This window comes from Rhodobacter ferrooxidans (assembly GCF_000176015.1).
GTDB classification, from domain to species: Bacteria; Pseudomonadota; Alphaproteobacteria; order Rhodobacterales; family Rhodobacteraceae; genus Pseudorhodobacter_B; species Pseudorhodobacter_B ferrooxidans.
In genome coordinates, this window is sequence record NZ_ACYY01000010.1 from 1 (window position 1) to 110,944 (window position 110,944).

The 110,944-nt window shown below is 65.5% G+C and carries 105 protein-coding genes, 2 tRNA genes and 2 pseudogenes (1 of these 109 cut by a window edge); 57 read left to right on the plus strand and 52 right to left on the minus strand.

The features are described 5' to 3' along the window. Nucleotides 1-49: 49 nt before the first annotated feature. Both RSW2DRAFT_RS08725 and RSW2DRAFT_RS18820 read left to right on the plus strand, forming a co-directional pair. Nucleotides 50-355 carry a transposase gene (locus RSW2DRAFT_RS08725; protein WP_232209669.1) on the plus strand — a complete coding sequence of 102 codons (306 nt, stop codon included), beginning with the start codon at nt 50-52 and terminating at the stop codon, nt 353-355. Nucleotides 356-633: 278 nt separating this feature from the next. Continuing rightward, nucleotides 634-1,098, plus strand: a complete 465-nt coding sequence (locus RSW2DRAFT_RS18820) for a DDE-type integrase/transposase/recombinase (protein WP_232209672.1) — start codon at nt 634-636, stop codon at nt 1,096-1,098. Here the strand turns inward: RSW2DRAFT_RS18820 and RSW2DRAFT_RS18505 are convergent. From RSW2DRAFT_RS18505 to RSW2DRAFT_RS08765, 6 genes and pseudogenes are all read right to left on the minus strand, one after another. Continuing rightward, nucleotides 1,073-1,888 (minus strand): annotated as a pseudogene (locus tag RSW2DRAFT_RS18505) (IS3 family transposase); the annotation flags it as partial. The gene RSW2DRAFT_RS18820 and the pseudogene RSW2DRAFT_RS18505 overlap by 26 nt on opposite strands. Nucleotides 1,889-2,045: 157 nt before the next feature. Further along, nucleotides 2,046-2,121 (minus strand) — tRNA-Thr (locus RSW2DRAFT_RS08745). A gap of 148 nt (nt 2,122-2,269) precedes the next feature. Continuing rightward, a complete protein-coding gene (locus RSW2DRAFT_RS18795; RefSeq protein WP_394295236.1) occupies nt 2,270-2,572 on the minus strand; it encodes a hypothetical protein in 303 nt (100 codons plus the stop codon). 305 nt (nt 2,573-2,877) lie between these two features. Continuing rightward, entirely contained in the window at nt 2,878-4,350 is a 1,473-nt protein-coding gene (locus RSW2DRAFT_RS08755) for a heme biosynthesis protein HemY (RefSeq protein ID WP_040671895.1), read from the minus strand. Between the two features lie 9 nt (nt 4,351-4,359). Beyond that, nucleotides 4,360-5,712, minus strand: a complete 1,353-nt coding sequence (locus RSW2DRAFT_RS08760) for a COG4223 family protein (RefSeq protein WP_008030090.1) — start codon at nt 5,710-5,712, stop codon at nt 4,360-4,362. A 69-nt stretch (nt 5,713-5,781) separates the two neighbouring features. After that, a complete protein-coding gene (locus RSW2DRAFT_RS08765; RefSeq protein ID WP_008030091.1) occupies nt 5,782-6,522 on the minus strand; it encodes a uroporphyrinogen-III synthase in 741 nt (246 codons plus the stop codon). Nucleotides 6,523-6,568: 46 nt separating this feature from the next. Between RSW2DRAFT_RS08765 and tsaD the strand changes: the two genes are divergently transcribed. Genes tsaD through RSW2DRAFT_RS08785 form a run of 4 tightly spaced genes read left to right on the plus strand, consistent with a single transcriptional unit; the run spans nt 6,569 to nt 9,278 of the window. Next, a complete protein-coding gene (gene tsaD, locus RSW2DRAFT_RS08770; RefSeq protein WP_008030093.1) occupies nt 6,569-7,648 on the plus strand; it encodes a tRNA (adenosine(37)-N6)-threonylcarbamoyltransferase complex transferase subunit TsaD in 1,080 nt (359 codons plus the stop codon). After that, a complete protein-coding gene (locus RSW2DRAFT_RS08775) occupies nt 7,645-8,583 on the plus strand; it encodes an NAD(P)H-dependent glycerol-3-phosphate dehydrogenase (RefSeq protein WP_008030095.1) in 939 nt (312 codons plus the stop codon). The genes tsaD and RSW2DRAFT_RS08775 overlap by 4 nt, the downstream gene beginning before the upstream one ends. 3 nt (nt 8,584-8,586) lie before the next feature. Next, nucleotides 8,587-8,859 (plus strand): YciI family protein, encoded by a 273-nt coding sequence (locus tag RSW2DRAFT_RS08780; RefSeq protein ID WP_008030096.1) that lies wholly within the window; start codon nt 8,587-8,589, stop codon nt 8,857-8,859. Further along, the gene (locus RSW2DRAFT_RS08785; RefSeq protein ID WP_008030098.1) at nt 8,859-9,278 is read left to right on the plus strand and encodes an EVE domain-containing protein; all 420 of its coding nucleotides are present in this window, start codon (nt 8,859-8,861) and stop codon (nt 9,276-9,278) included. The genes RSW2DRAFT_RS08780 and RSW2DRAFT_RS08785 overlap by 1 nt, the downstream gene beginning before the upstream one ends. 249 nt (nt 9,279-9,527) lie before the next feature. On the opposite strand, the gene RSW2DRAFT_RS08790 is transcribed toward RSW2DRAFT_RS08785, so the two are convergent. Both RSW2DRAFT_RS08790 and ahcY read right to left on the minus strand, forming a co-directional pair. Beyond that, entirely contained in the window at nt 9,528-9,869 is a 342-nt protein-coding gene (locus RSW2DRAFT_RS08790) for a DUF2853 family protein (protein ID WP_008030100.1), read from the minus strand. A 191-nt stretch (nt 9,870-10,060) separates the two neighbouring features. Then, the gene (gene ahcY, locus RSW2DRAFT_RS08795) at nt 10,061-11,455 is read right to left on the minus strand and encodes an adenosylhomocysteinase (protein ID WP_008030102.1); all 1,395 of its coding nucleotides are present in this window, start codon (nt 11,453-11,455) and stop codon (nt 10,061-10,063) included. A gap of 106 nt (nt 11,456-11,561) precedes the next feature. Between ahcY and RSW2DRAFT_RS08800 the strand changes: the two genes are divergently transcribed. Next, complete coding sequence (locus RSW2DRAFT_RS08800) at nt 11,562-12,161, plus strand: HD domain-containing protein (protein WP_008030103.1); 600 nt, start codon at nt 11,562-11,564, stop codon at nt 12,159-12,161. Here RSW2DRAFT_RS08800 and RSW2DRAFT_RS08805 read toward each other — a convergent pair. From RSW2DRAFT_RS08805 to RSW2DRAFT_RS08815, 3 genes are all read right to left on the minus strand, one after another. Beyond that, nucleotides 12,158-12,472, minus strand: a complete 315-nt coding sequence (locus tag RSW2DRAFT_RS08805) for an H-NS histone family protein (RefSeq protein WP_008030106.1) — start codon at nt 12,470-12,472, stop codon at nt 12,158-12,160. The two genes, RSW2DRAFT_RS08800 and RSW2DRAFT_RS08805, sit on opposite strands and share 4 nt — an antisense overlap. Before the next feature lie 113 nt (nt 12,473-12,585). Then, nucleotides 12,586-13,140, minus strand: coding sequence for an ActR/PrrA/RegA family redox response regulator transcription factor (locus RSW2DRAFT_RS08810; protein ID WP_008030108.1), 555 nt, complete (start codon nt 13,138-13,140; stop codon nt 12,586-12,588). A 99-nt stretch (nt 13,141-13,239) separates the two neighbouring features. Continuing rightward, a complete protein-coding gene (locus tag RSW2DRAFT_RS08815; protein ID WP_008030110.1) occupies nt 13,240-13,869 on the minus strand; it encodes an SCO family protein in 630 nt (209 codons plus the stop codon). A 96-nt stretch (nt 13,870-13,965) separates the two neighbouring features. On the opposite strand from RSW2DRAFT_RS08815, the gene regB reads away from it, so the two are divergent. From regB to addA, 7 genes are all read left to right on the plus strand, one after another. Continuing rightward, entirely contained in the window at nt 13,966-15,354 is a 1,389-nt protein-coding gene (regB, locus tag RSW2DRAFT_RS08820; protein WP_008030112.1) for a sensor histidine kinase RegB, read from the plus strand. Between the two features lie 142 nt (nt 15,355-15,496). Continuing rightward, on the plus strand, nt 15,497-17,077 hold the full coding sequence (locus RSW2DRAFT_RS08825; RefSeq protein ID WP_008030114.1) for a PAS-domain containing protein: 1,581 nt from the start codon (nt 15,497-15,499) through the stop codon (nt 17,075-17,077). A 39-nt stretch (nt 17,078-17,116) separates the two neighbouring features. Further along, entirely contained in the window at nt 17,117-17,596 is a 480-nt protein-coding gene (gene tsaE / locus RSW2DRAFT_RS08830; RefSeq protein ID WP_008030116.1) for a tRNA (adenosine(37)-N6)-threonylcarbamoyltransferase complex ATPase subunit type 1 TsaE, read from the plus strand. Continuing rightward, complete coding sequence (locus RSW2DRAFT_RS08835; protein ID WP_008030118.1) at nt 17,589-18,605, plus strand: aminoglycoside phosphotransferase family protein; 1,017 nt, start codon at nt 17,589-17,591, stop codon at nt 18,603-18,605. The genes tsaE and RSW2DRAFT_RS08835 overlap by 8 nt, the downstream gene beginning before the upstream one ends. Then, a complete protein-coding gene (locus tag RSW2DRAFT_RS08840; protein WP_008030121.1) occupies nt 18,581-19,285 on the plus strand; it encodes a nucleotidyltransferase family protein in 705 nt (234 codons plus the stop codon). Before RSW2DRAFT_RS08835 ends, RSW2DRAFT_RS08840 begins: the two co-directional genes overlap by 25 nt. Nucleotides 19,286-19,289: 4 nt before the next feature. Further along, a complete protein-coding gene (gene addB, locus RSW2DRAFT_RS08845) occupies nt 19,290-22,217 on the plus strand; it encodes a double-strand break repair protein AddB (protein ID WP_040671896.1) in 2,928 nt (975 codons plus the stop codon). After that, complete coding sequence (gene addA / locus RSW2DRAFT_RS08850; protein ID WP_008030127.1) at nt 22,214-25,486, plus strand: double-strand break repair helicase AddA; 3,273 nt, start codon at nt 22,214-22,216, stop codon at nt 25,484-25,486. Before addB ends, addA begins: the two co-directional genes overlap by 4 nt. Here the strand turns inward: addA and RSW2DRAFT_RS08855 are convergent. Beyond that, nucleotides 25,483-26,847, minus strand: coding sequence for a phosphohexomutase domain-containing protein (locus RSW2DRAFT_RS08855; protein WP_008030129.1), 1,365 nt, complete (start codon nt 26,845-26,847; stop codon nt 25,483-25,485). The two genes, addA and RSW2DRAFT_RS08855, sit on opposite strands and share 4 nt — an antisense overlap. A 150-nt stretch (nt 26,848-26,997) precedes the next feature. Here RSW2DRAFT_RS08855 and msrA point away from each other — a divergent pair, with 150 nt between their 5' ends. Then, complete coding sequence (msrA, locus tag RSW2DRAFT_RS08860; protein WP_008030132.1) at nt 26,998-27,627, plus strand: peptide-methionine (S)-S-oxide reductase MsrA; 630 nt, start codon at nt 26,998-27,000, stop codon at nt 27,625-27,627. Here the strand turns inward: msrA and RSW2DRAFT_RS08865 are convergent, their stop codons facing one another. Next, nucleotides 27,628-29,157: a CRTAC1 family protein gene (locus RSW2DRAFT_RS08865; protein ID WP_008030134.1), complete on the minus strand. Its 1,530-nt coding sequence runs from the start codon at nt 29,155-29,157 to the stop codon at nt 27,628-27,630. Further along, nucleotides 29,154-30,431, minus strand: coding sequence for an ROK family transcriptional regulator (locus tag RSW2DRAFT_RS08870; protein ID WP_008030136.1), 1,278 nt, complete (start codon nt 30,429-30,431; stop codon nt 29,154-29,156). Before RSW2DRAFT_RS08870 ends, RSW2DRAFT_RS08865 begins: the two co-directional genes overlap by 4 nt. Nucleotides 30,432-30,644: 213 nt before the next feature. Here RSW2DRAFT_RS08870 and xylF point away from each other — a divergent pair, with 213 nt between their 5' ends. The 5 genes from xylF to xylA all read left to right on the plus strand — a co-directional run bounded on the left by xylF (nt 30,645) and on the right by xylA (nt 36,633). After that, nucleotides 30,645-31,667: a D-xylose ABC transporter substrate-binding protein gene (gene xylF, locus RSW2DRAFT_RS08875; RefSeq protein ID WP_008030138.1), complete on the plus strand. Its 1,023-nt coding sequence runs from the start codon at nt 30,645-30,647 to the stop codon at nt 31,665-31,667. Nucleotides 31,668-31,768: 101 nt separating this feature from the next. Continuing rightward, a complete protein-coding gene (locus tag RSW2DRAFT_RS08880) occupies nt 31,769-33,133 on the plus strand; it encodes a sugar ABC transporter permease (protein WP_008030140.1) in 1,365 nt (454 codons plus the stop codon). 1 nt (nt 33,134) lies between these two features. After that, nucleotides 33,135-33,896 (plus strand): ATP-binding cassette domain-containing protein, encoded by a 762-nt coding sequence (locus RSW2DRAFT_RS08885; protein ID WP_008030142.1) that lies wholly within the window; start codon nt 33,135-33,137, stop codon nt 33,894-33,896. Next, nucleotides 33,896-35,335 carry a xylulokinase gene (gene xylB, locus RSW2DRAFT_RS08890; RefSeq protein ID WP_008030143.1) on the plus strand — a complete coding sequence of 480 codons (1,440 nt, stop codon included), beginning with the start codon at nt 33,896-33,898 and terminating at the stop codon, nt 35,333-35,335. The genes RSW2DRAFT_RS08885 and xylB overlap by 1 nt, the downstream gene beginning before the upstream one ends. Further along, nucleotides 35,332-36,633, plus strand: coding sequence for a xylose isomerase (xylA, locus tag RSW2DRAFT_RS08895; protein ID WP_008030146.1), 1,302 nt, complete (start codon nt 35,332-35,334; stop codon nt 36,631-36,633). The genes xylB and xylA overlap by 4 nt, the downstream gene beginning before the upstream one ends. 27 nt (nt 36,634-36,660) lie before the next feature. Here the strand turns inward: xylA and RSW2DRAFT_RS08900 are convergent, their stop codons facing one another. Then, entirely contained in the window at nt 36,661-37,494 is an 834-nt protein-coding gene (locus RSW2DRAFT_RS08900; protein WP_008030148.1) for a YihY/virulence factor BrkB family protein, read from the minus strand. 100 nt (nt 37,495-37,594) lie between these two features. Between RSW2DRAFT_RS08900 and mgrA the strand changes: the two genes are divergently transcribed. Next, nucleotides 37,595-38,626, plus strand: coding sequence for an L-glyceraldehyde 3-phosphate reductase (gene mgrA / locus RSW2DRAFT_RS08905; protein ID WP_008030150.1), 1,032 nt, complete (start codon nt 37,595-37,597; stop codon nt 38,624-38,626). Between the two features lie 135 nt (nt 38,627-38,761). Here the strand turns inward: mgrA and RSW2DRAFT_RS08910 are convergent, their stop codons facing one another. The 7 genes from RSW2DRAFT_RS08910 to RSW2DRAFT_RS08940 form a co-directional block, all read right to left on the minus strand. Then, nucleotides 38,762-39,706, minus strand: a complete 945-nt coding sequence (locus tag RSW2DRAFT_RS08910) for a carbohydrate kinase family protein (RefSeq protein ID WP_008030152.1) — start codon at nt 39,704-39,706, stop codon at nt 38,762-38,764. A gap of 28 nt (nt 39,707-39,734) precedes the next feature. Further along, on the minus strand, nt 39,735-40,799 hold the full coding sequence (locus tag RSW2DRAFT_RS08915) for an ABC transporter ATP-binding protein (RefSeq protein WP_008030153.1): 1,065 nt from the start codon (nt 40,797-40,799) through the stop codon (nt 39,735-39,737). Beyond that, nucleotides 40,792-41,856: an ABC transporter ATP-binding protein gene (locus RSW2DRAFT_RS08920; protein ID WP_008030154.1), complete on the minus strand. Its 1,065-nt coding sequence runs from the start codon at nt 41,854-41,856 to the stop codon at nt 40,792-40,794. Before RSW2DRAFT_RS08920 ends, RSW2DRAFT_RS08915 begins: the two co-directional genes overlap by 8 nt. A 3-nt stretch (nt 41,857-41,859) precedes the next feature. Further along, entirely contained in the window at nt 41,860-42,144 is a 285-nt protein-coding gene (locus RSW2DRAFT_RS08925) for a hypothetical protein (RefSeq protein WP_008030156.1), read from the minus strand. A gap of 2 nt (nt 42,145-42,146) precedes the next feature. Continuing rightward, a complete protein-coding gene (locus RSW2DRAFT_RS08930) occupies nt 42,147-42,974 on the minus strand; it encodes a carbohydrate ABC transporter permease (protein WP_008030158.1) in 828 nt (275 codons plus the stop codon). Further along, complete coding sequence (locus tag RSW2DRAFT_RS08935) at nt 42,971-43,864, minus strand: carbohydrate ABC transporter permease (RefSeq protein WP_198008086.1); 894 nt, start codon at nt 43,862-43,864, stop codon at nt 42,971-42,973. The genes RSW2DRAFT_RS08930 and RSW2DRAFT_RS08935 overlap by 4 nt, the downstream gene beginning before the upstream one ends. A 138-nt stretch (nt 43,865-44,002) precedes the next feature. Next, complete coding sequence (locus RSW2DRAFT_RS08940) at nt 44,003-45,487, minus strand: ABC transporter substrate-binding protein (protein WP_008030162.1); 1,485 nt, start codon at nt 45,485-45,487, stop codon at nt 44,003-44,005. Between the two features lie 360 nt (nt 45,488-45,847). On the opposite strand from RSW2DRAFT_RS08940, the gene RSW2DRAFT_RS08945 reads away from it, so the two are divergent. Next, nucleotides 45,848-46,858, plus strand: coding sequence for a dihydroxyacetone kinase subunit DhaK (locus RSW2DRAFT_RS08945; RefSeq protein WP_008030163.1), 1,011 nt, complete (start codon nt 45,848-45,850; stop codon nt 46,856-46,858). A gap of 10 nt (nt 46,859-46,868) precedes the next feature. Beyond that, nucleotides 46,869-47,504: a dihydroxyacetone kinase subunit DhaL gene (gene dhaL, locus RSW2DRAFT_RS08950; protein WP_008030164.1), complete on the plus strand. Its 636-nt coding sequence runs from the start codon at nt 46,869-46,871 to the stop codon at nt 47,502-47,504. Here the strand turns inward: dhaL and RSW2DRAFT_RS08955 are convergent. After that, on the minus strand, nt 47,501-48,466 hold the full coding sequence (locus RSW2DRAFT_RS08955) for a sugar-binding transcriptional regulator (protein WP_008030166.1): 966 nt from the start codon (nt 48,464-48,466) through the stop codon (nt 47,501-47,503). The genes dhaL and RSW2DRAFT_RS08955 overlap by 4 nt on opposite strands. A gap of 114 nt (nt 48,467-48,580) precedes the next feature. Here RSW2DRAFT_RS08955 and RSW2DRAFT_RS08960 point away from each other — a divergent pair, with 114 nt between their 5' ends. Next, on the plus strand, nt 48,581-50,635 hold the full coding sequence (locus tag RSW2DRAFT_RS08960) for a bifunctional aldolase/short-chain dehydrogenase (protein WP_008030167.1): 2,055 nt from the start codon (nt 48,581-48,583) through the stop codon (nt 50,633-50,635). Here the strand turns inward: RSW2DRAFT_RS08960 and RSW2DRAFT_RS08965 are convergent. The 7 genes from RSW2DRAFT_RS08965 to RSW2DRAFT_RS08995 all read right to left on the minus strand — a co-directional run bounded on the left by RSW2DRAFT_RS08965 (nt 50,632) and on the right by RSW2DRAFT_RS08995 (nt 56,762). After that, nucleotides 50,632-51,687: a sugar phosphate isomerase/epimerase family protein gene (locus RSW2DRAFT_RS08965; protein ID WP_008030169.1), complete on the minus strand. Its 1,056-nt coding sequence runs from the start codon at nt 51,685-51,687 to the stop codon at nt 50,632-50,634. The two genes, RSW2DRAFT_RS08960 and RSW2DRAFT_RS08965, sit on opposite strands and share 4 nt — an antisense overlap. Before the next feature lie 34 nt (nt 51,688-51,721). After that, the gene (locus RSW2DRAFT_RS08970; protein ID WP_008030170.1) at nt 51,722-52,180 is read right to left on the minus strand and encodes an RpiB/LacA/LacB family sugar-phosphate isomerase; all 459 of its coding nucleotides are present in this window, start codon (nt 52,178-52,180) and stop codon (nt 51,722-51,724) included. 15 nt (nt 52,181-52,195) lie between these two features. After that, complete coding sequence (locus RSW2DRAFT_RS08975) at nt 52,196-52,948, minus strand: triose-phosphate isomerase (RefSeq protein WP_008030172.1); 753 nt, start codon at nt 52,946-52,948, stop codon at nt 52,196-52,198. 9 nt (nt 52,949-52,957) lie between these two features. Further along, nucleotides 52,958-53,623, minus strand: a complete 666-nt coding sequence (locus RSW2DRAFT_RS08980; RefSeq protein ID WP_008030175.1) for a class II aldolase/adducin family protein — start codon at nt 53,621-53,623, stop codon at nt 52,958-52,960. A gap of 78 nt (nt 53,624-53,701) precedes the next feature. Then, entirely contained in the window at nt 53,702-54,814 is a 1,113-nt protein-coding gene (locus tag RSW2DRAFT_RS08985) for a RuBisCO large subunit C-terminal-like domain-containing protein (RefSeq protein WP_008030177.1), read from the minus strand. Beyond that, nucleotides 54,815-55,819 carry a transketolase family protein gene (locus RSW2DRAFT_RS08990; RefSeq protein WP_008030179.1) on the minus strand — a complete coding sequence of 335 codons (1,005 nt, stop codon included), beginning with the start codon at nt 55,817-55,819 and terminating at the stop codon, nt 54,815-54,817. It abuts the gene before it with no gap. A 1-nt stretch (nt 55,820) separates the two neighbouring features. Then, nucleotides 55,821-56,762, minus strand: a complete 942-nt coding sequence (locus RSW2DRAFT_RS08995) for a transketolase (protein ID WP_008030181.1) — start codon at nt 56,760-56,762, stop codon at nt 55,821-55,823. 126 nt (nt 56,763-56,888) lie between these two features. Between RSW2DRAFT_RS08995 and mtnK the strand changes: the two genes are divergently transcribed. Together mtnK and mtnA are read left to right on the plus strand one after the other, a co-directional pair. Next, a complete protein-coding gene (gene mtnK, locus RSW2DRAFT_RS09000) occupies nt 56,889-58,154 on the plus strand; it encodes an S-methyl-5-thioribose kinase (RefSeq protein ID WP_008030182.1) in 1,266 nt (421 codons plus the stop codon). Next, complete coding sequence (gene mtnA / locus RSW2DRAFT_RS09005; protein WP_008030184.1) at nt 58,151-59,239, plus strand: S-methyl-5-thioribose-1-phosphate isomerase; 1,089 nt, start codon at nt 58,151-58,153, stop codon at nt 59,237-59,239. The genes mtnK and mtnA overlap by 4 nt, the downstream gene beginning before the upstream one ends. 96 nt (nt 59,240-59,335) lie before the next feature. Here the strand turns inward: mtnA and RSW2DRAFT_RS09010 are convergent, their stop codons facing one another. Together RSW2DRAFT_RS09010 and RSW2DRAFT_RS09015 are read right to left on the minus strand one after the other, a co-directional pair. Beyond that, a complete protein-coding gene (locus RSW2DRAFT_RS09010; RefSeq protein WP_008030186.1) occupies nt 59,336-60,271 on the minus strand; it encodes an aldose epimerase family protein in 936 nt (311 codons plus the stop codon). 152 nt (nt 60,272-60,423) lie between these two features. Then, nucleotides 60,424-61,290 carry a zinc ABC transporter substrate-binding protein gene (locus tag RSW2DRAFT_RS09015; RefSeq protein WP_008030188.1) on the minus strand — a complete coding sequence of 289 codons (867 nt, stop codon included), beginning with the start codon at nt 61,288-61,290 and terminating at the stop codon, nt 60,424-60,426. 69 nt (nt 61,291-61,359) lie between these two features. Between RSW2DRAFT_RS09015 and RSW2DRAFT_RS09020 the strand changes: the two genes are divergently transcribed. From RSW2DRAFT_RS09020 to RSW2DRAFT_RS09030, 3 genes are read left to right on the plus strand one after another with little or no spacing between them, the layout of a single operon-like run. Next, nucleotides 61,360-61,842, plus strand: coding sequence for a Fur family transcriptional regulator (locus RSW2DRAFT_RS09020; protein WP_008030189.1), 483 nt, complete (start codon nt 61,360-61,362; stop codon nt 61,840-61,842). Continuing rightward, on the plus strand, nt 61,839-62,612 hold the full coding sequence (locus tag RSW2DRAFT_RS09025) for a metal ABC transporter ATP-binding protein (RefSeq protein WP_008030191.1): 774 nt from the start codon (nt 61,839-61,841) through the stop codon (nt 62,610-62,612). Before RSW2DRAFT_RS09020 ends, RSW2DRAFT_RS09025 begins: the two co-directional genes overlap by 4 nt. Further along, the gene (locus tag RSW2DRAFT_RS09030; RefSeq protein WP_008030192.1) at nt 62,605-63,396 is read left to right on the plus strand and encodes a metal ABC transporter permease; all 792 of its coding nucleotides are present in this window, start codon (nt 62,605-62,607) and stop codon (nt 63,394-63,396) included. Before RSW2DRAFT_RS09025 ends, RSW2DRAFT_RS09030 begins: the two co-directional genes overlap by 8 nt. 2 nt (nt 63,397-63,398) lie before the next feature. On the opposite strand, the gene RSW2DRAFT_RS09035 is transcribed toward RSW2DRAFT_RS09030, so the two are convergent. From RSW2DRAFT_RS09035 to puuE, 3 genes are all read right to left on the minus strand, one after another. Further along, nucleotides 63,399-63,887, minus strand: coding sequence for an ureidoglycolate lyase (locus RSW2DRAFT_RS09035; RefSeq protein WP_008030193.1), 489 nt, complete (start codon nt 63,885-63,887; stop codon nt 63,399-63,401). Between the two features lie 160 nt (nt 63,888-64,047). Next, complete coding sequence (locus tag RSW2DRAFT_RS09040; RefSeq protein WP_008030195.1) at nt 64,048-64,887, minus strand: bifunctional allantoicase/(S)-ureidoglycine aminohydrolase; 840 nt, start codon at nt 64,885-64,887, stop codon at nt 64,048-64,050. Then, nucleotides 64,884-66,299 (minus strand): allantoinase PuuE, encoded by a 1,416-nt coding sequence (puuE, locus tag RSW2DRAFT_RS09045; RefSeq protein WP_008030197.1) that lies wholly within the window; start codon nt 66,297-66,299, stop codon nt 64,884-64,886. The genes RSW2DRAFT_RS09040 and puuE overlap by 4 nt, the downstream gene beginning before the upstream one ends. 143 nt (nt 66,300-66,442) lie before the next feature. On the opposite strand from puuE, the gene uraH reads away from it, so the two are divergent. Both uraH and RSW2DRAFT_RS09055 read left to right on the plus strand, forming a co-directional pair. Further along, nucleotides 66,443-66,799, plus strand: coding sequence for a hydroxyisourate hydrolase (uraH, locus tag RSW2DRAFT_RS09050; RefSeq protein ID WP_008030199.1), 357 nt, complete (start codon nt 66,443-66,445; stop codon nt 66,797-66,799). A 27-nt stretch (nt 66,800-66,826) separates the two neighbouring features. Further along, a complete protein-coding gene (locus RSW2DRAFT_RS09055; protein ID WP_008030200.1) occupies nt 66,827-68,044 on the plus strand; it encodes a urate hydroxylase PuuD in 1,218 nt (405 codons plus the stop codon). Here the strand turns inward: RSW2DRAFT_RS09055 and RSW2DRAFT_RS09060 are convergent, their stop codons facing one another. The 4 genes from RSW2DRAFT_RS09060 to RSW2DRAFT_RS09075 all read right to left on the minus strand — a co-directional run bounded on the left by RSW2DRAFT_RS09060 (nt 68,045) and on the right by RSW2DRAFT_RS09075 (nt 71,396). Continuing rightward, nucleotides 68,045-68,383, minus strand: coding sequence for a DUF779 domain-containing protein (locus RSW2DRAFT_RS09060; protein WP_008030202.1), 339 nt, complete (start codon nt 68,381-68,383; stop codon nt 68,045-68,047). 64 nt (nt 68,384-68,447) lie between these two features. Then, nucleotides 68,448-69,965, minus strand: coding sequence for an aldehyde dehydrogenase (gene adh, locus RSW2DRAFT_RS09065; RefSeq protein WP_008030204.1), 1,518 nt, complete (start codon nt 69,963-69,965; stop codon nt 68,448-68,450). Nucleotides 69,966-70,109: 144 nt separating this feature from the next. Next, nucleotides 70,110-71,063, minus strand: coding sequence for a GAF domain-containing protein (locus RSW2DRAFT_RS09070; protein ID WP_008030205.1), 954 nt, complete (start codon nt 71,061-71,063; stop codon nt 70,110-70,112). A 126-nt stretch (nt 71,064-71,189) separates the two neighbouring features. Continuing rightward, entirely contained in the window at nt 71,190-71,396 is a 207-nt protein-coding gene (locus RSW2DRAFT_RS09075; RefSeq protein WP_008030207.1) for a TOBE domain-containing protein, read from the minus strand. Nucleotides 71,397-71,544: 148 nt separating this feature from the next. Between RSW2DRAFT_RS09075 and RSW2DRAFT_RS09080 the strand changes: the two genes are divergently transcribed. From RSW2DRAFT_RS09080 to modC, 4 genes are all read left to right on the plus strand, one after another. Next, nucleotides 71,545-71,910 (plus strand): winged helix-turn-helix domain-containing protein, encoded by a 366-nt coding sequence (locus RSW2DRAFT_RS09080; RefSeq protein ID WP_008030208.1) that lies wholly within the window; start codon nt 71,545-71,547, stop codon nt 71,908-71,910. 67 nt (nt 71,911-71,977) lie between these two features. Then, nucleotides 71,978-72,739, plus strand: coding sequence for a molybdate ABC transporter substrate-binding protein (modA, locus tag RSW2DRAFT_RS09085; RefSeq protein WP_008030211.1), 762 nt, complete (start codon nt 71,978-71,980; stop codon nt 72,737-72,739). 3 nt (nt 72,740-72,742) lie between these two features. Next, nucleotides 72,743-73,420 (plus strand): molybdate ABC transporter permease subunit, encoded by a 678-nt coding sequence (gene modB / locus RSW2DRAFT_RS09090; protein ID WP_008030213.1) that lies wholly within the window; start codon nt 72,743-72,745, stop codon nt 73,418-73,420. Beyond that, on the plus strand, nt 73,417-74,511 hold the full coding sequence (gene modC, locus RSW2DRAFT_RS09095; protein ID WP_008030215.1) for a molybdenum ABC transporter ATP-binding protein: 1,095 nt from the start codon (nt 73,417-73,419) through the stop codon (nt 74,509-74,511). Before modB ends, modC begins: the two co-directional genes overlap by 4 nt. On the opposite strand, the gene RSW2DRAFT_RS09100 is transcribed toward modC, so the two are convergent. The 3 genes from RSW2DRAFT_RS09100 to RSW2DRAFT_RS09110 form a co-directional block, all read right to left on the minus strand. After that, the gene (locus RSW2DRAFT_RS09100) at nt 74,499-75,689 is read right to left on the minus strand and encodes an MFS transporter (protein WP_008030216.1); all 1,191 of its coding nucleotides are present in this window, start codon (nt 75,687-75,689) and stop codon (nt 74,499-74,501) included. The two genes, modC and RSW2DRAFT_RS09100, sit on opposite strands and share 13 nt — an antisense overlap. Beyond that, on the minus strand, nt 75,690-77,099 hold the full coding sequence (locus RSW2DRAFT_RS09105) for an FAD-binding oxidoreductase (protein ID WP_008030217.1): 1,410 nt from the start codon (nt 77,097-77,099) through the stop codon (nt 75,690-75,692). It abuts the gene before it with no gap. Nucleotides 77,100-77,268: 169 nt separating this feature from the next. After that, a complete protein-coding gene (locus tag RSW2DRAFT_RS09110; RefSeq protein ID WP_008030218.1) occupies nt 77,269-77,949 on the minus strand; it encodes an arylesterase in 681 nt (226 codons plus the stop codon). Between RSW2DRAFT_RS09110 and RSW2DRAFT_RS09115 the strand changes: the two genes are divergently transcribed. Further along, nucleotides 77,948-78,652, plus strand: a complete 705-nt coding sequence (locus RSW2DRAFT_RS09115; RefSeq protein ID WP_040671893.1) for an ABC transporter ATP-binding protein — start codon at nt 77,948-77,950, stop codon at nt 78,650-78,652. The genes RSW2DRAFT_RS09110 and RSW2DRAFT_RS09115 overlap by 2 nt on opposite strands. Then, complete coding sequence (locus RSW2DRAFT_RS09120) at nt 78,649-81,165, plus strand: ABC transporter permease (RefSeq protein WP_008030220.1); 2,517 nt, start codon at nt 78,649-78,651, stop codon at nt 81,163-81,165. Before RSW2DRAFT_RS09115 ends, RSW2DRAFT_RS09120 begins: the two co-directional genes overlap by 4 nt. Nucleotides 81,166-81,374: 209 nt before the next feature. Here the strand turns inward: RSW2DRAFT_RS09120 and RSW2DRAFT_RS09125 are convergent, their stop codons facing one another. Beyond that, the gene (locus RSW2DRAFT_RS09125; RefSeq protein ID WP_008030221.1) at nt 81,375-81,998 is read right to left on the minus strand and encodes a hypothetical protein; all 624 of its coding nucleotides are present in this window, start codon (nt 81,996-81,998) and stop codon (nt 81,375-81,377) included. A gap of 128 nt (nt 81,999-82,126) precedes the next feature. Between RSW2DRAFT_RS09125 and argE the strand changes: the two genes are divergently transcribed. Both argE and mnmH read left to right on the plus strand, forming a co-directional pair. Beyond that, complete coding sequence (gene argE, locus RSW2DRAFT_RS09130) at nt 82,127-83,272, plus strand: acetylornithine deacetylase (protein ID WP_008030222.1); 1,146 nt, start codon at nt 82,127-82,129, stop codon at nt 83,270-83,272. Between the two features lie 2 nt (nt 83,273-83,274). Further along, complete coding sequence (gene mnmH / locus RSW2DRAFT_RS09135) at nt 83,275-84,330, plus strand: tRNA 2-selenouridine(34) synthase MnmH (RefSeq protein ID WP_008030223.1); 1,056 nt, start codon at nt 83,275-83,277, stop codon at nt 84,328-84,330. A gap of 64 nt (nt 84,331-84,394) precedes the next feature. On the opposite strand, the gene selD is transcribed toward mnmH, so the two are convergent. Both selD and RSW2DRAFT_RS18830 read right to left on the minus strand, forming a co-directional pair. Continuing rightward, nucleotides 84,395-85,489: a selenide, water dikinase SelD gene (gene selD / locus RSW2DRAFT_RS18825; protein ID WP_449314180.1), complete on the minus strand. Its 1,095-nt coding sequence runs from the start codon at nt 85,487-85,489 to the stop codon at nt 84,395-84,397. Next, nucleotides 85,490-86,587: pseudogene (locus RSW2DRAFT_RS18830) on the minus strand (FAD-dependent oxidoreductase); the annotation flags it as partial. Between the two features lie 210 nt (nt 86,588-86,797). Here RSW2DRAFT_RS18830 and rpoN point away from each other — a divergent pair. The 3 genes from rpoN (at nt 86,798) to RSW2DRAFT_RS09155 (ending at nt 90,311) form a co-directional block, all read left to right on the plus strand. Then, complete coding sequence (gene rpoN / locus RSW2DRAFT_RS09145) at nt 86,798-88,123, plus strand: RNA polymerase factor sigma-54 (RefSeq protein WP_008030227.1); 1,326 nt, start codon at nt 86,798-86,800, stop codon at nt 88,121-88,123. Nucleotides 88,124-88,176: 53 nt separating this feature from the next. Next, a complete protein-coding gene (locus RSW2DRAFT_RS09150; RefSeq protein ID WP_040671902.1) occupies nt 88,177-90,198 on the plus strand; it encodes a hydantoinase/oxoprolinase N-terminal domain-containing protein in 2,022 nt (673 codons plus the stop codon). Between the two features lie 36 nt (nt 90,199-90,234). Beyond that, a tRNA-Met gene (locus RSW2DRAFT_RS09155) sits at nt 90,235-90,311 on the plus strand. Between the two features lie 182 nt (nt 90,312-90,493). Here the strand turns inward: RSW2DRAFT_RS09155 and RSW2DRAFT_RS09160 are convergent. Then, nucleotides 90,494-91,204, minus strand: coding sequence for a GNAT family N-acetyltransferase (locus tag RSW2DRAFT_RS09160; RefSeq protein ID WP_008030230.1), 711 nt, complete (start codon nt 91,202-91,204; stop codon nt 90,494-90,496). After that, nucleotides 91,201-92,334, minus strand: coding sequence for an o-succinylbenzoate synthase (menC, locus tag RSW2DRAFT_RS09165; RefSeq protein ID WP_008030231.1), 1,134 nt, complete (start codon nt 92,332-92,334; stop codon nt 91,201-91,203). The genes RSW2DRAFT_RS09160 and menC overlap by 4 nt, the downstream gene beginning before the upstream one ends. Nucleotides 92,335-92,447: 113 nt before the next feature. Here menC and RSW2DRAFT_RS09170 point away from each other — a divergent pair, with 113 nt between their 5' ends. The 9 genes from RSW2DRAFT_RS09170 (at nt 92,448) to RSW2DRAFT_RS09210 (ending at nt 102,469) form a co-directional block, all read left to right on the plus strand. Then, on the plus strand, nt 92,448-93,380 hold the full coding sequence (locus tag RSW2DRAFT_RS09170) for a MurR/RpiR family transcriptional regulator (protein ID WP_008030232.1): 933 nt from the start codon (nt 92,448-92,450) through the stop codon (nt 93,378-93,380). 32 nt (nt 93,381-93,412) lie between these two features. Next, nucleotides 93,413-94,996, plus strand: a complete 1,584-nt coding sequence (locus RSW2DRAFT_RS09175) for an ABC transporter substrate-binding protein (RefSeq protein WP_008030233.1) — start codon at nt 93,413-93,415, stop codon at nt 94,994-94,996. A 24-nt stretch (nt 94,997-95,020) separates the two neighbouring features. Beyond that, on the plus strand, nt 95,021-95,947 hold the full coding sequence (locus tag RSW2DRAFT_RS09180; protein WP_008030234.1) for an ABC transporter permease: 927 nt from the start codon (nt 95,021-95,023) through the stop codon (nt 95,945-95,947). After that, on the plus strand, nt 95,944-96,786 hold the full coding sequence (locus tag RSW2DRAFT_RS09185; protein ID WP_008030235.1) for an ABC transporter permease: 843 nt from the start codon (nt 95,944-95,946) through the stop codon (nt 96,784-96,786). Before RSW2DRAFT_RS09180 ends, RSW2DRAFT_RS09185 begins: the two co-directional genes overlap by 4 nt. Continuing rightward, nucleotides 96,783-97,754, plus strand: a complete 972-nt coding sequence (locus RSW2DRAFT_RS09190) for an ABC transporter ATP-binding protein (protein WP_008030236.1) — start codon at nt 96,783-96,785, stop codon at nt 97,752-97,754. Before RSW2DRAFT_RS09185 ends, RSW2DRAFT_RS09190 begins: the two co-directional genes overlap by 4 nt. Beyond that, nucleotides 97,751-98,698: an ABC transporter ATP-binding protein gene (locus RSW2DRAFT_RS09195; RefSeq protein WP_008030237.1), complete on the plus strand. Its 948-nt coding sequence runs from the start codon at nt 97,751-97,753 to the stop codon at nt 98,696-98,698. Before RSW2DRAFT_RS09190 ends, RSW2DRAFT_RS09195 begins: the two co-directional genes overlap by 4 nt. A 12-nt stretch (nt 98,699-98,710) precedes the next feature. Continuing rightward, nucleotides 98,711-100,216, plus strand: coding sequence for a M81 family metallopeptidase (locus RSW2DRAFT_RS09200; protein WP_008030238.1), 1,506 nt, complete (start codon nt 98,711-98,713; stop codon nt 100,214-100,216). Between the two features lie 226 nt (nt 100,217-100,442). Further along, nucleotides 100,443-101,156, plus strand: a complete 714-nt coding sequence (locus RSW2DRAFT_RS09205) for an exopolysaccharide biosynthesis protein (protein ID WP_232209671.1) — start codon at nt 100,443-100,445, stop codon at nt 101,154-101,156. Between the two features lie 35 nt (nt 101,157-101,191). Continuing rightward, on the plus strand, nt 101,192-102,469 hold the full coding sequence (locus RSW2DRAFT_RS09210; RefSeq protein WP_008030241.1) for a hemolysin family protein: 1,278 nt from the start codon (nt 101,192-101,194) through the stop codon (nt 102,467-102,469). Between the two features lie 34 nt (nt 102,470-102,503). Here RSW2DRAFT_RS09210 and RSW2DRAFT_RS09215 read toward each other — a convergent pair whose 3' ends face one another. Further along, entirely contained in the window at nt 102,504-102,767 is a 264-nt protein-coding gene (locus RSW2DRAFT_RS09215; protein ID WP_008030244.1) for a HypC/HybG/HupF family hydrogenase formation chaperone, read from the minus strand. Between the two features lie 120 nt (nt 102,768-102,887). On the opposite strand from RSW2DRAFT_RS09215, the gene RSW2DRAFT_RS09220 reads away from it, so the two are divergent. The 6 genes from RSW2DRAFT_RS09220 to RSW2DRAFT_RS09245 are packed head-to-tail and all read left to right on the plus strand — an operon-like array spanning nt 102,888 to nt 108,527. Beyond that, entirely contained in the window at nt 102,888-103,397 is a 510-nt protein-coding gene (locus RSW2DRAFT_RS09220; protein ID WP_008030246.1) for a hydrogenase maturation protease, read from the plus strand. Continuing rightward, nucleotides 103,387-103,785 carry a hydrogenase expression/formation C-terminal domain-containing protein gene (locus RSW2DRAFT_RS09225; RefSeq protein WP_008030248.1) on the plus strand — a complete coding sequence of 133 codons (399 nt, stop codon included), beginning with the start codon at nt 103,387-103,389 and terminating at the stop codon, nt 103,783-103,785. Before RSW2DRAFT_RS09220 ends, RSW2DRAFT_RS09225 begins: the two co-directional genes overlap by 11 nt. Further along, on the plus strand, nt 103,778-104,854 hold the full coding sequence (locus tag RSW2DRAFT_RS09230; protein WP_008030250.1) for a hydrogenase small subunit: 1,077 nt from the start codon (nt 103,778-103,780) through the stop codon (nt 104,852-104,854). Before RSW2DRAFT_RS09225 ends, RSW2DRAFT_RS09230 begins: the two co-directional genes overlap by 8 nt. After that, nucleotides 104,851-105,510, plus strand: a complete 660-nt coding sequence (locus tag RSW2DRAFT_RS09235; RefSeq protein ID WP_008030252.1) for a hypothetical protein — start codon at nt 104,851-104,853, stop codon at nt 105,508-105,510. The genes RSW2DRAFT_RS09230 and RSW2DRAFT_RS09235 overlap by 4 nt, the downstream gene beginning before the upstream one ends. 17 nt (nt 105,511-105,527) lie before the next feature. Beyond that, the gene (locus RSW2DRAFT_RS09240) at nt 105,528-107,273 is read left to right on the plus strand and encodes a nickel-dependent hydrogenase large subunit (protein ID WP_008030254.1); all 1,746 of its coding nucleotides are present in this window, start codon (nt 105,528-105,530) and stop codon (nt 107,271-107,273) included. A gap of 9 nt (nt 107,274-107,282) precedes the next feature. Then, complete coding sequence (locus RSW2DRAFT_RS09245; protein ID WP_008030256.1) at nt 107,283-108,527, plus strand: (Fe-S)-binding protein; 1,245 nt, start codon at nt 107,283-107,285, stop codon at nt 108,525-108,527. 36 nt (nt 108,528-108,563) lie between these two features. On the opposite strand, the gene RSW2DRAFT_RS09250 is transcribed toward RSW2DRAFT_RS09245, so the two are convergent. From RSW2DRAFT_RS09250 to RSW2DRAFT_RS18515, 4 genes are all read right to left on the minus strand, one after another. After that, a complete protein-coding gene (locus RSW2DRAFT_RS09250) occupies nt 108,564-109,142 on the minus strand; it encodes a hypothetical protein (RefSeq protein WP_156790678.1) in 579 nt (192 codons plus the stop codon). A 74-nt stretch (nt 109,143-109,216) separates the two neighbouring features. Beyond that, entirely contained in the window at nt 109,217-109,750 is a 534-nt protein-coding gene (locus tag RSW2DRAFT_RS09255) for a tetratricopeptide repeat protein (protein ID WP_008030259.1), read from the minus strand. A 94-nt stretch (nt 109,751-109,844) separates the two neighbouring features. Further along, entirely contained in the window at nt 109,845-110,084 is a 240-nt protein-coding gene (locus RSW2DRAFT_RS09260; protein ID WP_083800662.1) for a hypothetical protein, read from the minus strand. Between the two features lie 384 nt (nt 110,085-110,468). Continuing rightward, a protein-coding gene (locus RSW2DRAFT_RS18515; RefSeq protein WP_156790679.1) for a hypothetical protein crosses the window boundary here: on the minus strand, nt 110,469-110,944 show its 3' portion. Its footprint extends 340 nt past the window's final position; 476 of the gene's 816 nt are visible here — the last part of the coding sequence; its start codon lies off the right edge, out of view — the gene reads right to left on this strand; it ends in the stop codon at nt 110,469-110,471.

Below are 110,944 nucleotides of genomic sequence, written 5' to 3' on the forward strand. Positions count from 1 at the left end.
GTGAAAATCTGCTCATGCTACAAAGGAGAAGGTAGCGATGAGTGTGACGATGGACGACCGCATCAAACGGTGGACGGCCAAGCGTAAGACGGCGTTGGTGGTAGAGATCATTCAGGGCAAGACGACGGTGGCAGAGGCCAGTCGGGCCTTTGACCTTTCGCCGTCGGAGATCGAGGGCTGGGTTGATGACGCCAAGTGGGGCATGGAGAATGCCCTGCGTGCGAACCCGCTGGAGATCCGCGAGCAATACCAGAAGCAGCTGAGGGACCTGCAGGAGGCTTACGGCGAGGCCATGCTGGAGCTGCGCGCCAGAAAAAAGCTGGCGGCCCTCATGGAGCGGGAGGACGGACAATGATCCGGACGCTCCATGAGGGCCTTCTGGCGGATGGGATCGCGGTGCCGATGACCAAGCTATGCGCCTGGTTCGGCGTGCCGCGGCGGACGGTCTATTACAAGCCGACCAAGGCCGCGCCGCAGGTCGATCCCCGCTTTGCCGAGCCGATCAAGGCGATGATCGAAAAGGAACCCTCCTTCGGCTATCGTACGGTGGCCTGGCTTCTGGGCTTCAACAAGAACACGGTTCAAAGGATCTTCCAGATCAAGGGCTGGCAAGTCCGCAAGCGCCCGATCGGCATGCGGCCCCGGATCGAAGCGGTGCCATCTGTGGCCGCCGCACCGAACGAGCGCTGGTCGACGGACCTGTGCCGGGTTTGGCCGGGCCGCGACGGCTGGACCACGCTGGCTTTGGTGATCGACTGCCATACCCGCGAACTTTTGGGATGGCATCTGTCGCGATCCGGCAAGGCCACCACCGCTGCCAGTGCCTTGGAGCATGCCCTCATCTCCCGGTTCGGGACCTTGGGCAAGGTGACGCGCGAGTTCCTTCTGAAGTCCGACAACGGGCTAGTCTTCACCAGTCGGCGCTATACCGCCCTGGTCCGCAGCTATGGGTTGCGCCAGGAGTTCATCACGCCGCACTGCCCCCAGCAGAACGGCATGGTCAAGCGCGTGATCCGAACGCTCAAGGAACAGTGCATCCATCGCCAGCGCTTCGACAGCATCCAGCATGAGTGCGGCCCGGCATCGACCAACCGATGACCCGCCAGGAAAACCGATCGATCACGACCGCCAGATACAAGAACCCCTCGTGGGTGCGGATGTAGGCGATAACTGCGACCCAGAACTGGTCGGGGGCATCGACATCGAACCCTCTGTTTAGGGTGTTTTCGGCAACAACAGCTGGGCTGCCCCCCGTAAGAGCCGGGCTTCTTTCTGTAACCAATCTGGGCCCTTATGCCTGCCTGACGGGCCAAACGCCACGCCCGGTTGGGGCTGATGTCTTCGCCCAGATCGCGCAGATCGTCATGCAGTTTGCGGTGGCCATGGACTTCACCACTTTCCGTTCAGGCCTTCTTCAGCAGCTTTGTTTGCCGCTGATCCTCCAGCGCCCGTTGGGAAAGGAGTACGCGCAGCAATGCATAGAAACCGCTCGGATGAACCAGCAGCGTCCGGCACATGGCCCGAACCGCAAAGGTCAGCCGGTTCTCCGCAATGAAAGCATACTTCACCGGGATTCCCTGCCGAAGTTATGCGGTCGCCTTTTTTAGGATGTCCCGGTTCGCCCGGAAAACAGTCCCCCGGACTGCTTTCTGATCCGGCTCAAATTTGTCACTTTGGCCAAATGGCGCTTCAGCCGGCGGATCTCGCAGGCCTAGGCATCAACCTCCTGGATCACCTTCGCGGGCCGCAAGAATTGCTTTTGCCACGAGTAGATCGACTTGGTGCTGACACCCAACCGCTCGGCCACATCGCGCATCGGATAACCCCGATCCTCGACTTGGGCCTCTGCATCACGCTTGAACTCATCTGTGAAATTTGCTCCGGACATCTCGTCCTCCTTGCTTCCAAAAATACCAAGCAAGGCGTCTACAAATCGAAGGGCTATTCACTCTATCCATCTCGCGCCCACGCTGAATCAACGTTCAGCGGTGTGAAACGAGCGAGGCGCAAAATCTGCCAGTGTTCGTTGATTCAGTGAGGGAAGATGGTGCCCCAGGAGGGACTCGAACCCCCGACCTCCTCATTACGAATGAGGCGCACTACCAGCTGTGCTACTGGGGCCGCGCGGTAGTGCGTCTAAACGACCGGGGCCGCGTCTTCAACCCCGAATCGCTGAGTCAGATCAATCGCTTTCGAGGAAATTGTTCTACACCAGATGGACAGGCCATTGCCAAACTTCTGCCGGACTCGACGGCTGGCAAACCAGGGGCTATTCAGTATGCGTTTGCCATCGGCGTTGCGTTCGGCCACCGCATCTCGGGCGGCCGCTGCCTCGGCGACGGCCGTTTTCCATATCCTCAAAAGCCAGATGGCGCTCATCGGGGGACAACTGCCCGGACCGCTTGCCGCAAAGCGCATGGCCCAGCTCGGCGATCAGGCAGTCTTGGCGATCGGTCTTCCGGGCAAGGCGGCGCCACTGCGAAACATGCCGGGCGATCAAGCCATTCTTCTGCGACACGCCACAATCCCGCACACCAGGCAGCAGGCTCCCGGCCACAATCCGCGCCTTCACATCATCCGACCAACGCCACCGTCCTGACGGCCCATCCAGAACCTAGATGCGTGAAACTCTCCCTTGCGACCGGGAACCTCCTTCCGGTCCTCATTTTGGTGCTCCATGGCCAAACTCCTGCAAACTCAGGTGCTAGGCGGCATGTCCTAAATGACCTCATCCCGAAACCACGGGGCTGACGACATCGCTCACATTTTAATCCATGATCCGCGCTATTCGTGAAGCCGAATTGTGCGCCAGGCCGTGCTGGCCCACAGCCGTTCTGCTGCGTGAAACCTCCGAATAGCTGGCAGGGCCCGGCAGGACTAGTTGGCTGAGCGGGCAATGGCCTCGATGTCGATGATCTCGGCATCTTGTGCGGCTTCGGCTGCTTTGGCCACTTTCGCCTCTGCAACCGGTTTCGGGCTGCCGACGATCAACGGCAGCAGTTCGGTGCCGGTCGAGCTGGGGCGGCTGCCTTCGGGTGGCTCGCGCCAGGACAGGGTGTCGAACGCGCCGCAGTTGTCGCAGATCGGCGTCCACTGCGCATGGATGCCTTGGCACTTGTCGCAGCACCATTGCGGTCCGCGCGGTGCGGTCAGCGCCCGGGCCAGCCAGCCGCGCACCACGGCATCGTCGGCACCTTCGCCGCGTTCAATGGCCGCCATGATCGCCAGCGACCGGCCGGTTGGGTGGCTGGTGGCCAGATCACCGATGATGCGGCGCGCGGCGGGGAAATCTTCGGCCGCCAGGTTCAACTCGGCCAGCAGCAGCCGGGTTTCTTCATGCGTCGGGTGGATGGCGGTCAGCAGTTTGAAGCGCTTCAGCCGGGCTTGCGCCGATTCCGTCGGCTCGATTTCGGCAAAGGCAGCGGCCAGATCGGGGTGCGGACGCGCCTCCCAGGCCTTTTTCAGCACCCGCGTGGCGTTTTTCGCATCGCCCTTCGCAATGTAGCTGCGTGCAGCCATTGCTGCGGCGGGAATCAGGTCGGGCGACAGCTTGTTGGCCTCGATAGCCGCCTCGCGCGACTCGATGCTGGCAGATTCGTCGAACACCGTCTTGGCCTCTTGCAACGCCAGAACGGCGTCGCGGCGGCGGAAAACCTCGCGCGGCAGCGTGCCTGCCCGCAGTTTGGCCCCCAACGTGGTACGCGCACCCTTCCAGTCGGCCTGGCTGGCCTGCAATTGCAGCAGCACGTCCTGGGTCTCGGTATGCCGCGGCTTCATCGCAAAAGCCTTTTCGGCCAGCTTCAGCGCGGTTGCCTTGTCGCCGCTGGCCACCTTTTGCAGCATCAGGCCGCGAACGCCGACAAAGCGGGTCTTCTCGTCGGTCAGCAGCGCCTTGTAAGCCTCGGTCGCCCGGGCACTGTCGCCGGCAAGTTCGGCGGCCTGCGCGGTCAGCAACGTGGTCAGCTCCGGTTTGCCCAGATATTTCTGCGCCTTGGCCGCCCGCGACAGCGCCACCCGCGCCTCGCCCGAGGCCAGCGCGATCATGCCTTCCGACAGCGCCTGATAACCCTTGCGCTCGCGGTTGCGGTCGAAATAGCGCGAGACGGCGGTTTCGTCACCGTTGAGGAACTTCAGCACCGCCACCAGCAGCCCGATCGCCTTCAGCAGCAGCCAGACCGCCACCACCAGCAGCAGCGCCCCCACCAGCGCCTGCAACGGCCCCAGCGTCACCTCATAGCCATAGACGGCAATCTGCAAGCCGCCGCCGGTATCGGTCAGCCTGCCCGCCCCGAAAGTCAGCCCGGCGATCACGGCCACGAACAAAACGACTTTGAGCAAAGACCAGATCATCATGCGCCCCTATTGCTGTGCAATTGCGGCCGCGACGGCAGCAAGCGCTTCGGTTACGGCCAGCCTGCGATCGGCCATTGCCCGCCATTCGGTCAGTGCCGCCTGCCCCTCGGGTGGCAGACCCGCAGTTTCAGCAAATGCAGCGGATAAATCGCCGTTGCGCAAGGCCTGTTCGGCCCGCGACAGCACGGCATCGGGGTCGGTGCCTTCGTGCGGGGTCAGCGAGCGTGCCCCGGTCTGGGTGCGCAGGAAGGCGGCAATCCGTTCGGACACCGTAGCCCCCATGTTGGCGTGCAGCGAGGCGTTCAACGCCGCGCGGGCGGCGGCCGGGAAGGCCTCTTGCACCGCCGCCAGCGTGGGCATGCCTGTTTCGGCGTTCTCCAGCAGGGCGGGCGGCAGTTCCTGGCCTTCGGTCTGGAACACCGCCACCAGATCGGCATAGGGCGCCCCGCTTTCGGCAGCGGCGTTCAGGCCATTCAGCGCCGTGGTCAGCTTGGCCCCGCGCACCGCGGCATCGGCTTCGGCCTTCAAAGCGGCAGACTTCGCCTCGGCCTCGGCTTGCATGGCGGCGGCCTGAGCTTCGGCTTCGGCCTTCAAGGCGGCCGATTTCGCTTCGGCTTCGGCAATCCGAGCCTCGGCGGCGGCGGCAGCGGCGTTGATGTCGGCCGCAATTTCGGCGCCATTGCCGGACTGCGCCTTGATCTCGTCACGCAGCGCGGCAAGATCGCGCTCGTAAGCCTGCAACGCCGAGTTCGACACGCCACCTTCGGCAGTCGGCTGTTTTTCCAGCGCGCTCAGTCTTGCATCCAACGCGTCGATCCGGGCGTTACTCTCAGCAAAGCGCTTTTCCAGATCGCTGAACCAGCTTTCATGGCCGTCGAACTTGCCGCCAAGCTCGGTCAGCCGCGAGTCGATCGCGGCCAGTTTCGGGTCCATTGCCTTTACGGCGGCAATCGCGGCTTCCAGCGCGTCCAGCCGGGCCACAGCATCGCTGTCGGTCTTGGGCTTGGCCAGTTCGGCCTGAACGGCGGCCAGCCCGGCCTGGTTTTCCGCCAGCTTGGTCGCCTGTTCGGCCAGTTGCAGGGTCATCGGCGTGGCGGGCAGGCCCGGTGGCCAGTCTGGCGGCACGCCATAACGCGCCAGCGCAAAACCGCCGCCCGCCGCAACCGCACCCCCGGCAAGCAGGCCGACAAACGCCCCAATGCCGCCGGATTTCGATTTCACCGGCGGCGGGGCCTTCGGGGAGGCCTCGGTCTTCTCAGGGGCCGGGGGTTTTGGTGGAACCGGAGCTTGCGTCGGGGTTTGCGGCGGCTTCGGCGCGGGCATGTCTGTCGCTTTCGGTGGCGTGTCCGGATCTGCCATGGCCAACCTCCCCTGTCGGGCTCCGGCGGAGCCTCGTTCCTGCGACCTTAATGCCTGTTGGGCTTTGTCTCAAGCTTGCGTGCCTGCGGCAATCAGACCCTGTAAAGTCTCTATCATTGCACCCGCATCGGGCCTTTTGGCAATGGCGAGCCCTGCTCTGGGCATCCCCTCGGCCGCCTCTGCCACCGCGGGCGACAAGGCTGCCAACCAAAGATCGGCCTGCAATGGCACATCAGCCAGCGCCGCGCGCAGGATGCTGGCCGTGCGCGGCGAAAACAGCGGCACCAGAACCGGCCCCGGCGCTTGCAGGCACGCCAACGCCTGCGGGGTCAGCGGTTGCTGCTCTTGCGCATAGACGATGGCCGAATACGTCTCTATATTGGCGGAATTGAGCGATTCCACCAAGTCGCCGCGCACGTCGCGACCGCGCAGATGCAACAGCGGCCCCATCTCGCCCGCCGCCTTGATCGCTGCCGTCAGCGCCACAACGTCGCCCTGCGCCGAGACCGCCTGCAATCCCGCCTCGCGCGCCGCCTGCGCCGTGCGATTGCCAACGCACCAGGCGCACGCGACGCCAGAAAAAATCGTCTCGGCAGCTATCCGCTGAAACCCCTGCACCCCGGTTTCCGACGTGAAAATCAGCGCCTTCAGGCGCACTTGTGGCAGCACCGGCGCCAGGAATCGTGGCGCCAGCAGGGCCGAGTCGATGATCCGGATATCGCCGCCGAACCTGTCCCGCAGATCGGCGGCAAAGCGGTCGCCCTGCGCCGCCGGACGGGTCAGCAGAATTGGTGAGGATTGTCTGGACATGGCTGCGGTGTTACCTGCGCTGAAACCTTCTGGCAACGGGATGCCTATGCAAAGCCTGACCTTCCTTGGCATCGAGTCAAGCTGCGACGATACCGCAGCCGCCGTGGTGCGGCATGTGCCGGGGGCAGCGGCGCAGATTCTCGCCTCAGTGGTGGATGGCCAGGTGGCGCTGCATGCGCCGTTCGGTGGCGTGGTGCCAGAACTCGCCGCCCGCGCCCATGCCGAGCGGCTCGATTTTTGCGTTGAACGCGCGTTGGCCGAAGCAGGGGTTTCGCTGTCCGATCTGGACGGTATCGCTGTCACGGCGGGGCCGGGGCTGATTGGCGGCGTGCTGTCGGGGGTGATGTGCGCCAAGGGCATTGCCGCGGGCACCGGTCTGCCGCTGGTGGGGGTGAACCATCTGGCGGGGCATGCACTGACGCCACGGCTGACCGATGGGCTGGCGTTTCCCTATCTGATGCTGCTGGTTTCCGGCGGGCACTGCCAGTTTCTGCGGGTTGCCGGGGTGGAAGATTACACGCGGCTGGGCGGCTCGATCGACGATGCGCCGGGCGAGGCGTTCGACAAGGTGGCGAAGCTTTTGGGTCTGCCGCAGCCGGGTGGTCCGGCGGTAGAGGCGGCGGCGAAGACCGGCGACGCCCGCCGCTTTGCCCTGCCACGGCCGCTGCTGGACCGGCCCGGGTGTGACATGTCGTTTTCCGGGCTGAAAACCGCCGTGCTGCGCACCCGTGACCGGTTGGCGGCCGATCAGGGCGGGCTGCATCTGCAAGACCGCGCCGATATCTGCGCCGGTTTTCAGGCGGCGGTGGCGGACGTGCTGGGCGAAAAAACCCGTCGCGCGCTGGATCTGGCACCGGTCACTGGCTTTGCCGTGGCGGGGGGCGTTGCTGCTAATTCGGCCATTCGCGCGGTGTTAGAGACGGTTTGTCTTGCCAAAGGCGTGCCCTTTCTGGCGCCACCGCTACGGCTGTGCACCGACAACGCGGCGATGATCGCCTGGGCGGGGATCGAGCGGTTTCGGGCCGGGGCGCGCGATGGCATGGACCTGATGGCCCGGCCGCGCTGGCCGCTGGATACCACCAGCCCGGCGCTGCTGGGATTTGGCAAAAAGGGAGCCAAGGCATGAAAGTGGCAATTCTGGGCGCGGGGGCCTTTGGGGCGGCGCTGGCGGTGGCCTTGGGGCGCGAGGGGCCGGTGACGCTGTGGGGGCGCGGCATTTCCGGGCATGTGGCGCCGCGGCTGCCGGGGGTCGATCTGCCGGAAAACGTCTCTGTGACTGCCGAAATCAACAATCTGGGCGTGCCGGATGTTGTTCTGCTGGCCTTGCCGATGCAGGCGCTGGGCGGGTTTCTGGCACAGAACGCCAGGGCCTTGCGCGGCGCGCGGCTGGTGGCCTGCTGCAAGGGGGTGGACCTTGCCAGCGGCCTTGGGCCGACGGCGTTGATCGCGCAGGCCTGCCCGGATCATCCGCCCGCCATCCTGACCGGCCCCAGCTTTGCCGCCGATATTGCGCGCGGCTTGCCGACGGCGCTGACCCTCGCCTGTGCCGACGATGCACTGGGGGAATCGCTGCAAAAGCGGCTCTCAACCAGCGTTTTGCGGTTGTATCGCAGCACCGATGTGGTGGGGGCGGAACTGGGCGGCGCGTTGAAGAACGTCATCGCCATTGCCGCGGGCGTGGTGATCGGCGCCGGTTTGGGCGACTCGGCCCGCGCGGCACTGATGACGCGGGGTTACGCCGAGATGGTGCGGCTGGCGCTGAGTTTTGGGGCACGGGCCGAAACTCTGGCCGGGCTTTCCGGCTTTGGCGATCTGGTGCTGACCTGCACCTCGGAACAATCGCGCAATTTCCGCTTTGGCCGGGCGCTGGGCGCTGGGCAGGCGTTTGATGCCAGCGTGACGGTGGAAGGGGTTGCCACCGCCAAAGCCGTCTCTAACATCGCCGAAACCAAGGGCATCGACATGCCGGTGGCCAGCATGGTGGCGGCGCTGACCGAAGGCCGGATTACCCATGCGCAAGCCATTCAGGCGCTGATGTCGCGCCCGTTGAAACAGGAGTGAACGATGCGCGTTGCCGTGATCTGCACTGACAAACCCGGGGCGCTGCAGACCCGGCTGGAGAACCGCGCAGCACACCTGGCGCATATCCAGGCCAGCGGCGTGGTGGAACTGGCCGGGCCGTTTCTGGATGCGGACGGCCAGATGACCGGATCCTTGCTGGTGCTGAACGTCGAGACGCTGGATCAGGCCAAGGCTTGGGCGGCCGCGGACCCCTATGCGCTGGCGGGGTTGTTCCAGTCGGTCAGCATCCGCGAATGGAAAAAGGTGGTCGGCTGATGCGCTATTGGCTGTTCAAATCCGAGCCCGACACCTGGAGCTGGGATCAGCAGGTCGCGAAGGGTGACGCGGGCGAAGAATGGCACGGCGTGCGCAACTATCAGGCGCGCAACAACATGCGGGCCATGCAGATCGGTGATCAGGGGTTTTTCTATCACTCCAACATCGGCAAGGCGGTGGTGGGCATTGTCGAGGTCTGCCGGCTTTCGGCGCCCGACAGCACCACCGACGATCCGCGCTGGGATTGCGTGCATATCCGCGCCTTGCGGGCTTTGCCAAAGCCGGTCAGCCTTGACGCTTGCAAGGTGCAGCCGGGGCTGGAAGCCATGGTGCTGGTGAACAACTCGCGGCTGTCGGTGCAACCGGTGACGCCAGAGGAATGGCGGATCGTGCTGGGCATGGCGGGAATTGACGCATAGGGGCAAATTAAAATGGAGGGCCCCGACCCCATCGAGACCCTCCATCCACCCCACGTGCTCCCTTTGCACCACACGTGATATGATAAGGTCTCGAGCTACTGCCCTGTTGAGGTAGGTATAGGGGATTCGCGGCTTTGGCGCAAATCTGAAGTCCGGAAGAATTGAGGCAAGACCAATGGCTTGCTGGCAAGGTTTGGGAAAGCAAAATGCCCGCGACCGGCGCGGGCATTGCAGAACCGGAACCCGGAATTACTTGTAGGCCGCTTCCTTGCCGAAATGCTTGACCAGCAGGTAATAGACCACGGCGCGGTGCTTGCTGCGCTCGGACCGGCCATAGGTGTCGATCACCGCATTGATGGCTTCCATCAGCTTCGGGCTGTCGGCCAGACCCATCTTCTTGATCAGGAAGTTGTTCTTGACGGTCTCAAGCTCGGTCGCATCGGTGCCGGCCACGGTCGAGGCATCGGCATTGTAGATCGCCGGGCCGCAGCCGATGGTGACCTTGGTCAGCAGGTCCATATCCGGCGTCACCTTGCACTTGTTGCGCAGGTCATCGGCATATTTGGCGATAAGGTCGTCTCTTTTGCTCATTCCACGTGCTCCTCGTTCACAACACTGTCCGGCCAACCGCAATCGGGTTTTCCCTGCGGGGTCGGCGAAGCTTAGGGGAAGATTGTTAACCCACAAAGGGAAATGTCGGGCCGAAATTCCCCGCGGAACAGCAAAATGCCCCGAACCTTGCGGCACGGGGCAGGATGTTCAACCATCGCGGGTGGCCAGGTTCAGTAGCGGTAGTGATCGGCCTTGAACGGGCCTTCAACCTTGACGCCGATATAGTCGGCCTGTTCCGGGCGCAGTTCGGTCAGCTTGACGCCGATCTTCTTCAGATGCAGGCGGGCCACCTTTTCATCAAGCGCCTTGGGCAGGATATAAACGCCGGGGGCATATTCGTTGCCCTTGGTGAACAGCTCGATCTGCGCCAGCACCTGGTTGGTGAAGCTTGCCGACATCACGAAAGACGGGTGGCCGGTGGCATTGCCCAGGTTCAACAAGCGACCTTCCGACAGCAGGATGATGCGATGGCCCGAGGGCATCTCGATCATGTCCACCTGGTCCTTGATGTTGGTCCATTTGTGGTTCTTCAGCGCGGCGACCTGAATTTCGTTGTCGAAATGGCCGATGTTGCCGACGATCGCCATGTCCTTCATCTCGCGCATATGCTCGATGCGGATGACGTCGCGGTTGCCGGTGGTGGTGATGAAGATGTCGGCGTCTTTCACCACGTCTTCCAGCAGAACCACCTCAAAGCCGTCCATCGCCGCCTGCAACGCGCAGATCGGATCGACCTCGGTGACCTTGACCCGCGCACCGGCGCCTTGCAGCGAGGCCGACGAGCCTTTGCCCACGTCGCCATAGCCGCAGACCACGGCGACTTTGCCGGCCATCATGGTGTCGGTGGCGCGGCGGATGCCATCAACCAGCGATTCCTTGCAGCCATATTTGTTGTCGAACTTCGACTTGGTGACCGAGTCGTTGACGTTGATCGCCGGGAACGGCAGTTGGCCGCGCTTGTGCAGGTCGTAAAGCCGATGCACGCCGGTGGTGGTTTCTTCCGAGACGCCCTTGATGGCGGCGCGCTGGGCGGTGAACCAGCCGGGGCTGGCAGCAAGCCGCTTCTTGATCTGGTTGAACAGGCAAACTTCTTCGTCGCTGGTCGGCACGGCGATCAGATCGGTTTCCCCCGCCTCGACCCGCGCGCCCAACAGGATATACAGCGTGGCATCGCCGCCATCGTCGAGGATCATGTTGCAGGTGCCTTCGGCAAACTGGAAGATCTTGTCGGTATAGGTCCAGTATTCCTCCAGCGTTTCGCCCTTGATGGCGAAAACCGGGGTGCCGCCCGCGGCAATCGCCGCCGCCGCATGATCCTGGGTCGAGAAGATGTTGCACGAGGCCCAGCGCACGTCGGCGCCCAGCACCACCAGCGTCTCGATCAGCGCGGCGGTCTGGATCGTCATGTGCAGGCTGCCTGCGATACGCGCGCCTTTCAGCGGCTTGGTGGTGCCGAATTCCTCGCGCAGCGCCATCAGGCCGGGCATCTCGGTTTCCGCGATGGTCAGTTCCTTGCGGCCGAAAGCGGCCAGCGCGATATCCTTGACAATGTAATCCTTCGGCATCCGCCGCACTCCTTTGATCCTTGATTGCCGGGCAGATAGCATTTGTCCGGCCTCTCGACAATGGAAGGCTTGGCCGGATAGGGTCGCCACCGACCATGAGGACAACATGAAGCAACCCCGCGCCTGGCAACGGATGCTTTCGGGCCGCAGGCTGGACCTGCTGGACCCGACGCCGGTGGATATCGAAATCGAGGATATCGCGCACGGGCTGGCGTTCGTCGCGCGCTGGAACGGGCAGACGCGCGGCGATTTTCCCTATTCGGTGGCCGAACACTCGCTGCTGGTCGAGGAAATCTTTGGCCGTGGCAATCCGGGAATTGCCGCAAAATGGCGGCTGGCGGCGCTTTTGCATGACGCACCGGAATATGTGATTGGCGACATGATCAGCCCGGTGAAATCGGCGGTGGGGCCGGGCTATGGCGAGATGGACGCGCGATTGGCGGCGGCGGTGCATCTGCGCTTTGGCCTGCCCGCCGTGCTGCCCGCCCCGATCAAGAAAGCGATCAAGGCTGCAGACAAGGTTTCAGCCTGGCTGGAGGCGGTGCAGATCGCCGGGTTTTCCCATGCCGAGGCCGACAAGTTGTTCGGGCGGCAGGTGCCGGGCGATCTGGCGGGATTGCAGATCCATCTGCGCCCACCGGTACTTGTGCGGGCCGATTTCGTGGCCCGGCACAAGGCTTTGCTGGCGGCGATGAGCCTGGGTTAGATCGCCATATCGTCAGCGGATTTGCCGGATTTCAAAGCGGCTTCAAACCAGCGCGGCTTGCGGCCGCGGCCAGACCAGGTATCGGCCGCATTGGCCGGATTGGCGTATTTCGCCGCAGCCGGCGCGCGTTTGCGAGGGGCAACCGTTCCGGTCAGCTCCGAAAGCGAAAAACCCAGCGAGCGGGCTTTGTCTTCCAGTTCGGCCAGAGCCTCTTTCTTTTTGCGGTCCTCGAAAGAGCCAATGGCTTTTACAACCTGCGACTGAAGATCTTTCAATTCCTTCAGCGATAGCTTGTTCAGGTCTGGGGTCACGGCATTATCCTTTTCCGATAGAGATTTGACCTTTTTAGGTCATGCCTGATCGGAAATCAAGTATTTGCCATGTTAATTTAGCGCCGTCGATTTCAACGGCGAATTCAGGCCGATTACCGCGGACTGCGCTTGGCCAGAATACGTTGCAGGGTGCGTCGATGCATGTTCAGCCGCCGTGCGGTTTCCGAGACATTGCGCTCGCACATCTCATAGACCCGCTGGATATGTTCCCAGCGCACGCGGTCGGCAGACATCGGGTTTTCCGGCGGCATCGGCAGGGCGTCGCCACGGGCCAGCAGGGCGCGCGTCACCTCGTTGGCGTCGGCCGGTTTGGACAGATAGTCGATGGCGCCGATCTTCACCGCAGCCACCGCTGTGGCAATCGCGCCATAGCCGGTCAGCACGACGATCCGGCAATCGGGGCGATTTTCGCGCAGGGTTTCCACCACGTCCAGACCGTTGCCGTCTTCCAGACGCAGGTCGATGACCGCATAAGCCGGGGGGTGCGACAAGGCAAAGGCCTTGCCAGCGGCTACGGTTTCCGCAACTTCGACGATAAAGCCGCGCTTTTCCATAGCCTTGGCTAGCCGCTTCAGAAAAGGCTCATCATCGTCAACCAGCAGAAGCGTCTTGTCGGCCCCAAGGTCGACACCCAAGTCTTCGGTCATTACGGCTTCCCCTGTTCCGCGCATGTGCAGCGAACCTAGGCGCTTTTTGCCGAAACGTCAAACTAACCTGACAGATTTCCGTCAATCCGGCCTGACACTTCAGCGTTGCTGCACCGCCGCGGTGTTGACATAGCACGCCACGCTCTCGGCCATCTGGTCCGGTGTGGCGTCGCGCTTGAAGAAATCGACAAAGCCGATGCCCGGCAACATCAGATAGGTAAAGGTCGAATGGTCGATCAGGTAATATTCTTCTTCCGGGTTCTTGATCTTGAAATAGGTCTTGTAGGCCAATGACGCCGCCTTGATCTGTTCAGCCGTGCCGGTATAGCCGATCATCCGCGGATGCAGGCTGTCAGTGAAACTGGTCAGGGTTTCCGGCGTATCACGCGCGGAATCCACTGAAATGAATACCGGTGTCACCTCGATTCCCTGTTCTTCCAGAATGTCCACGGCGGCGGCATTGCGGGCGTTGTCCAACGGACAGACATCGGGGCAGAAGGTGTAGCCGAAATAGACCAGCGACGGTTTTGCCAGCATTTCCTTTTCGGTCACCGCGGCACCGGTTTCGTCGATCAGGTTCAGCGGCCCGCCGATTTCGCCCCCGGCCACCTGGCCGCTGCGACATTCGGCAAAGATGTCATTGCCGCCCCGGAAATACGCCGCCCAGACCGAAACCGCGACGATCACCGCGGTCATCCCTGCCGCCAGCCAGGCCGATAGTCTTGTCATCGCCAAAGATCCTCTGCCAATCCGTTGCGCATTGATCCTGCAACTTGCCCGCCTTAACAATGGCAAAGTTTCCGCCACCCCAACAAGGTTTCCTGAATGACAGTCATCGGCCACCCCCTGACTTCGGGCGAGAATCGCGGCGATTGGGTGCGGATGCGCACGTTGATCGTCCAGCGCTGGATTGCCATCGCCGGGCAGGTCGCGGCGATCATCGTGGCCGACCGTCTTTACGGCATCGACCTGCCGCTGGGGCTTTGCTATCTGGTGGTCGGTGCCTCGGTGGTGGCCAACGTGCTGTCGGCGTTCTGGTTTCCCGACAATGCCCGCCTGACCGAGACTCAGGCTCTGCTGACCTTGCTGTTCGACATGGCACAACATTCGGCGCTGATCTATCTGGCCGGCGGGCTGAACAACCCGTTTGCGTTGCTGATCCTCGCGCCAGTGACGATCTCGGCTTCGGCGCTGCAACTGCGCACCACGCTGATCCTCGGTGCCACGGCCATGGCGATGATGGCGGTGATGCTGATCGACAGCATCCCGCTGCAATTCGCCGATGGCAGTTTCCTGATGGTGCCAAGGGTGTTTCTGATTGGTTTCTGGTTTGCCATCGTGATCGGCATCCTGTTCCAGGGCTATTACTCGCGCAGTGTCGCCACCGAAATCCGGTCGATGTCGGATGCGCTGCTGGCCACCCAGATGGCCTTGGCACGCGAACAGAAGCTGACCGATCTGGGCGGCGTGGTGGCGGCCGCGGCGCACGAGATGGGCACACCGCTGGCCACCATCAAGCTGGTCTCGACCGAGATGATGGCCGACTTGGCTGACCATCCCGATCTGCTGGACGACGCAAAGCTGATCCGCGAACAGGCGGATCGTTGCCGTGACATCCTGCGTTCGATGGGGAAAGTCGGCAAGGATGACAAGCATATGCGGCAGGCCGCCTTGGGTGTGGTGCTGCGCGAGGCGGCCGAGCCACATCTGAATCGCGGCAAGCGCGTCGCCTTCGACCTGCGCCCCGGCTACGGGGGTTCAGCGCGCGAGCCGATGGTGCTGCGCCGCCCCGAGGTGATCCACGCCTTGCGCAACCTGGTGCAGAATGCCGTCGATTTTGCCGAAAGCGCGGTCTGGGTCGATGCCAGCTGGACCGACAAGACCATTACCGTGCGGGTGGTCGATAATGGCCCCGGCTATCCGCCCGACGTGATCGGCCGCATCGGCGACCCCTTCGTGCGCAAACGCTCGACCGAGCAGGATCTGGCGCGGCGCCCGGAATACGAGGGCATGGGTCTGGGCCTGTTCATCGCCAAGACCCTGCTGGAGCGCACGGGTGCGGTGCTGGTGTTTTCCAACGGCTCCGATCCGTTCCTGCGGCCGCAGGAAGTGCCGGAACGCTGTGGTGCGGTGGTCGAGGTCAGTTGGCACAACGAGGCGCTGCTGGCCCCCGCCGACCAGCATCTGGGCGAAAACAGCCCTCTGGAAGGGTAGGCCGCGGTCCTGTCTGTGGCTTTTATCGCGCAAAAGCTGCAACTTGGGCGTCCGGCTTGATATTTTTAATGTGCTTAACCACGCATTAACTTTCTCCTCTCAAAGCTGAACCTGAAAAAGAAGTTCGCCTTCGGGGACAGTGATGCAATATGATCTGGTGCTGGGGCTGGTGGTTATCGCCGCAGCTTTGCTTTCCGCCATCGGTGGATTGATGGTGCTTTCGGCGCTGCAAGCCAAGGCCAAGGCCGCGACCGGCAGCGTGTTCCTCGATCAGGGCGATCACGCCAGCTTTCTGTTCGACGGCGAAACGCTGATCGACGCCACACCAGAGGCGCGGGCGCTGCTGTCGCTCAGTCAGATCAAGGGCAGTCCCTGGGCGCGGCTGGCGGCGTTCCTCTCGCCGCGGTTTCCGGGGTTCGAAGCGCGGTTTCAGGGGCTGGAGGGCGAAGGGCAGGTGATGCTGGCCTCGACCGATACCGCCTCGCAGCCGCTGCTGCTGCGGGCGGAACTGCGTGGCGGTCTGACCCGCATCACCCTGCTGGACCCTGATACCGAACGCCGCGCTCCCGGTGCCGATCTGCTGACCCAGCGCGCGCAGGAGGATGAACTGGCGCAGTTGCGCGGCACCATCTCGCAGGCGCCGCTGATGATCTGGCGCGAGGCGGCGTCGGGCGATGTCACCTGGGCCAATGCGACCTATCTGGATCAGGCCAGCCAGAAGCTGGAACCGGGGCAGGATCTGTCCTGGCCGCTGCCGCGCCTTTTTGAACGGACAGCCGTGGCGCAGGGGGTGAATGGCCAGCGTCAGCGACTGGACCAGCCGACCGGGCCTGCGCATTGGTATGACCTGATCGGCTTTGCCGAAGGCGAGGGGCGGCTGATGTTCGGCCTGCCCGCCGATGCCGCGGTGCAGGCCGAAACCTCGCTGCGCGATTTCATGCAGACGCTGACCAAGACCTTCGCGCATCTGCCGATCGGACTGGCAATTTTCGACCGCCAGCGCCAGTTGCAACTGTTCAACCCGGCGCTGCTGGATCTTTCCGGCTTGCAGCCCGATTTCCTGTCCCTGCGCCCGACGCTGTTTGCCTTTCTGGATGCGATGCGCGACCGCAACATGATCCCCGAGCCGAAAGACTACCGGTTCTGGCGCAAGCAGATGACGGAACTGGAAAAGGCCGCGTCTTCCGGGCTTTACGAGGAAACCTGGAGCCTTCCCTCCGGGCAGACCTACCGGGTGATCGGCCGCCCACACCCCAACGGCGCGCTGGCGCTGATGTTCGAGGATATCTCGACCGAGATGTCGCGCACCCGCCGCTATCGCGCCGATCTGGAACTGGGTCAGGCGGTGGTCGATGCGATGGATCAGGGTCTGGCGGTGTTTTCGGAATCCGGCGTTCTGGTGATGTCGAACACCGCCTATACCGAGCTTTGGGGCCATGATCCGGCCTCCACCCTGGGCGAAAGCGGCGTGGCCACACTCTGCGCCCACTGGCGCGAGAACAGTGCGCCCTCACCGATCTGGTCCGAAGTCGAGGATTTCATCGCCACCATGGGCGAGCGCAAGGCCTGGGGTGGCGAGGCGCGGTTGAACGACGGGCGGTTGCTGGACTGCCGGTTTACCCCGATCCAGGGCGGCTCGACATTGGCCACGTTCCGGCTGGCGGCCCCCGAAAAGGCCCGAAGCCCGCGGCTGGCCGCCAGCAAGGCACGCAAGTCGGCGTGATGGGCTTGCAGCGGCTGGGCAGGGCGGTAAGCTTGGCCCATGTCAAGCGCCGCCCCCCTTTCGATTTTCCTGGCCTCGGAACAGGAAACCGCCCGTTTCGGTGAATGGCTGGCGGCCCGACTGCGCCCCGGCGATACGCTGCTGCTGGAAGGCCAGATCGGCGCGGGTAAAACCCACCTCGCCCGGTCCCTGATCCGTGCCCGGCTGGGGCGGATGGAAGACGTGCCGTCGCCCACCTTCACGCTGGTGCAGACCTATGACGCGGGTGATACCGAGATCTGGCACGCCGACCTCTACCGCCTCAGCCACCCTGATGAGGTGACCGAACTGGGGCTGGAGGCAGCCTTCGATACCGCAATCTGCCTGATCGAATGGCCCGACCGGCTGGGCAGCCTTGCCCCGCCCGGTGCGATGCGGTTGCAGCTTTCGCAGGAGGGCGAGGGGAGGCGGCTTTTGGTTTCCGGTGGCCGCGCCGATCTGCGCGCCGCCATCATGCAGGATTGGCCCGCCGATGCCTGACCGCAGCACCCTCAGCCACGAATTCCTGACCCGCGCCGGTTGGGTCGATGCCAACCGGCGGTTTCTGGCCGGTGACGCCTCGGACCGCAGCTATGACCGGCTGACCCGTGGGGCGGAAACTGCCGTGCTGATGGATGCCCCGCCGGGAAAGGGCGACGACCCCGCCACCTTTATGGCCATCGCCCGCCATCTGACCGGCATCGGCCTGTCGGCGCCGCAAGTGCTGGCCGCAGACCTGACCAATGGATTTCTGCTGCTGGAAGACCTTGGCGACACCCTGTTCGCCCGCCTGACCATGGCCGACCCCAGCCGCGAGCCGGAACTTTACGCCGCCGCCACCGATGTTCTGGTGCATCTGCAACGCCACAAGGCTCCACCAGGCCTGCCCGACCCTTCGGCGCAGGACTGGGCGCAGGCGGCGGCTTTCGCGCTGGACTGGTATCGCTTTGCCATCACCGGAGACCGGATTGATCCCGCCGCTTTCGTGGCGTGCCTGACCGAGGTTCTGACCACTCATGCCGACGGCCCGCGGGTGATGATCCTGCGCGACTATCACGCCGAAAACCTGCTGTGGATGCCCGACCGCGCGGGTCTGGCCCGGGTCGGCCTGCTGGACTTCCAACTGGCGCAGATGGGGCAGCCGGGCTACGATCTGGTGTCGCTGCTGCAAGACGCCCGGCGCGAGGTGACCGAGGTGACCGAGACCGCGATGAAGGCGCGCTTCCGTGCAGCCACCGGTGCCGACGAGATGGCTTTCAGCGCCGCCTATGCCGCGCTGGGCGCGCAACGGGCGCTGCGCATACTCGGCATTTTCGCCCGGCTGTGCCTGCGCGATGGCAAGCGGCACTACGTCGCCCTGATGCCGCGGGTCTGGGGTCAGTTGCAGCGCAATCTGGCGCATCCGGCGCTGGCGCCGCTGGCGCAGATCTGTCAGGACTTGCTGCCCGTCCCCACCCCCGCCCGGCTGGAAAGGATCGCCGCCGCATGCGCCAAACCCCCGACGCCGTGATGATCTTTGCCGCCGGTCTGGGCACCCGCATGGGCGCGTTGACCGCCAACCGGCCGAAGCCGCTGATCCATGTCGCGGGCAAGCCGCTGATCGACCACGCGCTGGAACTGGCCGATACGGCCCGAGTTTCGCGCAAGGTCGTCAACCTGCACTACCTGCCCGAACAGCTTGCCGCGCATCTGGCCCCCCGCCCGGATGTGGCTATTTCCGATGAATTTGCACAGATTCTGGAAACCGGCGGCGGTTTGCGGGCGGCGCTGCCGCTGCTGGGCGACGGGCCGGTGTTCACGTTGAACTCGGATGCGGTCTGGACTGGCCGGAACCCGCTGGACGAATTGCGGAAGGCCTGGGAGCCTGCGCAGATGGACGCCCTGCTGCTGCTTTTGCCAGCAAGCCACGCCATCGGGCATAGCGGCCACGGCGATTTCCTGCTGGACGTGTCGGGCCGCATCACCCGGGCCAAAGGCGCGCCGGGGGCGGTTTATCTGGGCGCGCAGATCATCCGCACCGAGGGCTTGGCGGATATTCCGGCGCAGGTGTTCTCGCTGAACCTGCTGTGGGACCAGATGATTGCCGAAGGCCGGGCTTACGGCATCGTGCATCAGGGCGGCTGGTGCGACGTCGGCCGCCCCGAGGGCATTGCGCAGGCCGAGGCGATGTTGCGGGCCGCCGATGGCTGAACCGATGTTCCCCGACCCCGGCCCCCGCGTGTTCGCCATGGCCCCCGGCGTCGATTTCCCGGCGCAACTGGTGGCCGGTTTGCGGCAACGGTTGCAAGGCCAGCCGCCCGAGGCGATGGCGCGGGTGCAACTTTACGTCAACACCACGCGGATGGCGCGGCGGATCACCGGGCTGTTCACCGCCACGGGCGCCGGTTTCCTGCCGCACATCGGCTTGGTCACCGATCTTTCGCAGCATGTGGCGCTGGCCGGGATACCCGCCGCCATCCCGCCGCTGCGCCGCCGCCTGCAACTGACGCAACTGGTGGCGCGGCTCTTGGATGCGCAACCCGATCTTGCGCCACGGGCCGCGCTTTACGACCTGTCCGACAGCCTTGCGACCCTGCTGGATGAGATGCAGGGCGAGGGGGTTTCGCCCGAAACCATTGCGGCGCTGGATGTCTCGGACCACTCGGCGCATTGGCAGCGCACCCAGAAATTTATGGCCATCGTGCTGCCGTTCTTCGCCAGCACCAGCCGCCCGGATGCCGAAACCCGGCAGCGGCTGGTGGTGCAGGCTTTGGCCGCCGAATGGCAGAAGAACCCGCCGCCGGGGCCGGTGATCGTGGCCGGTTCGACCGGCTCTCGCGGCACCACGGCGCTGTTCATGCAGGCGGTGGCGCGGTTGCCGCAGGGGGCGCTGGTGCTGCCGGGGTTCGATTTCGATATGCCGGCGGCGGTCTGGCAGGGTCTTGGCGACGCGCTGACCGGCGAGGATCATCCGCAATACCGCTTTCACCGGCTGCTGAGCGGTCTGGACCTGTCGCCGACTGATGTGCAGCCCTGGACTGCGGTCAATGCCCCTTCGCCCGCCCGCAACCGGCTGATTTCGCTGTCGCTTCGGCCCGCCCCTGTCACCGACCAATGGCTGATCGAGGGCAAGCGGCTGCACGATCTGGCGCAGGCAACCGCTGCAATGACCCTGATCGCCGCCCCCACCCCGCGGGCCGAGGCGTTGGCGATCGCGCTGATCCTGCGGCAGGCGGCAGAGCAGGGCAAGGTGGCGGCGCTGGTCAGCCCCGACCGCGGCCTGACCCGGCAGGTGACGGCGGCGCTGGACCGTTGGGGCATCCTGCCCGATGACAGCGCCGGGCGGCCTCTGGCGCTTTCGGCGCCGGGGCGGTTGCTCAGGCATGTGGCGGCACTGTTCGGCCAGCGGATGACCTGCGAGGCGTTGCTGACGCTGCTGAAACACCCGCTGACCGCCAGCGGCACTGATCGCGGCGAGCATCTGCGTTTCACCCGCGATCTGGAGTTGAAGCTGCGCAAATACGGCCCGCCTTTCCCCTCGGCGGCGATGCTGACGGATTGGGCGGCGAGGCAAAGCGACCCGGCGGTGCTGCTCTGGGCCGACTGGCTGGTGCAGGCGCTGGACGGGGTGGAAGACGTCGGCAACCGGCCGCTGGCGGACCATGTCGCGCAGCATCTGGCACTGACCGAGGCTTTGGCGCGCGGCCCCGCTGGTCTCGGCACCGGCGAGCTTTGGCTGAAGAAACCCGGCGAGGCGGCACTGGCGGCGGTGCAGGAACTGGCTCGCGAGGCGCCTTATGGCGGCGATCTGACCCCCGCCGATTACCGCGACCTGTTCGAGGCGATCCTGGCGAAAGGCGAGGTGCGCGAGGATGTGCAAAGCCATCCGCAGATCATGATCTGGGGCACGCTGGAGGCGCGGGTGCAGGGCGCCGATCTGGTGATTCTGGGCGGGCTGAACGACGGCATCTGGCCGCAGATGCCGCCGCCCGACCCTTGGCTGAACCGGCAGATGCGGCAAAAAGCGGCTCTGTTATTGCCCGAACGCCGTATCGGCCTGTCGGCGCATGACTATCAGCAGGCGATTGCCGCCACCGAAGTGGTGTTGACCCATGCCACCCGCAATGCCGAGGCGGAAACCGTGCCGTCGCGCTGGCTGAACCGGTTGCAGAACCTGCTGCGCGGCTTGCCCGGGCAGGGCGGGCCACAGGCTTTGGCGGCGATGCAGGCGCGTGGTGCGACATGGCTGCGGCTGGCCGAGGCTTTGGAGACGCCCGCTGCCACCGTTCCCGCCGCCAATCGCCCCGCCCCGCGCCCGCCGGTCGAGGCCCGCCCGGCGCAACTGGCGGTCACTGGTATCCGCACGCTGATCCGCGACCCCTATGCGATTTACGCGCGCACCATCCTGCGGCTGAAGAAACTGGACCCGCTGCGCCAGACCCCGGATGCCCGGCTGCGAGGATCATTGCTGCACGCCATCCTGCAACGCTTCGTGCAGGAACGGCCCGCGGAAACCCGGGCCGAGGCGCGGCTGCGGTTGCTGGAAATTTCCGATCAGGTGATGGCCGAACAGGCGCCCTGGCCTGCCGCCCGCGCGCTGTGGCGGGCACGGCTGGAGCGGGCAGCGGATTTCTTTCTGGCAGCTGATGCAGCGCAGGGCGGCACGTCGGTGATCCTTGAAAGCGGCGGCGCGATTGCGCTTGCGCCGCTGCCCTTCAACCTGACTGCCAAGCCCGACCGCATCGACGCGCTGCCCGACGGGCGGCTGCACATCCTCGATTACAAGACCGGCACGCCGCCCACCGAAAAGCAGCAGGCGCAGTTCGAAAAGCAGTTGCTGCTGGAGGCAGCGATGGCCGAACGCGGCGCTTTTGCCCCCATCGGCGCGCGGCAGGTGGCGCGGATCAGCTATGTCGGGCTTGGCACCTCGCCCAAGCTGGTGGAAACCGAGGTGACCGAGGAACTTCTGGGCAAGGTCTGGGAAGACCTGCACAAGCTGATCGCCCGCTACCTGACCCGCGCGCAAGGCTACGCCGCCCGTCGCGCGGTGTTCGAGGAACGCTTTCCCGGCGATTACGACCACCTCGCGCGTTACGGCGAATGGGAAACCAGCGATGCCCCGGTGCCGGAGGATGTCGGATGACCCGCAATGACGCCAGCGCACGGCAGGTGCAGGCCGCCGATCCGGGCCGCTCGACCTGGCTTGCGGCCAACGCGGGGTCGGGCAAGACCCGGGTGCTGACCGACCGGGTGGCGCGGCTGCTGCTGGAGGGGGTGGAGCCGGGGCGGATTCTGTGCCTGACCTACACCAAGGCCGCGGCTTCCGAGATGCAGAACCGGCTGTTCCGGCGCTTGGGCGGCTGGGCGATGCTGGAGGATGACGCCCTGCGCGCAGCACTGGCCGATCTGGGGGTGGCGGGGGCGGTACAGCCGGAAACCCTTGGCAAGGCACGGCAATTGTTCGCCCGCGCCATTGAGACGCCGGGCGGTCTGCGCATCCAGACCATCCATTCGTTCTGCGCCAGCCTGCTGCGGCGCTTTCCGCTGGAGGCGGGCGTCTCGCCGCAGTTCACCGAACTCGATGACCGTGCTGCCAGCCTGTTGCGTGACGAAATCGTTGACGAATTGGCCGAATTTGGCGCGCCGGAGGCCGTGGCCGATCTGGCCCGCGCCTATACCGGCGAGGATTTCAGCGCGCTGGCGGCTGAGGTGGCAGGCCAGCGCAGGTGGTTTGAACGGCCCTTGAACGACGCCGATTGCCGGGCGCTGTTCGGGCTTCCGAAAGGGCTGACCGCTGAAACCCTGCTGGCGCAGGTGTTTCTGGGCGGTGAGGCAGAGTGGCTGGCGCAGGTCGCCTCGGTCATGGCCACGGGGTCGGCCAATGACGTGAAAGCCGCCGACAAGCTGCGCGCCCTGCGGCTGGAGGTGCCTGATCTGGCGGTTCTGGCCGCGTTGGAAGACGTGCTGCTGACTGGCCCCAAGGCCGCCGAGCCGTTCACCGCCAAGCTGGGCAGCTTTCCCACCAAAGCCACGCAACCCAAGCTCGGTCCGCTGCTGCCCCGGTTGCAAGACCTGATGCGCCGGGTGGAAGCCGCGCGCGAGGATCGGATGGCGCTGCTTGCCGCCGACCGAACCCGCATCCTCCACGCCTTTGCCGCCGCCTTTCTGCCGCGCTATGCCGCCCGCAAGCTGGCACGGGGGGCACTGGATTTCGACGATCTGATCGCCCGCGCCAAGGCCCTGCTCACCGATCCTTCGGTGGCGCAGTGGGTGTTGTTCCGGCTGGATGGCGGCATTGATCACATCCTGGTGGACGAGGCGCAGGACACCTCGCCCGAGCAATGGGATGTGATCCGCCTGTTGGCGCAGGAGTTCACCGCCGGGCGTGGGGCGCGCGACGTGCCGCGCACGATCTTCGTGGTGGGTGACAAGAAGCAGTCGATCTATTCCTTCCAGGGTGCCGATGTCGGCGCGTTCGAGGCGATGCAGAGCCTGTTTCGCGCCAATCTGGCGCAGGTCAACACGCCGTTGCAGGGGCTGGAGCTGGAGTATTCGTTCCGCTCTTCGCCGCTGATCCTGCGGCTGGTCGATCTGACCTTTGACGCCACCACCCATGCCGATGTCGGCGGGAAGGTGAACCACATCGCCTTCAAATCCGCCATGCCGGGGCAGGTGGAACTGTGGCCGGCGCTGGAGCCTTCGGGCAAGCCCGAGGATGGCGACTGGTTCGACCCGGTCGATCTGATCTCCGACGAACATGTGGCGGCGCGGCTGGGGCGGCAGGTGGCGGCGCGGATCAAGAACATGATCGACGCCGGCGTGCAGATCCCCGTCGATGGCGGCGAGCGCCCGGTCCATGCCGGTGATTTTCTGGTGCTGGTGCGGCGGCGGTCTGCGGTGTTTGCCGAGATCATCCGCGCCTGCAAGGCCGCCGGTCTGCCGATTGCCGGGGCTGACCGGCTGAAGCTGGGCGGTGAAATGGCGGTGAAGGATCTGGCCTCGCTGCTGGCGTTTCTGGCGACGCCCGAGGATGATCTGGCGCTGGCCGAGGTGTTGCGCTCGCCGCTGCTGGGCTGGACCGAGGGCCAGCTTTACACGTTGGCGCAGGGGCGGACCGGTTATCTGTGGCAGGCGTTGCGGCAGGCCGATGCACCGGAAACCTTGGCAATCCTGCACGACCTGCGCGATCAGGCCGATTTCCTGCGGCCTTTCGACCTGATCGAGCGGGCGCTGACCCGGCATGACGGGCGGCGGCTTCTGCTGGCGCGGCTGGGGCCGGAGGCCGAGGATGGCATTGACGAACTGCTGTCGCAGGCGTTGGCCTATGAGCGCAACGATGTGCCCAGCCTGACCGGGTTCCTGAGCTGGTTGCAGACCGATGATGTCGAGGTCAAGCGTCAGGCCGACAGTGCCGGGCGGCGCATCCGGGTGATGACGGTGCATGGCGCCAAGGGGTTGGAGGCGCCGATCGTCATCCTGCCCGATACCGCCGACCATGCCCCGCGCGATCGGGCCGAGCTTTACCGGCTGGCCGATGGCAGCATGATCTGGAAAACCGCCGCCGAGGACAGCCCGGCCCCGACCCGCGAGGCCCGCGAGGCAAGGCGGCTGGCGGCCGAGGCGGAAAGCCTGCGGCTTTTGTATGTGGCGATGACCCGGGCGCAATGCTGGCTGATGGTGGCCGCGGCGGGCAAGGTCAGTGGTGCTTCGTGGCACGACCGTATCCGCGCCGGGATGATGGCAGCGGGGGCCGAGGCGGCGGTGGGAGGCGGCTTGATCTTGCGCGGTGGCGTGTGGCCGGAAAACGCGCCGCGTGCGGGGATTTCTGCGGCCGACTTGCCAGCCCTGCCCGACTGGGCGCAACGCCACGCGCCGGTGCCGCCGACAGCTGAAAAGCCGCTGTCGCCGTCCGATCTGGGTGGCGCCAAGGTGCTGCCGGGTGACCTTGCGGGCGACACGGCGGCGGCCAAGCTGCGCGGCACAAGGTTGCATCTGCTGCTGGAGCATTTGCCGGGACAAGACCCGGCGCTGTGGCCCGCGCTGGCCGAAAGCCTGCTGGCCGAGGCCGAGGATCGTCTGGCGTTGCTGGCCGAGGCGACAACGGTGCTGACCGCGCCTGATCTGGCACCGATTTTCGCCGCTGACGCGCTGAAAGAAGTCTCTGTTACCGCGGAAATCGACGGAAAACGCCTTTACGGCACCATCGACCGGCTGATCCTTTTGCCGGATCGGGTGCTGGCGATCGACTACAAGTCCAACAGCGTGATACCTGCCACTTCGGCGCAGGTGCCGGAAGGCCTGCTGCGACAAATGCGAGCCTATGCGGCGGCTTTGGCGCAGATTTACCCCGACCGGCGGGTGGAAACCGCGATCCTGTGGACCGCCACCGCCCGGCTGATGCCGGTTCCCTAAACCGCCCGGATCAGCGCCGAAATCCGCGCCACTGCCCGCGCCACCAGCCCGGCATCGCCCCGCGCCTCGACGTTCAGCCGCAACAACGGCTCGGTGTTCGAGGACCGCAGGTTCAGCCGCCAGTCGGCAAAAGTCAGGCTGACGCCATCGGTATCGTCGCGCGACAAGGCCTGACACTCCAGCGCCGCGACCACGGCGGCAACTGCTGCGGCGGGGTTTTCCAGCCGGAAGTTGATCTCGCCCGAGGACGGAAACCGGGCCATCCGTTCCGCCAGCAGGTCGGCCAGCGGCATCCCGCGCCGCCCGACCAGTTCGGCGATCAACAGCCAGGGGATCATGCCGCTGTCGCAGGCCATGAAATCGCGAAAATAGTGGTGCGCCGACATCTCGCCGCCGTAAACCGCCCCGGTGTCGCGCATCACCTGCTTCAGGAACGCATGGCCGGTGCGCGCCATCACTGCTTGGCCACCAGCCCGCGCCACCACGTCCTGCGTGTTCCAGATCACCCGCGGATCATGCACGATGGTGGCGCCGGGTTCGCAGGCCAAAAACGCCTCGGCCAGCAGGCCGACAATGTATTCGCCCGGGATGAAGCGGCCCAGATGGTCGAACAGAAAGCAGCGGTCGAAATCGCCATCCCAGGCCACGCCCATGTCGGCCCCCGCCGCCAGCACCGCCTGCGCCGTGACGGGCTGGTTTTCCGGCAGCAGCGGGTTGGGGATGCCGTGCGGAAAACTGCCGTCGGGGGTATGGTGCAGTTTCACGAAGCGCAGCGGCGCGGCCCGGGCGGCAAGTTCGGCCTCGATGGCGTCAAAGGTCGGGCCGGCGGCACCGTTTCCGGCGTTGACCAGAATGGTCATCGGCCGTAGCGCCGGGATGTCGATCAGGCCCAGAACAGTCTCTATATAGGACTTTCTGGCCCCCAAAGCCTCGTGCAAACTGCCCGGCACTGCTTGCGCGAAATCGCCGCTTTCGGCCAGCGCCTTTACTGCCGCCAGTCCGGTTTCGGCATCCAGCGGCGCCGAAGCGGCCCGCACCATCTTCATGCCGTTGTAATCCATCGGGTTGTGCGAGGCGGTGACCTCGATACCGCCATCCGCGCCCAGATGCGTCACCGCGTGATACATCTCTTCGGTGCCGCACAGGCCGAGGTCCAGCACATCGGCACCCGCCGCGATCAGCCCTTCAGTCGCCGCCGTGGTCAGCGCCACTGAGGATTCCCGGCAATCACGCCCGATCACCACCCGCCTCGCCCCCAGCGTCTGCGCGAAGGCCCTGCCGATGCGGCGGGCGATATCTTCGTTCAGTTCCGCCCCAAGGCGACCGCGGATGTCGTAGGCTTTGAAGCAGGTCAGGGTCATGGTGGGTCCATGGTTGGGCATCAAAGTCATACGCGGTTTTACCGGGAAACGGAAAATCTTTCCCGCATCACCGCTGCGTGAGGTCACGCGGCAGTGAGTTGCCGGGCGGTGTCTTTGACCGCAGGGTAGGGAAAACCCGAAAGGATTGTCATGAAAACCTATCTCTTTGCCTTGATAACAGCGCTTGGTCTGGCCAGTGCCGCCAGTGCCGCCACCGAAAAGGCGCTGCTGGCAGGCGGCTGTTTCTGGTGCATGGAGTCGAATTACGAAAGTGTTGCGGGGGTCAGCGGCGTGGTGTCGGGCTATACTGGCGGACCCGAGCAGAACCCGACCTACGAGCAGGTCAGTTCGGAAACCACCGGCCATTACGAGGCGGTCGAGGTGACGTTCGACCCCGCCGTGGTCAGCTATGCCGAGATCATGCGGCTGTTCTTCCGCTCCATCGACCCGACCGATGCCGAGGGCCAGTTCTGCGACCGCGGGCCCAGCTATCGCTCGGCGGTTTTCGTCTCTAACACCGCGCAAAAGGCCATTGCCGAGGCGGCGAAGGCCGAGGCGGAAGCGGCGCTGGGGCGGCAGATCGTGACGCCGATCCTGAATGCCGGCGCCTTCTGGCCCGCCGAAGAATATCATCAGGATTACTACAAGGGCGGCAGTCTGGTGCTGACCCGCGGCGGGCCGAAAAAGCAATCCAACGCCTACAAGTTCTACCGCGAGGGCTGCGGGCGCGATGCCAGGGTCAGGCAGCTTTGGGGCGATCAGACGGCTTTCGCGCACTGATCATTCGGCAACCAGCGCCGTGCCATCGGCGCGCAGCACCACCCGTTGCCCGGCGTCCAGGCGCAGCCAGTCTGACGCCACACCGCCGGGCCAGATCACCCGCACCTCGGCGCTTTTCGCCGATCCCAGCCCGAAATGCAGCGGCCCGGCCTGACCCGAGCCATGGCCGCCGCCCACCGTAATCTCGACCGCCTGCACCGCGTCACCGCTACGGACCTCGACCCAGGCGCCCACTGCGCGGCTGTTCACCGCCTCCTGCCGCGGCTCGACCTCCAGCCAGGTGCCGGTGCCTTCCGTCGCGTTCTGCCAAACCTCCATCGGCGCGCGGCGGTTCATCACCACGATATCCAGACGCCCGTCGCCATTCAGATCAACCAGCCCGGCCCCGCGCGAGCGGTGCAGCGTTGCCACCCCCGCCGCATCGGCCTTTTCGACAAATGTGCCATCCGCTTGCTGCATCAGCAGGTTGTTGGGGTCGCGCATGGCGTTCGAAGGCATCTCCTGCACATTGCCCTTGGCGATGAACAGGTCGCTGCGACCGTCATTGTCGATATCGCCGAACTCGGCATGCCAGCCGGTGGAGGGGCGGCCATCGTCGCCCAGAAACGGCCGCTGGGCATAGGTGCCGATGCTGTAGGGCGCGTTGTGCAACCGGCCGCCACCCTCGTTGATCTGCAACAACTGATCGGCCATCGAGGTCAGCATCACCTCGGGCAGCCCATCGCCGGTGATGTCGCGGCTGGCAATGCCCATGCCCCACAGCGAGACGTGTTTCCAGCCCTCGGCCTCGGTGTATTCGGCCAGCGGGTTCAGGTGGAACATCTGCTCATAGCCGCCGCGGACATAGTAATGCCGGTCGTTCGAGATGCGCAGATCGGCCACGCCGTTGCGCTGCCAGTCGGAAATCAGCATCGACAGCGCGCAATAGCCGGGGTCGAGCAGGGTGGGTTGGCCGTAGCGGCGGCCTTCGGGGCGGTGCAGTTCGTTGACATCGCAGGCCTCGAACGGGCCGTCCTTGCGGGTTCGGTCAACGTAGTTGCCGATCACCAGTGTCGGCCAGACCTGGCCATCCTCCCAAGTGGCGGTGAACGAGGTGGACCAACGGTCGCCCGCCACAAATCCCCAGTCGGCGGTGGAATCGGTAAAGGCGCACTCCGGCCCGCCTTTCAGCAGCAGATTCGGCCCGACCCGCAGCACCACCAGGTCCAGCCAGCCATCGTTGTCGATGTCGATGGGCCAGGCGCCGGTGACGCCTTTCAAATCGGGCAGGGTGCCTGCGGTAAAGGCGATGTCGGCGCCGGGTTCAGGTGTGGCATTGACGTAAAGCCGCGCCGGGTTGGTGCCGCCTGCGGTGAACAGGTCGGGCTTGTGGTCGGCGTTGCAGTCCAGCACAGCCACGCCGCCGCCGACAAAATGCTCCCAGTCGCCATCATAGACCTGCGGCACCGGCAGGGCGGCGGCGCGGTCGATGAAGGCGGGGTCGGCCAGCGCGGTGCCGGGCAGGGTGGCCAGAACCAGCAGCAGTCTCATTGCGCAGCAATCTCCCGGTAAGGCGCCACCAAGCCCTCGGAAACCGCCGAAAGCGCCAATGCCGCCGCGCCATGCGCCCACAGCAGGTCGCCCCAGGCATGGATTTCAATCGGTGCGCGGGGGCGGCCAGTGGCGATCGACAGGTTTTCCATCTCGGCCAGGGTTTCGGCGGCGTAAAGGTAGTCGTAGCGCATCCGCTCGCCCGACAGGATGATCAGCGCGGGGTCGAACAGGTTCACCACGTTGGAAAGCCCCACCGCAAGGTAACGCCCGGCGCGGCGAAAGATCGACCGCGCGGCAGAGTTGCCGGCCTTGGCATGATCATACAGGCTTTCCAGCAGCACATTGATCGACTGGCCTTCCTTGTGGCTCCAGTTCAGCGCAATCGTCGCCTCGCGCGCCAGCGCATAGTCGGCGACATAAGCCTCCAGACAGCCGCGCTGACCACAGCGGCACAGCGCGCCGTCCAGTTGCACCTTGGTATGGCCCAGTTCCATTCCCAAGCCCTGACCGCCGCGATAGATGCGGTGATTCAGCACATAGCCCATGCCGACGCCGTGCTCGATGGTCACCACGGCAAAATCGGAAAGCGCGCGCCCGGCGCCGAACCACAGTTCCGCCAGCGTCACCAGATTGGCATCGTTATCGACATGCACCGGCAGCCCCAGCCGCGCCGTGGCCGCCTGCGCCAACGGCACCAGTCGGTCGGTCAGCACCGAGGACCAATGCACCACCCCCGCCTCGCAATCGACAAAGCCGGGCACGCCAAGGCCCAGCGCGCTAAGATCGGCAGGCGCCATCCCGGCCTTGGCGCAGACCCGGACCAGCAGCGTCGCCATCGCATCCAGCAGTTCCGGCAAGGCCATCGCCCCGGGGCGTCGCGGGATCACGTCATCGGCAATCAGGTTGCCCGCGAAATCGACAATCACCGCGGTGTGCTCGCGGTCCGAAAGCTTCATCCCGGCCACCCGATGCGCGCTGGCCCGCACGCCCAGCGCCACCGCAGGCCGCCCGCGCCCCTGATCGCCATCGCGCGGGGCGGCGACTTCTTCGATCAGCCCGGCCTCGATCAGTTCCGAGGTGATGGTGGTGACCGACGCCGGCGAAACCCCCAGCTCCTTGGCCAGTTGCACGCGGGGAATCAGCCCCGCCGCCCGCACCCGTTCGAACACCTGCTGGCGCAAGGGACGGGTGGTTTCCGACAGCGGCGGAATCAGCGGGCCGCAGCCTTGCGACGCCTTGTTGCGGGCGGCTTTTCGCAGTTGCGGCATCATTTCTTAGGCTCCCGAACAAAAAACCCGGCAAATTCTTCGCCAACCGCCCAATTTATGCTGCATGGCAGCGAAAACGCGGGGAATACGTTAGCGCTGTCAGCTTTGACCAGCATTTTTATTTTGACAACTGAAATTATTAGCGGCACCTTCCTGCCGTGCCGACGAATCCGTCGGACCGGCCATTCGCTGGCCGCATCCACAGGGAGGATAAACATGCGTAATGCAGTTCTTTTGGCGGTGCTTGCCGCCGCCGGGTTTTCGTCGGCAGCCCTTGCCGAAGGTCTGACCGTTGGCGTGTCGTGGTCGAACTTCCAGGAAGAGCGTTGGAAAACCGATGAAGCCGCGATCAAGGCCGCCCTTGACGCTGCCGGTGCCACCTATGTTTCGGCGGATGCGCAAGCGTCTTCGGCCAAACAACTTTCCGACATCGAGGCGCTTCTGGCCCAAGGCGTTGACGCGCTGATCGTGCTGGGCATGGATACCGCCGCCGTGGTTCCGGGCGTGCAGGCCGCGGCCGACGCCGGTGTGCCGGTCATCGCCTATGACCGCCTGATCGAAGACAACCGCGCCTTCTATCTGACCTTCGACAACGTCGAGGTTGGCCGGATGCAGGCCGCTGCCGTTCTGGCCGCTGCCCCCAAGGGCCGCTATGTGATGATCAAGGGCTCGAACACCGACCCGAACGCCGACTTCCTGCGCGGCGGCCAGCAAGAAGTGCTGCAAGCAGCGATCGACGCGGGCGACATCACCATCGTTGGCGAAGCCTACACCGATGGCTGGAAGCCGGAAAATGCCCAGAAGAACATGGAGCAGATCCTGACCGAAACCTCGAACGGGGTTGATGCGGTCGTGGCGTCGAACGACGGCACTGCCGGGGGCGCGATTGCCGCGCTGACCGCGCAGGGCATGGTGGTTCCGGTCTCCGGGCAAGATGGCGACCATGCCGCGCTGAACCGCGTGGCAGCGGGCACCCAGACGGTTTCGGTCTGGAAAGACGCGCGTGATCTGGGCAAGGCCGCGGGCGAGATTGCCGTGGCTCTGGCTGGCGGCACTGCTCCCGATGCCATCACCGGCGCGGTGAAGTTCACCACCCCGGGCGGCAACGAGATGAACGCGATGTTCCTGAAGCCGGTTCCGATCACCAAGGACAATCTGGCTTTGGTCGTCGATGGCGGCTGGATCACCAAGGAAGCGCTGTGCCAGGGCGTGACCGCCGGTCCGGCGCCTTGCAACTGATCGGCTGACGATCTGAACCTTCATCGCTCCGGCCTTCGGGTCGGGGCGATTTCTGGTGCCGCGCGGCCCATGCGGCAACGCCTCGCTTGCAAGGACAGACCATGACCGACGCGGCCTCCAATTCCCCCAAATCCGAACACAAACCCCAGTCCGAAGCCAAGCGCAGCCTGTTGCAGACGCTGGAAGTCGATACCCGCCTGCTGGGCATGATCGGCGCGTTTCTGGTGATCTGCCTGTCGTTCCAGTTCTGGACCGGCATCCGCGCCATGCCGGTGTTCGTGCCGAACCCGCTGGAATGGCTGTCTGCCGGACGCTTCTTCGTGCCGCAGAACACCTTCAACATCACCATCCAGACCGTGTCGGTGGCGATCATGGCCGCGGGCATGGTGTTCGTGATCGTGATGCGACACATCGACCTGTCGGTAGGGTCGCTGCTGGCGCTGTGTTCCTCGGTGATGGCGGTGTTTCAGACCCAGATCATGCCGAACACCTTCGGCTTTGGCCTTGAACACCCGCTGACCGCGCCGCTTTCGGTGCTGGTGGGCATCCTGACCGGGGTGATTGTCGGCAGCTTTCAGGGCTGGCTGATCGGTTATCAGCGTATCCCGAGTTTCATCGTCACCCTGGGCGGGTTGCTGATCTGGAGCCGGGTTGCCTATTTCATCGCCGGTGGCCAGACGGTCGGGCCGCTGGACGGCACCTTCCTGATGCTGGGCGGCACCAACGGCACCATCGGCGTGACCGCTTCGTGGATTCTGGGGGCGATTGCTGCGGCGGGGGCGGTGTATGGCCTGATCAAATCGCGCCGCGCCCGGGCGGGGCATGGCTTTCCGGTCAAGCCGGTCTGGGCCGAAGCCGCCCTTTCGGCCATCGCCGTCGCGGCCATCCTGGGCTTTGTGGCGCTGCTCAATTCGAACGAGGTTCCCACCGCCCGTCTGCGCCGCCTGTTCGCCGCCCGTGGCGAGACGATGCCCGAGGGGTATACCGAATTCTACGGAATCCCGATTTCGGTGCTGCTGCTGCTGATCGTGGCGCTGGTGCTGACGGTGATGTCCTCGCGCACCCGGCTGGGGCGCTATATCTACGCCACCGGTGGCAACCCCGACGCGGCCGAGCTTTCGGGCATCAACACCCGGCTGCTGACCGTCAAGGTGTTCGGCCTGATGGGCGGGCTGTGCGGCATCTCTGCCGCCGTCGCCTCGGCCCGGTTGTCGAACCATTCGCTCGACCTCGGCTCGCTGGACGAGTTGCGGGTGATCGCCGCAGCGGTGATCGGCGGCACGGCGCTGGCCGGTGGCATGGGCACGGTTTACGGTGCCATTCTGGGCGCGCTGATCATGCAATCGCTGCAATCGGGCATGGCGATGGTGGGCGTCGATGCGCCGTTCCAGAACATCGTCGTCGGCATGGTGCTGGTGCTGGCGGTGTGGATCGACATCCAGTATCGCAAACGGACGGGGGTGTAAGATGACCACCAACAAGCCAACACCGCTGGTCGAGATGCGCGACATCTCGATCGCCTTTGGCGGCATCCGGGCGGTGGACCACGTGTCGGTCGATCTGCACCCCGGCGAGGTTGTCGGTCTGCTGGGCCATAACGGCGCCGGCAAATCGACGCTGATCAAATGCCTGTCGGGGGCCTATCATGCCGATTCCGGCCAGATCCTGATCAACGGCAAGCCGGTCACCATCAACAACCCGCGCGACGCAAGGGCGCAGAACATCGAGACGATCTATCAGACGCTGGCGCTGGCCGACAACCTGACCGCCTCGGCCAACCTGTTTCTGGGGCGCGAGCTGATCACCGGGGCAGGTTTTGTCGATGACGCGCAGATGGAGGCGGAAACCCGCAAGATCATGGGCCGCCTGAACCCCAACTTCCGCAAGTTCAACGTGCCGGTTTCGGCGCTGTCGGGCGGGCAGCGGCAGTCGGTGGCCATCGCGCGGGCGGTGTATTTCAACGCGAAAATCCTGATCATGGACGAGCCGACCGCCGCCCTTGGGCCGCAGGAAACCCAGATGGTCGCGGAATTGATTCAGGAGCTGAAGGCGCAGGGCCTGGGGATTTTCCTGATCGAGCATGACATCCACAACGTGATGAAGCTGTGCGACCGCGCCTCGGTGATGAAGAACGGGCAGTTGGTCGGCACGGTGAACATCGCCGATGTGACCGACGAGGATATTCTGGGCATGATCATCATGGGCAAGAAACCGGCGAAGGCCGCGTGATGTATATCGGGCTGGACCTGGGCACCTCGGGGCTGAAGGGTATTCTGATTGATGCGCGCCAGCGGGTGCTGGCCGAGGCGACCGCGCCGCTGACCGTGCAGCGCCCGCATGAGGGCTGGTCGGAGCAATCGCCGGCCGACTGGATCGCCGCTGCGGAAACCGTGCTGGATGCGCTGGCTTCGGCGCATGCGCTGGCCTCGGTGAAGGCCATCGGGCTGTCGGGGCAGATGCATGGCGCGACGCTGCTGGATGCCTCGGACGAGGTGCTGCGGCCCTGCATCCTGTGGAACGACACCCGCAGTTTTGCCGAGGCCGCAGATCTGGACGCCGACCCGCAGTTTCGCCGGGTGACCGGCAATATCGTCTTCCCCGGCTTTACCGCGCCGAAGCTGCTGTGGGTGCAGCACCACGAGCCGCGCTTGCGCGACAGGGTAGCCAAGGTATTGCTGCCAAAGGATTATCTGCGGCTATGGCTGACCGGCGAGCATGTGGCCGAGATGTCGGATGCCGCCGGAACAAGCTGGCTGGATACCGGGGCGCGCGACTGGTCGGATGATCTTTTGACCGCGACGGGCCTCAGCCGCAGCCAGATGCCGCGGTTGGTGGAAGGCTCGGCGGTGTCGGGCACGCTGCGGGGTGAACTGGCGTCGCGCTGGGGGCTATCGCGCAAGGTGGTGGTGGCGGGCGGTGGCGGCGACAATGCCGCCTCGGGCGTTGGCGTCGGCGTGGTGCGGGCGGGCGAGGCGTTCGTGTCGCTTGGCACCTCGGGCGTACTGTTTGCCGCCAATGACGGTTATCAACCGGCGCCGGAGACCGCCGTGCACACCTTCTGCCATGCGCTGCCCGATACCTGGCACCAGATGGGGGTGATCCTTGCCGCCACCGATGCGCTGAACTGGTATGCCGGGCTGGTGGGCGAAACTGCCGTCAGCCTGACCCATGCCATGGGGCCATTGCAGGCGCCCGGAAAGGCGCTGTTCCTGCCCTATCTGGGTGGCGAGCGCACGCCGTTGAACGATGCGGCCATCCGTGGGGCCTTCCTTGGGTTGGAACACGCCACTGACCGCGCCGCGGGCACTCGGGCGGTGCTGGAAGGCGTGACCTTCGCCATCCGCGATTGCCGCGATGCGCTGGCCGCCACCGGCACCAAGCTGGAACATCTGATCGCCGTTGGTGGCGGCTCTAAATCCGACTACTGGCTTGCCGCCATCGCCACGGCGCTGGATTGCCCGGTGCAACTTCCCGCCGCCGGTGATTTCGGCGGGGCCTTCGGTGCCGCGCGTCTGGCCATCATGGCCGCCACTGGTGCCGGGGCGGAAATTGCCACGCTGCCGCCAATCTCGCGGGTGATCGAGCCCGACCCTGCCCTTTCAGCGGCGTTCGATGCGGGCCACGCCCGCTACCGCGCCGCACAAACCGCCATAAGGAGCCTGCCATGACCGATTTCTTCAAGGGCATCCCCGCCGTCAAGTTCGAAGGGGCAGACAGCACCAACGAATTCGCCTTCCGCCATTACAACCCCGATCAGGTGTTGCTGGGCAAGCCGATGAAGGATCATCTGCGTTTTGCCGTGGCCTGGTGGCACAGCTTTGCCTGGCCGGGCGGCGACCCGTTCGGCGGCCAGACCTTTGATCGCCCGTGGTTCGGGGACAGCATCGCCCACGCGAAACTGAAAGCCGACGTGGCCTTCGAGATGTTCGACATTCTGGGCGCGCCGTTCTTCTGTTTCCACGATGCCGACATCCGCCCCGAGGGTGCGACTTTCGCCGAAAGCAAACGCAATCTGGAGGAAATCGTCGATTACATCGGTGAGAAGATTACCGGATCAAAGACCCGGCTGTTGTGGGGCACCGCCAACCTGTTCTCGCACCGCCGCTTCATGTCGGGGGCGGCCACCAACCCTGACCCGGACGTGTTCGCCTGGTCGGCGGCGACGGTGAAAAGCTGCATGGATGCCACGCTGAAACTGGGCGGGCAGAACTATGTGCTGTGGGGCGGCCGCGAGGGTTACGAGACGCTGCTGAACACCAATCTGGGGCTGGAGGCCGAACATGCCGGCCGCTTCCTGCAGATGGTGGTCGATTACAAATACAAGATCGGCTTCAAGGGCGCGATCCTGATCGAGCCGAAGCCGCAGGAACCTTCGAAGCATCAGTATGACTATGATGTGGCCACGGTTTACGGCTTCCTCAAGCGCTTCGGGCTGGAAAAGGAAGTCCAGGTCAATATCGAGCAGGGCCATGCCATTCTGGCGGGACATTCATTCGAACACGAGATCGCGCTGGCCACCAGCCTGGGGATTTTCGGCTCGATCGACATGAACCGAAACGATTACCAGTCGGGCTGGGATACCGACCAGTTCCCCAACAACCACGCCGAAAAGGCGCTGGCTTTCTATGAAATCCTGCGGGCGGGCGGCTATACCACCGGCGGCACCAACTTTGATGCCAAGGTGCGGCGGCAAAGCCTTGATCCGGCAGACCTGATCCTGGCGCATGTCGGCGGCATGGACACCTGCGCGCGGGCGCTGAAATCCGCCGCGGCGATGCTGGAGGGGGGCGAGTTGGAAGCCGCCCGCCGCGCCCGCTATGCCGGGTGGGAGGCGCCGGCGGCGCAGGCAATGCTGAAAAGCGATCTGGCCGCGATTTCCGCCGACGTGTTGGCCCGCGGCATCGACCCGCAACCGGTATCTGGCAAGCAGGAACGGCTGGAAAACCTGTGGAACCGCTATATCTGACTGGTCAGGGGGCGCTTTACGGCGCCCCTAATGCGGCCTTGAATACGGAATTTCGGCATTGACGGCGGCGCCAAGCAGCACCGACCAGACGCTGAGATAAAGCCAGCTGAGCAGCGCGATCACCGCGCCGATCGAGCCGTAAATCCGGTTGTAGCTGTTGAAATTCGCCAGATATGCCGACAGCGCGATCGACACCATCGCCCAGACCAGCGCCGCCAGGAACGCGCCGGGAATAACCCGGTGCACCCGGCGCTGCGGCGTGTTGGGGCCGAAGCGGTAAAGGATGATCAGGCAGGACATCAGCAGCAGCACCATCGCGCCCCAGGGTAGCGCCAGCAGCATCCAGCCCTCCAGCACGCCCAAGGTCACGAAGTTCAGCACCAGCGGCACGATCACCACCGTGGCCAGCGCCACCAGCACCGTGGTGATCAGCGACATGGTCATCACGAACTCCACCCACCAGCCCTGCAACAGCCCGCGCGGGGTGGCGCGATGCACCACGTCCAGCCCCTGGATCAGCGCCGAAATTCCCGCCCGCGCCGAATAGACCGCGATGCCCAGCGACAGCAGCGTGGCCCAGCCCAGATGCACCTTCGGCGTGGTGATCAGCGCGGTGATCTGGTCATGCACCAGAACGGCAGCATCATGCGGCAGAAACTCGTCGGCGACCTTCACATAGGACGAAATCACCGAAGGGTCGGATACGAGGCTCCAGATCGCGATGGTGGCGGTCAGGCCGGGAAACAGCGCGAACATCGCATAGAAGGCGACTCCGGCCGAGATCAGGCCGAAATGGCTGTTCTCCATCCGCAGCCAGACCGACCAGAGGAAAGACCCTGCATGTTTAGCCCTGCGCCGCATCTGGTTTCCCTTCGTGAACAGCATGGCGCTTGCGCAACCCAAGGGCAACTTGCATGCATCAGTTCGATGTGGTCATTTGCCGCAAAGCAAAGGAAATCCGATGACCTACCACCCCGCCGAAGACCGCTATTCGAAGATGATCTATCGCCGTTGCGGCCGGTCGGGGTTGCAACTGCCGGCGGTGTCGCTGGGGCTGTGGCACAATTTCGGCCATGACACGCCGCATGCTACCAAGCGGGCGATCTGTCAGACGGCGTTCGATCTGGGCATTACCCATTTCGATCTGGCCAACAACTACGGCCCGCCCCCCGGCAGCGCCGAGGAAGCCTTTGGCGAGATTCTGAAGACCGATTTCGCCGGTTACCGCGACGAGCTGATCATCAGCTCCAAGGCCGGTTACGACATGTGGGCCGGGCCTTACGGCGAATGGGGCTCGCGCAAGTATCTGATCGCGTCCTGCGACCAGTCGCTGAAGCGGATGGGGCTTGATTACGTCGATATCTTCTATTCGCACCGCTTTGATCCCGCAACGCCGCTGGAGGAAACCATGGGCGCGCTGGATCAGATCGTGCGGTCGGGCCGGGCGCTGTATGCCGGAATCTCCAGTTACAACTCCGAGAAAACCCGTGAAGCGGTGGCGATCCTGCGCGATCTGGGCACGCCCTGCGTGATCCATCAGCCCAGCTACAACATCCTGAACCGCTGGGTGGAACATGACGGGCTGAAGGAGACGCTGGCCGAGCTTGGCGTCGGCTCCATCGCCTTCACGCCGCTGGCGCAGGGGATACTCAGCCGCAAATACCTGAACGGCATTCCCGCAGGCAGCCGGGCTTCGCAGGGCAAGAGCCTGGACCCGGCCACCATCACCCCGCGGGCGATTGAAAGCGTGCGGGCACTGGATGCGATGGCACAGGCGCGCGGGCAGACGCTGGCGCAGATGGCGATTGCCTGGGTGCTGCGCGGCGGCATGATCACCACGGCGCTGATCGGCGCCTCGCGCCCCGAACAGGTGACCGATTGCGCCGGGGCCATCGGCAATCTGGAGTTCACCGCCGCGGAATTGGCCGAGATCGACCGCCTTGCCGCCGAAGAGGACATCAACCTCTGGGCACGCTCGTCTGCCTCGGAATGACACCTGCCGCCGGTCTGGCCGACAGGGTGGAGCCTCCGGCGGGGATATTTAAGAACAGATGAAAGCACTGGGGTGTTTTTGCTGGTCTGAATACCCGCGCCGAAGGCATCCGAAGGCCCAATCATGTGGTGCCTGTCAGGATTTGCGCCGCCACCCGGCTGCGGTTTCCAGCGTATGGGCAAAGGATTTCACCCCGGCATCCGACCCCAGCCCCGAGGCCACCAGCCCGGCAACACCTTGGGCGAACAGCACCGCCTGTTCGGGGTTCATCTTGTGGTGAAGTGCTGTAATGAAGCCCGCATCAAAGCCGTCGCCGCAGCCGGTGGTATCCACCACCTGGATGTCATAGGCCGGCACATGCATCCGGGTGCCATCGGCCGAGGCATAGTAGGCGCCGTCGCCGCCAAGGGTGAACACGCAGGTCTTGGCGCCCTTGTCCAGATAGAAGGCGGCGCAATCCTGCACCGATGCCTGGCGCGACATGTCGCGGGCTTCCTCGATGGAAGGCATGAAATAGTCAATATGCGGCAAGAGCGGCAGCACCAGTTCGCGGGTCTCATAACTGGCGGCGATCAGGTCGAAGGTGACGGTGCAGCCGCGTTTCTTGGCCTCTTGCAGCAAGACCACGCTGCGCGGGCCGTCGAGCTTTTTCAGCAACCCGGTGCCGCCCAGATGCACGATGGGCGCGTCGAACACCTGATCATACATCGCAGGCGCCACATCGAAATGATCGGACGCGCCGCGCACATGCAGCGCGGGCCGGTCACCGTTGGGCCGCACGTTCAGAATGGTGGCCGAGGTCGGAACCCCGGTCAGCCGCTGCATGGCGCTGGTGTCGATGCCGAACCGCCCCATGGTGTCGATGACGAAATCGCCCTTCTCGTCATCGCCTACCGCGCCCACGGCCAGACTTTTCAGCCCCAACTTGGCGGTGTTGACCACCACGCCACCGGCGGTTCCCGCCACCGTCAGGCGAATTTCCTCGATGAATTCGACATTGCCGCGCTCGGGGATGTGCGTGACCGGACGGCCAAGGATATCAAGGATGTAAAGACCGATCACCGAAACGTCGTAGCGCATTCCGCCCTCCCTGGCGTGGCGCGTGCGGTCAGCCCGCCACGCGGTTTCCGTCCACAAACAAGATCACTCTGGCATGCGGCACGCTCAGATGCACTGTGTCCCCAAGCCCCACCGGCGGCGCGCCAGCGGTGTTGACCTTGACCTTGGCTCCATCGACCCGCACCGTGGTCAGATACCGCCCGGCAATGCCCACCGCCTGATCGACCAGCACGCCCGGCACGCTACCCGGCCCCGGTTCGGCGCTCATCTCCACCCGTTCGGGGCGGATGCCGATGGTTATTTCGCCTTGCGGCAGATGCGACGGTGCGGGCAGCGGTTGCGCCAGAATCGGCGAGGCGATGCCGCCGGTCTGCCGCGTGGCGGGAATGAAGTTCATCCCCGGATTGCCCATGAACCAGCCGCCAAACGCCGTGCTGGGCTGGGAATACAGCACGTGCGGGCCGTCATATTGCAGGATCTTGCCATCCTTCATCAGCGCGATCTTGTCGGCCAGCGTCATCGCCTCGGTCTGGTCGTGTGTGACGTAAACGATGGTCTGGCGCAGCCGCCGCGTGACCTGCTTGAAGGCGTGGATCAGTTGCAACTTGGCGTTGACGCCCATGTTGGTGGTCGGCTCGTCGAACAGCACAATCTCGGATTGCCGCGCCACCGCCCGGCCGATTGCCACCTTCTGGCGGCTGCCGATATCAAGATCCTCGATGAAAGCGCGGGCCATCGGGCGCATGTCAAGCACGTCCAGCACCTCGTCAACCCGGCGCTGGCGTTCGGCGGGGCTGACGGATTTGTCATATTTCATCGGCAGATTCAGGTTTTCTGAAACCGACAGCGTCGGGTACATCACCGGATACTGGAACACCATGCCGACATTGCGCTTGCCCGGCGGCAGGCGGGTCACGTCCTTGCCGCCGAACAGGATGCGCCCCGAGGTGGGTTGCTCCAGCCCCGCCAGCATCCGCATCAAGGTGGTCTTGCCGCAGCCCGAGGGGCCCAAAAGGCAGGCCACCTCGCCATCGGCAAAGCTCATGTCGATGTCGTCCACTGCCGCCAGCGCGCCAAAGCGTTTGGTCACATGGTCGATGATGATCTCAGCCATGGGCATCCGCCTTTTGCAAACCATCGCGGCGCGCACCCGTGGTGGCATCGAACAGCAGCACCGACGCGGGGTCGATGCTGACGCCCACCATGGCGTCGATCTCGGGCGGGTCGTTGTCCAGCAGCAGCATGGCGGCGGTCAGCGGCTGGCCGTCCAGGTCCAGATAGACCACCGCCTCGCCGCCGAGGTTTTCCACCAGCGTCACCCGCGCCGGTTGGCCCGCTGGCCCCAGCCGGACATGTTCGGGGCGGATGCCCAGAACCACATCGCCACTGCCCTCGGCGGCAAAGCGCAGCGGCCCGGCGACAAGCTGCCCACCGCCCAGCTTTCCCGGCAGCAGATTGGCATGGGGAAAACCGATCAGATCCAGCGCCCGAGCCACGGCGGGGTTGTGGTAAACCTCGGCCGGAGGGGCGCATTGCAGGATGCGGCCATGGTCGATCACCGCCAGCACCTGCGCCATCGACAGCGCCTCCAGCGAATCCGAGGTGGCGTAAAGGAAGGTGGCGCGCAACTCTTCGCGCAGGCCTTTCAACTCATCCATCAACCGCTCGCGCAGCTTGTAGTCCAGCCCCACCAGCGGGTCGTCCAGCACGAAAATCTCGGCGTCTTTCAGCAAGCCGCGCGCCACCGCCACCCGCTGCTTTTCGCCACCCGAAAGCTGGTCGGGGGTCTTGGCCAGCAGGTGTGTGATCGACAATATCCCCGCCGTGCGGTCCACCCGTTTGGCAATCTCGTCACGTGGAAACCGCGCCAGCGTCAACGGATAGGCCATGTTCTGCGCCACCGTCAGATGCGGATAAAGCGCAAAGTTCTGCGGCACATAGCCGACCGGGCGCTGTGCGGGCGGCGATTTGGCAATATCGCGCCCCGCCAGCAATATCTGCCCGGCATCCGGCGCCTCCAGCCCCACCAGAATACGGAACAGCACCGATTTTCCCGATTTCGGCGGGCCGCACAGCACGGTGAAACTGCCGGCCTCGACCGTCAGGTCAAGCCGGTCCAGCGCCTTGGTCTTGCCATAGCTTTTGGCGATGCCGCGGAATTCAAGCGTCATGCGTCACCGTCCAAGCTGCGAGAAGGTCGGCACCAGCAGGATGCCGATGCCGAACACCGTGGCGATCACGGCCAGGATAATGGCGATGAAACGCAGGCTGGCCCAGACCCCGGCATCTTTCCGCAGATTGCCCACAGCGATCTGCAACAGGGTCGAGATCACTAGGATCGACAGCCCGACCCGGTAGATCGTGACGCTGTAACGCTGCGCGATCAGCACGATGCCCAGGCACAGCCCGACGATCAGCGCCATCTCCAGCCGTTCGGGAAAGCTGCGGGAATGTTTCATGGCTACACCTCGCCCCGCACCGTGCCGAAGGTCATGCCGACCAGCAGGTATTTCTGGAAAATGAAGATGAACACGATCGGCAGCACCATGTAGATCGAGGTCATGGCGGAAATGAACGTCCAGTTAAGCCCGCCATCGGAATAGGTGCCCACCATCAGCGCATAGGGGATGTTCTGGGTGTTCACCCCGCCGATGATGAAGTTGAACAGGTATTCATTCCACACGAAGATCAGGTTGAAGATGAAGGCGGCAATCAGCCCCGGCCGCACCTGCGGCAGCACCACCTTGAAGATGATGTGCATCCACGACCCGCCGTTCACCAGCCCGGTCTCGTCATAGCGGGTGGATACGCCGTCCAGAAACCCCTTCAGGATCCACACCGAGAACGGGATCGAGAACATGGCGTAGAACAGCAGCAGCCACAGGTGCGAGTCCTTCCAGCCGAAGGCCACATACATCAGGAACACCGGCAGGATCACCGCTGGCCCCGGCAACATGCGGATCGACAGCAAGAGGAACATCAGGAAATCGGTGCCGCGCGGCTTGAAGCGCGAAAAGCAGAAGGCCGCAAGGAACGACACCACCACCGCCACGATCACCGCGCCCAAGGACAGGAACACCGAATTGGCGATCTGCTTGAAGATGCCGTCATTGGCAAACAGCGCGCGGTAATTGTCGAAGGTCGGCGAGAACAGCAGCTTCGGCGGCATCGCCAGAATCTCGTTCTGGGTCTTGAACGACGACAGCACGATCCAGCCGATTGGCGCAAAGAAGCACAGGCTGATCAGCCACAGGATGCCATAGTAAAGCGTGGCGCGCAGGCGGGTCATTCTTCGGCCTCCTTGCGGCGGCGCAGGTTCAAGACGTAGATGAACACCGAGGTCATGGCGATGGAGATCAGCAGCAAAAGCACCGCATAGGCCGACGACCAGCCCATGTTGAAGCTTTCGAACGACTGCTTGTTCAGTTCCAGCGCCACCAGCCGCGTGCTTTGCCCCGGCCCGCCCTTGGTCATCGGGATGATCAGATCAAGGGTCTTGAAACTGTCGATGGTGCGCAGAAGGATGCCCAGCATCATGATGAACTTGCCGTGGTGCCAGATCACCAGCGACAGCCGCCGCAGATAGGGCACGCGGTCGATCTCGGCGGCCTCCAACTCGGCTTTCGGCACCGAACCCAGGGCCGCGAGCGTCATCAGCGTCATGAACGGCGTCCACATCCAGCTATCGACCGCCAGCACCGCCCAGAAGGCGATCTTCGGGTTGCCCAGAAAATCAATCGGCGCCATGCCGAAACCGTCGCGGGCGATGTAGTTCAGCACGCCGAAGGTCGGGTCATAGATGAAGCGGAAGAAGGTGCCGGTCGCCACTGGCGTCAGAACCATCGGCGCGAACAGCAGCGTCAGCGCGATCCGCCGCCCGGGCATGTTCTTCGACCCCCAGAACAGGAACCCCAGCGCCGCCCCCAGCAGGGTCTGGAAGGTCACGCCGCAAATCACAAAGGTGAAGGTGCGCGACAGGTCGAACCAGATCGAATTCTTGCCGTTGAAGATCGCCACGAAGTTCTTGAAGCCGATGAACTCGGGTGGCATGCCGCTGGTCAGCGAGTGGTTGTAGAACGACAGGCCCAGCAGCCACAGCGTCGGGATGGTGTTGAACACCACGAAGAACGTCACCACCGGCGCCAGCAGAATGAACACCCGCGTTCTGGGGTTGTCCATCAGCCGCCCGCGGCCTTGGGGTCGCATTCCTGGGGACATTCAATCGCCTCGATCAGATCACCGGAGGCCAGGCTCCGCTTTGCATGAAAAGGGATGCGGCAGCAGCACCGCCGCATCCCCCCGGTCTGGTGGCCGACCTTACAGCGAGGTGCCCGCGCACATCGCAGAAGGCTCGATCTTCGAGGTGCCGCTGTCCAGCAGGATCTGCTGCTGGGCACAGGCGATGTAATCCATCACCGCCTGCGGATCGGTGGCCTGATCGGTGACGAAGGCCGAATAGCCTTCCTGCTGGATCGCCAGCATTTCCGAGTATTTCGGATCATGCCAGAAGTCCTGCGACCGGCCATCTTCCAGCATGTACTTGAAGGTGCGGTTCCACGGGTTGATGTCGTCGAAGTCGGGCCGCGACAGCGTGGCCTTGTCGCAGGGGTTGCCGCCGCGCTTGGCAAATTCAAGCGCTGTTTCCGGCAGATACCACCAGTTCATGAAGTCGATGGCGACGCGCATGTGGGCATCGTCGTTGAAGGCGTTGACCACCCAGGGCTGACCGCCCATCGACATGATGCGCTTGGCATCGGCACCGGTGCCATGCTTCGGCGGCGGCACCACCAGAACCTTGCCTTTCAGCTCCTCGGGGATCATCGCCGGGCCGACGGCGGCCCATTGAATCTCCGAGAACACCTTGCCCTGCACGAACACATCGACGCCTTCACCGATGCCGATGTTGGTGGCGCCCGGCGGGCAGTATTTCAGCCAACGCTTGTATTCGGCCAGCGAGGCGGCGTTTTCGGGGGTATTCAGGATACCCTCGACCTGACCGGTGGTGGCATCCCAGGTGCGGCCGCCACGGCTCCACAGGAAGTTGTTGAAGGCGCAGGTGGCAAAGTCATAGACGCGGGAATACTGCTGGGCAAAGCCCCAGACCTGCTTGTCGGGCCGGGTGAAGAAATCGGCCAGCAGTTCGAATTCGTCCATCGTCAGTTCGGCGAAATCCTCCCAGGTCTGCGGCATCGGCTTGCCGTGCTTGGCCTCGAAGGCTGCACGTTCCGCCGGATCTTCCAGCCAGTCCTTGCGCACGAACAGCGCCTCGACGTCGCCTTCCTGCGGCAGACCCCAGATCTGGTCAGAGCCGTCGGGATAGGTCATGTAGGTATCGACCACCGCCTTGGAATACCATTCCAGTTGCAGGTTCGGGTTGGCCTTGATGATCTCGTTCAGGTTCAGAATCCAGCCCGGCTGCGCCAGCGCGCCCAGCCACTGGCTGTCGGAAATGATGATGTTGAACTCCTGGCTTTTGGTGGCCAGCGAGGTGGCGGCCTTCTGGAACAGGTCGGCGAACGGCGCTTCCTGGAACTGGAAGGTCACGTCATAATCGTATTTCGCCTTGACGTATTCGGCAAACAGCGGCGACATCGCCACGCCCAGCGACGAGGGCCCCCAGCCGGCGATGCCCAGAATGTTCATCTCGATCTTCTGGCCCGCCAGCGGATGCGGCTCTGCCGCCAGCGCACGGCCCACCAACCCGCTGCCCGCCACACCGGCAAGCCCCAGAGCGGCGCCACCCTTCAGCACAGATCGACGCTTCAGGCCTGATGCGGCCTCGAAATTCTCTGCTTTGGTCATGATTTTCTCCTCCCGATTGTTTTTCTGTCGCTTCCGGCAGGCAGCACCGCCGCCTGCGTCAATCCAGCCACCAACAACCCGCCTCCCCCGCGGGCCAACCGACTCGGGCGCCATTGAAAACAGGCGCACAATCGGTGCTCTAGACATTAATCAAATGCTTTGAACAATTGTCAAGAAGTGTCTAAGCTTGGTGAAAACCGGATCGGAGGCCCGTTTTCTGCACCCGCATTGCTGCTTCGCCCTGTGGTTGCGCGCCGCGGCCTTGCCCGGCCGGCAAACGTCGCAGAAAGCAATTGTGCCGATGCCGGTTTTGACATTTGATCTGGTGCGCGCCGCGTCCAAAGCAAGGAAATCTGTGCCATGACCCTGACCAAGAAGATCATCAATTCGGGCGACGACGTTGTTGACGAAATGGTCGAAGGCCTGCTGCTGGCCCATTCCGGCATCGTCACCTCGGTGCCCGGCTCGCCGCGCTCGATCATCGCCCGCCATGGGCCGCGGCCGGGCAAGGTGGGCATGGTGATCGGTGGCGGTTCGGGGCACGAGCCGACCTTCGTGGGCTTTGTCGGCAAGGGTCTGGCGGATGCCGCGGCCATCGGCAACGTCTTCGCCTCGCCGCCGCCCGACCCGATCCTGGCCTGTGCCGTGGCGGTGAACCAGGGCGCCGGGGTGCTGTTCTGCTACGGCAACTACGCCGGAGACGTGATGAACTTCGACATGGCCGCCGAAATGGCGGAAATGGACGGCATCGAGGTGCGCACCGTGGTCACCACCGACGATGTCGCCTCGGCCCCGCGGGATCAGCGCCACAAGCGTCGTGGCGTGGCGGGCAACTTTTTCGTGTTCAAGGCGGCGGGGGCGGCGTGTGACCTGATGCTGCCGCTGGACGAGGTGGTGCGGGTGGCCAACCTGGCCAACGACCGCACCTATACCGTCGGCGTCGGGCTGTCGGCCTGTTCGCTGCCGCAGACCCGCCGCGCCAATTTCCATCTGGGCGACGAGGAAATGGAGGTTGGGCTTGGCATCCATGGCGAGCCGGGCATCATCCGCCAGCCGCTGCAGACCGCCGATGCCATCGTCGATGACATGCTCGACCGGATCTTTGCCGAGATGAACCCGCAGCGCGGCGACCGGGTGGCGGTGCTGGTGAACTCGCTTGGGTCCACCACGCTGATGGAGCTTTACGTGATGAACCGCCGGGTGCGGCAGCGGCTGGATGCGCTGGGGGTCGAGGTGCATGCCACCTGGGTCGGCCCCTACTGCACCTCGCTGGAGATGGCGGGGGCTTCGGTCACGCTGATGCATCTGGACGATGAGCTGACCCGGCTGATCGACCTGCCCTGCGACTGTGCGATGTTCCGGGCCGGATAAGGAAACGCCGATGACCTACGAAACCCCCGCCTTCATCGCCATGTTCACCGCCATCGCCCGCAGCATGGAGGAAAACCGCGACCACCTGTGCGCGCTGGATGGCGTGATCGGTGATGCCGACCATGGCATCGCCATGCAGCAGGGCTTTGCCGCCGTCGACAAGGCGCTGGCGGCACTGGATGCCGGGCAAGCCAGCCCGACCGATGTGTTCAACACCGCCGCCAAGTCGTTCCTGAACGCTGTCGGTGCCTCGTCCGGGCCATTGTATGCCACCGCAATGATGCGCGCGGGTGCCTCGCTGAAGGGCAAGGCTACGGCTTCGGCGCAGGATGTGGCACTGCTGATCCCGGCGATGACCAAAGGCATTTCCGACCGCGGCAAGGCGCAGCCCGGCGACAAGACCATGCTGGACGCCTGGCAGACCGCCGCTGACCGGGTGCTGGCGCTGGTCGAGCAGGGTTCACCCCTGGCGCAGGTGCTGACCGAAGCCGTCGCCGCCGCCGAAGCCGGCGCGCAATCGACGATTCCGATGGAGGCGAAACTGGGCCGTTCCGCCCGGCTTGGCCAACGCTCGGTCGGCCATATCGACGCCGGTGCCGCCTCGGCGGCCCTGGTGATCAAGGCGATTTCCGAAAGCTTTGGCTAAACGGCCAGCAACGCCTCGGCCACACCAAGCCCCGCCACCAGATGCGTCACATATCCGCCGCGGATGGCGGCCTGTGTCGCGGCCAGCTTGTCCACACCGGGGGTGATCAGGATGCCCATATCCAGCCCGACCAGCCGGTCAATCGGCACGCCGATCATCCGCTCGCTCATCGGCCCGGCAATGGCGCGGCCCTCGGCGTCGATGAACCGGCCGCACAGCACGCCGATGGCCCCCTGCGCCTGATGCCAGGCCAGATCGTCCAGCGAGGCCAGACCGGACACCACGATATGACTTTCCGCATCGCAGGTGCCGACCGAGAACAGGAATTTGTTCACCGTCTCCAACTGCTCCAGTTGTGCGGCGATGATCGGCTCTGCCCGCAATTCGCGCGCCAGCGTCACCGAGCTGATCACCGCCGGCGCATGCAGGTTCAGACAGCGCGCGCCCAACCGCTGCGCCAACCGGGTGGAGCAGGCCTCGGCGGTAAAGCCATAGGGCGTGGCCATCGAGCCGACTAGTTGCAGCACGGTCAGATCGTCGATCTGCTGCTCTTCCACCAGTTCGGCCATTTCGTAAACCGTGCGGCCCCAGGCCAGCCCCAGCCGGTCACCCGGTTGCAGCAGCGTCGGCAGCCAGTCCGCCGCGCCGTGCACCACCCGCATGAACCGCGCCTCGGCATCGCAACCCTCGTCGGGCACCACATAGGCGCCTTGCAGCCCGAACTTCTGGCACAGCGCCAAGGACACCCGGTGCGTGGTGAAGGCGGGCGCGTTCAAGGTGATGCGGATATAGCCACGTTCGCGCGCTTCCTGCAGGTAATTCACCACCGTGGCGCGAGAAATCCCCAGCCTGTCAGCGATATCCTTCTGGTTCATCCCGTCCTGATAATACATCCAGGCAACGGTGATCACCACGTTCTCGCCGCTGATCTGCCCGGTCGTGCGCCGTTTGGGATTGGCCATCCGCCCCACTCATTTTATCTAAGACAATTCTAGCTGACTTTTGTATACCCGGCTCGAAAGGTCAACGACCGCATGTAGGCGCGGTGGTGAACCACCATCTATAGGGGAAATGGAATGTTTGCAAACCTCTGGCAAGATGCGGTGGCGCGCGCGATGCAGGATGCCGCCGGGCCGGACGATGCCGCCCATGCCAATGCCCGCGATCTGGCGTTGCGGGTCTATACCTCGCGGCTGATCGGGCAGAATCCGGATCTGGTGCTGCATGGCGGTGGCAACACCTCGGTCAAGCTGGTGGAGCGCGATCTTTACGGCGATGCGGTCGAGGTGGTGCATATCAAGGGCTCGGGCCGCGATCTGGCGGTGATCGACGCCGCAGGCCTGCCCGCGATGCGGATGGCACCGTTGCTGCGGTTGCGACAGCTTTCCGCGCTGACGGATGCCGAGATGGTGAATGTGCAGCGCACCAACCTGATCGACAGCAGCGGGCCGAACCCCTCGGTGGAAAGCCTGCTGCACGTCTGGTTGCCGCACAAATACATCGACCATACCCACGCCACGCCGTTTCTGGTGCTGGCCAACCTGCCCGAAGCCGAGGCCGCCTGCCGCGAAATCTTTGGGCAGCGGCTGGCACTGGTGCGCTATGTGATGCCGGGGTTCGGACTGGCGCAGGCCACCGAAGCTGCGGCGCTGGCGCATCCCGAGGCCGAGGCGCTGCTGCTGCGCAACCACGGCCATGTGACCTGGGGGCAGACGGCGAAAGCCTCTTACGACCGGCTGATCGCGCAGTGCAACGAAGTGTCCGCCTGGCTGGCCGACCGTCGCCCGGCACCGCTGCTGCCGGTGGCGGCGTTGCCCGAGGCGCAGGTGAACAGCCTGCTGCCCGCGCTGCGCGGAGCCATCGCCGCGCAACTGGGCGACGACGCGCCGATGCCGGTGTTCGATCTGCGCAGCGATGCGGCGGTGCAGGACTTCCTCGCCCGCCCCGATCTGGCGGAATTGTCGGCGCGCGGAGTGGCGACCCCGGATCATGTGATCCGCACCAAGGGCAAGCCGCTGCTGCTGGATGATGCGGTGCTGGCGGGTGGGTCTGCGGCGATTGCGGCGGCGGTGAAGGACTTCGCCCGCCGCTACACCGCCTACTTCGCCCGGCAGGCCCCGCGTTTTGGTGGCGAGAAAACCATGCTGCCGCCAACGCCGGGGCTGGCACTGGTGCCGGGGCTGGGGCTGATCGGCATCGGCGCCGATGCCACCGCCGCCCGCATGGCCGCCGACCTTGGCTGCCAGACCCTGTCGGTGATGCGCGATGCCGAAGCCGTGGGCCGCTTTGCCCCGATCGGCGAGGCGGACCTGTTCGATATGGAATACTGGTCGTTGGAGCAGGCCAAGCTGGGCAAGGGCAAGCCGCCGCTGTTCCAGGGCCGGGTTGTGCTGGTGACGGGCGGCGCGGGGGCCATTGGGCTGGCCACCGCGCAGGCCTTCGCCGACCTTGGTGCCACGATCTTTCTGGTTGATCTGTCGCAGCAAGCCCTTGACGAGGCTTTGCAAACCCTTGGCAGGGATCATGGCGGCGTAGCGCTGGACATCACCAGACCGGGCGCCGCCGAGGCTGCCATCGCCGCCTGCCTGCGCCGCTTTGGCGGGCTGGATATTCTGGTCTCCAACGCTGGCGCCGCGATTTCCGGCGACGTGGCCACCCTGCCCGACGCCACGCTGCGGCAATCTTTCGAGTTGAATTTCTTCGCCCACATGGCCTTTGCCCAGGCCGCCATCGCGGTGTTCCGGGCGCAGGGGCGCGGTGGGCAGATCCTGATCAACGTCTCGAAACAGGCGGTCAATCCGGGCAAAGGTTTCGCCGCCTATGGCCTGCCGAAAGCCACCACCTTCTTCCTGCTGCGGCAACTGGCGCTCGAACTGGGCGGCGAGGGCATCCGGGTCAACGGCATCAACGCCGACCGCATCCGTTCGGGCCTGCTGACCGACGCGATGATCGAAACCCGCGCCGCGGCAAGGGGCATCGACCGCCAGACCTACCTTGCCGGCAACCTGCTGAAGCGCGAGGTCGAGGCCCGGCATGTCGCCGAGGCCTTCACCTTTCTGGCGATGGCCGAGCGCACCACCGGCCATGTGATGACGGTGGATGGCGGCAATATCGAGGCCGCCTTGCGTTAACCCAGACCCAGCATCGACCGGATCGCCCCCATGTCCGCAGCCCCGCCCGCGAAGTCGTCAAAGGCGCGGGCGGCGGGCTGGATCAGATGGGCGGCGATGAACGGCGCGCCTTCCGCCGCCCCCTGTTCGGGCGATTTCAGGCAACATTCCCATTCCAGCACCGCCCAGCCGCGATAGCCATACTGGGTCATCTTGGAAAAGATCGCGCCGAAATCCACCTGGCCATCGCCCAGACTGCGGAACCGCCCGGCGCGGTTGACCCAAGGCTGATAGCCCGAATAGACCCCCTGCCGGGCATCCGGGTTGAACTCGGCATCCTTGACGTGGAAGGCGGAAATCCGGTCGTGGTAAAGGTCGATGAAGCCGACATAATCCATCGCCTGCAACACGAAATGCGACGGGTCATAGTTGATGCGGGCGCGGTTGTGGCCCTTCAGCGCGTCCAGAAACATCTCCCATGTGGCGCCATCGAACACGTCCTCGCCGGGGTGAATTTCGAAGCCCAGATCGACGCCCTGATCCTCGTAGGCGTTCAGGATCGGGGTCCAGCGGCGGGCCAGTTCGGCGAACGCCTCCTCGATCAGCCCGGCGGGACGCTGTGGCCAGGGGTAAAGATAGGGGAAGGCCAGCGAGCCGGTGAAGCCCACGGTGCCATCCAGCCCCAGGTTGCGCGCGGCCTTGGCGGCCTTGGTCACCTGGTCGGTGGCCCAAAGCTGCCGCGCCGCCGGGTTGCCATGCACCGAGGCGGGCGCAAAGGCGTCGAAGGCGCGGTCATAGGCCGGGTTCACCGCGATCAACTGGCCCTGCAGGTGGGTGGACAGTTCGGTGATCTCCACCCCCGCCTCGGCGCAGATGCCCTTCACCTCGTCGGCATAGGTCTGGCTGGAGGCGCAACGGTCCAGATCGAACAACCGCCCGTCCCAGGACGGGATTTGCACGCCCTTGTAACCGAGGCCGGCCGCCCATCTGGTGATGGCAGGCAAGCTGTTGAACGGTGCGGCGTCACCGGCGAATTGCGCAAGGAAAATGGCGGGGCCTTTGATCGCGGTCATGCTGGATGCTCCGGTTGGGTGAACGGGAAAGGGGTCAGCGGGGCTTGTGGTATTTCGCATCGACCGCATCCAGCGCCGCCACGTTAGAGGCGCTTTTCCCGGCCGGATCGAAGCTTTGTGCAAGAAACGCCTCGGCAATCGCCTTGGCTAGTTCGGTGCCGATCACCCGCGCGCCCATGGTGATGATCTGGGCGTTGTTCGACAGGGCGGCGCGTTCGGCGGAATAGGTGTCGTGGCACAGCGCGGCCCGGATGCCGGGCACCTTGTTGGCGGCGATGCTGACGCCGATGCCGGTGCCGCAGATCAGAATGGCGCGGTCATAAAGCCCGCTGGCCACACCCGAGGCCACCCGGTCGGCCAGTGTGGCATAGAACGGGTCGGGGCCGCTGGCGGTTTCGGTCACCTCGGCCACGTCGAAACGACCCTTCAGGTGTTCAGCCAGCAGATGTGCCAGCCCGAACCCGACACTGTCGCCCGCGATTGCCAGTTTCATCTTGGTTCCCTCTTGTCAGATTGCGGTGCCAACCCGCGCCAGAATGTCCAGATAGCCCGCCACGTCCCAGGCGGCGCGGCCGATGAACAGCCCATCCACATGCGGGCAGGCCGCCAGTTCGGCGCAGTTTTCAGCGTTGACCGAGCCGCCGTAAAGGCAAGGCACTGGCCTGCCCAGCACATCCTGCGCCACGGCAATGATTTCCGCCTGCCGGGCATCGGCATAATCGGCACTGGCGGGTGTGCCCTGCGCGCCGATGGCCCAGACCGGCTCGTAGGCCAGCAGCACCTGTGCCGGACCATCCACCCCGGCCAGCGCCGCCCGCACCTGGGTTTCCAGCACCAAAGCGGCCTGCCCCGCCGCGCGCTGCGCCCGGGTTTCTCCGACGCAGATCAGCGGCACCAGCCCATGCCGCACCGCCGCCGCAACCTTAAGCCCGACGGTTTCATCAGTCTCGCCAAAATGCGCCCGGCGCTCCGAATGGCCCAGTTCAACCAGATCCATGCCGCAATCCACCAGCATCGGTGCCGAGATTTCGCCGGTCCAGGCACCGGCATCCTGCCAATGCATGTTCTGCGCGCCGACCAGAACGCTGCTGTTCGCCAGCAGCGCCTTGACCTCGCGGATCGCGGTGAAGGGCGGGATCACAAAACGTTGCAGCCGCGGGTCGGCAGTCGCCGGCAGAGCCTTGGCAAAAGCGCGGGCTTCGGCCAGCGTCTTGTGCATCTTCCAGCTGGTGCCCACCCAGAATGTCCCAGCGCTGGTCATCGCCCCATCCTATGCCGCGGTTTCCGGCCGGGCGCCGACGCCATAGCCGGAAAACGCCCGCGCGGTTTCCTCGATCTGCGCGTCGGACAACATATGGCCGCCGCCGATCGCCAGCGCGTGATAATACTGATGCGCCAGCGCCTCCAGTTCATCGACCAGCCACAGCGTGCGGGTCAGATCATGCCCGCCCGCCACCATGCCGTGATTGGCCATCAGGCAGCCGTTGCGGCTCTGCATCGCGGCAACAACGTGTTTGGCGAGGTCTTCCGAGCCGTAGCGGGCATAGTCGGCCAGCGGGATATCCGCCCCGCCAAAGGCCGCGATCATGTAGTGGATGGCGGGGATGGGTTTGCGGGCAATCGCCAGAATCGTGCAGAACGGCGCATGGGTGTGGACCACGGCGTTGATGTCGGGCCGGGTGGCCAGGATACCCCGGTGAAACCGCCATTCCGACGAGGGCGGCTTTGGCCCCTGCCAATCGCCCGACGCATCGTCGATCCGCATCCGCACGATCATCTCGGGGGTGATGGCGTCGAACGCCACAGCGGTCGGGGTGATCAGCAGGTATTCGCCGCAGCGCAGCGACACGTTGCCCGAGGCGCCACGGTTCAGCCCCTTGGCCTCCAGCGCCCGGTAGGCGGCGATGATCTCGGCTCGGGCGTCGGTTTCGGTCATCGGTCGGTCCTGCATTGCCGGGCACGGCGTTTTAAACAAAGGAAACCAATTTTTGACATGTGTCAATAATCGCCCGTGTCAGGCGGTATCCAGCACCCGGCGCATCGCGGCGATGGTGTCGGCAATCCGGTCAGGGTGGCGCAGCAGGCTGCCCCCCAGCAGATAGGCCACGTCCTGCCCATACATCGCCCGCATCGCGGCGGCGCGGTCGGGCGACATGCCGCCACCGGGGCTGGGGAACATAGGCAGGCCGGGGCCATCCGGCGTGCGGCAGGCCTTGGCGATGGCCAGACATTCGGCCTCGGTAAAGCCGAAGCGGCCACCGACATTGGGAAACACCGAAATATCGGCCCCCGCCAGCCGTTGCAGCGTGCCGAACAGCACGCCATGGCTGATGCCGGAGTCTTCGGCCTGCACAAAGCTGCCCAGAAACGCCGGGTGGGTCATCACCGGCAGGTTCAGGCTGGCGTCGGCGGCGATGCGCTGCACCAGCCCGAAACCCAGCAGGCCGGGGATCACCAGCAGCCCGCCAACCCCAGCATCGGCGGCAAAGCGCAGGTTGCCTTCGATCTGGTCGAACTTCCCCGCGACATTGGCGAAATACCGCGTGCTGCCGCCGGTTTCGGCATTGGCGCGGGCGACAGCGGCGCTGATCTTTTCCACCCGCTCGCGGAAGGGTGCGCTGGTTTGGTCGGCAAGGCCATGGTCGTCCTTGACGATATCCGCCCCGGCGCTGGCGAAGGCATAGGCGAGCGTGGCCAGCGCATCGGCCCCCAGCCCCTGCGGCTTCAGCACCGGCACGATCAGCCCGCCTTCCGGGCGACCACAAGCCGCGCGCACCCCGGCAATGCCGAAACGCGGGCCGGGGAAACGCGCGGCAAGCGTGGCGCCGGGGGCAAAGCCGATCACCTTGATGCCGCGTTGAATCGAGGAATTGCCGAAGATCACGTTCAAAAGCTGCGCCACCTCGAACCCGGCGCTTTCGGGGCTATAGCTCAGGGTGGCGCGATAGCGGCCCTCGGCCTCGGCGCCGATTTCAACGATCTGGCCGACGATCTGATCGGCGATGAAACCTGCGGGAACCACATCGGCAGGCACCTCGACCGTCTGCTCCAGCGCGATGCCTTCCGCCCGAAGGCGCGCCTCGGCCAGGTTGGCGGCAGCGATGCGATAGGTGACCGAAAACCGCATCTACAGCGCCTCGGCCTTCAGGACCGAATGAACGGCCTCCAGCCGCACCGCCCCAAGCGCCGCCTCGTCGATGCCGGTCTGCAAGCCGGTCAGCCGTTCCACCGCCCGCACCAGCGCCATCGCATCCATGCCGTAATAGCCCATCAGGTAAGCGCGTGAGCCGCCATGGGCGTAGGTATCCTGCAACCCCAGCCGGATCAGCCGTCGGGCCAGACCGGCTTCGGCCAAAGCCTCGGCCACCATGGAGCCGATGCCGCCGGCGACCAGATGGTTTTCCAGCGTCACCACACCATAGCGGCAGGCGGCGGCATGGGCGACGATGGCGGCGGCATCAAAGGGCTTCAGCGTGCTCAGATGCAGATGCCGCACCGACACCCCGGCGCGGTCAAACGCCGCACGGGCGCGGATCGCCTCTTCGGTGGTGATGCCCGCCGTCACCACCAGCACGTCGCTGCCCGCCGCCAGCACCCGCATCTCGCCCAGCCGCAGCGGCGTATCAAAGAGGCGCGGCACCGCCCCGCGCAACACCCGGCAATAGACCGGGCCATCGACCGCATCAGCGGCGGCGCAGATGCTTTCCACCTCGGTCGCATCGCCGGTTTCCAGCACGGTCATGTTCGGGATGGCGCGCATCACCGAGATATCCTCGATCGCCTGATGCGTCATGCCGCCGGGGGTGGTGATGCCGGGCAAGAACCCCATCAGCCGCACCTTGCGGCGGGGATAGGCAATGCTGGCCATCAACTGATCATAGGGGCGGCGATAGAGGAAGACGCCGAAGCTGTGCAGAAAGGGCCGATACCCCGCCAGCCCAAGGCCACCGGCAAAGGACAGCATGTTCTGTTCAGCCATGCCCATCGACAGGAACCGATCCGGGTGGCGGTCGCGAAAGCCGTCGATCTCGCAGCTGGAGGTGAGGTCGGCGGACAGGCACAACACATCCGGGTTGGCCAAAGCATGCGCCTCGAAGGCTGTGGCATAGGGGCGGTTGACCAGTTCCACCATCTCAGTGATCCCCCAGCGTGATCGGTGCGATGCCCAGTTCGGCGGCGATCCCGGCATTGGTGGCATCGCGCTCGGCATCGGATTTGAACCGCACATAATGCAGCCGCGGCAGCCGGGGCCGCAGGGTCTCCATGCCTTGCGTGGGAGAGGAATGTGCAAGGATGATCAATGGCTTGCCCGGATGCGGCTCGGCTTTCGCCTGCCGCAAGGCGCCCAGGTCATGCGCGTCGATCTCGGCCACCACCGCGCCGAAATCGCGCAGCTTGGTGGCAATGTCGCCCACCGTCATCACAGACTCCATTGCGCCATCGCATTGCTGGCGGTTCACGTCCATCAATGCCCAAAGATTGTCGATGCCGTGATGCGCCGCGGCCTGAACCGCCTCCCAGGTCTGGCCCTCCTGCACCTCGCCATCCGACATGAAGACGCAAACCTGCCCGCTGTCGCCGCGCCGCTTGCGCCCCCAGGCCAGCCCCGCCGCAGTGGAAAAGCCGATGCCGAGCGTGCCATTGTGCACCTCCATCCCCGGCGAGTGTTCGGCACCGATCATCTCGACCGAACTGCCATCCTGATTGAACATCTCCAGCCCCTCGGGCGCCATCCGCCCCACTTCGATCAGACAGGCATAGGCCACCAGCGCGTAATGCGCAGGCGCGATGAACAACCGGTCGTAGTGCGGTGCGAACGGCCCGTTGTAGCCCGCGCCGGTGACGTAATCGGGGTTCCCGGCCGAGGGCACGCCGCCAAAGGGCTGCGGGATCATCGGCAGCGTCGGCGGGCCAAGCGTCAGCGCCTCGTTATACAGAAACGCCAGTTGTTCGGCGGCGGAACAGGCCTGCGACAGATACCCGCCGTTGTTGCGGATCACATGCTCGAACACCCGCCGCCGGATGCCAAGCGCCACATCCTCGGTGCTGCGGGCATTGGGCAAGGGGTGGGGCATGACAGCGTCCTTCTCGGCAGGCCATGAACTGAGCTAGGGGCCAACCTTTCATGAGTCAATATAATTTGACATATGAAGAAGAAAGCGAAAATCATGCCGCAGCGTCGGGAGAGCAAGGGGGAGCAGATGGCAATTGCAGAGTATCAGGCGCTGACGCCGCAAACCCTGCCGCAGCGGCTGGGCGGCGTTGCGGTGCTGCGCGATCGGCTGGGCGACGCGGCGGGCTGGCAGGTGCGCGAGGTTGGCGATGGCAACCTGAACCTGGTGTTCATCGTGCAAAGCCCGCTGGGTGGTGTGGTGGTGAAGCAGGCGCTGCCCTATGTGCGGCTGGTGGGCGAAAGCTGGCCCTTGCCGCTGCGCCGCAGCTTTTTCGAATACAATGCGCTGATAAGGCATCAGGCCCGCGATCCGGGGTCGGTGCCCGAGGTTTACCATTTCGACGAAGCGCAGGCGCTGGTGGTGATGGAATATCTGGGCCAGCACGTCATCCTGCGCCAGTCGCTGATGGCCGGGCGCAGGCATGAGGGGCTGGGGCAGATGCTGGGCCGGTTCTGCGCCCGCACGCTGTTCCGCGGCTCGGATCTGTCGATGAAAGCCGCCGCGCGCAAGCAGGATCTGGCGCTGTTCGCCGCCAATATCGAGCTGTGCGACATCACGGAATCGCTGGTGTTCACCGACCCCTATTTCGACGCAGCCCTGAACCGCTACACCCCGCAACTTGCCCCCGTGGTGGCAAGGCTGCGCGCCGATGTCGATCTGAAAATCGCGGCGCAGCATCTGAAAATGGCGTTTGCCAACAATGCCGAAACCCTGCTGCATGGCGACCTGCACACCGGCTCGGTGATGGTATCCGATAGCGAGGCCCGGGTGATCGACCCCGAGTTTGCCACCTACGGCCCGATCGGCTTTGATGTCGGCATGCTGATTTCCAACTTCCTGATGGCCTATCTGGCGCAGCCCGGTCACGGCGAAGCGCCGGGTGCCCGCGCGGGCTATCAGGACTGGATTCTGGCCGAGGTTGAAACCCTGTGGCAGACCTTCGAGGCCGAATTCACCCACCTTTGGCGCACAGAACGCAGCGGCATGCTGTATCCCGCCACGTTGTTTGAAGATCAGGGCCACGGTTATGGCGCCGAACAGGCCCGGCTGGAACGGCTGGCGGCAATCTGGCGCGATGCACTGGGCTTCTGCGGCATCGAGATGCACCGCCGGATTCTCGGCCTTGCCCATATTGCAGAGTTCGACCGGATCGGCGATGACGCCACCCGCGCCCGGGCCGAAGCGCAGGCCCTGATGCTGGGGCGCACTCTGGCACTGGCGCGCGGCCAGATCACCGGCATCGGGCAGGTGACTGCGCTGACCCGCGCCACAGGCAACGAGGATTTCCTATGAAGATCGACGGCAAACCCTACCGCTCCATCTGGCACGACGCCGCGGGCACGGTGCAGATCATCGACCAGCGCTGGCTGCCGCATGAATTGCGCATCGTGCCGCTGCAAAGCCGGGCCGAGTTTGCCGTGGCGATCCGCGACATGTGGGTGCGGGGGGCGCCGCTGATCGGGGCGGCGGCGGCCTGGGGCATGGCGGTGCAGATGGAGCATGATGCTTCAGATGCCTCGCTTGCGGAAACCTGGCAGGTGCTGCACGAAACCCGCCCCACCGCCATCAACCTGCGCTGGGCGCTGAACGAGATGCGCAGCCTGCTGACGCCGCTGCCGCCCAGCCAGCGCGCCGCAGCCGCCCGCCGCCGCGCCATCGAGATCTGCGACGAGGATGTCGAGATCAACCGCCGCATCGGCGAAAACGGTCTGGCGATCATCCGTCAGATTGCCGCCCGCAAGAACGGCCGCGTCAACATCCTGACCCATTGCAACGCCGGTTGGCTGGCCACCGTCGATTGGGGCACCGCCACCTCGCCGATCTATCACGCGCTGGCCGCGGGCATCGACGTGCATGTCTTCGTCGATGAAACCCGGCCCCGCAATCAGGGCGCGCAACTGACGGCCTGGGAGATGAACCACCACGGCGTCAGCCATGATCTGATCGTCGATAACGCCGGTGGCCACCTGATGCAGCATGGCGAGGTCGATATGGTGATCGTCGGCACCGACCGCACCACCTCGCAGGGCGACGTTTGCAACAAGATCGGCACCTATCTGAAGGCGCTGGCCGCCCATGCCAATGGCGTGCCGTTCTATGTGGCCTTGCCATCGCCCACTATCGACTGGACGGTTAAGGATGGCGTCAAGGAAATCCCGATCGAGGAACGCACCGGCGCCGAGGTGACCCATGTGCAGGGCCGCGACGCGCAGGGCAAAGTCGGCCTCGTGCAAATCTCGCCCGACGGCACCCCGGCCCGCAACCCGGCCTTCGACGTGACGCCCGCGCATCTGGTGACCGGCCTGATTACCGAACGCGGGGTTTGTTCGGCCAACACCACCGCCATGGCCGCGATGTTCCCCGATCTGCAAGGCTGAAAAGATAGGCTTCACCTTTGCCCAAATATCCCCGCCGGAGGCTCTGACGGCAAAGTCAGGAGCCTCCGGCGGGGATATTTGAGAACAGATGAAAGGTCAGGCTCGGTTAAAATGCCATTCGGTGTCTTGCCGCCAGAATTGCCCCGGCGCCAGTTCGATGGGCGGAAAGCCCGGATGGTTCGGCGCGTCGGGCCAGCCCTGCGCCTCGATTGCCAGCCCCTCATGCGGGCCGGTGCCGGGGCGACGGGCGTCGCGGCCATCGTAAACCTGAACCCCCGGCGCCGTGGTGGCCAGAGTCATCTGCACGCCGGATCGTCCGCGCAGCCACAGCACGTCGCGCAGCGGTTGGGGCGCATCGGCCAGGCAGAAGCAATGGTCGAGCGGCGGTTGGTTTGGGGTAATCTGCCGCAGGGTGCTGAAATCCAGCGGACTTTCCTTAGTGGCAAGGATTTCTCCGGTCGGCAGGAAATCGGCATGGGTTGGCAGATAGCGGGCGGCATCGACCCGCAGGCTGTGGCCCACCCAGGTTGGCGTGCCGTCCAGATTCCAATAGCTGTGGTTGGCGAAGTTGATCAGGGTCAGCGCGTCGGTTTCCACCTGAACGGTCAGGTGCAGGGTCGCGGGCGGCGTCAGTTCAAACCGCGCGGTGACACGGCGGTTGCCGGGAAAACCGCCCTCACCGTCGGCAAGTTGCAGACCCAGCGTGGCACTTTCCGGCTTTGCCTCCAGCACATCCCAGACCTTCAGGTGTGTGCCCGCCTTGCCGGAATGTAGGGTGATCCGGTCGTCCTGATTGGCATCAAAGCGGTGCAGGATGCCGCCCACCCGCGCCGCAGCCCCGCCAAGACGATTTGCCACCGGCCCGATCAGAGCCCCGTGATAGCGCATAGCCGCTTGGTAATCCGCCAGCCGGTCCGATCCGAGCGTCAGGCTGTAGGGGACGCCCTGCAACCAAAGCCCCTGCAGCACCGCGCCCCAGGTCAGCAAATGCGCCGTCAGATCGCCCGCCCGCAGGGTGATGCGCTGCACCATGCGCCCATCCGCCGTCACGCCGAACGGTGTTGTTGTGCCTGCAAGGTTCAACCCAGCCTCCCGCTTTCGCAGCTTTCGGCATCGCGCAAAGCGGCCGGCTGGTCAAGCGTCGCTGCATCAATGCTGCGCAGCGTTCGTTGCGGAATTTGCCCTCAGTTTTCGATCAGGCAATCCGTCAAGCCACGAGAAATGCTGCGCAGCATTTCGGCATAAAGCCCCGGCCCGGGTTGCAGCGTCATGCCTTCGATATCCTGTGGCGGGCCCAGACGGACCGCGCTGCCTTCCAGCACGATTTCCAGATATTTCGGGTCGCGTCCGGCTTCCGGAAAGGCACAGATCACCCCCGCATCTTTCATCAATGCGCTGATTTCGCTTAACTGTTCTGCACCCGGCGCTGAAGCATCCCCAAGCTCGATGGCACCAGCAACGGTCAGCCCGTATTGGTCGGCAAAATAGCCCAGCGCGTCGTGGAACACCACGAAGGGCTTGCCGCGCACCGGTGCAAGCTGGGCGGCAAGTTCGGCATCCAGTGCCTGCACGGCCATCTGCGCCGCTGCAGCATTGGCGGCATAGACCGCAGCATTCTGCGGGTCTTGCTGCGCCAGTGCCGCAGCAATCGTGGCCAGCCAGGCTTCGGCGTTCGCCGGGCTAAGCCAGGCATGCGGGTCGATGCCGCCCTCGGCAAAGTTGCGCGTCACGCCGCCGCCCTGATGCAACAGCGATACGACGCGGGCGCCTGCACCAAGGCTGGCCAGTGCGCGGTCCAGCGATGGCATCAGTTCCGGCCCGACCCAGAACACCAGATCTGCCTTGGCCAGTGCCTGCGCTTGCGACGGGCGAAGTTGGAAATCATGCGGGTCACCGCCTGCCGCCAACAACGCTTGCGGCGCGCCAAGATCGCCCATCACCTGCGCCACCAGCGAGTCCACTGGCCCGAAATCGGTCACCACGCGCGGCACCTCGGCCAAGGCGGGGCTGGCAAGCAGACTGGCCAGAACGAACGATATGGTATAACGCATCAGATCACCCTTCGCTTTCCCTCAGGCATCGGGTATTGATGTAATACTATAACATGTCAAGAGGCTTGCATGGCAACCGCATCCCCAGCGTTTCACAGCCACGACCACAGCCATTGCAGCGGCGATGTTCTGGCGCGGGCCGAGGCATTGGCCGCCGAAAAGGGTCTGCGCCTGACCCCGGTGCGCCGTCGCACGCTGGAGATTCTGTTGGAATCGCATCGCGCGCTGGGCGCCTATGACGTGCTGGAACGGCTGGCCGCCGAGGGTTTCGGCAATCAGCCGCCCGTCGCCTATCGCGCGCTGGAGTTCCTTGTGGAACAAGGGCTTGCCCACCGCATCCGCCGCCTGAACGCCTTCACCGCCTGCATGCATCCGGGCCTGGCACATGCCCCTGCCTTCCTGATCTGCCGTGCCTGCGATGCCGTGGCCGAGGCCCCTGCCGCCCCGGTGCGCAAGGCCCTGGATGCCGCCGCGGCCAGCCTTGGCTTCAGCATCGAGCGTGCCAATATCGAAGCTCTGGGCCTGTGCCCCACTTGCCGAGGCACCGAATGACCCTGATCGCCGCGGAAAACATCTGCGTGCGGCTGGGCGGCGCCGAGGTGCTGCACGACGTGTCGCTGCGCGTCGGCAAGGCCGAGATCGTGACCATCCTCGGCCCCAACGGTTCGGGCAAATCCACGCTGCTGCGGGCGCTGTTGGGCATCGTGCCGCTGGCGGCGGGGCGGGTGACCCGGCAGGACGCGCTGCGCATCGGCTATGTGCCGCAGCGGCTGCACATCGACCGCAGCATGCCGATGACCGCCGGGCGGTTTTTGTCTTTGCCTGCCCGGCAGACCCCGGCGGATACCGCGGCGGCACTGGCCCGTGTGGGCGTGCCCGAGGTGGCAAATCGGCCGATGACCGGGCTTTCCGGCGGCCAGTTCCAGCGGGTGCTGCTGGCCCGCGCCCTGCTGGCCAAGCCCGACCTGCTGATTCTGGACGAACCCACCCAAGGACTGGATCAACCCGGCGAGGCCGCGTTTTATCGGCTGATCGAGGAGGTGCGGCGCGATACGCAAGTGGGCGTGCTGATGGTCAGCCACGATCTGCATGTGGTGATGAGCGCCTCGGACCGGGTGATCTGTCTGAACGGCCATGTCTGCTGCGAGGGCACGCCGCTGGTGGTTTCCAACGCCCCGGAATACCGCGCCTTGTTCGGTCTGGGCACGCAAGGTGCGCTGGCGCTGTATCAGCATGTGCATGACCACGACCACACCCACGACCATGGCCACGGCCATGACCACGCGCATCCGCACAGCCCGGCGGAGCATCCGCATGCTTGACGATTTCCTGATCCGCGCCGCCTTGGCGGGCATTGGCGTGGCGCTGGCGGCGGGGCCGCTGGGGTCGTTCGTGGTCTGGCGGCGGATGGCCTATTTCGGCGACGCCACGGCACATGCGGCGATTCTGGGCGTGGCTTTGGCGCTGGCGACCGACCTGCCGATCGGGCTTGGCACGCTGCTGGTGGCGTTGGCGATGGCGGCCACGGTTTCGACACTGGCGGCGCGTGGCTGGGCGATGGACACCACGCTGGGGGTGCTGGCCCATTCGGCGCTGGCCTTCGGGCTGGTGGCGGTCAGCTTCATCCCCGAGGTGCGGGTGGACCTGGCCTCGTATCTGTTCGGCGACATTCTGGCGGTATCGCGCGTTGATCTGGGGTTCATCTGGGGCGGGGCGGCGCTGGTTTTGGCGCTGCTGGTCTGGCGGTGGTCGGCACTGCTGACGTCAACGCTCAGCGAGGACCTGGCCTGTGCCTCGGGGCTGAACCCCGACCGCGAGCGGCTGATCCTGACGCTGGCGCTGGCGGTGGTGGTGGCGGTGGCGTTGAAAGTGATCGGCGCCCTGTTGATCGCCGCGATGCTGATCATCCCCGCCGCCGCCGCGCGTGGGCTGGCCCGCAGCCCGGAACAGATGGCGGTTCTGGCGGCGCTCATCGGCATGGCTTCTGCTTTGGGTGGTTTGCGGATGTCGCTGAGTTACGACACCCCGGCCGGCCCTTCGATCGTGGCGGTGGCGGCCTGCGTTTTCTGCGTGGTCGCCATTGTCAGCCGCAGGCGGCACGACTGACCCTAGCCCTTCAGAACGGTGAACGGTGTGGGCAGCGAAAACTCCTGAAGATTTGCGCCGGGGCCGATGCGGTCGATCACGGCGAACAGGCCTGGGGCGTGCAGCGGCGTCAGCACGCCATGCCAGGTGCCGCGGTGCAGGTTGATGCCTTGGGCGCCATTGGTCAGGAAAGCGCGCGGCGTGCCGGGGGCGCCATTGTCGTCGGGCGCCACGATCACCAGAAACGGCTGTGCGGTCATCGGCAGGAAGGCTTGCGAGCCTTCGGGGTGCCGCTCCAGCAGGTCCAGCCGGTAGGGCAGGCTGCGCGGCTCGGCGTGGAAGATCGAGATGCCGGCGCGGCCATCGGTGAGGTCGAGCCGGGCGCGGTCGTGGAAGCGGGCGCAGAGGCCCCGATTGATCATCCGGTCGGGCGGGCCTGCGGCTTGCAGCACATCGCCGAACGGGGCGAAGGCTTCGGGCGTCAGGGGTTCGGTGTGCAGGGTGCGGGGCATCGGGCGTTGGTTCCGGCTGTTATGGCAGAGGCGGGGGCTACCTGCCCCCCAGTCCGGCCCGGCCACGGGCCGGGCGTTCTTCGCGGAAAACCTCCACTGGAGGTTTTCTGATCGCTCATCACCCCCCGGGGATATTTGTGCAGAGAAGAATTGCAGAGAGTTACGGGGTTCCGAAGGCACCGGGGCCGCGCAGGCGGGCGTGGCGGTTGACGTCCTTGTAAAGCAGATAGCGGAACGGGCCGGGGCCCGCGGCATAACAGGCTTGCGGGCAATAGGCGCGCAGCCACATGAAATCACCGGCCTCGACCTCGACCCAGTCGCGGTTGAGTTTATAGACCGCCTTGCCCTCCAGCACATAAAGCCCGTGTTCCATCACATGCGTTTCCTCGAAGGGAATCACGCCGCCGGGCTGGAAGGTGACGATGTTTACATGCATGTCATGCGCAAGATCGGTCGGGTCGGCAAAGCGGGTGGTGGCCCAGCGGCCGCCGGTGTCGGGCATCGGGGTGGGCGGCACTTCGGCGTCCGAGGTCACGAAGGCGGCGGGTCTGGCGATGCCGGGGGCGGGTTCATACAGCTTGCGGATCCAGTGGAAGCGGGCGGGGTGGCGGTGGGCGTTCTTCAACCGCCATTGGCAGCCCGCCGGGATATAGGCATAACCGCCCGGGCCGAGGTCGTATTCCTGCCCATCCAGCGACAGCCAGACCTCGCCGCCGGTGACGAAGATCACCGATTCCACACCGCGGTCGGGTTCGGGCGTATCGGAACCGCCGCCGGGGCCGACCTCCATCACATATTGCGAGAAGGTTTCGGAGAACCCCGACATCGGCCGGGCGATCAGCCAGAGTTTGGTATTGGCCCAGCCGGGCAGCAGGCTGGTGACGATATCGGAAAACACCCCGCGCGGGATGAAGGCATAGGCCTCGGTGAACACGGCGCGGCCGGTCATCAGTTGGGTTTGTGGCGGCAGGCCGCCCGGGGGGGCGTAGTAGTCGGTCATGGCAGCATGTCCTTCAGGCGCAGGGCGGCGATGCGTTCAACCTGGGCGCAGGCGGTGGCGAGTTCGGTTTCGGTGTCGTTGGCAAGACGGGTGTGGAAGGCCGCCAGAATCCCCGCCTTGTCATGGTCGCGCACGGCGATGATGAAGGGGAAGCCGTGCCTGGCGGTATAGGCGGCGTTCAGGCTTTGGAAGGTTGCGCGCTCGGCATCGGTCAGGGCGTCGAGTGCTGCACTGGCCTGTTCGGAGGCGGAATCGGGCGTCAGCCGCCGGGCCTGGGCCAATTTGCCCGCAAGGTCGGGGTGGGCTTGCAGCACGGCCAGCCGTTCGGCGGGGCTGGCGCTGCGGAACACCCGGGCGAGGGCATTGTGCAACCCGATGGCACTGTCATGCGCCGGGCCAAGCTCCAGGTCAAAGGCGCGGTCGGCGATCCAGGGCGAGTGTTCGAAAACGCCGCCAAAGCGGGCGACGAAGCTGGCGCGGTCCATCTGGTGCGGGCGGATGCGGCGCTGGTGCGGGTGCCAGGTGGCCCAATGCCGGGCAATGTCGATCCGGCGGGGGAACCACACGCCGTCGTGGCCGCGGGCATAGTCGAGAAACCGTTGCAGCCCGGCGAACTTGCCGGGGCGACCAATCAGGCGGCAATGCAGGCCGATGGTGAACATTTTCGCGCGGCCCGCGGCGCCTTCGGCATAGAGCACGTCGAAGCTGTCCTTCAGATACTGGAAGAACTGCTCGCCGGTGCTGTAGCCCGGCGCCGTGGCAAAGCGCATGTCGTTGGCCTCCAGCGTGTAGGGGATCACCAGTTGATCGCGGGGGCCGACCTCGCGCCAATAGGGCAGGTCGTCGTCGTAAGTGTCGGAAATCCAGTCGAAAGCCGCGGTTTCGGCGGTCAGCCGCACGGTGTTGGCCGAACAGCGCCCGGTATACCAGCCGCGCGGTGCCGCGCCCACCACCTCGGTGTGCAGGCGGATCGCCTCGGTGATGGCGGCGCGCTCGTCGGCTTCCGCCATGTCGCGGTGTTCCACCCATTTCAGGCCGTGCGACGCAATCTCCCACCCCGCCGCCTGCATCGCCGCCACCTGTTCGGGGTTGCGGGCAAGCGCCGAGGCTACGCCGTAAACCGTGACCGGCAGGCCAAGCCCGGTGAACAGCCGGTGCAGCCGCCAGAACCCGGCACGCGCGCCGTAGTCATAAAGCGATTCCATGTTCCAATGGCGCTGGCCGGGCCAGGGGGCGGCCCCGGCGATATCCGACAGGAACGCTTCGGACGCCGCGTCGCCATGCAGGATGTTGTTCTCGCCACCTTCCTCGTAGTTCAGCACCAGAGAAACGGCGATTTTCGCATCCCCCGGCCATGCAGCATCGGGCGGGGTGGCGCCATGGCCGGTGAAATCGCGCGGGTAACGGTTCAACTCTGCACTCCTTCTTGGCGCGCATCTTCATTCCGCCCGGAAAAAAGCGCCAGAACTTTCGTGACCCTGCGGGCGCAACTTCGCCGTTGCATCGCCCCCCGCTTGGCGGCCAGACTGCGGGCAGGCGGCGAAGGGGGAATGTGATGGCGGGCCAGCTTACAACGCATGTTCTGGATACCGCGCGGGGGGTGCCTGCGGCGGGGGTGACAATCTTGCTTTACCGCGTCACCGGCAACAGCCACAAAAAGATTGCCGAGGCGGTGACCAATGCCGATGGCCGCTGTGACGCACCCCTGCTGGCGGGCAAGGCCTTCACCGCGGGCGGCTATGAGCTGGTGTTCTGCGCCGGTGACTATCTGCGCACCAGCGGTCAGGCATCGGGCGAGCATCTGTTTCTCGATCAGATCCCGGTGCGCTTTGGCGTCACCGACCCGGGCGCGCATCACCATGTGCCACTGCTGCTGTCGGCATTCGGCTATTCCACCTATCGCGGCAGCTAAAATGTCGCCCGCAGCAAAGGACACCGCATGATGGACGCCACGATGCTGTGGGCCTGGGCCGAGGTTGCGGTGCGCTGGACCCATGTGATCACCGCCGTGGCCTGGATCGGCTCCAGCTTCTATTTCATCGCGCTTGATCTGGGGCTGCGGCAGACCCCCAGCCTGCCCCCGCTGGCACATGGCGAGGAATGGCAGGTGCATGGCGGCGGCTTCTATCACATCCAGAAATACCTGGTGGCGCCCGAGATGATGCCCGAGCATCTGACCTGGTTCAAATGGGAAAGCTATTCCACCTGGCTTAGTGGGTTTGCCCTGCTGGTGCTGGTCTATTACCTGGGCGCCGACCTTTACCTGATCGACCCCACGGTGCTGGACCTGAGCCTTTGGCAGGCCATCGGCATCTCGCTGGGATCGCTGGCTTTCGGCTGGCTGGCCTATGACGCGCTGTGCAAAAGCCGGTTCGGTCACAGCACCACCGGGCTGATGCTGCTGTTGTTCGGGGTGCTGCTGGTGATGAGCTGGGGCTACACGCAGGTGTTCTCGGGCCGGGCGGCCTTGCTGCATCTGGGGGCGTTTACGGCCACCATCATGACCGCCAACGTCTTCCTGATCATCATGCCCAACCAGCGCATCGTGGTGGCCGACCTGAAGGCGGGGCGCAAGCCGGACCCGAAGTATGGCAAGATCGCCAAGCAACGCAGCACCCATAACAATTACCTGACCCTGCCGGTGCTGTTCCTGATGCTGTCGAACCACTACCCGCTGGTGTTTGCGACGCAATGGAACTGGCTGATCGCGGCGCTGGTGTTCCTGATGGGGGTCAGCATCCGCCACTGGTTCAACAGCAAACATTCCCGCAGCGGCAAGCCGTGGTGGACATGGGGGGTGACGGCGCTGCTGTTCGTGCTGATCGCCTGGCTCTCAACCGCCCCGATGCGCCTGCCACCGGAGGAGGCCGCCCTGACCGGCGCCGCAAAACGCTACGCCGCCGCTCCGGGGTTCGAGGAGGTCACCGGCATCGTGCTGGGTCGCTGCGCGATGTGCCACGCCGCCGAACCGGGCTTTGCGGGGCTGGCCTGGCCGCCCAAGGGCGTGGTGCTGGAAACCCCGTCGCAGATCGCCCATGCGGCGGAACGGATCTACCTGCAAGCCGGGGTCAGCCACGCCATGCCGCCCGGCAACCTCAGCTTCATCGAGCCGCAGGAGCGGGCGCAGATCGTGCAATGGTTCCGGGAGGCCGGTTAGTCAGGCCTTGGGGGGCAGACAGACCACCGACCGCGTCAGGAACCGCCGCTCGCGGCCATTGTCCAGACTGAACATGCCGCCGCGGCCCTTGACCACGTCGATCACCAGATCGGTGTGCTTCCACACCTCATACTGCGACCCGGAGATATAGAACGGCATGCCGCCAATCGTGCCCAGTTGCACATCGCCGTCACCGATCAGAAAATCGCCCTGCGCATAGCACATCGGCGAAGACCCGTCGCAGCAGCCGCCCGACTGGTGAAACAATACCGGCCCATGCTCTGCCACGATCTCGGCCAGCAAGTCCAAAGCCGCCGGAGTCGCCGTCACCTTTTCCATCGTTTCATCTGTTCCCAAATATCCTCGGGGGGTGTGGGGGGCAGACAGCCCCCCACGTCTTCGCTCAGAAAAAGCCCAGCTTCTTCGGGCTGTAGCTGACCAGCATGTTCTTGGTCTGCTGATAATGCCCCAGCATCATCAGATGGTTCTCGCGCCCGATCCCCGACTGTTTGTAGCCGCCAAAGGCCGCATGCGCCGGATAGGCGTGATAGCAGTTGGTCCAGACCCGCCCGGCCTTGATGGCGCGGCCAAAGCGGTAACAGGTGTTGGCATCGCGGCTCCACACCCCGGCGCCCAGACCATAGAGGGTGTCATTGGCGATGCTCAGCGCCTCTTCGTCGTCCTTGAAGGTGGTCACCGACACCACCGGGCCAAAGATTTCCTCCTGGAACACCCGCATCTTGTTGTGGCCCTTGAACACCGTCGGCTTGACATAGAACCCGTCGGCCAACCCGCCCGGCATCACGTTGCGCTCGCCGCCCGCCAGCACTTGCGCGCCTTCCTGACGGCCGATGTCGAAATAGGACAGGATCTTTTCCAGTTGTTCCGAAGACGCCTGCGCCCCCAGCATGGTGTTCGGGTCCAAGGGGTCGCCCTGCACGATGGCCGCCACCCGCTTCAACGCCCGCTCCATGAAGCGGTCATAGATCGATTCGTGAATCAGCGCGCGCGACGGGCAGGTGCAGACCTCGCCCTGGTTCAGCGCGAACATCACAAAACCTTCGATGGCCTTGTCGAGGAAATCGTCATCCTCGGCGCAGACATCCTTGAAGAAGATGTTGGGGCTCTTGCCGCCCAGTTCCAGCGTCACCGGAATCAGGTTCTGGCTGGCGTATTGCATGATCAGACGGCCCGTCGTGGTCTCGCCGGTAAAGGCCACCTTGGCGACGCGGTTCGAGGTGGCCAGCGGCTTGCCCGCCTCCAGACCAAAGCCGTTGACCACGTTCAGAACCCCTGCGGGCAGCAGATCGGCAATCAACCCGACCAGCAGCAGGATCGAGGCCGGGGTCTGCTCGGCCGGTTTCAGCACGATGCAGTTGCCCGCGGCCAGCGCCGGCGCCAGTTTCCACACCGCCATCAGCAGCGGAAAGTTCCACGGGATGATCTGCGCCACAACGCCCAGTGGCTCGTGGAAGTGATAGGCCACGGTGTCGTTGTCGATCTCCGAAAGCCGACCCTCCTGCGCCCGGATGGCGCCTGCGAAATAGCGGAAATGGTCGATGGCCAGCGGCAGGTCGGCATGCGTGGTCTCGCGGATCGGCTTGCCGTTGTCCCAGGTCTCGGCGGTGGCCAGCAGCGCCAGGTTCTCCTCCATCCGGTCGGCAATCTTGTTCAGGATGATCGCGCGGGTGGCCACCGAGGTGCGGCCCCAGGCGTCTTTGGCGGCGTGGGCAGCGTCAAGGGCTGCCTCGACATCGGCGGCATCCGACCGCGCCACTTCGCAGATCACATGGCCGGTCACCGGCGAGGTGTTGTCGAAATAGCGCCCGGCTTTCGGGGCCACCCAGTTGCCGCCGATGAAGTTGTCATAGCGCTTGGGAAACGGCGAGGCGACGGACGTGAAATAGGCGATCTTGGTCATGGGGTCCTCCTCCAAGGATGATGCCGCAGGCCTGCGGCGTCTGAAGGGAAGTCTGGCGCATTGGCCGGGCCTGTCACCCCGGCCGCGGCAAGCGGTGCCCGCGATGTGTCGCAAGCCTGCGACACTTTGACCCTGTGGCTGTGGTCAGGCCCGCGGCGTCGGCCCCAGCTTGCGGTGAAAGGTGGCGCGGCTGATGCCCAGCGCCCGGGCTGCGGCGGAAACATTGCCCCCCGCCCGCGCCAGTGCGCGCGACAGCACGGCGCGTTCGGCCTGATCCAGCGTTTCCGGCCCGCCCTGCTCCAGCAGGTCGGCAGCCGGCCGTGGGCTGGCCGCCAGATCGCCGCTCAGGCCCAGCAGCATGCGCGCCCCCCGGGTGGCACCGATCACCAGATCGTCGCTGTCCACCGCCAGCAGTGCCCCCGCCGCCCGGTCTGCCCCCGGCACCAGCAGGATGCGGGCGCGACCATAGGCGGCCCGGAACGCCTCGGCCTCGATCCGCCGCGCGGCTTCGGCCACGGAATGTGAAATCAGCCCGGCAAAGGCCTCGGTCAGATCGGCGCGGCAACTGGAGACATCCAGCGCGCCGCACAATTGCCCCTGCGGGTCATAAACCGGCGCCGTCATGCAACTGAGCACGGTATTGCGGGCCAGAAAATGCTGGTCGCGGTGGATGGTCACGGCACGCTGTTCGGCCAGACAGGTGCCGATGCCGTTGGTGCCTTCCTGCGCCTCGGACCAAAGAGTGCCGGTCCACAAGCCCCAATCCTCGAAGGTCGGGTCATCCACGGGCGCGCCGCGGCGGTCCAGCGGCACGCCGTCACGGTCGGCCAGCAGCACGCAGCAGCCGACGCCCCCCACCGCCTGAAACAGCCTGTCAAGGCTTGGCCCGGCGGCGCGGATCATCGGCTCCATCCGCTCCCGCGCCTGCGCCAGTTCCGCCGCGGTCATCCGTTCCGGCGGGATGCGCTTTTCCGGGTCCAGCTTGTGCAACCGCGCCGACCGGCTCCATGACGCCACCAGCGGCGAGCGTGCCGCGGCATGGCCGGAAATGGCTGCCGCGATGACGTGCGAATGGGTATAGCCCGCAGCGCGGCGCATGGTTCTCCTCCCTTGCTGCGGTTCCCCCCGCGCGGTGACTTGCGCCACTCTGCGGTCAGAATAGACGAATTGTCGCAGCTTGGGCGAGAACTAACTTTCCTGTGGTTGCAACAGGATCGCCGGACCTCAGTCCTTGCCGATCATCACATCCGAGGCTTTGACCACTGCATAGGCCGCCTCGCCGACTTTCAGCCCAAGCTCTTTCACCGCCTCGTTGGTGATCGCCGCGGTGACGATGGTGCCGCCGACGCTGATGCGGACATGGCTGGTGACGGTGCCGGTGACAATCTCGGTCACGGTGCCGGGCAGGACGTTGCGGGCGCTGAGTTTCATCGGGTTCTCCTGGGTTTGCGTTAGGTATGAACGAACATAACGCAGGGTTTTCGCCGCTGCCAAGCGCAAACCGCCCGGCGCTTGCCGCAACAGTCGCTGCGCCATGAAGGCGCTTGCAAATCGGGCATATCGGCGGAACATTCGGGCGATGGAAGAACAATCCCCGCCGCACCTGCGGCTTAAACTGCGCATCCTGTTCGGCGAGGCGATGCTTGGCCCGGGCAAGGCAGACCTGCTGGCATTGATCCGCGATACCGGCTCGATTTCGCAAGCCGCGCGGCAGATGCAGATGAGCTACAAGCGGGCCTGGATGCTGGTCGAGGAATTGAACGCCATGTTCCGGGTGCCGCTGGTGGAAAGCCTGCGTGGCGGGGCGCATGGTGGCGGCGCGCGGCTGACCGAAACCGGGGCCGAAGTGCTGGCGCTGTATCGCAGTTTCGAGGCACGGTCCGCGCAAGCGCCTGAAATTGCGGCATTGCAGGCGCTGGCTGGCGATATTTCCGGCGGGAAATAACGTTGCAATGCCGGGCGAATCGCGCTGTTATGTTCGGCGAAACATAACGCTTTGCGAAGGACACCCCATGCTGCATCTGACCCGCCGTGCCACGTTCGCCCTTGCGCTGCTTGCCCTGCCCGCCACCGCGCAAGCCGATGAAGCCCTTGTGGCGGTTGCCGCCAACTTTGCCGGTGCCGCCGAGGCGATTTCAGCCGAATTCACCAGGGAAACCGGCCATACGCTGACGCTGACCACCGGTGCCACCGGCAAGCTTTACGCCCAGATCGCCGAAGGTGCGCCGTTCGACGTGATGCTGTCCGCCGATGCCAAGACCCCGGCGAAGATCGAGAAGGAAACGCTGGGTGTGGCGGGCAGCAGCTTTACCTATGCCATCGGCAAGCTGGCGCTGTGGAGCCCGGATGCCGGTCGCATCGGTGCCGATCCCAAAGCCGCGCTGACCGACCCCGCCACCCTGTTCATCGCCATCGCCAATCCCGAACTGGCGCCCTATGGCCTGGCTGCACAGGAAACCCTGCAATCGCTGGGCCTGTGGGACGCGGTGCAACCGAAGATCGTGCTGGGCGAAAATATCGGTCAGGCGCAAAGTCTGGCGCAAAGCGGGGCGGCGCAACTGGCGTTCGTCGCCGCTTCGGCGGTGCGTGTGCCGGGGGCTGAAATGATGGGTTCCGCCTGGGAAGTGCCGCAAGAGCTGTTCACGCCGATCCGGCAGGATACGATTTTGCTGAACCATGGTGCGGAAAATGCTGCGGCACTGGCCTTCATGCAGTATCTGCAAGGGGCAAAGGCCCGCGAGATCACGCAAAGCTTCGGATATGGCATCGAATAACGCATGGATATCCCGGACCTCGCCCCGCTTGCCCTGACGCTTAAGCTGGCGGCGATCGTCACCCTGGTGCTGCTGCTGATCGGCACGCCGATTGCGTGGTGGCTGGCCTTCACCCGCAGCCGCCTGAAACCGGTGGCCGAGGCGCTGACGGCGCTGCCGCTGGTGTTGCCGCCCACCGTGCTGGGGTTCTATCTGCTGGTGATGCTCAGCCCGAAGTCGCCGCTTGGCGGGGCGTGGTTCAGCATGACCGGCAGCACGCTGACCTTTTCCTTCCTTGGCCTCGTGGTCGGCTCGGTGATCTACTCGCTGCCCTTCACCGTGCAGCCCCTGCAAGCGGCGTTCGAGGCGGTTGGCCCTGGCCCGCTGGAGGCCGCGGCGATGCTGCGCGCCGGGCCCTTCGACCGGTTTCGGTCTGTGGCGGCACCGATGGCGGCCCGCGGGTTCCTGACCGCCTCGGTGCTGACCTTTGCGCATACGCTGGGCGAGTTTGGCGTGGTCTTGATGCTGGGTGGCAATATTCCGGGCAAGACCAAGGTGATTTCCATCGCCATCTATGAACAGGTCGAAACCCTGCAATATGCGCAGGCGCATGTGCTGTCCGCCGGGCTCTTGGTGTTTTCGTTTCTGGTGCTGCTGCTGGTCTATACGATCAACCGCCGCTTTCCGCTGGTGGCCGGATGACCGGGGTGTTGCGGGTTGACGTGAAACTGCAACTCGGGGCGTTTGCGCTGGACGTGGCGCAGGATTTCGCGCTTTCCGGGGTGACGGCGCTGTTTGGCCGCTCCGGCTCGGGCAAAAGCACCTTGCTGCGGGTGATTGCCGGGCTGGAGGGCCGGGCTGCGGGCGATGTGGTGATGGCGGGGCAGGTCTGGCAGGGGGCCGCCTGGATACCGCCCGAGCGCCGCGGCATCGGCTATGTGTTTCAGGACGCACGGTTTTTCCCGCATCTGAGCGTGCGGGGCAATCTGGAGTTTGCCCATGCCCGCGCCCGTGGCCTTGGAGGCCCGGGGCTGGACGAGGTTGCCACGGCGCTTGACCTTGGCCCGCTTTTGGACCGTCGCCCCGCTGCCCTGTCGGGGGGCGAAAAGCAGCGCGTCGCCATTGGCCGCGCCCTTTTGACCGCGCCGCGCATCCTGTTGCTGGACGAACCGCTTGCCGCACTGGACGAGGCGCGCAAGGCCGAGATCCTGCCCTATATCGAACGGCTGCGCGATCAGGCCGGGGTGCCGATCCTTTACGTCAGTCATTCGGTGGCCGAGGTGGCCCGGCTGGCGCAACAGGTGGTGGTGCTGCAGGACGGTCGGGTGCTGCGTGCCGGTGGCGTGCAGGAAGTGCTGGCCGACCCGCAGGCGGTGCCCTTCCTTGGCCCGCGCGAGGCCGGGGCGCTGCTTGGCGCGGTGGTGGCGGCGCAGGACTCCGACGGGCTGACCCGGCTGGAAACCGGCGCCGGGCCGCTGTGGGTGGCGCGGATCGGTGCCGCCATCGGCAGCCGCCTGCAACTGCGCATCCACGCGCAGGACGTGATCCTGTCGCGCAGCCGGCCCGAGGGGCTATCGGCGCTGAACATCCTGCCCGCCACCGTGACCGCGGTGCAGTTGGAGGATGATCACGGCGCCACCGTGCAACTGCGGGCGGGCGATGACCTTCTGTTGGCCCGTCTGACCCGCAGGTCCGTCGCGGCGCTGGAACTGGCACCGGGGGTGGCGGTTTATGCGGTGGTGAAATCGGTGGCGGTGGCGCAGGGCGACGTGGCGGGCGCTCAGCCGCGCTGACGGTCGGCCAGCAGCAGCGCCGCCCCGCCCGCCAAAGCAATCGCCCCGCCCAAGCCTGCCGCGAGAACATGGTGGCCGTTGCTGGCGGCAAAGGCCAGCGCGCAGAAACTGTCGGCGGTCACCTTCTGCAACGCCATCAGCGACGACCCGGCGCCGGGCCGGTTGGCCATCAGATCCTGCAAGTAGGCAATCGGCAGGGTCAGCGTCGCCGCCCCGCCAAGCCCCGCCACCAGCGGCAGCAACCACACCGCCGGACTGCCCGCCAGCAGCGGCAGCAGGATCAGAAAACTGGCATAAACCGTGCCGCCCGCCGCAATCAGCACGCTGCGCCGCCAGCGCCGCGTCACCAGCGGCAAGGCCAGCATGAACGGCACCTCGCACCCCGCGACCAGCCCGACAAACAGCGCCACATCGCTGGCATCCCGCCCCGGTGTTGCCGAAAACACCAGCGAGATCAGCACCATATACAGCGCCGATGCCGAGGTGATCGCCCCCAGCGCCACCAGCCGCGTCAGCACCTTTGGCCGGGCAATCTCGTGCAAGGACTGCCGCAGGTTCAGCCCCGAGGGCGCATCCTGCCAGCTTGTCGCGCCATCGCGCGGCCATCGCCGCAGCACCAGCCCCAGCAGCAAGACCCCCGCCACCGCCGCCGTCCAGTAGATCGCCATCACATCGACGCCCGCCTTGAACACCAGCGACCAGACCGTCAGCACCACCACAAAGGTCAGCGACAGCGCCGCCCGCAGGCTGGCCAGGATCGCATCGCGCTGGGCGGGCATCTCGGCGCAGGCCAGTTTTGCCAGCGCGAACGCCTGGCCGTAAAGGCTTGTCGAAACGGGAAGCAGAATGGCGTGGCACATGATCAGGCTGGCAGGCCCCGGCGCCAGCAGCATCAGCGAGGGCCCGATCACCGTGGTGGCGGCAGTCAGCGCCGCAATCTGCCGGCGGTTGCTGCGCTGATCGGTCACGATCCCCGCCGTAACCGACGCCGTCACCGCCAGCACCGAGGCGCACAGCAGCACCAGCGCATAGGCATTGCCGCTGAACCCCACCCGCTCGATCGCCACCAGCGACTGATAGGGGAACAGCGAGGCATTGACCGCGCCGATCAGCAGCATCGCGCCGCCGATCAGCCGCAGGGTCGGGTGGCGGGCAATGGTGGCAAGCGGGGTCAGCATTTATGCAGGGATCACCTTGCCGGGGTTCATCCGGTTGTCGGGGTCAAGGGCGGCCTTGATCTGGGCCATCACCGCCAGCGCCACCGCATCCTTGCGCCGCGCCATCGACGGCAGCTTGGAAAGCCCTACCCCATGTTCCGCCGAAAAACTGCCCCCCAGGTCCTGCACCACATCCTCGACCGCCGAGATCACCGCATCCTTCAGCGCGGCATCTTTCCGGCTGGGGAACACGGTGAAATGGATGTTGCCATCGCCAAGATGCGCCACGGAAAGCGTGTCGGCCCCGGCATCCAGCACCGGCAACCGGGCATGGATCAGGTCGAAGAACGCAACCACCTTGTCCAGCGGCAAGGCCACATCGGTGTCGATGGCGGGTTTGCGGGCGAAGGTGATCTCGGCGGCCAGTTCGCGCCGCTGCCACATCGCCCGCCGTTGCGCCTCCGATTGCGCCACCACGGCATCCTGCAACAGGCCTTCGGCCAGCATCGCCGCCAGAACCTGCTGCAACAGGGTGACGATCGGCAGACTGCCGTCGGCCAGCGCCTCGCAATCGCGCCGCGCGGTGGCCGCCAGTTCCACCAGCAGCGTCACTTCAGGGATGCTGGCGAACGGCAGGCCGACATCGGGCCGCACCGCCTGCAACTGGCGCATATAGCTTGCGGGCATGTATTCGAACGCCTCGACCATGCCACCACAGGCCGCCTGCAACCGGTTCAGCAGCACCAGCGCCTGCGGCAGGCTGTCCAGGGCCAGCGTCGCCGTGGCATGGGCGCGTGGCGCCGGAACCAGCTTCATCACCGCCGCGGTAATTACCCCCAAGGTGCCCTCGGCGCCGATGAAAAGGTCTTTCAGATCATAGCCCGAGTTGTCCTTGTGCAGTTCCGACATCAGGTTCAGCACCCGCCCGTCGGCCAGCACCACCTCCAGCCCCAGACAAAGCGCGCGGGTCGAGCCGTAGCGCAGCACGTTCGACCCGCCCGCATTGGTGGACAGCACGCCGCCGATCATTGCCGACCCCCGCGCGCCGAACCACAGCGGGAAATACAAGCCCTGCGCCTCGGCCGCCTCGTGCAAACGCGACAGCACCACGCCCGCCTCAACGATGGCAATCCGACTGTCGGGCCTGATCTCGCGGATGCGGTTCAACCGCTCGACCGACAGCATCAAGCCACCCTTGGTCATCGCCCCGCCCACCAGCCCGGTCAGCCCGGCCACCGGCACCACCGCCACCCCGTGCCGCGACGCCAGCCGCAACACCGCCGCCACCTGCGCCGTATCCGCAGGCCGAACCACCGCCAAAGGCTGCGCCGTATAGACCCCGGTCCAATCACCCGCATAGCGCGCCACGTCGCCGCCGGTCAGCACATGCGCCGCCCCCAGCAGACCCTGCAATTCCTTGATCAACGCCATGCCACATCCCCGGTTTTCCACGCCGGGTTACACCCAAGCGCGCCGCCGCAACCAGCCAAAACCGCCACGCCTATTCTTCTCTGCACAAATATCCCGGGGGTTTGCCGCCGCGTTCGCCACCGGTCCGAGAACCGGCGGCATAGGGGGGGCCTGGCCCCCCGCCTGTTGCCTACTTCGGCACGCTCGCCACCAGTTCCAGCAGCTTCGGCCCCAGCCCCGCCACGATCTTCGCCACGCCGTCCTTGTTCGGGTGCAACCCGTCGGCCTGCATGAACGCCCCCAGCTTCGCCGGATCCTCCGACCCAAGCGGCGCGAAGAAGCTGCTCACAAGCAGCGTGCCGTATTGCGCCGCCAACTCGGGATAGATCGAGTCGAACTGGCTCTGATACTCCGGCCCGTAATTCCCCGGCGCCTTCATCCCCACCAGCAGCACCGGCAACTTGCGCCCCTGCGCCGCCTTCAGGATCGCTTCCAGATTGGCGCGACTGTTGGCCGGATCAATGCCGCGCAACAGATCATTGCCGCCCAGCGTCACAATCAGCGCATCGACATCGGGCGTCAGACTCCAGTCAAGCCGTGCCAGACCGCCTGCCGTGGTATCCCCTGAAACCCCCGCGTTCAGCAGCACCACATCCGCCCCCTGCGCCACCAGCCAGGCCTGCATCTGCGGCACGAAGCCCTCGTCCTGCGGCAGCCCGTAGCCTGCGGTCAGGCTGTCGCCCAGTGCCACCACCGTCACCGGCTCGGCCAAAACCGCACAGGTGGAAACACTTAAGGCGATTGCGCTGTTGCGCAGCGCCCGCAGCGCCCCATATCCAAGGTCAAAGACAGTTTCCCAGGTGTGACGCATGACTGATCCGATTCCGGTTTCTCCCGCTCCGATTCTGCAACTGCGGGATGCAACGCTGACCTTGGCCGGAAACGCCGGTCCGGTCGAGATCCTGCGGGGCATCACACTGACAGTTGAACGCGGCCAGACGCTGGGGCTGGTGGGGCCGTCGGGGTCGGGCAAATCCTCGCTGCTGATGCTGATGGGCGGGCTGGAGCAGGCCACCTCGGGCTCGGTGCAAGCACTTGGGCAAGACCTGACCGCGATGAACGAGGATCAACTGGCGCGGTTCCGGCGGGCCAACATGGGCGTGGTGTTCCAGTCGTTTCACCTGATCCCGACGATGACGGCGCTGGAAAACGTGGCGGTGCCGCTGGAGCTGGCGGGCGTGGCCGATGCCTTCGCGCGGGCCGAGGCGGAACTGCGCGCCGTGGGGCTTGGTGCCCGCATCGACCATTACCCCAGCCAGATGTCGGGTGGCGAGCAGCAGCGGGTGGCGCTTGCCCGTGCCGCCGCCCCCCGCCCGGCGATCCTGTTGGCCGACGAGCCGACCGGCAACCTTGATGGCGCCAATGGGGCGGCGATCATGGACCTGCTGTTCGGCCTGCGCGACCGCCATGGTGCGACCTTGGTGCTGGTGACCCACGCGCCGGAGCTCGCCGCCCGCTGCGACCGGGTGGTGCGGCTGGCCGATGGGCATATCGTGGCCGAGGAACTGGCATGAGCCTCGCCCTTGCCGCCCGCATCGCCCGCCGCGAATTGCGCGGTGGCTTGCGCGGCTTTCGGGTGTTCCTGGCTTGCCTCGCGTTGGGCGTGGCGGCAATTGCCGCGGTCGGCATGGTGCGCGCCGCCATCGAGGGCGGCTTGTCGGCGCAGGGCACCACCCTGCTGGGCGGCGATGCGCAGATGGAGTTCACCTACCGCTTCGCCACCGAAGACGAGCGTGCCTATATGGCGGGCATCTCCACGCAAGTCTCGGAAATTGTGGACTTCCGGTCTATGGCGGTGGTGGGCGACCAGCATGTGCTGACCCAGATCAAGGCGGTGGATGCCGCCTATCCGCTGGTCGGCGCGGTGCAACTGGACCCGGAAATGCCACTGGCGCAGGCGCTTGACGCGGCGGATGGGCTGCCCGGCGCAGTGATGGACCGGGTGCTGGTCGACCGGCTGGGGCTAGCGATTGGTGACAGCTTCAAGCTGGGCGTGCAGGAATTCCGGCTTTCGGCGGTGCTGCTGCGCGAGCCGGATACCGCCACCAACGGTATGACGCTGGGGCCGCGCACCATCGTGCAAACCTCGGCGTTGGCGCAATCGGGGCTGATCGGGCCGGGGTCGATTTATGACAGCGAATACCGGCTGTTGCTGCCGCAGGGCACCGACCTTGCGGCGTTGCAAAGTGCGACGGAAACCGCCTTTCAGGATGCCGGGATGCGCTGGTCCGACAGCCGCCGCGCGGCACCGGGGGTGGAGCGCTTTGTGGACCGGATCGGGGCGTTTCTGATTCTGGTCGGGCTGGCCGGGCTGGCTGTGGGCGGCGTTGGCGTCTCGGCAGCGGTGCGGGCTTACCTGGAGGGCAAGACCGCCACCATCGCCACGCTGAAAACGCTGGGCGCAGAAAGCGGCATGATTTTCCAGATCTACCTGTTGCAGATCGGGGCCTTGGCCGGGCTTGGGGTGGGCATCGGCCTGATCCTGGGTGCAGGCCTGCCCCTGCTGGCCGCCCCGTTGATCGAGGCCTCGCTGCCTTTCCCGGTGGCGTTCGGGCTATACCCCAAACCGCTGGCAGAGGCGGCGTTTTACGGGCTGGTGACGGCCTTCCTGTTCACGCTGTGGCCGCTGGCGCGCAGCGAGAACGTCAAGGCGGCGGCGCTTTATCGTGGTGCCGGGCGGATGGGCTGGCCAAGGGCGCGGCACTGGCTGGCGCTGGCGGTGCTGGCAGCGGCGCTGATCGGCGGTGCGGTCTGGTTCTCGGGCGCGTGGAAACTGGCGCTGGGGGTGGCGGGGGGCGTGCTGGCGGCATTGCTGGTGCTGACCATCGCCGCCTGGGCGGTGCGCAGGCTGGCGCGGCGGCTGGCGCGCGGCATCTGGGCGCGCGGGCATACCGCCTTGCGGTTGGCACTGGCGGCCATCGGCGGGCCGGGCGAGGCGGCGGCTTCGGTGATCCTGTCGCTGGGCCTTGGGCTTTCGGTGCTGGCGGCGGTGGGGCAGATCGATTCCAATCTGCGCGCCGCCATCAGCCGCGACCTGCCGACAAGGGCGCCCAGCTATTTCTTCGTCGATATCCAAAGCGACCAGATCGACGGCTTTCAGGCGCGGCTGGCCGGTGATCCGGCAGTGTCGCAGGTGCAGACCGCGCCGATGCTGCGCGGCATGGTCACCCAGATCAACGGCAGACCGGCGCGCGAGGTGGCGGGCGAGCATTGGGTGGTACGCGGCGACCGGGGCCTGACCTTTGCCGCCAAACCGCCCGAAAACACCAAGGTGGTCGCCGGCACCTGGTGGCCCGAGGATTACACCGGCCCGCCGCAAGTGTCTTTCGCCGCCAAGGAGGCCGAGGAGATCGGGCTGAAGCTGGGCGACAACATCACCGTCAACGTGCTGGGCCGCGACATCACCGCCAGCATCACCTCGTTGCGCGAGGTGGATTTTTCCTCGGCCGGGATGGGTTTCGTGATGACGCTGAACCCCGCGGCGGTGGCCAGCGCACCGCATACCTACATTGCCACGGTCTATGCCACCGAGGCCGCCGAGGCGCCGATCCTGCGCGATCTGGCCGGGGCTTACCCCAATATCACCGCAATCCGGGTGCGCGACGCCATCGGTCAGGTGTCCGAGGCGTTGACGGCGATTGCTACCGCCACGGCCTGGGCGGCAGCGGCGACCTTGCTGACCGGATTCGTGGTGCTGATCGGGGCGGCGGCGGCGGGCGAACGGGGACGAGTTTACGAGGCGGCGGTGTTGAAGACGCTGGGCGCAACTCGCGGCACCATCCTGTTCAGTTTTGCCCTGCGTTCGGCGCTGCTGGGCGCCGCCGCCGGGCTGGTGGCAATTGCGGCAGGCGGGCTGGCCGGCTGGGCGGTGATGACCTTTGTGATGGAGGTCAAATACAGCTTCGAGCCGTGGTCGGCGCTGGCCATCGTGCTGGGCGGCGTTCTGGCGACGCTGCTGGCGGGCCTCGCCTTTGCGTGGCGGCCGCTGGCCGCGCGTCCGGCGCAGGTGCTGCGGGCGGCAGACTGACGCGATGGGCGTGTTCGCGGCGATGGATGCGGGCAAGATTGGCGATGTGAAGATGGAATTCTGGTCGGGTAAATCTGGATAGCCGGGATAAGTGGCCGAAAATCGGGTGGCGCAGACAAGCGATAGTCTGGGCTGAACGGCGGCGAACATGGTCTGCAATGCTGCGCGGTGTTCGCAGTTTTCGCTGCGCAGCAACTGTTCAAAATCAATTAGTTGGTCAGCAGCAGATAGCTGTTCATCCCGGGGCCCGGGTTCGTCACCGTAAGGATGAAGAACCCGGTTTCCACCGGCAGGAAACCGCACAGGCTGCGGTCGGCGGGGCCGGTTTCCTGACACAAGGCCCGCCCCTCGGCATCGGTCAGCGTCACGTCCAGATTGCCGTCGCCATCGCCCAGCACCGCAAGTTCGGCGGCAATCCCGCCATCGAACGGCAGGTGCCAGGTATCCGTCTGCCCGGCGGCCAAAGCCTGAAGGCTGGCCGATACCGTGCCTGCCCGCACCAAAGCGTTGCCGGTCTCTGCCTCGGCCAGCAGGGCTGCCAAGGTCTCGTCGGGAGCCACCGAGGCGCGGGCTTCGGCCAGCATCGCCGCAGCATCAGCGGGGGCCTGCGCGGTGTCGGGCTGGTCAGCCGCCACCTCGCCGCTGGTTTCGGGCTTGCGGGCGACGGTTGTCACATCTACCGCCCCGGCCAGTTTGGCGGCGGTCAGCATCACCAGCGGGTCGCCCCCGGTCTTGCCCAGCGCAAACAGTTCCTGCGCCAGCGCCAGTTGCGCCACGCCACCCGCCTGCGCAAGACCGGGTAAGGCAAGGATGAAAGCAAGGGCAAGACGCATTTCGGCTCCGGGGTTGGGCGCGCCGACATTGGCAGGCGGGCGCAGGCTTGGAAAGCCCCAAGGCCGATGGGGGGTTCCGGTCGCCGCCGATTTGGGGTTTTGTGCAGCGGCGAGCCAGGGAGGCCAAGATGCGCGACATTTTCGAACGGCTGATCGGCTTTGATACCGTCAGTTCGCGCCCCAACATCGACCTGATGCTGTATGTGCAGGCGCTGCTGGCCGGGGCCGGGATTGAGGCGGTGCTGATCCCCGATGGTGCGGGCAAGGCCAATCTTTACGCCACGGTGGGGCCTGCCGGGGTGGGCGGCGTCATGCTGTCGGGCCATACCGATGTGGTGCCGGTGGAGGGGCAGGTCTGGAGCAAGCCACCGTTTGCGCTGACGCAAGGTGAAGGGCGGTTCTACGGCCGGGGCGCCTGCGACATGAAAGGTTTTGTCGCCTGCGCCATTGCGACAATGTTGGAAGCCGCCAAGCGCCCGCTGAAGGTGCCCCTGCATCTGGCGCTTTCCTATGACGAGGAAATTGGCTGCATGGGCGTGCGCTCGCTGATCGACATGCTGGCCGCAGCCCCGGTGCAGCCGCGGATGTGCATCGTCGGCGAGCCGACGGGGATGCAGGTCGCCACCGGCCACAAGGGGAAGATCGCCTTGCGGGCGACCTGCGTGGGCCGCGAGGGACATTCGGCGCTGGCACCTTTGGCGCTGAACGCGCTGCATCTGGGGGCGGATTTCCTGAATTTTGTCAGGGTGTTGCAGGCCAAGATTGCCGAAACCGGCCTGCGCGACGGCGACTATGACGTGCCCTATACCACGCTGCATGTCGGCAAATTCAACGGCGGGGTGCAGGTGAACATCGTGCCCAACGCCTGTGTGCTCGATTTCGAAATCCGGGCGCTGGCGGGCGAGGATACCGGGGCGCTGATCGCTGGCCTGCGCGCCGGTGCCGAGGCGATCGTGGCGCCGCTGCGCGCCGATTTCCCCGAGGCGGAGATCCGGGTAGAGCGGCTGTGGGATTACCCCGGGCTCGGCACGCCCTCGGACGCGGGGGTGGTGAATTTCGTCAAGGGGCTGACCGGGGCGAATGGCACGATGAAGGTGGCCTACGGCACCGAGGGCGGGCTGTTTTCCGACCGTTTGGGGATTCCCACGGTGATCTGCGGCCCGGGGTCGATGGCACAGGGCCACAAGCCGGATGAATATGTCAGCATCGAGCAGATCGCCCGCTGTCAGGCGATGCTGGCGGCACTGGTTGATCGGCTGGAAGTGGGGTTCTGAGCATGGCGATCACGCTGACCTCACTGCACGATCTGCAAGCCCTTGGGTTTGACGACATCATCGACGTGCGATCCCCCGCCGAATGGGCCGAGGATCACCTGCCCGGCGCGATCAACCTGGCCGTGCTGGACGACGACGAGCGCGCTCGCGTTGGCACCATCTACAAGCAGGACAGCCCGTTTCGCGCCCGCAAGCTGGGGGCTGCGCTTGTGGCGCGCAATGCGGCCAGACATCTGGAAGGCGCGCTGGCCGACAAGCCGGGGGGGTGGCGGCCCTTGGTTTATTGCTGGCGCGGTGGGCAGCGTTCGGGGTCTTTCGCCAGCATCCTTTCGCAGATCGGCTGGCGGGTGGAGCTGGTCGCGGGCGGCTACAAGGCCTGGCGCGGGCTGGTGGTGCGGCAGCTTTACGACACGCCCGTGGCAAGCCCGGTGGTGGTGCTGGCGGGCAATACCGGCACCGCCAAGACCGAGCTGCTGGCGCTGTTGGCGGCGCGCGGGGTGCAGGTGATTGATCTGGAAGGGCTGGCGCGGCATCGCGGGTCGTTGTTCGGCGCAATGCCGGACGGGCAGCCGTCGCAGAAGGCCTTCGAATCCGCGCTGGCGATGGCGCTGGTGCGGCTTGATCCGACAAGGCCGGTGGTGGTCGAGGCGGAAAGCTCGAAAATCGGCGCCCGCAGCCTGCCGCCCGAGTTGTGGAAGGCGATGGTTGCGGCACCGCGGATCGTGGTGGCGGCACCATTGGCGGCGCGGGCCAGCTATCTGGTGCGGGCTTACGGCGATCTGATCGCCGATCCGGTCAGGCTGGGGACGGTGATCAACCAGTTGCGCCCACTGCACGCCGCCGAGGTGATTGCCGAATGGCAGGCGATGGCGGCGGCGGGGGCGTTCGAGGCTTTGGCCGAGGGGCTGATGGCCCGGCATTACGACCCGCGTTATGGCAAGCACCACAGCCGCAGTGGCGGGGTTTGTGTGGAAGTGGCGGCAGAGCGGTTGCTGCCGGGTGATCTGGACGCGCTGGCCGGGCGGATTTCGGTTGAGGTCGCGGCGCTTTGTCCCTGAGGGAGTGCAGGTGGCCGATTGTGGGCCTCCGGCGGGGATATTTGAGAACAGATGAAAGCCAAAGTCAGGTCTTGATGGTCAGGAACGGCGCGCCTTCCGTGGCTTGGCCGATGATCGCGGCGCGGACGTTGGCGGCGTGCAGGGCGGTCAGCAGGGCGGTGGCCTGATCTGCGGGCACGGCGGCCAGCAGGCCTCCGGCGGTTTGCGGATCGAACAGCAGGGCGGCGCGCGGGGTATCGTTGAACGCCATGCGCGCAGTGCAGGCGGCACGGTTGGCGGGGGCGAGGCTGGAGGCGGCACCGGTGGCCGCAAGGGCTTCGGCACCGGGCAGCAGCGGGATGGCAGGGAGGGATATCTCGGCGGCGCAGTTGGAGGCGGTCAGCATCTCCAGCAGATGCCCGGCCAGGCCAAAGCCGGTGACATCGGTCATCGCATGGGCCTGCGGGGTCAGGATGGCCGCGTCGGGACCAAGGCTGCGGGTCATGCTGGCAAGTGCTGCCACCACCGCCTCGCCCAGCATCAGGCCGGGGGCGCGTTGGCCAGCCATCTCGGCGGCGAGAATCGTGCCGGTGCCCAAGGGCTTGGTCAGGATCAGCGCGTCGCCGGGGCGGGCGCCGCCCTTGGCGAGGATGCGTTTGGCAAGGCCGGTGACGGTGAAGCCCAGCGTCAGTTCGGCACCGGTGGCGGTATGGCCGCCGACCACATCGGCGCCCTCGGCGCGGAACACCTCGGAGGCTGCCGCCATGATCTCGCGCAGGGTTTCGGCCTGCATCCGTGGCGACATGCGCGGCAGGGTGATCTGCGCCAGTGCCACCTGTGGTGCCGCCCCCATCGCCCAGATATCGCCCAGCGCATGGGTGGCGCATATCCGGGCCATCAAGGCCGGGTCATGGCTGAAGGCGCGCAGATGGTCGGTGCTGATCACCTGAAAGCCATCGCCGCAGCGCAGCACGGCGGCATCGTCGCCCGCGCCGGAAACCACATCGGGGCGGGCAGGCGCGGGCAGGCTGGCAAGTGCGGTGGTCAGCGCATCCGCACCGACCTTGGCACCACAACCGCCGCACAGCGGTTTTTCCCCGAGCGCCTGCGCAACGCCAGCGGCAACCGGACCAGCGGGCGGCGGCGGGGTCATCGCCGGGTAGGACGCGAATTTCTCCATGAATTTCAGATCAATGCTGTTCTTCCAGAGCCACAACCAGCCACCATCCAGCCGCAGCCCGAACTTGTCGGCCACAGCACCCTGACCGCCGGTCGAGACCAGTTTCAGGTAGTCGCGTTGCGGGCGATAGCGGCGCAGGGTGCTCTTTCCAGACAGCACCGCGCGCAGGTTGTCGAACAGGAAAGGCGCCTCGCGCACCGCATAGACCCCGGCCTTGGGGCGCGGCGCAAAGGCCAGATCGGCGCAATCGCCCACCGCAAAGATCGCAGGGTCCGAGGTTTGCAGCGTCGGCCCGACGGTCAGGAAGCCATCGCGCAACGCCAGCCCGGTGTCGGCCAGCCAACCCTGCGGCCTGGTTCCGGCCACAGCCAGGGTGAAATCGGATGGCAATGTCTGACCATCAAGCACCACCGCCCCGGCCTCGATCCGCACGGGGGCGGCGTTCAGCAACAGCCGCACCCCAAGCCGCTGCATATGCGCCAGCAACGCCGCCCGCGCACCGGCCCCGATGCCGGGCAGCGCCACGGCGGCCTGTTCCAGCACCGTCACCGAAGGTTGCAGACCTGCCGCTTGCAGCCGGTGCGCCGAGGCCAGCGCCAGTTCCACGCCGCCCAGACCGCCACCGACCACCACCACCCGCGGCGCTGCCGGGGCCTGCGCCACGAACGCCTGCCAGCGGTCGGCATAGCCCCCCAAGGGCTTGGCCGCCACCGCATGTTCGGCAAACCCCGGTACGCCAGGCAGCGCCGAGCCGATGCCGATATCAACCGAGGCCACGTCATAGGAAATCGCCTGACCGCTGGCCAACAGCACCCGCCGCGCAACGCGGTCGATGCCCACCACCCGGTCCATGATCGCGCGCGCCCCGGCAAACCGTGCCAGCGGCACCAGATCAATCATCATCTGATCGCGCCGGTAATGCCCGGCGATATGGCCGGGCAACATGCCGGTGTAGGGCGCCACCGGGCCGGGGTTGATGACGGTGACCCGCACCCCCGGCATCGGGTCCATGCCCCACATCCGCAGCACCAGCGCATGCGCATGGCCGCCACCGATCATCACCAGATCGCGGGTCAGCGGCAAGTCGTCATTTTGCATCGACAAATTCCCAAGTATCGACCAATGGCCTATCCATTGTGCAAAGCCCAATGGGGCAACACCCCCGGCTTGTCGCGCAATCGTTTAACCCGCGGCGCTGTGCCGATCCTATCCGCTGCGTTCGGCAATGGCGAGAGGCCGTCCGCCGCAGTTGCGCTGCATCCCTGTGGCACTTAGAGTGACCGGACCTCTGTCGCCCCGGACATGCAGATGAAAACCAGACCCCGCATCGTGCTGGCGCAGACCCAGCGGTTGCAGTTGAACCTTGGCCTGTCGGCCTCGATCCAGCTGTTGCAGGCCGATGCTTCGGGGCTGACGCGCTATCTGCAGGAGCAGGCCGCCGACAACCCGCATCTGTCGCTGCAACGCCCGGCCCCCGGCGACTGGCTGCCGCGCTGGACCACGGCCTTTGCCCAAACCGCCCAGCCGCCGGAAGCCGCCTCGGCTGCGCCCAGCCTGATGGCGCATGTGATGGACCGGATCGAGGCGTTGACCAGGCCGGGCCGCGAGCGGCAGATTGCGCATCTGCTGGCCGAGGCGCTGGAGCCTTCGGGCTGGGTGGGCCGCAGTCTGGAGGCGATTGCCGACAGTGCGGGGGCCTCGTTGCCCGAAGCCGAAGCCGTGCTGGCCAAGCTGCAAAAGGGCATCGAGCCGGTGGGGCTGTTTGCCCGCAATCTGGCCGAATGTCTGCGGTTGCAGGCGCAGGACGCCGACTGTCTGGACCCGGTAATGCAGGCGGTTCTGGGGCATCTGGACCTGCTGGCCGACGGCCAGTTCTCCCGGCTGGCGCGGCTGTGCGGCGTGACCGAGGCCGAGATTACCGCCCGCCTGCGGCTGATCCGCGGCTTTGACCCCAAGCCCGGCGCGCAGTTCGATCATGGCGCCGCCCCCCTGCGCGAACCCGACCTGCTGGCGACGCGCGGCCCGACCGGCTGGCAAGTGGCGCTGAACCGCTCGGCGCTGCCGATGCTGGAGTTGCACGCCCCCGACCATCGTCCGGTGCCCGAGGCTGCCAAGGCGCAATGGGCGGCGGCGCAGGCGCTGAACCGGATGTTGCAGAACCGCAATGCCACGCTGCTGCGGGTCGCGGCCGAGGTGTTGCGGCGGCAGGAGGCGGCGCTGGAGCGCGGGCTGTCGGCGCTGGTGCCGCTGACCATGGCACAGGTGGCAGAGGCGCTTGGCCTGCACGAAAGCACCATCAGCCGCATTGTCGCAGGCACGGCGGTGGACACGCCGTTGGGCTGCTGGTGGCTGCGGCAGATGTTCAGCACGCGGCTTGGCAATGAAACCGATGGCGTCTCGGCGGCGGCACTGCGGGCGGCGCTGGCCCGGCTGGTGGCGGGCGAAGACCCGGGCAAGCCCTTGGGCGATCAGGCGCTGGTCGAGGCTTTGGCGCAGGACGGAATGGTAGTCGCCCGCCGCACGGTGGCGAAATACCGCGAGATGCTGCATATCCCGCCCGCGCATCGGCGGCGGCGGGCGAAAGTCCCGGCCAAGCGGTCGGAGAAAGCCGCAAAAGGTCGCGCCGGGGGCTGACCTGCGGCTGCGCGCGCCCTAAGTGCAAAGGGCGCAACAGGAATGGAATGGCGATGACGTTTTTTCTCGGCGTCGATACCGGCGGCACCTATACCGATGCGGTGGTGCTGGATGCCGCCTCGGATCGGGTGATCGGAAGTGCCAAATCGCTGACCACCCGTGCCGATCTGGCGCTGGGCGTGGGCGGGGCGGTGGATGCGGCGCTGGCGGCGGCGGGGGTGGCGCCGGGCGATGTGGCGATGGTGTCGCTGTCCACCACGCTGGCCACCAATGCGCTGGTGGAAGGTCAGGGCGGCCGGGTGGCGCTGATCTTCATCGGCTTTGATGCCGCCGATCTGGCCCGGGGCGGGCTGACCGAGGCGCTGGCGGGCGACCCGGTGATCCTGCTGGCGGGCGGCCACAGCCACGCCGGAACCGAGGCCGCGACCCTGGACCTGCCGCGACTGGAAGCCGAGGTGACGCAGCTTGGCCCGCTGGTGATGGGTTTCGCCGTCGCCGCCCGTTTCGCCACCCGCAACCCGGCGCACGAGGTGGCGGCGCGCGACCTGATCCGCCGCGTTACCGGGCGGCCTGTGACGTGCAGCCATGAGCTTTCCGCCAACCTGAACGGCCCGAAACGGGCGCTGACTGCGGTGCTGAACGCAAGGTTGATCGGCATGATCGACCGGCTGGTGACGGCTTGCGAGGGCCATCTGGCCGCCATCGGCATCACCGCGCCCTTGATGGTGGTGCGGGGTGACGGTGCTTTGATCTCTGCCGCCATGGCGCGGGAACGGCCGATCGAGACCATCCTTTCCGGCCCAGCAGCCAGTATCGTCGGCGCGCGCTGGCTGACCGGGGTGGCCGATGCGTTGGTGTCCGATATCGGCGGCACCACCACCGATGTGGCGCTGCTGAAGGACGGGTTGCCCGAGATCGACCCCGCCGGTGCCCGCGTCGGCGGCTTCCGCACCATGGTCGAGGCGGTGGCGATGCGCACCACCGGGCTGGGCGGCGACAGCGAGGTGCATCTGCTGACCGCAGGCTTGCAGGGCGGCTTGCGGCTTGGCCCAAGGCGGCTGATCCCGGTGTCGCTGCTGGCCATGGATCACGGGCCGATGGTGCATGCCGCCCTTGACCGGGCGCTGGCGGCGGAAGTGGCGGGCGATCTGGATGGCCGCTTTGTGGTGCCGCTGTTTGGTGGCCCCGGCGGTCTGGCCCCGCGCGAGGCGGCGCTGCTGGACCGCATCACCCAACCGATGCCGCTGGCCACAGCGATCACCTCGCGGCTGGAAGTGGCGGCGATGGAGCGGCTGGTGGCGCGCGGGCTGGTGATGCTGTCGGGCGTAACGCCGTCGGATGCCAGCCATCTGCTGGGGCGGCAAGCGGGCTGGGACGGGCTGGCCGCCGAAAAGGCGCTGCGTCTGCTGGGCCGTCGCCGCACCGGCAAGGGCGAGCGGTTCGCGCCCGATCCTGTGGTGCTGGCGCAGGCGATCACCGACCAGTTGACCACGCAGACCGCCGATTGCCTGCTGGAAGCCGCCTTTGCCGAAGACCCTGATTTCGCGCAGGAAACGCCCGAGGCTCTGGCCCGCCACCCGCTGCTGCTGGCCGGTCTGCGCGGCCATCGCGGCGTGGTGGAACTTACCGCCAGACTGGGCGTGCCGGTGATCGGCCTTGGCGCCTCGGCTGCCGCCTATTACCCGGCGGTGGGGGCAAAGCTGGGCTGCCGGATGATCCTGCCCGAACATGCCGGGGTGGCCAATGCCATCGGCGCGGTGGTGGGGCAGGTGACGCAGCGGGTGTCTGGTCTGGTCTCCAGCCCCGGCGAGGGCCGGTTCGTGGCGCATCTGCCCGATGGTCTGCAAACCTTCACCAGCCGCGATGCCGCCCTTGCCGCGACCGAAGCCACCCTGTGCCGCGAGGCCGAGTTTCGCGCCCGCAACGCCGGGGCAGAAGACCTGCACCTGACCACCCAGCGCGACATCCGCGAGGCCGAGGTCGAAGGCCGCCCGATGTTCATCGAGGCCACCGTTACCGTCACCGCCTCGGGCCGCCCGCGGGTGGCGCATGCCGTGGCCGACGAATCCGCTTGACGCCCCGGCCCGGCTCCACTACCCAGCCGGACCTGTGGCTAGGTAGCTCAGCTGGTTAGAGCACGTGACTCATAATCACGGGGTCGGGGGTTCGAGTCCCCCCCTCGCCACCACTTAAAGCTTGAAAATTTCGCGATGTATCGGCTTTCAGGGCGGAAGTTCGGGGCAAACTTTCCGATTCTGTTCCAACCAGGCCGTCGGTTTTGGTAGAACATTTCTGGCCGAGACGGCTGGTCTTTGCAGGTGCCGGCAAGCTGCATTGATGACACCATCACCCAAGGGCATGGTTGCGGTGTTACTCTGACAGCAGGTAGATCCGGTTCTGCCGGTCGAAATCCACAATCCGGCGACCATTTGCGAAGGCGGTCTGCAGCCGTCCGCGCAGGTCTTGCCGCAAGTCGCGCGCGCGATCAGGATCGACGGTTGCAAGCTGGCCAACATCTTCCGGCAGCGCCAGCGCAACAGGCTCGGCGCGGTTCAATTGCCTTGCCTCGCCGCGCGCCAGTGCCGCGACCACGGGTGCGTCAAGATCCCAGTCCACCAGCAGCCGGTCCGAACCAAGGCCGCTGTTGATGCCCGCCATCTCGCCGTAATAATCTTCAAGATAGGTGTCCGATTGCGCGCCCAGACGGTGAATGTTCAGGGTTGCATTGACCGCGCGAAGCGGATCGAAGGTCCAGCGGACGCGGGTGATGCCACGTGCCAGGCACCAATCACGCTGATAGTGCTTCAGCCGCACGCCCAGGCCATGCCCGCGGGCACCAGCCAGCACCGCCAGTCTGTGCGAATGTTGGACCCCCGGATCGCGGGTGGGAAAGCCGAAGACATAGCCCAACAGCCGTCCTTCAGCGAAGGCGCCACCAACCAACCCGCCCTCGGCCTGGATCACCATCATCAAATCAGCGGGGTCGGGCAGGTCACCTTCGCCCCAGACCTCGCGCTGCAACGCTTCGGCCTGGCGAAACTCGGCCATGCCGGAAAGGTCTCGCAAGGTGATCGCGGTCATGCGCGAAAGTCCTGATGCGACAGGGTGGCGGTCTTCAGATAGTCAAGATCCAGGGTCACGCCGATACCGGGGCCTTTTGGCACCGGCATCCGGCCGGAAACTGTTTCAAGCTGCTGCTCGATGATGTCGCGGGTGAAATAGCGGCTGGCCGAAGAGGTGTCGCCCGGCTTGGAGAAGTTTGGCAGGGTGGAAAGGTGGATGTTGTGTGCCCGACCGATGCCGGATTCCAGCATCCCGCCGCACCAGACCGGAACCTGAAAAGCTTCGCACAGGTCGTGGATGCGGCGCGCGGCGGCATGGCCACCTGAACGCCCGACCTTGATGTTGATGACGCGCGCGGCGTCGGTCTGCAGCGCCTTGCGGGCATGTTCGACCGTGCGGATACATTCGTCCAGGCAGATCGGTGTGCGGATGCGTGACTGCAGCGTGGCATGGTCGTGGATATCATCCCAGGCCAGCGGCTGTTCGATATAATCCAGCGCAAAATCATCCATCCGGCGGATCAGGCCGGTATCGGCCAGCGTGTAGCAGCAGTTTGCATCCACCGTCAGGTGTGCATCGGGAAACTCGGCCCGCACCGCGTGCAGCAAGCCGATGTCATGCCCCGGCTTCACCTTCAGCTTGATGCGCTTGTAGCCTTGCTGCAAATGCGCGGCCACGCGGTCGATGGTGCCCGCGATCGGGCCTATTCCCAGCGACACCCCCACGTCGATGGCGTCGCCGGTGCCGCCCAGAACTGTCTGAAGTGGCAGGTTCAGGGATTTGGCCCAAAGATCCCAGAACGCCATCTCGACGGTGGCCTTTGCCATATGGTTCGCCCGCCACGGAGCCAGCAGGGTTGCCAGCGATTCGGGGTTGAGAAAGGTCTGGCCCAGCACCTGTGGCAGCAGCACCTGCTCCAGCAGGCTCATCGCGCCCGCCACCGTTTCTTCAAGGTAATCGGGCAGCGGATCCATCACGCCTTCGGCAAAGCCTTCCAGCCCGTCTGCCCGTAAGGTCAGCAAGGGAAACACCTTTTCCGTCATCGTGCCGGTCGCGATGGTGAAGGGCGTGACCAGTGGCAGCCGGACCAGCCGCAGGGTTGCCCCGTCGATGCGCAGCGCGGCACGGGTCGGAACGGCGACGGGCATGGGCGGCCTCCTGGTGATCCGGAATTTTGCGAGCAGTCGATTTCAGTTTACTTGCATTATTGACCGAATGAAAGATTCCTGACACGCTTTGACGAAGAACGGGAGATGCGCCGGTGCAGCACGTCGATGAGGCAAGGCCCAATGTGACGACCGGGACAGACGCCCCGGCGGGCGATCTGCGTCAGCGGCTTGCAGCGGCGGCCGAAGGCGGCACGCCGGCCGAGCGGGCGCTGGCGCACTATCTGCTGTCCAACCTGTCGGTGCTGCCGTTCGAGACGGCGGCTGCGGTGGCGTTGAAAGTGGGCGTCTCCGAAGCCTCGGTCGGGCGGTTCTGCCGGTCGATCGGCTATCGACACCTGAAAGAGCTGAAGTCCAGCCTGCAGATGGATCTGGGCGAGAAGGCCTGGCTGATCGGTGATCGTCTGCACGACTTTCACCGCCGCAGCCGCGAGGGTGGCGCAGAGCTGGCCCGCGCGCTGGAGCACGAGATCGCAGCGCTGGTCGCGGTTTACGAGATTGCGGCGAGCCCGGCGTTCGAGGCGACCGTAAAGCGTCTGGCGCACCGCAACGCGGTCTGGGTCGCGGGTTTTCAGACAGAGCGCGGCCATGCCGCCGAACTGGCGCACAATCTGCAATACCTGCGGCCCGGCGTGCATCTGGCCGATGCCTCGGACGGGCATTTCGCAGAGATCCTGCTGGCAGAGCCAGAAGAGGTCACGCTGGTTCTGATCGACGGTCGGCGCTATTCGCGGCTGACGCGCGATCTGGCGATGGCGGCGCATGATGCGGGTATTCCCGTCACGCTGGTCACCGACCCCTATTGCGACTGGGCTCCGGGTCTGGTGACCGAAGTTTTCGCGGTGCCGACCGACCTGAACCATTTCTGGGATACCACATCGGCCATGTCCTCGCTGATCGGGCTGATGGTGAATGGCGTCTTCCGCGAACTTGGCGCCGGCGTCGAACTGCGCATGGCCCGCGTTTCGGCGCTTTACGGCGATTTGATCGGACATACCGTCCCGGGACGCAACCCGGGCAAAACCTGACCCTGCACAACAGACAACAGAGAGGACCTGCCATGACTTTCCCCTTCCGCAAGACCCTGCTTTCTGCTTCCGTCAGCCTTGTAGCCCTTTTGGCCGCCCAGGCCGTGGCGGCGCAGGAGGCCGTTTTCGTGATGGCCACCAACGAGGTGGGTGCCCCCACCTACAACCCGGTCACGGCCACCGTGCTGAACACCGCAACCGGCCTGATCTTTGATCGGCTGATCAGCCAGGCCGCCGATCTGTCCTATCACCCGGGGCTTGCTGAAAGCTGGGAAGAGGCGCCGGACGGCATGTCCTGGACCTTCAAGCTGAAGCAGGGTGTCAGCTTCCACAACGGCGAGCCTTTCAACGCCGAGACGGTGAAGCTGTGGATTGATCTGTTCAAGGCCACCGAAGGCGAGAACACCTATATGGCCGAGGCCATTGCCGAGGTTCAGGTGGTGGATGACCACACCGTGACCTTCGTGATGGCGCGGCCCGAGCCGAACCTGCTATATAACCTTTCGTCCACCTTCATGGGTGTGGTCGAGCCGAAATCCTTTGTTGCGCTGGGCGAAAATTACGGCGTGACAGAGGTTTACGGCACCGGCCCCTTCAAGCTGGAAAGCTTTACCATCGGGCAGGAAACGGTGCTGGTGCGCAACGATGACTATGCCTGGGGGTCGCCGCTGGCCAAGAACTCCGGCCCGGCCAAGGTTGCGCGGCTGACCTTCCGCGAGATTGCCGAGGATTCCACCGCCTTCCTGGAACTCAAGACCGGCGGCGTCGATTTCCTGCTGAGCGTGCCGGCCGATCTGATGGGCGAAGTGACCAAAGAGGCGAACCTCGCCGTTCTGACCATGCCCGGGCAAGACGTCTGGTATATGCCGATCAACGTTTCCAAAGCGCCTTTCGACGATATCCGCGTGCGCGAGGCGGCCGCAAAGGCCATCAACCAGGACGAAATCCTGAGCGCGGTCTTTGGTGGCGTGGGGGCTGTGGCGCACACCTTCCTGATCTCGGCCTTGCCGGAAAGCAACGTCTCGGACGGCGCGAAGATCAGCTACGATCCGGTCCGCGCCAACGCGGCGCTGGACGAGGCCGGCTGGGCGATGGGGCCGGACGGCGTGCGGATGAAGGATGGTCAACCGCTGAAGGTCAGCCTGTGGACCCAAAGCGACAGCATCTTCCGCCGGTTGACCGAAGTGGTGCAGGCGCAGTTGAAGGCGGTGGGGATCGAGGCCGAAATCACCACCTTCGACAGTTCGATGATCCGCGACCAATACAAGACCGGCGAGCAGCAGTTGGCCGTGCGGTCCTACAACTGGGACAACGCCGACATCGTTGACTGGTTCTTTGGCGGCGACCGGCTGGGCTATCCGAACGTGTCGATGTTCAACGACCCCAAGGCCGAGGAACTGCGCACCGCGGCGATGACCGGCGCGAAGAACATGGCCGAACGGGTTGCGAACTTCACCGCCTATCATGACTATGTGCTGACCCAGTTCCCGATGGCGCCAATCTATCAACCGGTGCAGGCCGTGGCCTACAACACCGAGCGCATCACCCTTCCCGAAAAGATTGATGCCCCGTCCTTTGGCGCGGTTGCCTTTCTGGATCTGGAAGTGAAGGAATGAGTCACTGAAAGCGGGGGCAGCGGCATGATCTGGTATCTGATCCGACGGATCCTGATGCTCGTGCCGGTGTTCCTGGCCGTCTCGGTGGTGATCTTTTCGATCCTCCACTTCATTCCCGGCGACCCGATCGACAACCTGTTGAAGGTCGGGTCGTCGCCACAGGCGCGCGTCGCCATGGAGGCGCGCTATGGCTTGGACAAGCCGCTGCCGGTGCAATACGGCATCTGGCTTTCCAAGGTGCTGCAGGGGGACCTGGGAACCGCCATTGTCGCCCGCCGCCCGGTGGCCGAGCTGATCGCGCAAGCGCTGCCCCATTCGCTGCGGTTGGGGGGGCTGGCGCTGCTGTTCTCGACCGTGGTGGGCGTGGGACTGGGTGTCATCGCCGCGCTAAGCCGTGATCGCTGGCCTGACCGGGCGATCATGGGGGGGGTGCTGATCGGCTCTACCATGCCCAGTTTCTGGCTGGGGCTGATCTTCATGCTGATCTTTTCCGTGTCGCTGGGCTGGTTTCCGGTTTCGGGTGCGCGAGGTTGGTCGTCGCTGGTGCTGCCGGTGCTGACCATCGGCCTGGGCGGAACGGCGCTGGTGGCCCGCATCACCCGCGTGTCGATGATCGAGGCGTCGGGACGCGATTTCGTCACGTTGCTGCACGCCAAGGGCCTGTCACCGTTGCGCATCCAGTTGCGCCATGTGCTGCGGCACGCGCTGATCCCGGTGGTGACGATCCTGGCTTTGCGGATCGGCTGGGTGCTGGGCGGCGCCGTGACGGTCGAGGTGGTGTTCGCCCGGCCGGGGCTGGGCACGTTGTTGATCAAGTCGCTCAGCCAGCATGATTATCCGGTGGTGCAGGCCTGCCTGCTGATGCTGGCCATGGCGGTGATGCTGGGCACCTTGCTGGGCGATATCCTGCAAGCCGTGATGGACCCGCGCGTGCGGGCGGCCCTGGCATGAGCGCGGCGCCGCTCCGGGCCCTGCGCCGCCCCGTGGGCGGCATCGCCGGAACCTGGCTGATCCTTGTGATTGTCGCAGCGATTCTGGCCCCGGTGCTGTCGCCCTATGCCTTTGATGTGCAAGACCTCAAACGCGCCTATCAGCCGGCCTCGGCCGCACATTGGCTGGGCACCGACGAATTCGGCCGCGACCTGCTGACCCGGCTGATCTATGGCGCACGCACCTCGCTTTCCGTCAGCGCCACGGCGATTGCGATCTCGGTTGCCTGCGGCATGGTGCTGGGGGCGGCGGCGGCCTGGTTCGGCGGCTGGCTTGACCGGATGGTCACGGTGGTGGTGGATATGACCTGGTCGTTCCCGGAGATCCTGATCGCGCTGATCCTGGTCGCCATCATCGGCCCGGGCACAACCGGCACGATGATCGCCATCGCCGTCGCCTATCTGGCGCAGTTCACCCGCCTGACCCGCGCCCAGATCATGACGCTGAAGGGCGAGACCTTCATCGAGGCCGCGCGTTCGCTGGGTGCCGGAAACGCCCACATCCTGTTTCGTCACCTGTTGCCCAATGCCCTTGCCCCGGTTCTTGTTTCGGCCATGCTGGCCACCGGCGATGCGATCATCCTGGAAGCAACGCTGGGCTTTTTCGGCCTTGGCGCACAACCGCCGGTGCCCAGTTGGGGCGGCATGATGTCGGCAGGTTCGGCCCTGGTGTTCAAGGCACCCTGGATCATCATCTTTCCGGGCCTGACCGTCGCCGTGACCGTGGTGGCGATCAACCTTTACGGCGATGCGCTGATCGCTGAACTCGACATTCGCGCGAAACTGCGGAGGACGGCATGACCGCCCTGTTGCATCTTGACGAGGTGAGCGTCGCCATCGGCACCATCGCCTTGCTGGAACGGATCAGCCTGACTCTCGGCCAAGGCGAAATTCTGGGTCTGGTCGGGGAAAGCGGTTCGGGAAAGTCGCTGACGGCGATGGCGGCGATGGGTCTGCTGCCGCTGATCGGCGGGCGGATCACCGCTGGAAGCGTGGGCTTTGACGGGCAGGACATGGGGGCCATGACCGACGCCCAGCGCCGTGCCTTGCGGGGTCGGCGCATCGGTTTCGTCACCCAGAACCCGATGACGGCGCTGGACCCGGTGCAACGGATCGGTGCCCAGGTCGATGTGGTCTCGCGGCTGCACCTTGGCCTGTCGCGGACCGCGGCCCGTGCCCGCACGCTGGATCTCTTGACCCAGCTTCGCATCCCCGAGGCCGCAGCCGTGGCCGAGGCCTGGCCACACCAGCTTTCTGGCGGAATGAAACAGCGCATCGTCATCGCCATGGCCCTTGCCGGCGACCCTGATCTGATCATCGCCGATGAACCCACCACCGCGCTGGATGTGACGGTGCAGGCACAGATCATCCAGATTCTGGGTGCGTTGGTGCGTGACCGTGGGCTGGCGCTCTTGCTGATCACGCATGACATGGGCGTGGTCGCGCAGGTCTGCGACCGGGTGGCGGTGCTATATGCCGGACGGCTTGCCGAAGAAGGCCCCGTCGGCCCGATCTTCGCCGCCCCGGCCCATCCCTACACCAGGGCGCTGATCGGGTGCATCCCGCAAGACGGGATGGCACGCGGCAGTCTGCGCGGAATTCCTGGTGCCGTGCCCTCGGCGCTGGCCTTCCCGTCCGGTTGCCGCTTTCACACCCGCTGCGCCCACGCCACCGACATCTGTCGTACTGCCGTGCCCGCGCTTCTGCCCCGAGACCAGGGCCTTGTTGCCTGTCACCACGCCGGACAGACCACAGGGGATGCCGCATGATCCCCGCTCTGGTCCAGATCGACGGGCTGACCAAACGCTTTCAGACCGGTGGCGGCTTTCTTTCGCGCCCGAGGGCCATGCTGGCCGTGCGGGACGTCTCTTTGACCATCGGCAAAGGCGAGGTGCTGGGCGTCGTTGGCGAAAGCGGCTGCGGAAAATCGACGCTGGCCCGTCTTGTGCTGCGGCTGATTGAACCGACCTCGGGCCGCATCAGCTTTGACGGAACCGACTTGACCGGCCTGGCCCCGGCTGCCCTGCGCCAGATGCGCCGCCGGATGGCGATGGTGTTCCAGGACCCCTACTCCAGCCTCGACCCGCGCTATTCTTTGGCCGAAGTTCTGGCCGAACCGTTCCGCGTGCATGGCCAGGCGCTGCCGCCTGGCACGGTCGAGGCTATGCTTGAGGCGGTCGGGCTTCCGGCAACGCTGGCCGCAAGCCACCCGCACCAGTTGTCGGGTGGCCAGCGTCAGCGCGTCGGCATCGCGCGCGCGCTGGCCCTGCGCCCCGATTTCGTGGTGCTTGATGAACCTACCGCCTCGCTGGACGTGTCGATCCAGGCGCAGATCATCGCCCTTCTGGCCGACCTGCGCGACCGGCTGGGCCTGACCTATCTGTTCATCAGCCACGATCTGGGCCTGGTGCGCTACTTTTGCGACCGGGTCTTGGTGATGTATCTGGGGGCCGTGGTCGAGGTGCTGCCCGATACCCGCACTGCGCCGCGCCACCCCTATACGCGCGCCCTGATGCAGTCCAACTTTGCCCCCGACCCAAGCCAGCGGCGCGTCATCGCTGCACTGACCGGCGAGATTGCCAGCCCCTTCGCCCTGCCGCCGGGGTGCGCCTTCGCCACCCGCTGCCCGCTTGCATCAGACCGCTGCCGTGCGGAACGCCCCGTGCTGTCGGATGACCCCGCCCACCCCGTCGCCTGCTTTCACCCGCAATAAAAGGCCCCCGTCATGCCCTTTCACGTCCTTACCGGCGCTTTCGTCCATGAAAGCAACACCTTCAAGAAAGGCGAAACCACGCTTCAGGATTTTCGCGATGACGTACTGGATATTGGCCAGGCCGCCATCGACCGCTTTGGTGACGTGAACGACGAACTGGCCGGGTTTCTGGACGCAGGCCGTGCCGCGGGCTGGCACATCACTCATAGCGTCTCGGCCCATGCGAACCCCGGCGCGCCGGTCTCGCGCGAGGCCTTTGACCACATCGCCGGGCTGATCTGTGACGCGGCTTCCATGCACCGCGCCACGCTGAACGGCATCGCCCTCAGCCTGCACGGCTCGATGGTTCCTGGCTTTTGCGAGGATGGCGAAGGCGAATTGCTGCGCCGCCTTCGGGCCATCGTCGGGCCGGAGATGCCAATCGCGGTGACGCTGGATTTGCACGCCATGGTCACGCCCGCGATGATCGCTCAGGCGCAGATTTTCGTCAGCTACAAGACCTATCCGCATGTGGACATGCGCGAGACCGGCCACCATGCCGGCCGGTTGCTGGATGCGGCGATGCGGGGTGATATCCGGCCGCGCACGGTTCGCGCCCACCGCCCGATGCTGGACGAAGTGAATTCTGGCCGCACCGACGTGGCCGATACGGCCGCGCTTTACACCGATGCCCGTGCACATGAGGCGGAGCCGGGTATTCTTGCGGTGTCCGTCAATGCCGGATTCTCCGAGGCGGACATCACCGAGATGGGCCCGACCGTGCTGGTGACCCATGACGACGGGGCCGCCGCCCGGGCGTGCGATATCGCCGAAGGGCTGGCGCACCGCATGTGGGAAAGCCGGGGACACGTGGCCAACACATTCCTGACCCCCGCTGAAGCTGCCGCAATGGCGCGCGACTTCGACAGCGCGGACGGGCCGTTGGTGATCGCGGACTTTGCCGACAACCCCGGTGCCGGAGCCTATGGCGATGCGACAGCGCTTCTGGCTGCGCTTCTGGAGTCCGGCGCGCATCCGGGTGCCTTTGCACCGATGATCGACCCCGAAGCCGCTGCCGAACTGCATCGCCACAAGGTCGGAGACACCGTTACCCTGCTGATCGGCGGCAAATGCGACGCGACCTTCGGCGGCGGCCCGCTGCGCCTGACCGGTAATGTCGTTCACCTGTCGGATGGCACATACACCGGCGATGGCCCCATCCTGGGCGGCATCACCCACAGCTTTGGTCCTACCGCGGTGTTCCGTGTGCAGGGCATCGACATTCTGATCGTCACGCTGCCAGGCCAGATGCTTGACCTTCAGCAGGTCCGGGCCTTCGGCATCGAGCCTGCACGGCAGCGCTTCCTTGTCGTCAAGTCGATGCAGCATTTTCGGGCGGCGTTCGAACCTGTCGCGGGAAGGGTGATCGTCTGCGACAGCGGCGCGCTGGCCACCCCGCAAGCCCACCTGCGCCCCTACACCCGCGTCCGCCGCCCGGTATGGCCGCTGGATCGCGAGGGCTTTCCGCCAGGGCTTTGACCGGGGTCAGGCCACCAATTGCTGCCATCGCACATGCAAGCCCGAAGCAGGGGCGCTTTTGGCACAGGTGTCGGGCATCGGGTTTCGACCGCGCGCGCCACCAGTCCGGTGGTCAACACGATGTCGCAACCGCGCCGCCGACTGCGAGCGCTGACATGACTCGGCACTGGCGAAAGCGCTGTGCGACCACCACATCAATGGTCTTAAATGCACTGAACAAGGCCATATGACCATGGAAGCCGATCCTGACCGCCGGGCAGATGCCGTCGAAGATCTTTCGGCCGATCTGGCAGACAACGATTGCGCACCTCCGGACCACCGCAGAAGTCTGCGCAAGCGTGGCGACCGGCTGTCGAAATTGCTGGAAAAAATCGCCAGCGACGACAGCCGCGACCGCATCTCTGTCTCGGATCTGATGCGCGCGCTGGATGCCCGGGCGATGGGGGCGCTGCTTCTGGTGTTCGCGCTGCCCAACATCCTGCCGACGCCGCCGGGCACCTCGGGCATCCTGGGCTTGCCGCTGCTGTATCTGGCGTCACAACTGATGCTGGACCGCGTGCCCTGGTTGCCCCGCTTCATCGCAGACCGCACCATGGAACGGCAGGGTTTTGCCGGGCTGGTGTCGCGCGCCGCCCCCTGGCTGGCGCGGGCCGAGCGGTTGTTGCGGCCAAGGCTGACCTATCTGGTCTGGCCGATCATGCAGCGCGGCATCGGCGCGCTGTGTCTGGTGCTGGCACTGGCGCTGGCGCTGCCGATCCCGTTCGGCAACGTGCTGCCGGCGCTGGCGATCTGCATGCTGGCGCTGGGGTTGCTGGAGCGGGACGGGCTTTGGGTGCTGCTGGGCAGCGTTCTGGGGGTGGTGTCGCTTGTCATCGTGGTCAGCGTGGTTTACGGCATCCTGAAAACCGCAATCTTTCTGGCGCTGAACGCCTTTGGCTGACCAACGGCGCCCTTCCCTGTCGGGGTATTCTTGCGATGTTTCTGGAAATCGGCCTTGTGCTGCTGCTGACGCTGCTGAACGGCGTGCTGGCGATGTCGGAACTGGCCATCGTTTCCGCCCGTCCGGCACGGTTGAAGGTGATGTCAGACAATGGCAGCCGGGGTGCCCGGGTGGCGTTGCGGCTGGCCGAAGATCCGGGGCGGTTTCTGTCCAGCGTGCAGATCGGCATCACTTTGGTTGGCGTGCTGGCGGGGGCGTTTTCCGGTGCCACGCTGGGGGCGCGGTTGGCGGCGGCATTGCCGGGTTTCGGCGTGCCGGCTCGCATTTCCAACGAGTTGGGGGTGGCCATTGTCGTGGTGGCGATCACCTATCTGTCGCTGATCGTTGGCGAACTGGTGCCCAAGCAGATCGCCCTGCGTGCCCCCGAACGGGTGGCGGCCAAGGTGGCCCCGGCGATGCTGATGGTCTCGAAAGTGGCGGCACCGCTGGTGTTCCTGCTGGACCGCTCGGGCCGCTTGGTGCTGGCGCTGCTGGGGCAATCGGGGCAGGCCGAAAGCGGCGTGACCGATGAAGAGGTCAAGCTGGTGATTTCCGAAGCCGCATCCTCCGGCGTGATGGAACATGCCGAAACCCAGATGATCGCCGGGGTGATGCGCATCGCTGACCGCACCGCCCGCGGCCTGATGACCCCGCGCGGCGAGGTGGAGATTGCCGATCTGTCGATGAGCCGCACCGAACTCTTGCGGCAGTTTCACGATTCGCGCCGCTCGCGGTTGCCGGTGCGCGATGGCGGGCCTGATGACATCATCGGCGTCGTTACCACCCGCGACATCCTGGCCCCGGCGCTGATGAAAGAGGCCTTCGATCTGCGCGCCGCCGTCAAGGAAGCCCCCGTGGTGCGCGACGGCCAAAGCGCCATCGAGGTGATCGAACGGCTGCGCCGCGCGCCGGGCAACATGGTGCTGGTCTATGACGAATACGGCCATTTCGAAGGTATCATCACGCCGATGGACGTGCTGGAGGCGATCACCGGCGAGTTTCTGGATGACGTGGGCGAGGAGCCCAAGCTGGTGACCCGCGCCGACGGCTCGATGCTGATCGCGGGCTGGATGCCGGCGGATGAATTTGCCGATGCGCTGGGGATCACGCTGGAGGAACCGCGCAGCTATGAGACGGTGGCGGGCCTGGTGCTGGACGCGTTGGGCCATCTGCCGCAGATTGGCGAGGTGGTAAGCTTCAAGCGGCTGCGCATCGAAGTGGTCGATCTGGACGGGCTGCGCATCGACAAGCTGCTGGTCAGTCGCGTCGAATAGGCCGCACGCCTGTCGATGGATCGGCAATCGGCTTTCAGGCCGGTTTGACCGCAGCAAGGCGATGTTGCGCCGCAGCCTCGGCCTGGAAAATCTCGTCGTAAAGCGCCCAAGTAGCGGCGGCCTCGGCTTCCGACACTTTGGCGGTCACATGGCCGGACTGGACCAAGACGTGGTCGCCCGCAGCGATGCCTTCGTGCTGCATCAGGAACAGGCTGGCCTGACGGCTGACGCCCCGCGCCTCGCACAGCGCCATCACGCCGTCGATGCGGGTCACCTTCATCGGGGCAGCAAGGCACATCGGCGGATTCCGGACCAGTTTCGGAAGAAGCTATACATTCCGCGATTGTCATGCATTGATGAAGATCAAGGACGGGTTTTGCCCGACAGCGCTAACTGCGATGACTCTCAGAGGTGTGCCATGCCCATTCTCGCAGAAACCCTGGCCACGGTGCGCCAGCCCACGCTGATCCTTGGCATCGGCAACACGCTGCTTTCCGACGATGGCATCGGCGTGCATGTGGCGCTGGCAATCGAGGCGCAGGCGGGGCAGATCGCACAGCCGGTGCGGGTGCGCGATGGCGGCACCATCGGCCTGTCGCTGCTGGCCGAGATTGACCCCGGTGGCGCGCTGATCGCGGTGGACGCGATGGAGTTGCACGCCCCCCCCGGAACCATGCTGGTGTTTGTCGGCGCCGATATGGACCAGCAATTGCGCGGCACCAAGCGCAGCGCGCATGAGGTGGCGCTGGCCGATCTGATGCAGGCGGCCGAATTTTCCGGCATCGGACCGGCGCGGCGCGCGCTGGTGGCGATTCAGCCCGAGGTGACGACATGGGGGCTGGCTCCGACGCCCGCCGTTGCCGCGGCCATTCCGCAGGCGGTGGCGGCGATCCGGGCGCTTTTGCAGGGCTGGGCCGATGAACATTGACAAGCTGCGCACCGGCATGGCCCAAAGCATCCTGCGCGAGGTGGCGCGCGCGCTGGCAGCCCTGGCGGCAACCGGCGCGCGCGATGCCGTCGATCTGCGCAGCCTGCCGATGACCGCTGCCGACCGCGCCGAACTGGAAACGGCGCTGGGGCGTGGCGAAGTCAGCGTGACGCTGCAATCGGCCGGCCGCAGCGAGATCTGGGAGACGCGGTTTGCCGGGGTCTGGTGGCTGCGGCATTTCGGCGGCGACGACCGCATTGCCGCCGAGGTGATCGAGATCGCGCCGGTGCCGGACATTCTGGTCACCCATGCCGACGAAATAACGGCCGCATCGGCGCTGATGCTGGCGGAACTGGCAAGCATGACAAAGGAGGCCGCGCATGTCTGACCGCGGAACCATCGGCGAGGCGATGCAAAGGCAAGGCATCTCGCGCCGGTCGCTGTTGAAATACACGGGCTATCTGGCCTCGATCCTGGCGCTGCCGCCGATGGCCTCGCGGGCGATGGCCGATGCGCTGGCCAGTGCAGGGCGACAATCGGTGATCTGGCTGTCGTTCCAGGAATGTACCGGTTGCAGCGAGGCGCTGACCCGGTCGTTCAACCCGACCATCGAGGACATGATCTTCAACCTGATCTCGCTGGATTATCAGGAAACCCTGATGGCGGTTTCCGGCGAGGCGGCCGAAGAAGCGATGCAGGCGGCGCGGCAGGCCAACAAGGGCAAATATGTGCTGGTGGTGGATGGCTCGGTCTCCACCGCGGCGGGCGGGGTCTATTCGACCAACGCTGGCAAAAGCAATCTTGAGACGCTGAAGGAAATGGCCGCGGATGCCATGGCGGTAATTTCGGTCGGCACCTGCGCGGCCTTCGGCGGTATTCCGATGGCGGCGCCCAACCCGACCGGGGCGGTGCCGGTCTCGGACATCATCAGCGACAAGCCGGTGATCAACATCTCGGGCTGCCCGCCGATTCCCGAAGCGATTGCCGGGACGGTGGCCTATATCATCACCTTCGGCGGCCTGCCGGAACTGGACCACCTGAACCGGCCCAAGGCGTTCTTTGGCGACAGCATCCACGACCGCTGCTATCGCCGCCCGTTCTACGACAAGGGGCTGTTCGCCAAATCGTTCGATGACGAGGGCGCGCGCAATGGCTGGTGCCTGTATGAGGTCGGCTGCAAGGGGCCGGTGGCCTACAACGCCTGCGCCACGCTGAAATGGAACGGCGGCATCAGTTTCCCGATCCAGTCGGGCCATGGCTGCATCGGCTGTTCCGAGCCGGGGTTCTGGGACCGTGGCGGGTTCTACCAACCGCTGTCAGCCTCGGTCATGGGCAATCCGGCGATCATCGGTGGGGCCGCGGCAGTCGGCGCCGTGGCCGGGGCCGCAAGTGTCGCAATCGCACGCAAGCGCCGGGCCGAAGCGCAATCGCCGCCGGTAGGGGAGAAGAAAGCATGAGCTTGCTGGATTTCGCACGCGGACCGGCGTTGCAGATCGCCATGGCGATCTTCGTTCTGGGGCTGATGTGGCGGCTGGTGTCGCTGCTGGGGCTGCCACGCGCCAAGGACCGCAGCGTCAAGCGCCCGGGCACGCCATCGGCGGCCGCAGCCGCGGTTTCGGGCTTTGTGCGGCATCTCTGGGTGCCCAAAAGCATGGGTCAAACCTCGATGTTCTCGCAGATCAACGGCTATGTGTTCCACATCGGCCTTGCGATCATCGTGTTCGGCTTTGCCCAGCATATCATGTTCATTCGCGGGCTGTTCGGCATTGGCTGGCCGGGCCTGCCGACCAGCGTGATCTCGGTGGTGGGCATCGTCACGCTGGCCTCGCTGGTGGCGGCACTGGTGCGGCGGATGACCAGCCCGGTGCTGAAGATGATCTCGACCCCCAACGACTATTTCACCTGGCTGGTCACCGCGCTGCCGGTGCTGACCGGGCTTCTGGCCGTCAGCCACCTGGGCGCGCGCTATGAAACCCTGCTGGCGATCCACCTGCTGAGCATCGCGGCGATGCTGATCTGGTTCCCGTTCGGCAAGCTGATGCATGCGTTCCTGGTGTTCGTGACCAGTTCGGGAACCGCGATTGCCTACAGCCGCCGCGGCGTCAAGCTTTGACCGGAAGGAATTGACCCATGACCCAACGCGTCGTCGTTGACCCGATCACCCGCATCGAAGGCCATCTGCGCATCGAGGCGGAAACCGCCGCCGACGGGTCGATCACCAGTGCCTATTCGTCCGGCACCATGGTGCGCGGCATCGAGCTGATCCTGCAGGGGCGCGACCCGCGCGAGGCCTGGGCCTTTGCCCAGCGCATCTGCGGCGTCTGCACACTGGTGCATGGCGTGGCCTCGGTGCGGGCGGTGGAAAATGCGCTGAACTATCCGATCCCGCCGAACGCGCAACTGATCCGCAACCTGATGATCGCGGCGCAGTATGTGCATGACCACGTGATGCACTTCTACCATCTGCACGCGCTGGACTGGGTGGATGTGGTGTCGGCGCTGAAGGCGGACCCTGCGGCCACCTCGGCGCTGGCGCAATCGATCTCGAAATGGCCGAAATCCAGCCCCGGCTATTTTGCCGATGTGCAGAAGAAGGTCAAAACCTTTGTCCAAGGCGGCCAGCTTGGCATTTTCGCCAACGGCTTCTGGGGCAACCCCGGCTACAAGCTGCCGCCCGAGGCCAACCTGATGGCGGTGGCGCATTACCTGGAGGCGTTGCAATGGCAGCGCGAGGTGGTGCAGATTCACACGATCTTCGGCGGCAAGAACCCGCATCCGAACTTTCTGGTCGGCGGCTCACCCTCGCCGATCAGCGTCAACCCCGGCGACAGCGGTGGGGTATCCGGCACGGCGCTGAACATGACCGGGCTGGGCCAGATCAAGGCGACCATCGCCAAGATGCAGGAATTTGTCGATCAGGTCTATGTGCCCGACACGCTGGCGATTGCGTCCTATTACAAGGACTGGTTCGCGCGCGGCGAGGGTGTGGGCAACTTCATGACCTTCGGCGATTTTCCGGCGGATGGCATGGGCGATCCTTCAACCTGGCTGATCCCCTCGGGGGCGATCCTGAACCGCGATCTTTCCACCATCCACCCGGTCAACCTGACCGACCCGACCGAGGTTCAGGAATTCGTGTCGCATTCCTGGTATGACTATGCCGCGGGCAAGAACGGCGGTCTGCACCCCTATGACGGCGAGACGAAGCTGAATTATACCGGGCCGAAACCGCCCTATGCCCAGCTTGATGTCGAGCAAAGCTATTCCTGGCTGAAATCGCCGCGCTGGAAAGGCAACGTGATGGAGGTGGGGCCGTTGGCGCGCATCCTGATGCTGCACGCCAAGGGCCACGAGCCGACCATGGAACTGGCCGCCATGGCGTTGAAAACGCTGGACCTGCCGCTGACCGCGATGTTCTCGACCATGGGGCGCACCGCGGCGCGGACGCTGGAAAGCAAGATCATCGCCGACCAGATGCCGACCTGGTATGACAACCTTGTCGCCAACATCAAGGCGGGCGACCTTGCCGTGCATAACGAGGCAAAATGGGATCCCGCAACCTGGCCCGCCGAGGCCCGCGGTGTGGGGTTCATGGAGGCGCCGCGCGGGGCGCTGGCACATTGGATCGTCATCAAGAACGGCAAGATCGAGAATTATCAGGCCGTCGTGCCCTCGACCTGGAACGCCGGGCCGCGTGATCAGAACGGCAAACCCGGACCGTATGAGGCGGCGCTGATGGACCGTCACACCCTGTTCGACCCCAAGCAACCGCTGGAAATTCAGCGCACCATCCACTCGTTCGACCCCTGCATCGCCTGCGCCGTGCATGTCGTCGATCCCGATGGCGCCGAACTGACCCAGATCACCGTGAATTAGGGGAACGCCATGACCATCGACGTGCAAGCCGCAACCCGCACCTTCCTGGCCCAGACCGAGGTGCACATGGTCAGCTACCTGGAGGCCTGCCTGCATTGCGGCCAATGCGCCGATGCCTGCCTGTTCTACCGCACCTCGGGCGACCCGCGCCATACGCCGGCCTACAAGCTGTTTCCCATCGCCAAGGCGTTGAAGGCGCAGAAATGGCCGCTGAAATGGCTGGGCCTGGCGCCGAAGCTGACCGAGAAAGACCTGACCGAATGGGAAGAGCTGATCTTTGACACCTGCACCATGTGCGGGCGTTGCACCGAGGTCTGCCCGATGAGCATCGACATCGCCTCGATCGTCGGCCAGGCCCGCAAGGCATTCGTCGCCGCCGGGCTGGGGCCTGCGGATTTGCTGCAGGCGGCGGAAAACTCGCGCGATCATGGCAGCCCCTTGGGTCTGACGCCGGAAAAGCTGGTGGACCGGCTGGAATGGCTGGCCGACGATCAAGAGGTGGAGATGGTGCTGGACAAGGCGAAGGCCGACGTTCTGCTGACCGTTTCTTCCATCGAGGCGATGAAATACCCCACCTCGCTTTCCGCCATGGCCAAGATCCTGACCCATGCCGGGGTGGACTGGACGTTTTCCTCCAAAGGATACGAGGCGACCAACTTCGGCTTTCTGGCCGGGAAACCCGATATTGCCAAGACCATGATCCTGCGCATCGTCGAGGCTGCCGAGGCGGTGGGGGCCAAGACCGTCGTCATTCCCGAATGTGGCCATGCTTACGGCGTGATGCGCTGGGGGGGTGCCAACATCCTTGGCCGCCCGCTGCCGTTCGAGGTGCTGCACATCACCGAATACATGGCCAAGCTGAAACGCGAGGGCAAGCTGAAGCTGAAGCCCTATGACAAGCCGATGACCTATCACGACCCGTGCCAGGTGTCGCGCCGGGGCGGGGCGGCGGCGGATGCGCGCTATATCCTGGAAGATTTTGCCACCGATTTCCACGAGATGACCCCCACCGCCGAAATGAACTGGTGCTGCGGCGGTGGCGGCGGCGTGCAGGCGATCAGCCGGGGCGCCGATCTTCGGCACAAGGTGTTCAAGATCAAGATGGATCAGGTCGCCGCCACCGGCACCGGCACGCTGGTTTCGGCCTGCGCCAACTGCCGCGTGACGATGGAGGAAAGCAAGGCGCACTGGAAATGGGACGGCGGGCTGGAAAGCCTGGTCGAGATCGTGGCCGAGCATCTGGACGAAGGCTGAGCGACCGGTCTTTCCACCGGCCTGCCGCCGGTTGCGTTATCTGCTGGCCGGTTCAGGTACCGGGGCATAAGGCGGCGCGCCCGGGTAGTCGTTGCCCGACATTCCGAACGGCACAAAGCTGTTCACTGCCCCCATCATCGGCCCGATGCTCTGATCCAGATTGCTGGTCGAATGTTGCATCAGCGCGACGGCGCTGCCCATCTGGCCGACCGTTCCGGCAAGGCCGGTCATCGTCGCGTCCATCGTGGTGATCGACCGCCGCATGCCCGTCATGTCGCCGCTGATGTCGGTGATCTTGTCGTGCATGTTCGCCATGGTCAGCGCCATCGCCTGCATCTGCTGTGTCATCAGCACGGTCTGATCCACCGCGCGCCGCACGTCTCCGGTCAGTTGATAGATCAGGAAGAAGCCGTAGAACGCCAGAACGATAAAGCCGGTCATGCCGGCATAGACGATGATCCGCACCGTCTTCAGCGCGCCTGCCACCCGTTCCAGATAGGCCAGGTATTCCGGTGGCCGGTAAACCTCGCCCCGCAGGACAGCACCACTGTTGGAAAAGTCGATCTCCGGGTCTTTCCGCTCGGACCCGTCGCTGTTGTCGGTTTGCCGTTTCACAAGCGGGCCTTTCAGAGTTGCGCCGGTGCAATCCATGCAGGGCAGTTTTCATTGCAGCGGCGGCGAGGCCAGTGTCAGGGCTTTGCCGCCGGATCGCTTGAAAGGCGGCGTTCAAGATCGTCACCAAGAGCAGGCTGGATGCGGCGCACTGCCGGGATCATGGTGCGGGCGGCTGCGGTCTGACCGGCGGCGATCAGGCGAACCGCGGTTTCGTGATAGGTGGTGGCGGCTTCGTCGATCCGGCCGGCGTTGAAGAACACGTTGCCCAGTTCGCCGCGCGCGGTGGTATCGTCGGGATGGCTGGCCAGGATGCCGCGGTAAGCCTCAATGGCCGCCTTGAGGTCGCCGCGCGCAAAGGCGGCGCGGGCGGGTTCCAGATCGGCCACAGCCGCATCGGCCACAGGCTTGGCGGCGGGCGGCTGGGTTGGCTTCACCACCGGCGGTTGCGGCTTTGTCACCCGGTCGGCCACGGGTGCGGCGCTGTGCCCGGCCCCGGCCACCTGCCGGTCGAGAAAGGACGAAACCGAGGGCAGGCGACTGCTGCTCCAGACTCCGAGCAGAAAAAACACGACGGCATAAAACAGCCAGGTTCCGATACGCGCGATCATGGCGCCTCACTTTCTGGTCGAATACAGGCGGTCGGGAAGGCCAGGGCGATCCGGGCCATCCGTGCAGGGCAATGGGCCACGGCGGTCCCGGCTCTCATCCGGCAGGGCCGGAAATGCCGCGCGGAAAGACACCCCAGGGCGCGGTCATGCCAGGGTAGCCCGACGCCGGATTTCCCCAGGGACTGCCATAGCCGGGGAAACCACCAGCGCCCGGATAGCCGCCGTAACCCGGATAGCCGCCGTAACCGGGGTAGCCGCCATAGCCGGGATACCCGCCCCCCCAGCCGTTACCGGAGCCATTGCCCCAGCCGCCAAAGCCCGAGCTGATGCTCATGCCGCCGGTCCCCCAACCGCTGCCGTTGCCGCCAAAGCCCGGATAGGCGCCCCAGGGCCCGCCGCCAAAAGGCCCGCCCCCCCATGGGCTGCCACCCCAGGGGTTCCCGCCCCACGGGTTCCCACCCCAGGGACTGCCGCCCCAGGGGCTTCCCCCCCACGGACTGCCGCCCATCGGGCTGACTCCCATGGGACTGGGGCCCCACATCTGGGCTTGGGCTGCACCGCTCAGGCAGATCAAGGCGGTGAAGGTCAGGGCTCCCACTGTCTTTCGAATCTGTTTCATCGTCCTCTCCGGTGTGAGGTTGGCGTTCGGCGGGCATTGGGTCCGGTCACCGCGCCACGTCGTGGGTAGGCTGGCGCCCGAAGGCGCCAGCGTTCGTCATTACCAGTTCGGGCCCCAGCCGTTGTTGCCCCAGCCATTGCCGTTGCCCCAACCGTTGCCATTGCCCCAGCCATTGCCATTGCCCCAGCCATTGCCGTTACCCCAGCCGCCGCCGTTCATGTTCGAACCGCCCCCGAAACCGAAGCCGCCGTTCATGTTGCCATTGGCATAGCCGTTGCCGTTGCCATAGCCATTGCCGTTGCCATAAGCGTTGCCGTTGCCGTAGCCGTTACCCCAGCCATTGCCATTGCCGTTGCCCCAGCCGTTGCCACGGCCATTTCCGCCGCCATTGCCCCAGCCATTGCCGTTGCCCCAGCCGTTTCCGCCGCCGTTACCGCCGCCGTTACCCCAGCCATTGCCGCCGCCGCCGAAACCGAAGCCGCCGTTCATGTTGCCGTTGGCGTTGCCATTGCCATAGCCATTTCCGTAGGCATTGCCGTTGCCGTAACCGTTGCCGTAGCCGCCATTGTACGGAT

Bases quoted from the DNA above. Each gene is read 5' to 3' on its own strand.
- RSW2DRAFT_RS08725 (WP_232209669.1), top strand. From the start codon at position 50: ATGGACGACCGCATCAAACGGTGGACGGCCAAGCGTAAGACGGCGTTG.
- RSW2DRAFT_RS18820 (WP_232209672.1), top strand. From the start codon at position 634: ATGCGGCCCCGGATCGAAGCGGTGCCATCTGTGGCCGCCGCACCGAAC.
- RSW2DRAFT_RS08755 (WP_040671895.1), bottom strand. From the start codon at position 4,350: ATGATCTGGTCTTTGCTCAAAGTCGTTTTGTTCGTGGCCGTGATCGCC.
- RSW2DRAFT_RS08760 (WP_008030090.1), bottom strand. From the start codon at position 5,712: ATGGCAGATCCGGACACGCCACCGAAAGCGACAGACATGCCCGCGCCG.
- RSW2DRAFT_RS08765 (WP_008030091.1), bottom strand. From the start codon at position 6,522: ATGTCCAGACAATCCTCACCAATTCTGCTGACCCGTCCGGCGGCGCAG.
- tsaD (WP_008030093.1), top strand. From the start codon at position 6,569: ATGCAAAGCCTGACCTTCCTTGGCATCGAGTCAAGCTGCGACGATACC.
- RSW2DRAFT_RS08775 (WP_008030095.1), top strand. From the start codon at position 7,645: ATGAAAGTGGCAATTCTGGGCGCGGGGGCCTTTGGGGCGGCGCTGGCG.
- RSW2DRAFT_RS08780 (WP_008030096.1), top strand. From the start codon at position 8,587: ATGCGCGTTGCCGTGATCTGCACTGACAAACCCGGGGCGCTGCAGACC.
- RSW2DRAFT_RS08785 (WP_008030098.1), top strand. From the start codon at position 8,859: ATGCGCTATTGGCTGTTCAAATCCGAGCCCGACACCTGGAGCTGGGAT.
- RSW2DRAFT_RS08790 (WP_008030100.1), bottom strand. From the start codon at position 9,869: ATGAGCAAAAGAGACGACCTTATCGCCAAATATGCCGATGACCTGCGC.
- ahcY (WP_008030102.1), bottom strand. From the start codon at position 11,455: ATGCCGAAGGATTACATTGTCAAGGATATCGCGCTGGCCGCTTTCGGC.
- RSW2DRAFT_RS08800 (WP_008030103.1), top strand. From the start codon at position 11,562: ATGAAGCAACCCCGCGCCTGGCAACGGATGCTTTCGGGCCGCAGGCTG.
- RSW2DRAFT_RS08810 (WP_008030108.1), bottom strand. From the start codon at position 13,140: ATGACCGAAGACTTGGGTGTCGACCTTGGGGCCGACAAGACGCTTCTG.
- RSW2DRAFT_RS08815 (WP_008030110.1), bottom strand. From the start codon at position 13,869: ATGACAAGACTATCGGCCTGGCTGGCGGCAGGGATGACCGCGGTGATC.
- regB (WP_008030112.1), top strand. From the start codon at position 13,966: ATGACAGTCATCGGCCACCCCCTGACTTCGGGCGAGAATCGCGGCGAT.
- RSW2DRAFT_RS08825 (WP_008030114.1), top strand. From the start codon at position 15,497: ATGCAATATGATCTGGTGCTGGGGCTGGTGGTTATCGCCGCAGCTTTG.
- tsaE (WP_008030116.1), top strand. From the start codon at position 17,117: ATGTCAAGCGCCGCCCCCCTTTCGATTTTCCTGGCCTCGGAACAGGAA.
- RSW2DRAFT_RS08835 (WP_008030118.1), top strand. From the start codon at position 17,589: ATGCCTGACCGCAGCACCCTCAGCCACGAATTCCTGACCCGCGCCGGT.
- RSW2DRAFT_RS08840 (WP_008030121.1), top strand. From the start codon at position 18,581: ATGCGCCAAACCCCCGACGCCGTGATGATCTTTGCCGCCGGTCTGGGC.
- addB (WP_040671896.1), top strand. From the start codon at position 19,290: ATGTTCCCCGACCCCGGCCCCCGCGTGTTCGCCATGGCCCCCGGCGTC.
- addA (WP_008030127.1), top strand. From the start codon at position 22,214: ATGACCCGCAATGACGCCAGCGCACGGCAGGTGCAGGCCGCCGATCCG.
- RSW2DRAFT_RS08855 (WP_008030129.1), bottom strand. From the start codon at position 26,847: ATGACCCTGACCTGCTTCAAAGCCTACGACATCCGCGGTCGCCTTGGG.
- msrA (WP_008030132.1), top strand. From the start codon at position 26,998: ATGAAAACCTATCTCTTTGCCTTGATAACAGCGCTTGGTCTGGCCAGT.
- RSW2DRAFT_RS08865 (WP_008030134.1), bottom strand. From the start codon at position 29,157: ATGAGACTGCTGCTGGTTCTGGCCACCCTGCCCGGCACCGCGCTGGCC.
- RSW2DRAFT_RS08870 (WP_008030136.1), bottom strand. From the start codon at position 30,431: ATGATGCCGCAACTGCGAAAAGCCGCCCGCAACAAGGCGTCGCAAGGC.
- xylF (WP_008030138.1), top strand. From the start codon at position 30,645: ATGCGTAATGCAGTTCTTTTGGCGGTGCTTGCCGCCGCCGGGTTTTCG.
- RSW2DRAFT_RS08880 (WP_008030140.1), top strand. From the start codon at position 31,769: ATGACCGACGCGGCCTCCAATTCCCCCAAATCCGAACACAAACCCCAG.
- RSW2DRAFT_RS08885 (WP_008030142.1), top strand. From the start codon at position 33,135: ATGACCACCAACAAGCCAACACCGCTGGTCGAGATGCGCGACATCTCG.
- xylB (WP_008030143.1), top strand. From the start codon at position 33,896: ATGTATATCGGGCTGGACCTGGGCACCTCGGGGCTGAAGGGTATTCTG.
- xylA (WP_008030146.1), top strand. From the start codon at position 35,332: ATGACCGATTTCTTCAAGGGCATCCCCGCCGTCAAGTTCGAAGGGGCA.
- RSW2DRAFT_RS08900 (WP_008030148.1), bottom strand. From the start codon at position 37,494: ATGCGGCGCAGGGCTAAACATGCAGGGTCTTTCCTCTGGTCGGTCTGG.
- mgrA (WP_008030150.1), top strand. From the start codon at position 37,595: ATGACCTACCACCCCGCCGAAGACCGCTATTCGAAGATGATCTATCGC.
- RSW2DRAFT_RS08910 (WP_008030152.1), bottom strand. From the start codon at position 39,706: ATGCGCTACGACGTTTCGGTGATCGGTCTTTACATCCTTGATATCCTT.
- RSW2DRAFT_RS08915 (WP_008030153.1), bottom strand. From the start codon at position 40,799: ATGGCTGAGATCATCATCGACCATGTGACCAAACGCTTTGGCGCGCTG.
- RSW2DRAFT_RS08920 (WP_008030154.1), bottom strand. From the start codon at position 41,856: ATGACGCTTGAATTCCGCGGCATCGCCAAAAGCTATGGCAAGACCAAG.
- RSW2DRAFT_RS08925 (WP_008030156.1), bottom strand. From the start codon at position 42,144: ATGAAACATTCCCGCAGCTTTCCCGAACGGCTGGAGATGGCGCTGATC.
- RSW2DRAFT_RS08930 (WP_008030158.1), bottom strand. From the start codon at position 42,974: ATGACCCGCCTGCGCGCCACGCTTTACTATGGCATCCTGTGGCTGATC.
- RSW2DRAFT_RS08935 (WP_198008086.1), bottom strand. From the start codon at position 43,864: ATGGACAACCCCAGAACGCGGGTGTTCATTCTGCTGGCGCCGGTGGTG.
- RSW2DRAFT_RS08940 (WP_008030162.1), bottom strand. From the start codon at position 45,487: ATGACCAAAGCAGAGAATTTCGAGGCCGCATCAGGCCTGAAGCGTCGA.
- RSW2DRAFT_RS08945 (WP_008030163.1), top strand. From the start codon at position 45,848: ATGACCCTGACCAAGAAGATCATCAATTCGGGCGACGACGTTGTTGAC.
- dhaL (WP_008030164.1), top strand. From the start codon at position 46,869: ATGACCTACGAAACCCCCGCCTTCATCGCCATGTTCACCGCCATCGCC.
- RSW2DRAFT_RS08955 (WP_008030166.1), bottom strand. From the start codon at position 48,466: ATGGCCAATCCCAAACGGCGCACGACCGGGCAGATCAGCGGCGAGAAC.
- RSW2DRAFT_RS08960 (WP_008030167.1), top strand. From the start codon at position 48,581: ATGTTTGCAAACCTCTGGCAAGATGCGGTGGCGCGCGCGATGCAGGAT.
- RSW2DRAFT_RS08965 (WP_008030169.1), bottom strand. From the start codon at position 51,687: ATGACCGCGATCAAAGGCCCCGCCATTTTCCTTGCGCAATTCGCCGGT.
- RSW2DRAFT_RS08970 (WP_008030170.1), bottom strand. From the start codon at position 52,180: ATGAAACTGGCAATCGCGGGCGACAGTGTCGGGTTCGGGCTGGCACAT.
- RSW2DRAFT_RS08975 (WP_008030172.1), bottom strand. From the start codon at position 52,948: ATGACCAGCGCTGGGACATTCTGGGTGGGCACCAGCTGGAAGATGCAC.
- RSW2DRAFT_RS08980 (WP_008030175.1), bottom strand. From the start codon at position 53,623: ATGACCGAAACCGACGCCCGAGCCGAGATCATCGCCGCCTACCGGGCG.
- RSW2DRAFT_RS08985 (WP_008030177.1), bottom strand. From the start codon at position 54,814: ATGCGGTTTTCGGTCACCTATCGCATCGCTGCCGCCAACCTGGCCGAG.
- RSW2DRAFT_RS08990 (WP_008030179.1), bottom strand. From the start codon at position 55,819: ATGGTGGAACTGGTCAACCGCCCCTATGCCACAGCCTTCGAGGCGCAT.
- RSW2DRAFT_RS08995 (WP_008030181.1), bottom strand. From the start codon at position 56,762: ATGCCCCACCCCTTGCCCAATGCCCGCAGCACCGAGGATGTGGCGCTT.
- mtnK (WP_008030182.1), top strand. From the start codon at position 56,889: ATGGCAATTGCAGAGTATCAGGCGCTGACGCCGCAAACCCTGCCGCAG.
- mtnA (WP_008030184.1), top strand. From the start codon at position 58,151: ATGAAGATCGACGGCAAACCCTACCGCTCCATCTGGCACGACGCCGCG.
- RSW2DRAFT_RS09010 (WP_008030186.1), bottom strand. From the start codon at position 60,271: ATGGTGCAGCGCATCACCCTGCGGGCGGGCGATCTGACGGCGCATTTG.
- RSW2DRAFT_RS09015 (WP_008030188.1), bottom strand. From the start codon at position 61,290: ATGCGTTATACCATATCGTTCGTTCTGGCCAGTCTGCTTGCCAGCCCC.
- RSW2DRAFT_RS09020 (WP_008030189.1), top strand. From the start codon at position 61,360: ATGGCAACCGCATCCCCAGCGTTTCACAGCCACGACCACAGCCATTGC.
- RSW2DRAFT_RS09025 (WP_008030191.1), top strand. From the start codon at position 61,839: ATGACCCTGATCGCCGCGGAAAACATCTGCGTGCGGCTGGGCGGCGCC.
- RSW2DRAFT_RS09030 (WP_008030192.1), top strand. From the start codon at position 62,605: ATGCTTGACGATTTCCTGATCCGCGCCGCCTTGGCGGGCATTGGCGTG.
- RSW2DRAFT_RS09035 (WP_008030193.1), bottom strand. From the start codon at position 63,887: ATGCCCCGCACCCTGCACACCGAACCCCTGACGCCCGAAGCCTTCGCC.
- RSW2DRAFT_RS09040 (WP_008030195.1), bottom strand. From the start codon at position 64,887: ATGACCGACTACTACGCCCCCCCGGGCGGCCTGCCGCCACAAACCCAA.
- uraH (WP_008030199.1), top strand. From the start codon at position 66,443: ATGGCGGGCCAGCTTACAACGCATGTTCTGGATACCGCGCGGGGGGTG.
- RSW2DRAFT_RS09055 (WP_008030200.1), top strand. From the start codon at position 66,827: ATGATGGACGCCACGATGCTGTGGGCCTGGGCCGAGGTTGCGGTGCGC.
- RSW2DRAFT_RS09060 (WP_008030202.1), bottom strand. From the start codon at position 68,383: ATGGAAAAGGTGACGGCGACTCCGGCGGCTTTGGACTTGCTGGCCGAG.
- adh (WP_008030204.1), bottom strand. From the start codon at position 69,965: ATGACCAAGATCGCCTATTTCACGTCCGTCGCCTCGCCGTTTCCCAAG.
- RSW2DRAFT_RS09070 (WP_008030205.1), bottom strand. From the start codon at position 71,063: ATGCGCCGCGCTGCGGGCTATACCCATTCGCACGTCATCGCGGCAGCC.
- RSW2DRAFT_RS09075 (WP_008030207.1), bottom strand. From the start codon at position 71,396: ATGAAACTCAGCGCCCGCAACGTCCTGCCCGGCACCGTGACCGAGATT.
- RSW2DRAFT_RS09080 (WP_008030208.1), top strand. From the start codon at position 71,545: ATGGAAGAACAATCCCCGCCGCACCTGCGGCTTAAACTGCGCATCCTG.
- modA (WP_008030211.1), top strand. From the start codon at position 71,978: ATGCTGCATCTGACCCGCCGTGCCACGTTCGCCCTTGCGCTGCTTGCC.
- modB (WP_008030213.1), top strand. From the start codon at position 72,743: ATGGATATCCCGGACCTCGCCCCGCTTGCCCTGACGCTTAAGCTGGCG.
- modC (WP_008030215.1), top strand. From the start codon at position 73,417: ATGACCGGGGTGTTGCGGGTTGACGTGAAACTGCAACTCGGGGCGTTT.
- RSW2DRAFT_RS09100 (WP_008030216.1), bottom strand. From the start codon at position 75,689: ATGCTGACCCCGCTTGCCACCATTGCCCGCCACCCGACCCTGCGGCTG.
- RSW2DRAFT_RS09105 (WP_008030217.1), bottom strand. From the start codon at position 77,099: ATGGCGTTGATCAAGGAATTGCAGGGTCTGCTGGGGGCGGCGCATGTG.
- RSW2DRAFT_RS09115 (WP_040671893.1), top strand. From the start codon at position 77,948: ATGACTGATCCGATTCCGGTTTCTCCCGCTCCGATTCTGCAACTGCGG.
- RSW2DRAFT_RS09110 (WP_008030218.1), bottom strand. From the start codon at position 77,949: ATGCGTCACACCTGGGAAACTGTCTTTGACCTTGGATATGGGGCGCTG.
- RSW2DRAFT_RS09120 (WP_008030220.1), top strand. From the start codon at position 78,649: ATGAGCCTCGCCCTTGCCGCCCGCATCGCCCGCCGCGAATTGCGCGGT.
- RSW2DRAFT_RS09125 (WP_008030221.1), bottom strand. From the start codon at position 81,998: ATGCGTCTTGCCCTTGCTTTCATCCTTGCCTTACCCGGTCTTGCGCAG.
- argE (WP_008030222.1), top strand. From the start codon at position 82,127: ATGCGCGACATTTTCGAACGGCTGATCGGCTTTGATACCGTCAGTTCG.
- mnmH (WP_008030223.1), top strand. From the start codon at position 83,275: ATGGCGATCACGCTGACCTCACTGCACGATCTGCAAGCCCTTGGGTTT.
- selD (WP_449314180.1), bottom strand. From the start codon at position 85,489: ATGGAGAAATTCGCGTCCTACCCGGCGATGACCCCGCCGCCGCCCGCT.
- rpoN (WP_008030227.1), top strand. From the start codon at position 86,798: ATGAAAACCAGACCCCGCATCGTGCTGGCGCAGACCCAGCGGTTGCAG.
- RSW2DRAFT_RS09150 (WP_040671902.1), top strand. From the start codon at position 88,177: ATGACGTTTTTTCTCGGCGTCGATACCGGCGGCACCTATACCGATGCG.
- RSW2DRAFT_RS09160 (WP_008030230.1), bottom strand. From the start codon at position 91,204: ATGACCGCGATCACCTTGCGAGACCTTTCCGGCATGGCCGAGTTTCGC.
- menC (WP_008030231.1), bottom strand. From the start codon at position 92,334: ATGCCCGTCGCCGTTCCGACCCGTGCCGCGCTGCGCATCGACGGGGCA.
- RSW2DRAFT_RS09175 (WP_008030233.1), top strand. From the start codon at position 93,413: ATGACTTTCCCCTTCCGCAAGACCCTGCTTTCTGCTTCCGTCAGCCTT.
- RSW2DRAFT_RS09180 (WP_008030234.1), top strand. From the start codon at position 95,021: ATGATCTGGTATCTGATCCGACGGATCCTGATGCTCGTGCCGGTGTTC.
- RSW2DRAFT_RS09185 (WP_008030235.1), top strand. From the start codon at position 95,944: ATGAGCGCGGCGCCGCTCCGGGCCCTGCGCCGCCCCGTGGGCGGCATC.
- RSW2DRAFT_RS09190 (WP_008030236.1), top strand. From the start codon at position 96,783: ATGACCGCCCTGTTGCATCTTGACGAGGTGAGCGTCGCCATCGGCACC.
- RSW2DRAFT_RS09195 (WP_008030237.1), top strand. From the start codon at position 97,751: ATGATCCCCGCTCTGGTCCAGATCGACGGGCTGACCAAACGCTTTCAG.
- RSW2DRAFT_RS09200 (WP_008030238.1), top strand. From the start codon at position 98,711: ATGCCCTTTCACGTCCTTACCGGCGCTTTCGTCCATGAAAGCAACACC.
- RSW2DRAFT_RS09205 (WP_232209671.1), top strand. From the start codon at position 100,443: ATGACCATGGAAGCCGATCCTGACCGCCGGGCAGATGCCGTCGAAGAT.
- RSW2DRAFT_RS09210 (WP_008030241.1), top strand. From the start codon at position 101,192: ATGTTTCTGGAAATCGGCCTTGTGCTGCTGCTGACGCTGCTGAACGGC.
- RSW2DRAFT_RS09215 (WP_008030244.1), bottom strand. From the start codon at position 102,767: ATGTGCCTTGCTGCCCCGATGAAGGTGACCCGCATCGACGGCGTGATG.
- RSW2DRAFT_RS09220 (WP_008030246.1), top strand. From the start codon at position 102,888: ATGCCCATTCTCGCAGAAACCCTGGCCACGGTGCGCCAGCCCACGCTG.
- RSW2DRAFT_RS09225 (WP_008030248.1), top strand. From the start codon at position 103,387: ATGAACATTGACAAGCTGCGCACCGGCATGGCCCAAAGCATCCTGCGC.
- RSW2DRAFT_RS09230 (WP_008030250.1), top strand. From the start codon at position 103,778: ATGTCTGACCGCGGAACCATCGGCGAGGCGATGCAAAGGCAAGGCATC.
- RSW2DRAFT_RS09235 (WP_008030252.1), top strand. From the start codon at position 104,851: ATGAGCTTGCTGGATTTCGCACGCGGACCGGCGTTGCAGATCGCCATG.
- RSW2DRAFT_RS09240 (WP_008030254.1), top strand. From the start codon at position 105,528: ATGACCCAACGCGTCGTCGTTGACCCGATCACCCGCATCGAAGGCCAT.
- RSW2DRAFT_RS09245 (WP_008030256.1), top strand. From the start codon at position 107,283: ATGACCATCGACGTGCAAGCCGCAACCCGCACCTTCCTGGCCCAGACC.
- RSW2DRAFT_RS09255 (WP_008030259.1), bottom strand. From the start codon at position 109,750: ATGATCGCGCGTATCGGAACCTGGCTGTTTTATGCCGTCGTGTTTTTT.
- RSW2DRAFT_RS09260 (WP_083800662.1), bottom strand. From the start codon at position 110,084: ATGAGCATCAGCTCGGGCTTTGGCGGCTGGGGCAATGGCTCCGGTAAC.